Source organism: Rossellomorea aquimaris TF-12, assembly GCF_001648555.1.
Classification (GTDB): domain Bacteria; phylum Bacillota; class Bacilli; order Bacillales; family Bacillaceae_B; genus Rossellomorea; species Rossellomorea aquimaris.
This window is the reverse complement of sequence record NZ_LQXM01000026.1, coordinates 57,672-173,014: the sequence shown is the minus strand read 5'-3', so window position 1 is coordinate 173,014 and position 115,343 is coordinate 57,672. Positions and strand designations below refer to the sequence as shown.

The window sequence follows — 115,343 nt, the reverse complement described above, 5'->3', positions numbered from 1 at the left end:
AAATATGATGGCAGCTGATATACCTGAGCTGGTAACTTCAAACATTCCTGTTAATACTCCGACAAGTCCGTGTTCTTGAGATTCCTGCATTGCTCCATTTACGAGAGCGTTTCCAAAGCTTGTAATTGGAATTGTGGCACCTGCTCCTGCAAAATCAATCAAAGGTTCATACAACCCCAATCCCGAAAGTATAGAGCCCGCTACGACTAAATAGCTCAAAGTATGACCAGGAGTTAATTTCGCAACATCAAACATCAATTGACCTATGACGCAAATTACTCCACCTATTACAAAAGACCAGAAAAACATTGCTAGCATACCAATGTGACCCTCCTTTCTTATTCTTATAAATATTCAATGGAAACGGCATGGGCAATACAAGGTATACTTTCTCCTTGTTGAAAGGTTAAAGGTGATAACAGTGCCCCTGTGGCTATTACCAATATTCTTTTATAGGTTCCTTTTTTCATTTCATTTAATAAATGACCATACAATACAGTTGCAGAGCACCCTGGACCACTTGCACCTGACTGTACTGGTTGATCACTTCCATAAATCAATAGACCACAGTCTTGAAATTTCTTCTCTGATACTGTATATCCTTTTTCTTTAAGCAACTCAAGCGCTGTTTTCCTTCCGATTGTTGCAAGATCCCCTGTAATAATTAGATCATAGTAAGATGGATCTCTATTTAGATCCTGAAAATGGGCGACAATGGTATCTACGGCAGCTGGTGCCATAGCACCTCCCATATTAAATGGATCTGATAAACCCAGATCAAGGACTTTTCCAATTGTGGCAGATGTAACTCTTGGTGCTGACGTAGTCAGTTTCGATCCGCTCCCGACTACGGCATAACCTGCACCCGTAACCGTCCATTGAGCTGTTGGAGGTTTTTGCCCACCATATTCTGTCGGATAACGAAACTGTTTTTCCGTTGCGGAATTATGGCTTGAAGCACCCGTTACAACACATTCTGCACCATTATGATTTATTAAGAATCCAGCAAGAGCCAGGCCTTCCATTGAAGTAGAACATGCACCGAATAACCCGAAATAAGGGATACCGTTAGTTCTGGCAGCAAAGCTTGAAGGAGTAATTTGATTGATTAAATCTCCTGTAAGGAAAAATTGAACATCACTACTTTGAAGGGACTGTTTTTCTAGAGCTATTTGTACAGCATCCTCAATTAGTGTTCTGTTCGCTTTTTCATAGGTGTTCTGTCCCATCCACAAATCATCATAAAATTGATCAAAATCACCTGAAAGGTTCCCTTGCTTTTCAAATGGTCCACCCACTACACCAGTAGAAAGGATGGCAGGGTTTGTTGGAAATAACCATGTTCTTGAACCCTGAAGCATTAAATCACCCCCAGCTGTATTAGGATGGTCTTAATTAAGGCGACTACAAATGCAGAAAAAACTCCGAATACAATGACAGAACCAGCTAGTTTAAAAATATTTCCTCCGACTCCTAATACATAGCCTTCTGTTTTATGTTCTATTGCTGCAGAAATGACAGCATTTCCGAACCCTGTTACAGGGACAGCACTGCCTGCTCCCCCGAATTGTCCAATATGATCATATACACCAAAGCCCGTAAGAAGCATGGCTATAAATACCATTGTTGCAACGGTTGGATTTCCAGCGGTTTGTTCCGTGAAGTTAAAAAAATAAATATAAAAATAGGATATAACCTGTCCTATAAAACAAATAAATCCTCCTACAAAGAAAGCCTTTATGATATTTTTCATAAGGGGTCTCTTTGTTTCATATTGCTTTTCTAAGTTCTCATACTTCATTTGTTCGGGAGTTTTTGGAGTTTTTCCCACTACTTATTCCTCCTACGTTTTTTCCTTTTGAAGCTTAACGATTTCTTTGAATTTTTTTTCAGCATCCTTCTTCGAAATCGAACCGTTCTCAATCTTTTCTTTTAATCGAACAGTCTCTAAAAAAATTTTATAATCACTTGATAAAATAAAATCCTCTTCTGGATATTTTTTCTCTAGATAACTATCCATCTTCTTTTCAATTTTCTTCATTTGAAATCTTTTGAAATGTTTTACTTTATACACTACTAAAACGTTATCCTTACCTTGAATTACTGCAACATCATAAAGTTCTTTCATTTTTGAAATTTCTTTCTTAATAGCATGACCAATACTATCTGTTTCAGGATTTTCAACCAACTCAATTGGTGGGGGATTTGTTGTTTTCAAGAGAGCAATTTTACTTTCGCCACCGTCTTCTTTGTTGGCACACCCCATTAACACTCCGACACTAACCGTAACCAATAACCATTTTCTTGTCATGACACATCCCTCTTTTTCTGTACTCACTCTTTATTTTTTTCATAAAATCTAATTTTATGAAAAAAAAAGGCCTGCTCATTAAGAGCAGCCTAATTTTTTTTCACTTTTGATCCGCATCCGCAGCTTTTTTTCTTTTTCGTCTTTGTTGCTTTTTTCTTACTGTTTGTAGAATATTTTTTCATTTTCACAAGCCTCCTTCTTCATTATTGTATGTGATAGAAGGAAAGCTTGTTTCCACTAATTACCTAATTTTAATCAGTACCTGACCAACTTTGAACAGCAGCTTCAAGTATTGAAGCAATACCAGCAACCGCTAAAATTGTGGTAATAGGAGCAAAAATTGACGGGAAATAGTTATTCAATCCATATAGACTGATGGCCACCCACATTCCTGTACACCAGTAACAAGAAAGTAACTCACCCAAGAATCCTTTGATTCCCCCTTTCTTCGGAATCAGGTAAATATCTTCCTCACCATTCTCCGAAGGCTCAGTTACTTCATCAAAAAAAGGGGACCTAATAAATTCAGTTATCTTATCGAATACAATCAAGTGAGTCAATCGAAATACAGCTAAGCCCAAGCAAAATAGTTCGACGAAAGGTATTCCCACTTCAATCAATTCCTTTCCTTATACAAATTATACAAGCCCAAATTTCCAAAAGAGGGCAGATGTCCGTTACCTAATTGCCTATTAGACAATATGTTATAAGTGTAAATGAAATTTATTTTAAGGAGGAACTTTTATATGGGTTGCGGAAGAGATAGAGATAGAGTTGCTGGTGCAAGAGATCGCGGTTGTGTATGTCAAGCCGTTCGTGCTATAAAAGATATCCAAGACGTAGCTGGCGAAGAGTGTAATGATTGTAAAAATGATTGTTTCCTTGAGCCACTAGGTTCAATGGTAAGTCCGTCCAATCGTTTAAATACACGTATTTTCAAGCTATATCTTAAAAATGGAGATACATTTAAAGCACACATCAAGGGCCGCCCTTGGAAATCACCGTTTTTCCGAGTAAAAGAAGTATTTGACAATTGTTGTGCAACACTTCAAGTGTTAAGACCTGATTACGAACTGCATTCTGATGAAGATACTATGGATTCTTTATCTAATATGACAGAATGGGTATTCACTGGAGAGTGTATCACAGTAGACCTTGATTGCTTCTGTGCTATTCAATGTATCAAAGATGTACACGTTGAACTAGAGTGCGAAGACTAAACGAAAAGCGGAGCCGACTGTTTAGGCCCGACAAGCACAAATGAGAAATCCCTAAAGGCGTTTTTTGCCTTTGGGGATTTTTCACTTGTGACCTCGAGGGACTAGGAGGCGGAGCTAGACATTAACGAAAAGCGGAAGGGCTTTGATTTGGGGCGACAAGCATTTTGAGGGAATCCCAAAAGGCGTTCTTTGCCTTATGGGATTCTCACGAAATGACCTCGAGCCCCTAAGCCCTGGAGCTGGACACCAACGAAAAGCGGATCCGACTGTTTAACCACTACACTCTATAAAGAACAAAAAGCCAGGCGGGATTTCCCGTCTGGCTCTATTAATGCAAGCCAATCATTTTGATGGATTTCAAAGCACTTCTTTTAATCGTAAATTCTTCTCCCTGAAAAGTTTTTATTGTAATTTCATTACCAGCATCATTGGTCATTACACCTTTATGAGAAGATTCCTCAGTGGAAAATTCACAAGGAAAAGGTACTTTCCCTGAAATGCTTTCAGAAATATAATCTAACTTCTCGTCTATACTAAGCTCTTTAAAGGGTTTGACTTTTCTAAAAGCTGAGGCACCTGAAAATTTCTCTTCCTTACTTGATGTATTTTGTGCAATTTCTTCGTCTTTTTCATTCGTTGATTTCTTAAATTCTTTTTCATCCTGATATGGCTCTTCTGTTCCAATCTTTCTTTGGTAAGAAGAATTCTCTTTTTTACTCGATGACATCTCTTCAACAGGCTTTACTTCTTTAGGCTTCGCCTTTGAAGAGCGATATGTTACTTGCATATTCGCCTTAACGTTCTCAAGTTTAGGTTGTTGAATATAGAGTAATGGTTCCTTCTTTGCTGATTTTTCCTTTTTCATACAAACACCTCCTATTACTTCTCCACTTCTATATGTATGCGAGAAGTGCCCAGGGGTTTCATGAGAAAATAACCAAACGGACATTTTATTAAAAAATAAGCTTTGTGATCCTTACGAAGGTTCTTTTCGTAAAGATGTTGCTATTTCAGATAAGAAATAGTATTTGATTTCAGTGACAGGATGCTTGCTTTCCGCGGGACGGGCAGTGAGCCTCCTCTGCTACCGGGGTCTCACCTGTCGAGCTCGCGGCGGGATTAGGGACTCGAGGTCATAAGCACCTGGACAAATTCCCTCCGCTTTTCGAACTGTCCCTCTTTTTCCACAGGAGTCGAACACCTTCCGATCAAATCGATTTTCTAAGCATGAAATTTTAAAAAAAATGAAAATAACTATTTTTCAAGAGAGATTTTTTTACTATTAATCTCTGTCACGAACATTCTTAAAGATGGAGCCAACCTTGAGAAAAAACATTAAAAAACCTGATAACAAGAATAAGTCTTGTTATCAGGTTATATTTTTTATCCGAGTATATGGTAGCCTGAATCAACATGAAGATTCTCTCCAGTGATTCCTCTGGAGTAATCACTAAACAAGAATACTGCAGTATCTCCGACTTCCTCTTGTGTTGTATTGCGACGGAGTGGAGCTCTTTCTTCAATTTCTTTTAGGATACTGTTGAAATCACCTACACCTTTTGCAGAAAGTGTACGAATTGGACCGGCAGATATGGCATTTACACGAATGCCATTCTTTCCTAAATCACTTGCTAGGTATTTTATACTTGCTTCTAAAGAAGCCTTTGCTACACCCATTACATTATAATTTTGCATCACTCGTTCTCCACCTAAATAGGTCATTGACACAATACTTCCACCTTCGGTCATGAGGTCCTTTGCTACTTTAGAGACAGCCGTTAATGAATATGAACTAATGTTGTGTGCAAGAAGAAAACCGTCTCTTGTTGTATTCATATAATCGCCAGCAAGTTCGTCTTTATTGGCAAAAGCAATACAGTGGGCAAGGCCATGAATAACTCCAACTTCATCTTTAATAGTTGCAAAACACTTTTCAATATCTTCATCACTCGTTACATCGCATGGCAGGACGAGGGAGTTTTCTGCCCCCTCTAATGTACCTGCAAGATCCCTTACACCCTTCTCAAAACGTTCACCTGCATATGTAAAGATTAATCTTGCACCTGATTGATGTAAAGAGCGTGCAATCCCCCACGCAATACTTCGTTTATTGGCAACTCCCATTACCACAAATGTTTTACCTTTAAGTGAAAGAGTCATTTAAATCCTCCTATTATTACATGTTATTAGTACCTGCTACTAATTTTACATGAATAAACCGAAAAAGAAAAGCAGTAATTATGAATCATCCTTTTTGCAATCATTATAATATTCTATTCTTCACTTCATCAATTTGAAAAATATGTCGTGACTCGTGCATACCTAAAAGCTCAAATACCTGCCAAATGGGCATGTTTCCAAAACGGTGGTGATTCATTGCCTTCTTTCCAATATCCTCTTTCGAATACTTATTTATAAAACGCAAGGTCTCTTGTCTGGACTCATCTAATGCCTGAACCAGGTATTCTGTGGACTTTGGCTCATCTGTCGGTTCAATTGGGGCCTTTAATTTCTTAGATGTATCTTCGAAAACAGATAAATCAATATCTTCCCCAGTTGCTTCTGCTTCTTCCTCCGCTGCATTCCATGCTAATTTAATAAAGCGTTTCTCAGCTCCAGCCAAATGTAAAATAATTTGAGCGATACTCCACTCACCGGCAGCAGGCTTTTCATTCAACTTTTCTTCTGGTAAGTGAATGAAGCTTTCTTTTAAACGTTCTCTAACTTCCATAATTTTTTTCTCCCACATGATTACACATCCTCTTCCTTCATTTTTACCCTTACTTAATTAATTAGAGCTTATATTCAAAATCCCTTTAAATAAATAAAACTTCCCAAGAATAATATCTTGGGAAGTTTTGTTTTTTCTCGATTTAACAGTACTCACAAAACTCTAGTTCTCGTTTTAATTCGTCAACATACTCTTTTGAGCCAGTCACGATTAAACGATCGTTCATGTGTAGTTCCGTGTCTCCATGAGGAACAATGGAATCTTTCCCTCTAAAGATTCGAACAAAAATGACATCTCCAGTGAACGGGAATTTTCGGAGAGTCATACCTTCAAACTGACTATTCAGCATACGGATTTCGTACAGAGAAGTTTCTTGGTTTGTAAGAATATTCATTACTGAAGGTGATTCAATCAATGCACGTAATAATGCTTTTGTTGATAAGAAAACAGAATACACTTCAATTTCCTGTTCTCGAAGAGTTTCATGTAAATCAGGACTCTCAACACGTACGATGACTCGATTTACACCATACTCTTTTGCAGTAACAGCAATTGTCGCATTCATTTCCTCATCACCTGTTGAAATGACCATAATATCTGCTTCAAATAAATCCATTGACTCAAGTGTTTCCAATTCATAGTTATCAATTTCATGAATGGTGAATAAAGAGTCTGCAATGTTTCGATCTGATTTATCTTGCTTTGTATGGTATAAAACTGGCTCATAAAGAGAGGAATGTAGCTCTCTGGATACAGGCATCGTCATTTGGTTTGCCCCTAAGAATACAACCTTAAGCTTCTTCTCCTTTGCACTTTCTCTTGGAAATAGCTTTTTAAAGAAAATAGGCGTAATGATACACGTAATGACTGCTACTAGTATCAGAGTACCACTCATTTGAGAAGTGATGATTTCCATTCTCTCAGCAATTTTAGCAGCTGCGATAACAAGTGACAGAGTTGATGTTAATAAAAATGCTGAAGCAAATGTTGTCTTTGTGTCATACCAAATCTTTAATATATAGACAGGAATAATTTTAGAAATCAAAAAAGCCATAAGTAATAATGGAATTAAGAGAAGCATCTTTTTATCACTTAATAATGAACCTAAATCTAATTCTACCCCGACCATTACAAAGAAGATGGGAATGAGAAAACCGTAACCAAATGAATCCAATTTATGAACCATCTCTTGATTGGGTGCCAATAATGAGACTAGAACACCGGCTAAAAAGGCACCTAATATATTTTCTGCACCTACTGTTTCTGAAACAGCCACTAGCAAAATAATTAACGTAAAGACAGCTCGTGTACCAATTTGAACAGTACCCGTAGATAAACTTTTGATAAAGTTGTTGTTTTTCATTCTCTTTGCCAGGAAGTATAACAGAACTCCAACCCCGAAAAGAATGAGTAGAAGCCACATATTTCCGTGACCCTCTCCATATAAAGAAACAAATACCGCAAGCAAGATCATTGTAGCTAAATCAGCAATGACAGCCACAAGTAAAATAATCTGTCCGATTGCACTTTTCATAATATGAGCTTCTTTTAAGGTTGGAACGACAACACCTAACGAGATTGTTGAAATAATTAACGTCATTAGGAACGCATTATCAATTAGACCAAATAATACGAATAAATATGATAGTCCTAATGATACGAAGAATATCCCAATAAATATGATAATGGCTAATTTTAATCTATTTGGTTCTTCTTTACCATTAGGCAAAATTTCTTTCTTTTTCTTTCCTTTTGAAAAAGCAGTAAAATCTATTTCCAGTCCACTTAAGAACATAAGAAATATAAAACCTAGCGTCGATAATGTCTCTAACCACATATCTTGGTGAACAAGATTGAATCCACTATTTCCTATTACCAATCCCATTATAATTTCAGCAATTACAACAGGAATAAAGTTCAATTTAAATCGGTGCAATAATATGGGAGTCAAAAACGCTACGAGAATAACGATTACTAAAGATGAAACGGATGCATGTTGCTCCATCTACGCCTCCCCCTTTCCTTCTATATTAAATAATTCATAAATAACGTGGCTAAACCAAAATAAATCAAAATGCTAATAATATCATTTATTGTGGTGATAAAAGGTCCTGAGGCAACAGCAGGGTCAACCTTTAATTTGTGCATGAGTAATGGAACAAGAGTCCCTGCCAAGGTTGATACAAATAAAGATACAAGAATGGATATTCCAACTAAAATGCCTAAAAATAGTTCTCCTTTCCATACATACACAACAATACTTACAACAATACCACAGGAGGTTCCAGTTATAAGACCTGTACCTGCTTCTCTTATAACCAATGTCATTTTGTTCTCTTTTTCTAGATCTCCAGTTGCTATTCCTCTTACAGCTACCGCCAAGGCTTGAGTTCCAGAATTCCCAGCCATACCTGCAATTAAGGGAATGAAAACAGCTAATATAGCTACCTTATCTAAAGTTGCTTCAAAACGCCCAATCAGGCTGGCTGTAAACATACCGAGAAATAAAAGTGCAATTAACCATGGAAGACGCTTTTTGGCTGCATTAAAAGGGTTCCGATCAATGGAATCCAAGTCTGCGATACCTGCCAGTTTAGAATAGTCATCTGAAGCCTCTTCTTCCATTACGTCCATAATATCATCAACGGTAATGATTCCAAGTAGATGATGTTGAAAATCAACAACGGGTAGTGCAAGAAAATCATAGTCCTTCATTTGTCTTGCAATGGTTTCTTGGTCTTCACTTACCCCAACAGACATGACACGCTCACTCATGATTTCAGAAATCATGACATCATCATGACTAATGATAAGGTCTCTTAAGGAAATAACCCCTACAAGTTTTTTGTCTTCATCCACTACATAAATATAATAAATGGTTTCAGCATTGGGTGCTTCATTTTTTAATATATACATGGCAGATCGAACTGTTTGATTTTGTGAAATGGCCACAAATTCTGTGGTCATAATACTACCTGCTGTATACTCTTCGTAGTGTAGGAGTTCTTTGATTTCTTTTGCTGACTCGTCATCCATAATGGTTAAATAACTGACCACTTGGTCTTTATCTAATTCATTTAATACGTCTACTGCATCATCTGCGTACATATGAGATAGCATTTCAGCAGCATATGTAGGATTCATTTTTGCTAATATGTCTTGGTAGTCTTCTTCATCTATATCAAGACTTTCAAATAGTTCTGCCATTTCCTCAGGAGAAAGATAGTGATACAAACGACTTCTTTGATGTTCATCTATTTTGGCGAAAAACTTTGCCTGATCATAAGAGTGTAATTGTACGAATTCAGAGCGAAATAAATCCAGATCTTCATCTTGAAGGGCTCTAATGAGAAGTTCTTCATCATACATCTCTCGTTCAGTATTTCTCTCTTTATCTTTATCTTGAATGACTTCAGTCATTAAATTCACCCTCCTTTATATAGTGAATCGAATATAGTCTTAATAATACTAGCAAATCTTGTATCAATTGTCGCCCATTAAGTTACACGTATTGAATTTATGTGTTGGGTAAAACTCTTTTAAATAAGCTCTTATCGAAAACTTTGTTGCTATTTTGCAAAAGGACAGATGTGGTTGAATTCTTCTCCAGAATGACTGCTTTCTTAGGGAGTCGATCACTTGCAGCGAAAATCAACTTTTCTAAGCATGTTTTTTTGATTTTATATAAAAAGAAGTAAACTTTTAGAAAACAACTTTTTTAAAGAGAGCAGTGGTCCATCTTTGCTTGAGTACATGGAATCCCTCTTTTTGAAATGTTTCTTCTAAATACTAAACTCTGTCACGAACTTTATTTTTGATGGTGAAGGGAACTGCGTACACTCCATTTTTGGGCTTGGCGTGACCCCGGAAGCGAAGCTGACGAGGCTCCACCGAACGCTAGTTGAAAGAGGAGCAGTTTCCCTCGCCATCCAGCACATACTGGTTGACAAAGCCTATTGCACACCTCATGTGATAACGCAACAAGCTTTAAGAAAAGAGGCTAAATTATTTTTAAACATCTTTTTATTTTGTAACACCGAAACATTAATATGTCATAAAACATGTAAAATGAAAAGAAAAATGAATAAGAATCTTTAAAGAAGGTGAAAAAATGAAAATTGATATTATCGGTGACATTCACGGTTGCTATCAGGAGTTTAAGGAATTGACATTGAAGTTAGGCTATAAATGGGATACAGGCATCCCCATCCACCCTGAGAATCGGCTGCTGGGTCTTGTCGGTGACTTAACCGATCGTGGTCACCATTCCCTTGAAGTAATTTCGGTCATATATAACCTTTTTCAACAAGGTCTAGTATATTATGTCCCTGGTAACCATTGTAATAAGCTTTATCGCTACTTTCTAGGAAATAATGTGAAAATTCTCCACGGATTAGAAACGACAGTTGCAGAACTAGGCACACTACCCATGTCTGAGAGAGACCGTTACAAAGAAATGTTTATTCATTTATATGAGAATTCTCCTCTTTACCAAGTCTTTGAAGGAGGTAAATTAGTCATTGCCCATGCAGGAATTAAAGAAGAATACATAGGAAAAAAAGATAATCGAGTGAAAACCTTTGTTCTTTATGGGGATATTACTGGTGAAAAAAACGAAGATGGAACTCCTGTTAGGAAAGATTGGGCAAAGGAATATAAAGGGGACAGTTGGATTGTGTATGGTCATACCCCAGTAAAAGAAGCACGTATCGTAAATCATACTGTAAATGTTGATACTGGAGCTGTTTTTGGTGGGAAACTTACGGCATTACGATACCCTGAAATTGAATTGGTAAGTGTCCCATCTACCATGCCATTCGTAGAAGAAAAATTTCGTCCATTTGATTGAGAAAAAGAGATTCCTATTTGTAAGGAATCTCTTTTTCACCTTCCATCAAGGAGGTTCTTCATATCTTCTGGTAACATAGAACTGAAGCTCATCCAAATTCTTTTTATGGGATGGAAAAATGCTAAAGATCTACAATGAAGGGCTTGCCTGTTTAATATATTCAAATCCCCACCGTATAAATCATCTCCTACTAAAGGATGACCGATTGAAGACATATGGACTCTAATCTGATGCGTTCTGCCTGTTTCAAGTTTTAACTGAACGTGTGCAAAGCCTTTATATTGTTTTAAGACATCATAATGTGTAATAGCAGGTTGTCCGTCTTCACGAACTTCTCTTTCAATTATACTATCGTCTTTTCGTCCTATAGGGGCTTCTATCGTTCCTTTTTGAAACAGAAGTTTTCCTTGAGCTATTGCTTCATAGCTTCTCTGAATCCTTCTGTCCTTCTGCTGGAGGCTGAATAAATGATGAACATGACGGTGTTTTGCAATTAATATAAGTCCAGAAGTATCTTTATCTAAGCGGGTTACTATATGAACCGTTGAAGAAATACCCACCCTCTGATAATATCCATATATTCCTGCAGCGAGACTATTTACATCATGATCGTTTGTAGGGATAGACGGTATTCCCCAATCCTTGTCTATTATAAGAACATCATTGTCCTCATAGACAATGGTTAAAGGAAATTCCTTCCCAACCAAAGCATCACTACTTACTTCCTTAGGAAAGGTTATTTTTACAAAGTCCCTTTCATGAAGTACATACCTTACATTCACTTCTTTACCATTTACAGTTATTAAACCTCCGTCAAATTTAACGGAGGTCAAGGTTCGTTTAGAAATTTGTTGATCAATAAGAAATTCCCTCAAAAGCTTTCCTTCATAGGAAGAATCGACGATCCATTCCAGTGAATATGGTTTCATTTCTTTATTCATCAGCCACAAATGAGTCATGAACTCTTTTCCAGAAAGGAAATGGACGGAACCTAGCAAAACGAATCTTTTCATCGGCTACACGATATTGAATCGATTTGACGTCTTTATGGAGTAAAGAGAGATGATCAATAGTAATTAAGAAATCAGGTCCATTCACAGGTTTTAGCATACAGGTATGATGAGCAGGTAAAATTAATGGTGACCCTATCGTTCGAAAGACACGATTATTAATGGATGCCATTTCTGCAAATTGTATGGCAGGAAGAGATGGGTGTATAATCGCACCCCCTAAGGCCTTATTATAAGCAGTACTCCCTGATGGGGTCGAAAGACATAACCCATCTCCTCTAAAGCGTTCAAAATGCTGACCTCTAATTTCAACATCCATAACAAGTGTACCTTCCACGCTCTTTACAGTAGATTCATTTAACGCTAAGTAACGGGTCTCTTTACCTCCGTGCTGGTAGCGAATGATTGTTTCTAATAATGGGTATTCAATAATTTGATACGGTGTTTTTGCTATAGCAATAACTAATTTCTCGATTTCTTCTGGTACCCAATCTGCATAAAACCCCAAATGTCCAGTATGCACACCTACAAATGCTGTTTTATCCAGTCTTGATCGATAACGGTGAAATGCATAAAGTAGCGTACCGTCTCCTCCAACAGAAATCACAATATCCGGTTGATCATCATCATAGATAAGATTAAAATCCTGAAGGTATGTCCTCATTTTGTGCATAAGGGTATTAGATTTTGAATCACCTTTAGACGTTATAGCAAACTTCATTCGTTTTACTCCCTTCATTCAGCTACTTTTATAGGGACCATTTGAACCGCTCCTGCGCTGATCTTTGTCTTTCTTGTTTGTGAATATCGCTTGTGCCTCTTGAATTTCTTCTCGAATCAAACTCATTTCTTCGTCTAAGCGAAAGGATGCTTCAGCAGCTCCCTGTAGACGAAGGCGGATCTCCTCAGGAAATTGACCACTATATTTATAATTCAAAGAATGTTCTATTGTTGCCCAAAAATTCATCGATAAAGTTCGAATTTGGACTTCAACAAGAATATTTTTTTCTCCATGAATCGTTTGGACTGGATAGTCAATCACAACATGATAGGATCGATATCCACTAGGTTTTTTATTAGTAACATAATCTCTCTCTTCAATAATGGTAAAGTCTTTTCGAGTTCGGAGTTGATTTACAACAACATGGATATCTTCCACGAATTGACACATCATCCTCAAACCTGCTATATCTTGCATTTCCGTTTCAATATTAGAAAGTTTAATGCCTTTCTGATTTGCTTTATCTAAGATGCTTGCTATTGGTTTTACTCTTCCTGTAACAAATTCGATGGGGGAGTGTATGTTGTGGAGCTCATACTCTCCCCTCATTCCTTTAAGCTTTATTTTCAATTCATCAACTGCTTGCTTATAAGGAGCTAAAAATTGTTCCCAATGATTCATTCCCCTCACCTCTTTCAGGGACACCCAACGTCTAAATTATCAAATCTATTGTTGCAATAGTGTCTATCTTTCTATTGTAAGCAATCGAAAATGGCTAGAAGAGCTTACTGATTTATAAATACGCTTTCAACCTTTTTAACCATTTCGTCACCATAGTTACCATTTCCTTCAATGTTACTAATCAAATAAGATAATTCTTCATGAAATTGATCTAGACTCAGTGAGTAATTATCACTTTTAGCGATAACAGGAGTATTATTTTCCAATGCTCTTTTAATTTCTTCCCACATCGGTTCTTCTAAATACAAATAGACATACTCTTCCTCGTTTTCTGCCAGATATACAAAAGAAAACTGTTCAGAGTCTGCAATTATTTGACAGGCAGCTGAAGTATCTTTTAAGAGATCTCCTTGATCTGTATGTAATAGTAATGCCTCATTGTCATAAGTCGTTTTGTGAAATTGAATTATTTTTCTCATGGCTTTATTCATCCTTCCTTCAAACAATCAGTACTATTTTAACATAAGATAAACGTTTCATCTAAACATTGAAGTTCCTTTCTACAAAAGAGATAATAGATATATTACGAAGTGAAAGGATGCTTCCTGTGGCACAAGAAATCGAAATAGAATTTAAAAATTTATTGACTGAAGATGAATTTGATGCTTTAACTTCACATTTTAAGATTCCACAATCAGAATTTAAATCCCAGGACAATCATTATTTGGACACGCCTTTATTTCTTTTAAAGGATCAAAGCTCTGCCTTAAGAATCAGGGAGAAAAATGATGAATTCACCTTAACGTTAAAAACCCCTTTGGAAGAGGGTTTGCTTGAAACCAATCAACCTCTTTCCCATAAGGAATCACTTTCTCTATTAAAAGAAGGAGAGTTTCCAGATGGTGAGGTAAAGGATGTATTAAATATGCTTTCTATTCCCATTAGCTCCCTGGAGCATTTTGGAACGCTAACGACTAATAGAGCTGAGATAGAATACAGGGGTGGTCTGCTTGTTTTTGACCAGAGTTCCTATTTAAATAAAGTAGACTTTGAGTTAGAATACGAGGTGACGAATAGAGAGTTTGGAGAAAAAATCTTCCTTGAACTATTACAGGAGCTATCCATTCCTGTTCGAAAGACAGAAAATAAAATCAAACGATTTTATCGCGAAAAGATAAAACAAACAAAAAAGTAACCGATACATGCATTAAGTACACGTCGCTTTTTCGATTAGATTGTTGTTTCACTATTAAACTCTTTTACGGATTTTCTTATAATTGGTGAGGGGAACATCGTAAAATTCCCGAGGAAGCGAAGCTGATGATGCTCGCCAGAAGGCGTGACCGTTCTCCTCACCATCTAGTAGATACTAGTTGACAGACCATGTTTAAAATCAACTATTTTTGCGAAAAAACCCCATAAATATCAATATCGGATTGGAGTCAGGTTAATGAATGTGCAACAGTTGAAAACAATAATGGAAATACAGGCCCTTGGAAGTTTAGGTTCCATATCATCGGCTCAAAATAGTAGCAATCAGTCTACGGATATGTTTCAACAGCTATTAAATCAAGCCCTTCTTTCTACAAATAAACCTTCATTCTCTGCAAATGCTCTAGGAGCAGTGAAAGAAATGATCGAAAGTCAACTACCTTTAACTGCTTCTGCTCAAAATAAAGTTCCGCCTCTACCAACTGTAAACAATAAAGAGTGGCATTCCCCACAAAGTATTGATTCTATTATTTCTCGAGCAGCAGATACATTCAAGCTTCCAAAGAAGCTAATCCAGTCCGTTATTAAACAAGAATCAAACTTTAATCCTAATGCCGTCAGTCATGCTGGTGCTTCAGGGTTGATGCAGTTAATGCCTAGTACAGCAAGAGGACTTGGTGTTACAAATATCTTTGACCCTGAAGAAAACGTATTTGCCGGGGCAAAATATTTAAAACAAATGTTGGATAAATATAATGGGGATATTCATTTGGCTCTAGCTGCTTATAATGCAGGTCCAGGAAATGTAGATAAATATAATGGAATCCCGCCTTTTAAAGAAACAACGAATTACGTAAAAAAGGTTACAACTTCATATTTTGCATAGACTTCTTTAAAACTAGAAAAAAAGCATTCATATAAGAAAAAGCTCATTTGTATTTTCATCATAAATGAGCTTTTTCTTATATAAGGAAACTACCTTTCATGTATATTAGCATTTGCAACTCTCTCTCTTTGCAAGGATAATCAGTAGGAAAAAAGCCACACTATTATAGTGATTATTAAATGATGTAAGGCGATTTGTTTGAGATATACAGGAAGGCTTGCTAGAATAAACATACAATCTAAGTAAAAAGGAGTCATTCTTATGGTCGAGAAACCACAAATGCCTTATAATCTGATCGGCGAAAAGAAACTCTCCATGCTCGTTGAGGTCTTTTATAAAAGAGTATCTGAACATCCAGAATTGGCATCGATCTTTCCGGATGATTTAACAGAAACGGCTCGTAAACAAAAGCAATTTTTAACTCAATATCTAGGTGGTCCAGCAATTTATACAGAAGAACATGGACATCCAATGCTACGTGCAAGACATTTACCTTTCCCCATAACAGAAGCAAGGGCAAAAGCGTGGTTAAATTGTATGTACGAAGCTATGGATGAGGTTGATCTAGAGGGTCCAATCAGAGAAGATTTTTATCACAGACTGGTCTTAACTGCTCATCATATGGTGAATACTGAAACACCAAAAGGAACAGACGTTGACTAGAAAGACAAGTTGGAATCACCTTAAAGGGTGTGGACCAGAAAAAAAACCTCTAGAAATATATATGTTCGTTGATCCGCTTTGCCCAGAATGTTGGGCTTTAGAACCAATCTTGAAAAAGTTGCATATTGAATACGGACAATATTTTCGTATTCGGTATATTCTTAGCGGACAGCTTTCATCCTTAAACTTAGCAACAAAACGTAAAAAAGAAGATTTAGCTCAGCAATGGGAGAAAACCGCCAGTCGGTCTGGAATGTCTTGTGACGGAAGTTTATGGATAGAGAATCCTATAGATTCTCCATACCTTGCTTCTTTTGCAATAAAGGCTGCAGAATTACAAGGAAAGCATTCAGGAATTCGCTTTTTAAGATTTTTGCAAGAAAGATTATTCTTAGAGAAGCAAGATATTTCAAGTATTGAAGTATTAAAGGAATGCGCTCAATCTGCAAAGCTGGATTTAAAAGAATTTATGAACGATATTAATTCTTCTTCCGCGTCCAAAGCGTTTCAATGTGATGTAAAAATCACATCTGAGATGGAAGTGGATGAAATCCCAACTCTCGTCTTTTTTAATGAGAATATCGAAGATGAGGGATTGAAAATCACTGGATTGTATTCGTATGAAGTATACGTACACATCATTGAAGAGATGCTTGCAGTTAAGCCTGAAAAGCAATCATTACCTCCACTTGAGGTGTTTATGGAGTATTATCGTGTTGTAGCATCTAAAGAAATAGCCGTTGTATATGATATGTCTATTGAAGAAGTAGAAATACAAATGAAAAAATGGACTTTACAACAAAAAGTAAAAAAGCTCCCTGCGAAGCACGGAACGTTCTGGAAATATATTAATAAATGATGACTATTTATTATATCAATATATAAATATGTTCATATAAACAAGAAAAGCCGATGTTGTTTCCAACATCGGTTTTTCAATACGAACAAAGGGGATGGGAGAAATTTTTCACGGTCAAACAAAGGGGTATATGTTTGCTTGTGATCAACTTCACAGTGCTATATTATCATGTATCCACTTGTATTGGCAAGTTGTTTGTAAGGTATTTCACAATATTGTCAAAATCCAAGAATGTTCTGTTTTTTCTCTTCATATACATATTATAAAGACTAGCTGAAATTGGAGGGAATCAAATGGGCATTTGGTTAAAATATGGAGTCCTCCTCTTCATGTTCATCATAAGCTTTTTTATAAATATTCTTGGACTAATGAGTCTCATCCCCATCTATTTAACATCCCCGATTCTCTTTCTTTCCCTCCTTCTATTTTTCTATTCCCTTGGGAATCGAAATCGATTTAGAGGATTTCATAAATTATAAAAAGGACGAACCCGTTGGATAAGGTCCGTCCCTCTTCTTCTATTGCAGCTTCTCTAGAAGCTCTTCCATTTCGTTAAGTTTTTCTTCGAACACTTTACAAGCATCTTCTACTGGCTTAGAGGTAGTCATATCCACTCCAGCCTTTTTTAATACTTCAATTGGATAGTCAGAGCTTCCCGCTTTTAGAAACTCAATATAACGTTCTACTGCTGGTTGACCCTCATCAAGAATTTGTTGACTTAATGCAGTCGCTGCTGAAAAACCAGTTGCATATTGATATACATAATAATTGTAGTAGAAATGAGGAATACGAGCCCATTCTAATCCTATTTCCTCATCAATAGTTATATCTTCTCCAAAATATTTTTTATTTAATGCATAGTACTCTTTTGTTAAGAAATCAGACGTTAACGCTTCACCCTCTTGGGCCTTTTTATGGATGAGATGCTCAAACTCAGCAAACATTGTTTGACGGAAGACCGTTCCTCTAAATCCTTCTAGATAATGATTTAAAAGGTATAATCTCTTCTTCTCATCATCAATCGTATTCAAAAGGTAATCATTTAACAGCGCTTCGTTACATGTAGATGCAACTTCCGCAACGAAAATGGAGTAGTGTCCATATGTGTATGGTTGAGCTGACCTAGTATAGTAACTATGAACACTATGACCAAACTCATGAGCCAACGTAAATAAATTATTTACATTATCCTGCCAGTTCATTAAAATATACGGATTGGTTCCATAGGCACCCGATGAGTATGCACCGCTTCTTTTTCCTTTGTTTTCTACGACATCTACCCAACGGCTTTCAAAGCCTTCCTTTAACACCTTTGCATACTCTTCTCCTAATGGCTCTAATCCACTTAAGATCATGTCTTTAGCTTCATCATAGCTGACGTCCATCTTTACCTCTTTCACAAGAGGAGTGTACAGGTCATACATGTGAACCTCATCTAAACCTAATACTTTTTTACGTAATTTCACATAACGCTGTAACAGATGTAGATTCTTATTAACTGTTTCCACTAAATTATCATAAACTTGTTCAGGGATATTATTGTTTGATAATGCTGCATGGCGTGCAGAATCGTAATGTCTTACATTTGCCACAAAATTATCTTTTTTAACCGTACCACTTAAAGTAGAAGCAAATGTATTTTCGAATTTACCGTAGGTCTCGTATACCTTCTTGAATGCTTCTTCTCTCACACGACGATCACTGCTTTCCAAGAAGCGGATAAGGCGACCATGGGTAATGTCGACTTCCTCTCCATTCTCGTCTTTAATGCTAGGAAATTCTAAGTCTGCATTATTTAACATTCCAAATGTATTACTGGCTGCACTGAAAACTTCAGATGCTTGGGCTAATAAGGCTTCCTCTTCGCCAGATAACACATGTGGGCGTTGCAGATTAATTTCTTCTAAAGCGTGTTTGTATTTCTGGAGTTCTTCCTTCTCATTTAAGTAGCTTTGAAGCTTAGTCTCGTCAATAGACAGAACTTCAGGTACTAAGTAAGCAAACTTACTTCCTAATTGTGTATATAGGCTTTTAGCACGATCATCTAATCCTTGATAATGAGAATTTGTCGTATCCTGATCATAACGCATATGAGAATATGTATATACTTTACCCATACGTTCCATGATTTCATCTTGAAAGGCAAGAGCTTTATATAACTGGTCTGCACTTTCACCCAATGTTCCTTTAAACTCTTCGGCCTTACCAGTTAATTCTTTAATTTCCTTATACTCATTTTCCCATGCTGCATCACTTTCAAATATATCTTCCAATCTCCAAGTTAACTTTTCCTCTACCTCTTTTCTTCCAGGCAGACTTTTCGTAGCTGTATCGTTTGACATAATCATCCTCCATTCTAAAAATCACAGAAAATTCCTTATAGTTACATTCTCTCTTATCTGGAATATTCCTGCAAGGAAACAAGCTTTCTTATTCCATTTTTAATATATGCTTCAATATAGGAAAAAACTCCTTCTCATGTTTTTCAAACTCATGAAAATTTTTGGGGAAATTCCAAGTGTGAGATAAACAATAGTTTCCATCTATTCTTTTTACAATAACCTGAGCCTCTTCCAAAATAGTAAGATAATCCATAATCAACTGATGATAGTCCGTTTCCATCTGTATAAGTGGAAAAGATCGTACCTTTATATCTCCTCTATCTATTCTTTTCCTTACTTGTCGAATAACTAGCTTGCTGGAAAAAATTCGATACTTCTTTAAAACATCCTTCCAAATATAGTATTGCCACTGAACTGGGGGGGTTAGAAATAAAATAGCGTGTGGAAACAATGGAATTCCAATATACAGAGGTAAATAAAGAAGAATGTCTCCTTCGAAGTAAACTTCCCTTAAAAATGGTTTGTCCCTATCATTATGATAGGTTAGCCTATTTCGAATCCATTTCTTTCGATTGGTCGTCCATACTCTGGGGATAAAAGCATCCTTCAATTGCGATGGATATAAGGAGATGGGAAGGGTGAATTCATCCAAAGGAATTTTAAGAGAATAAGCTGAAATAAAGGTTGAGGCTGTTACTGGAATCAGTCTTGTGTAGAGATGAAAAACTTTATTCTCAGGTTGAAATTGAAGGAGATAATAATGAAGGTGAGGCGAATAACTAACTAACGACTGTTGAAAAGAAGTTAAGTGAAGAAGTGAGCTTTTCTTAATAGGTTGAGTTAATACCCAAAAAGGTATAATCCCCATTTGTCTATATCCTATTGTACGGCTCTTCACATCAGAAATAGGAATAGAAGAGCATTGAATTTCAACAGCGATTGGCTTCTGAGTTGTTTTGATGAATAGATCAGGAGTTTGTCTTAGTTCTTTTAAAAAGTATTCTACATAAACTTCAGGAAATAGTTGGTTGAGGCGATCATACAATAGTTTTTTGCTTAGTAGATGATGAGCTGATTCGCTTATATGACGGTGATCACACGAGGATTTGGCTGGGTGGGCAAAATGAGGAACATTTTGATTGCCAATTCGAAGAATTAATGATGCAAAACATTGCGGACAATAAAATTGATCTTTTCCTTTTTTTCTAAACTCTTTTAATTCCTCCCTTGTATAATGAATGGTCGTAAATAATTTTTTATTCTTTAATGAAGCTGTTAACATGTTACACCTCCTACCTAAAGTATTCGAGATTCAAATTATTTTCCCTTTAAAAAACCTCATGATTTTTAAATCATGAGGTTTTTCTGGACTATTTTAGTTCAGATTTCTTAGATATTCTTGTAATCCTCCTGCTGGAGTCTTAAAAACTCGTATTTTTAGACTTATATAATATTATAGAAGTGGAGACATTAAACGTGAGGTTGATTCTAATATCCGATAGCCTATATGTCTCTTTTGAAATTCTTCATGCAGTAATTCCTCTGAATCCTCTAAATCGTGTAAATATTCTTCCACAAGGGATTGAGTACTCGTTGTTTTATATAAAAATGCATTTACCTCAAAGTTTAAATGAAAGCTTCTCATATCCATGTTCGATGTTCCAATTGAAGCTAATTCCTGATCTACAATAACAATTTTACTGTGCATAAATCCTTTTTGGTACTCGTATATACGTACACCTGCTTCCATTAACTCTGGAAAATAGGAACGGGATGCATGAAAAACGATTCTTTTATCAGGCTTATGAGGAACTAATAGTCTTACATCTATTCCACTTAGAGCCGCAATTTTAAGAGCTGAGAATATATCCTCGTCTGGAATAAAGTATGGAGAAGCAACCCAAACACTTTGCCTGGCAGATGTAATCATGGAGAAAAATAAATTCTTTAATACACTTAATTCATTATCGGGACCACCAGCAATCATCTGCACTCCCCCATCTTTAACATTTTCCAATGGGTCAGGGCTTAAATATCCAGGTGTTAAAAAGTCATCATTTGTCATGTAATACCAATCTTGTAAAAAAATAAGCTGTAAAGTTCGAACAGCTTCCCCTCTTACGAAAAGATGTGTGTCACGCCAAAAGCCAAATTGAGGATTTTTCCCTAAATACTCATCTCCAATATTAAGTCCACCTACAAAGCCTATACTTCCATCAATAACAATTATCTTTCGGTGATTACGGAAATTAAATTTATTATTCAGTACGGGAATTTTCACAGGACCAAAAGGAACAACCTCAATACCAGCATCTTTCAATTCCGAAATGTAATGATTTGATAATTGCCACGCACCAACAGCATCATATAGAAAACGAATTTTCACACCATTTTTTGCACGATCAATTAATATATCTTTTATTTGGTTTCCAACCTCATCATGGCGAACAATATAATATTCTAAGTGAATGTGGTGTTTAGCTGTTTGTAACCATTTTAAAATTTCTCCAAACGTTTCTGTTCCATTTGTAAGGACTTTTGTTTCACTTGAAAACGAAATGGCACTATTCCCAATACGTTGAGCAAGTTGAAAGTGCTTTTGTTGGTATAATCCGAACATCTCAGCATCCATTTCTTTTGGACCAGGCTCATATTTTGTATAGGTTTCCTTGTCGAGAATATATTTCTTTTTATACATCTTTTCTTTCCGATAGTTTCTTCCGAAAAGCAAATAAAACACGAAACCTAGAAATGGAAAAGCCCCCAAAACAACCAACCATGTTAAGGTCTGAGTTGGGTGTCGATTTTCAAAAAAAATCAGGAACCCAATAAGGATGACTGAAATTGTAAAGACAATGCTTATGTACTTTACCATCCCTGACAAGTATTGATCAAAATATAGAATATAGCTGGCTACAAGCACTGCAATAAAAAGGAGTACTCTAACAGTATTTTTCATTCTTTACACCTTCCATAGGCAAAATATAAATAGATAATCCATTTTTTTGCTTTCTAAATAAGAATAGTTATAGAAATATTAAAAAAGAATAAAAAAATACCGATTTCGAAATGAAACCGGTATTAGTTCTTACGAAAAGTGTGTACTTAATGTTTCAAATACATTTTCATTAACAACAACTTTTCCATACTCTTCTAGACGGTGAACGGTCATTCGAGACTCATCAGCATATTCAAGTAGGATACTCAACATGTTGTCAATTTCTTCCTCAGTGAAATGTTCTTCTGAAAAATTAATGTAAATAAAATATCTGTTCTCAAACGAAAGTAACTTTGTTGCTAGATGCTCAACAGGCATATCTTTCATTCGATGAGACAATGAAATAGCATCTTCGAAGTCGTTAAATTTTAAAGTGAAATCTAACGCAACCTCTGCATCTTCATCTTGATTTTGTTTAATTTGGAAATGTTGATCTAATAGATCTTCAATTCGCTCATCTACTGGCAGTTCCTTTAATTTATCTTCAGGTATAGGCAATTCGAAACGCTGCCCGTCTTTGGAAACTTGGGCTCTCGTTACCAAAACTTCTAGACCTTTATCTAATGCTTGAACTTGAATCCATAAGGGACCTTCAATACCGAAGTCTTCTTCTTGATGGACTTCATCCATCATTTCCCAAAAAAGTTCCTCGCTTCTTTCGCGATTATACCAGATTTCTTCCCGATCAAAACCACGATCTTCAATATCCCCATAAGATATATAAAATTTAACGGTATTTTCGTTAATGCGTTCTATTTCCATTTAACACCTCTCCCTTCTTGCTTGAAGTTAGTGAAGGGACTACACCCTCTGAGCATTCATGCTCTATTGCTGGTGAAGATAGAAGATACATTTAGGTTAGTTTGTACCTTGTACTTCTATTTTATGATATGCACACTCAAAATGGTATAAAAATAACACCCATTTTTCTTCACAAATCCCACTATTTAACGTGTGTTTTTGACATTTTAGCGAATATTTGCAGAAAATTCAAGTGTTAAAGCTTAGCCTAATATAAAAAGGGGTGACCCGAAAGGATACGCAACGCACCTTAAAGGGTCAGCCCCTTTTAATTGTTGTATATTCTCCATCCCTTCAATATATGCAGAGGATGAATAAATACTTTAGTTTACCATTCGTTGAGCTTCTAGAAGTTGGAATGTACGAACCTTTCTAGGAAGGAAACGTCTAATTTCATCTTCGTTATAACCAACTTGAAGACGCTTTTCATCTAAAATGATTGGTCGTCTTAACAAGCCAGGATTTTTTTGAATTAGCTCAAATAATTCTTGAAGTGGTAAAGTTTCTAAGTCTACATTAAGCTTCTGAAATGTTTTAGAACGAGTTGAAATAATTTCATCTGTTCCATCCTCAGTCATACGAAGGATTTCTTTAATTTCATCAATGCTTAACGGTTCAGAAAAAACGTTACGTTCTGTATATGGAATCTCATGCTCTTCTAACCAAGCTTTTGCCTTACGACAAGATGTACAACTAGGTGAAGTGAATAATGTAACCACGAATCATTCACACTCCCTTAAAATTTTTTTATAATATAGAGTATTTTATATTTAAACAATATGTGTTATTTAAAATTAGTTTAAATAAGAAATCTCTATTATGTATTATACATGAATTCATTACCCTTGAACATACTTTTAAACAATTTGTCAAATTTATTAAACATAACCTTAACATAAGGTATATTTACTGTTTCTATTATAGGTTTTACCCTGAACTATGTTTTCTTAAACATTTATTTATGAAAGGAATTTTTTCATTTAGAAAACCTTATTGCGAATAACAATAAGGTTTCCGTAGGTAGTTATATATTCTTTAGAACATCCTCTTCACGTTCTTCATCTATCTTTAAAACTTCGTCTACTGGTTGATAAGAAGCACCATAAAACTTTTTATCTTTGTACGTGTGAATTAATTCATATGTCTTTTTCATTGATTCAAATATTAAATCTTCCGTTTCATGGTTAGGAGCCCAATAAAGAATTTCCATTTCATTTACTTCATTAGTAGCTAGAGAACGACGCGCATAACCGATGCTGATCGCATGTTCAAATCCTTCTCTCTTGTAAAACTTCAAACGTTTTTCTGTATCAGTGTCATCATAATCAACTGGTTCAACCTCTAAGATAATGGCTTTGTTCTTTTTCTTCATTTTTTCAAGTAGTTTATGCCCTAAACCTTGACCTCGAGCATCTTTAGAAACAAACAAGTAATCGATAAAAATAAATTCATCTAATTCTGCATACATAAGAACATGATGTTCACCTTCATCTTTATGGTAAATGTCACTTCTCTCTTTAAGTAAAGATTCTAGATGTTCTTTTGATTTCATTTCCTCTACAGGGAAATATTGATTTAATTTTTCATACCAATGCATGGACCTACTCCTTCAAAATGAATTTTTATTGTTTGACTAACGAGATACAATTATTTTTCTCAGAAAAGAAATGTTTATGATTGATGTTAGTCTTATCCGTGGGATAAATTAAATACGGACTCACAGGCAAGTTTAACCTGAGATGGGGGGTATGTGGTTGAAAGCGGTTAATAATACCATTATAATCATAACAATTCTGACTATTTTTTTCAAATATAGTGATTATTAGCTGGATTTATTTATTATTTGATACCAATTAAGATAGCTAAATCTTGATTTCACTCTCCCTCTTTCAATTTATAAGCCGTCAATAAAAAAGAAACGAACCTTTTTTCAAGGTTCGTTTCTTTTATTTATTACATCATGGAGTATAGTCTACACCCTCAGTATAAGAGTTTCCTGCATCCCAAAGAAGAAATTCATTAATACCTTGATCATTTAAGGCTTTAATTTGAGCTTCCACCTCAGCTTTTCCATAAGCTTTATAATTTCCACTACCTAACCAAGAAGCTGTGAAATCTTGCAACCAGGGCCTTGAGATAGGTGGATTTTTTAATTCAGCCAACTTGTTTTTCTCTAATTTCGTATATTCTGTAACCAATTCATATGGTTGCAGGTCCGGTTTAGAAATGCCAAAGTATGGTGTCCAGTGGCTAGGATAAATCATTGAAGATATTACATCTACATTTTCAGATATTTTCGAGAAGTTCTGGCCAATACCAGGTGCTTCTGGCAGAGTTGCTGTATATCCAAAAATATCTACAGATACTTTTACACCATATGGTTCTAATTTTTCATGAGCATATTCTACAAAGTCTGTCACTGCTTGGACACGCTTTTGTACGTTATCAGTATCATTTTTAGCGTATTCTCCACCATCATAAATTAGTTCTTCATCACGTTTTTCAAAGCCTTCAGGGAAACGAACGTAATCAAATTGAATTTCCTGGAATCCCATTTTTGCAGCCTCGATGGCTATTCCTACATTATAATCCCATACTTCCTTTAAAAAAGGATTTACAAATGAATCGCCTCTACCGTTTTTCCAAACTTGGTTACCATCCTTGAAAGATAATTCAGGTTTGGCGTTCGCAAGAACAGTATCTTTAAAAACAACAACTCTTGCAATAGGATAGATTTGCTTATCTTCCATGGTTTTTAAAATTGCTTTAGGATCTTTAATATAAGGCTGCCCAACACTTGCATATGGAGAAGAATCTTCAGGAATATAAGTAACGTACCCATTGTCATCTTTAATATCAACAACCATGGCATTTAAATCCGTAGTGTCCATTAACTTTACTAATTTTTCAAACCTTGCTCCCCCTGCTGAATGCGCCGTAACATATACTCCTCTAACAGCATCAGGATATTCGAAAGTAAAACCCGAATCAAAAGCAAACCTCGGTAGTGGTTTTGCAAATTCTTTCTGATTCAAAGAAAAATTCCTTTTTTCATGTGTAGCCCAAATTTCCTTTTCACTACTTTCTGCACTTGCTGTTTGGAATGGCACAAAACACATTGTGACTAGACATAAAGATGTCGCTACTTTACTCCACTTCAAAATTAACCTCTCCTCTATTTAGTAAGCTATCTAGTAAAATATGTAACATATATACTATTTTAACAAGGAAGTAACTTGAAAGAAAAGGGATTATTCACCTATTCTGTCGAAATTTCCTCGGAAATTTCTTCTTATTTAAATAATATGATGAGTATTAAAAAATAGAAGAATAAGCCTCGTCCATTTTCATTCATTGTTTTGCTATTATAATGCTATTTTAGTTAACAGTGATGGTAGTTTCTGAATATAATTTTAGCCTTAATGTGGAGTGTACATATACAGCCGCTTTTTAAGGATACCCTCAAAAAGACTACAGATAAATATAAAAATCCCCCTTATGCATAAGGGGGATTTTTATAAAGTATTAATGAGTGTACTGAGCTTTGTATTGTGCAAACTCTTTCTCAGAACAATATACAAAGTGACCAGGAGCTACTTCACGCATTTCAAGATTGTCATCCTCTGTATAATTATGAACAGAAGGATTGTATTCTTTTCTTCTACGAGAGCGCTCATACTCAGGATCCGGTAACGGAATAGCAGAAAGTAAAGATTGTGTATAAGGGTGCAGCGGGTTCTTATACAAGGCATCACTAGGTGCTAGTTCGACTAACTTACCGTAGTACATTACACCAATTCGGTCACTAATGTATTTAACCATGGATAGATCATGGGCAATAAATAAATACGTTAAGCCTTTTTCCTTTTGAAGCTGTTGCATTAAGTTAACAACCTGAGCTTGGATGGAGACATCCAAAGCTGAAATTGGCTCATCGGCAATGATAAAGTCTGGGTCAACGGCAAGAGCACGGGCAATTCCAATACGCTGTCTTTGACCACCAGAGAATTCATGTGGATAACGGCCGGCGTGTTCTTTGTTTAATCCTACTGTTTCAAGAAGATCATGTACTTTTTTCAAACGTTCTTCTTTAGAAGAAGCCAAACCGTGAATATCAATACCTTCTGCAATGATGTCAGCAACCTTCATACGCGGGTTCAACGATGCGTATGGATCTTGGAAAATCATTTGCATTTTACGGTTGAATTTTTTTAACTGGGAACGTGATTTCTTTCCATGAACATCATCGCCGTTAAATAAAACTTGACCGTCAGTTGCGTCATATAAACGAATGATTGTACGACCAGTTGTAGACTTACCACAACCAGACTCACCTACAAGACCAAGGGTTTCCCCTTTGTAGATATCGAAGGAAATATCATCAACAGCTTTTACCATATTTGGTTTACCTGGGTTAAAATACTGTTTTAAATTCTTTATTTCTAGTAATTTCTCTGCCATTATGAACGAACCTCCTCAACAAGTACAGGCTCCATATAATTAGCCGGCATTTGTCTTTGTCTTACTTTTACCGCCTCAGGAGGCTCAACCTTTGGAGCATCTGGATGCATTAACCAAGACTTAACATAATGTGTGTCTGAAACCTTGTAATAAGGAGGTTCCTGTTCAAAGTCAATCTTCATTGCATATTCACTTCGAAGGGCAAAAGCATCTCCCTTTGGAGGGTTTAATAGGTCAGGTGGTGTACCTGGTATAGCAACAAGCTCTTGTTCACCTTCAGTATCAGTTGTAGGCATTGAACCAATTAATCCCCAAGTATATGGATGACGGGAATCATAGAAGATTTCGTCTACAGTACCAGTTTCGACAATTTGTCCACCATACATAACCGCTACACGATCCGCTACATTTGCTACTACACCAAGGTCATGGGTAATAAAAATGATGGATGTATCGATTTTTGTTTGCAGGTCTTTCATTAGCTCTAAGATTTGAGCTTGAATTGTCACGTCAAGTGCGGTTGTTGGTTCATCTGCAATAAGTATTTTAGGATTACATGCTAATGCGATGGCAATAACAACACGCTGGCGCTGACCACCTGAGAATTGGTGAGGGTATTGCTTGAAACGTGTATCAGGACTTGGAAGCCCTACTAACTTAAGTAACTCAATAGCGCGTTTTTTAGCGTCACTCTTACTCATATTTTGATGTTTTACAAGTGGTTCCATGATTTGTTTACCAATCGTCATTGTTGGATTTAATGATGTCATTGGATCTTGGAAAATCATAGAGATATCTTTACCACGAATTTTTTGCATTTCTTTTTCAGGTAACTTTGCTAAGTCTTTATTTTCAAAATGGATTTCTCCACCCTTTATAAAGCCAGGAGGGTTGGGAATCAATCTCATTAAAGCTTTCGTCGTAACAGATTTACCTGAACCTGATTCACCTACGATAGCTAATGTTTCACCTTTATCTAAATGAAAATCTACACCGCGAACCGCTTTTACTTCTCCTCCATGCGTATTGAAGGAGACATGCAGATCTTTAACTTCAAGAATTTTTGACATAATAACTTATCTCCCTTCCATTACTTACGCATTTTCGGATCTAGTGCATCACGCAGTCCATCCGCCATTAAGTTAAAGCTTAAGATGACTAATGATATGACAGCTGATGGTATAAGCATCATATGAGGGTATGATTGGATTGATCTGTATCCATCATTAACCAATGACCCCAGAGATGCTCTTGGAGGAGCAATCCCTAATCCGATAAAGCTTAAGAATGCTTCAACATAAATCGCAGTAGGTACTGTAAACATAGTTGTAATAATAACAGGTCCCATTACGTTTGGAAGCAAGTGTTTAAAAATTAAACGGTTGCTGCTTGCACCTAATGTACGGGATGCAAGGACAAACTCTTGATTTTTTAGCTGTAATACTTGACCACGGACGATACGGGCCATACCGGTCCATCCCGTTATAACCATGGCCATGGTTATGGAGAATATACCCGGCTCAAAAATCAGGATAAAGAGAATGACGACAATCAAGTTAGGAATTCCGACAAGGATTTCAATAATTCGTTGCATTACATCATCGACCTTACCGCCGTAGTAAGCAGAAACCCCTCCATAAGAAATACCGATTAGAAAATCGATAATTGCTGCAAGGATACCGATGTATAATGAAACTCGAGTACCATTCCAAGTACGAGTCCAAAGGTCACGACCCAAGTCATCTGTACCGAACCAATAGCTCTCTTTAATTTCCCTTGCTTCATACATATCAAAACCATCAGCATCTTTTCCATCAAAAGGAAGCCACTCAATACCTGAAAGCGCTTCAATTTTAGGAGGTAGCTTTGCATGGCGTATTTCTTGATCACTAAAACTATATTTATTCATCGAAGGGCCGACGATTGACAGAATAACGATGATAAGAGTAATGACCATCCCAATAAGAGCACCCTTATTCTTGCGTAGGCGAACCCATGCGTCCTGCCAGAAATTTAGACTTGGACGGGATATTTTTTCCGCTTCATCTCCGCCAGCTGTTTGAGGTTGGAATAGCTCTGGACTTAGTTGATCTAATTTCTTTTTGTTTGATTCCATTATTTCTTCCCTCCAGCCAAACGAATGCGTGGATCAATGATTCCGTATAGAATATCCACTAAGAAAATGACAGCAATAAATAAAGCACTAAAGAATAATGTAATCCCCATTATTACTGTGTAATCATTCGTATTAATTGATAGAACAAATTGTTCACCTAGACCAGGAACAGCGAAAATACGCTCTACCACTAGGGAACCAGTCATAACAGCAACCGTCATAGGTCCAACAATCGTTACAATTGGAATCAGTGCATTTCGAACAGCATGCTTAACAATTGTACCGGTTTTAGAAATCCCTTTGGCAGTTGCAAGTAAAATATAATCAGAGTTTAAAATTTCAAGCATTTCAGTACGCATAAAACGAGCAATGGTCGCAACTACTCCTACTGTTAATGCCAATGTTGGTAGAATAGTATGTTTGTACTCTCCCCAAAGTGCTACTGGCAGCCATTCAAGTTTGACCCCTACGTAGTATTGCAGTAACCCGGCAAATACAAAGGATGGAATGGAAATACCAAGTACAGCAAGTGTGGTTGATCCATAATCTAACCAAGTGTTATGCCTTATTGCCGCAATAATTCCGACAAGTAGTCCTAAGAAAGTACCTAAAACCATAGCTTGGAATCCAAGAAGTGCGGAAGGACCGATACGACCTCCAATAATTTGTGTTACTGGGCGATTGTCGTATTGGAAGGACAACCCTAAATCACCTTTAGCTAACCCTACCATGTAATTAATATACTGTTCAGGCAGCGGGTCATTAAGACCATATTTGTTTAAGATGATTTCTTGTTGTTCCGGAGTTAACCTTTCTGTGTTTTGTAGTGGAGATCCAGGTAGGAGCTTCATCAGAAAGAAAGTGGCGGTTGCAATGATAAGCAAAGTGATGATCATATAAACGAGACGTTGAATTGTATATCTGACCATTCTTTAGCCCCCCTTTTTGTCTAGTATAGTCTACTTAATAATTATATCTAATTTCGACATAATTTCAATATTTTTTTACAATTGTGATAATTATCGACATTCACTGGAAAAGGAGAGTATATGCTCCATGCATACACTCTCCTTTGAAGGTTTGTTCATTGAGTTACATACTACTCAATGTAAGCCCATTTGTAAGATGCATCTGCACCAAATGAGTGACGTAACAGACCTTTAACATATGGACGCTCTAAGAAAGCAGATCCACGTTGGTACATTGGGCTGATCGCTTGATCTTCGAAAAGAATCTTTTCAGCGTCAACCATTGCTTGCCAGCGAGCTTCAGGATCGCCTAGAAGTTCACCTTTAGCTTTTTCAATTAACTTGTCATACTCTTCATTAGAGTAAGCCATTTGGTTATGAGCACCATCAGTAACAAACATATCAACGAATGTCATTGGATCTGGATAGTCAGGACCCCATCCAGCAAATGATAGGTCATAATCACCTTTAGATTCTAACTCAAGTTTTTGTTTGAAAGGTTGAGCTTTAATGTTAACAGTTAAACCTTCTAAGTTTTGCTCAAGTTGTTCTTTAAGGAATTCACCGATCTTTTTAGAGTTATCAGAATCATAGTTTAGTAGAGTAAGCTCTAAAGAATCTTTTCCAAGCTCTTCTTTCGCTTTAGCCCAATGCTCAGCAGCTTTATCAGCATCAAATGCACCGAAATCACCTACAGCTTCACGGTAATCAGAACCGTCTGGACCAGTTACGAAATCTTCTGGTACTAGGAAGTACGCAGGGATAGATCCGTTGTTAAGAAGTACATCTACCATACCTTGTTTGTCATATGCAGCGTCAATTGCTTTACGTGCATTTACATTAGCCATGATTTCATTCTTTTGGTTTAAACGTAAGAAGAATACAGCAGTGTCAGCTTTTGTTTTGAAGTTATCGTCTGATTTGTATTTGTCAACAAATTCAGCAGATAGACCAGCAACATCAGCTTTTTCTGTTTCGTAAAGATTTACTCCAGTAGCAGTATCTTTAACGATGTTGAAGTTAACTTCTTTTAACTTAACAGCGTCTGCTTCCCAATAGCTGTCGTTCTTTGTTAATTTGTAGCTTTGCTCATGCTTCCACTCAGAAAGTGTGAAAGGACCATTATAGATTGATGTATCTGCTTCAAGACCATATTTATCGCCTTGAGACTCAACATATGCTTGATTTTGAGGATAGAATGTTGCGAAAGAAAGTAAAGCTTTGAAGTATGGTACAGCTGTTTCAAGCTGAACTTCTAAAGTTTTTTCATCAACTGCTTTAACACCTAGTTCTTCAACTGGAACACTACCATCATTAACTTTTGCAGCGTTTTTAAGATCGTACATGATGTACGCATACTCTGCACCAGTGTCAGGGTTTAAAGCTTTTTGCCAAGCGTAAACGAAGTCATTAGCAGTAACTGCTTCTCCGTTTGACCATTTAGCATCACGGATTTTGAAAGTGTATGTCTTACCATCTTCACTGATTTGTGGCTCATCAGCCGCCATACCAAGAACAGGCTCGTCATTTTCACCTAAACGGTAAAGACCTTCAAATACGTTGTTCATTACTTTGAATGAAACTGAGTCAGTTGCAAGTGTAGAGTCCATTGATGGGATCTCAGAACCCTCTAGTAAGTTAAGTACTTGTTCTCTCTCTTCTTGTTTTGGCTCATCGCCTTCACCATTTGCTCCTTCATTGTTGCCCTCAGTTTTCTTGTCGCCGCCACATGCAGCTAAGAAAGTACTTAGAGCTAGAAGAAGAACTAGTAAGAATGAAAACTTTTTCTTCATCTTGAATTGACCTCCTCGTAAACCTCATATTTATTTATCTTCTAATTTTCAGAAGATTTGTTACTTATTATACATGATAGAGAAATTATTGCAATATGAATTTAACAGTTTTTTTGCAAAATTATATGTTTAATAGTTTTTATGTCCTATAAACGTTGTTAAATAAGGATTCTACTTAATCATTTTAGAGAGTTGTTCCTATTACAAATGTTACAAGTGTAAATTTTAGTTCTAATTTCAAATATTGGAAAACGCTTACTAAAAACCAAGTAATTTAACATTTCTATTATAATTATAAAATATTTTGGCTAAATATTAATTTGGAAGTGTCAGTCTCTTCTTATTACAATGATTCAGTAAATCTAATAATTTTCACGTGTACGCTGACTATGGATGAATGTTCATTTTTGAAGTACAGAGCATTAATCCTTGTATATATATAAATGGGTTCTTGAAAACCTTAATTCTGTTCATGTATACTTTGGATAAAACTATTTAAGGAGACTTATGAAACGAATAAACATGTTTTATCTCATATCTTTTTTATTTTTTATTATTTCAACCTGTTATTCCCTTACTCAGAGAAAAACAATACTTCTCTCTATTATTGATAGCTTGTTTATCGTCGGTATTTCTTACGTTATAATAGGAGCACTTCTTTATATATTTGAAAGAGGTTTTTTTAATGGTATTGTATATGCTCTTAAGCGATTTCGCAGTAGCACTAAGCAAGGGAAGTTTCTATCCCAGTTTGACGATCTGGATAAGACAAATGATCCTCATGAAGAATATGGAGCTGAACGAAGATTTACGATCACTAAACCATTCCTCCTTTTAGGGAGTATGGCTTTTGTTCTTTCAATCGCGCTATCCTACCTTCTGTACACTTGAATTACCCTTTATTATTTCATATAATAAAGCTATAAATAAATGAATGATTGATAAGCATTGAAGAAGAGTAGTACCTATTGCTTTGATTTATAGAGAGCTTGTGTTTGGTGAAAACAAGTAATCAATCTGTAGGGAATGGACTTCTGAGCTTTATTTGTGAAGCCTTTAGTAGCTAATAACGTATTTACCTCACGTTACAGAGGTCCCATGATTTCATGGACTAAGCTGACTCAACTTGTTGAGTACTTAGGGTGGCACCGCGGAAATGATCCCATTCGTCCCTATTTTTATTAGGATGAGTGGGTTTTTATTTTGTCTATATATAGGAGGAAGTTATATGAAAACAATCTTTAGTGGAATTCAACCAAGTGGAACGATTACCCTTGGTAACTACATTGGTGCAATGAAGCAATTCGTCGAACTGCAAGAAGAGTACAACTGTTACTTCTGTGTCGTCGATCAGCATGCCATTACTGTGCAGCAGGATAAAATGGAGCTTCGTAAAAACATTCGCAGTCTTGCAGCTCTTTATATTGCATGTGGTATCGATCCTGAAAAATCTACATTATTCATTCAATCTGAGGTTCCTGCCCACGCTCAGGCAGGATGGATATTGCAATGCGTTACTTATATTGGTGAGCTTGAAAGAATGACTCAATTCAAGGACAAATCACATGGAAAAGATGCTGTATCAGCTGGATTACTGACATATCCTCCTTTGATGGCCGCGGATATTCTTCTATACGGAACAGATTTAGTACCTGTAGGAGAAGATCAAAAACAGCATTTAGAGTTATCAAGAAATTTAGCTGAGCGTTTTAATAATAAGTACAACAACATATTTACTGTACCTGAAGTTCGCATTCCAAAAGTAGGGGCACGAGTCATGTCTCTTCAAGACCCTTTAAAGAAAATGAGTAAATCAGATGAAAATCAGAAGTCCTTTATAACTTTATTAGATGATCCTAAGCAAATCGAAAAGAAAATCAAGAGTGCGGTTACAGATTCAGATGGAATTGTAAAATATGATAAGGAAAACAAACCTGGTGTTTCAAACCTCCTTTCCATATACTCCATTCTAGAAGGAAGTTCTATTGAAGAACTTGAACAGAAGTATGATGGAAAAGGCTATGGAGAGTTTAAAGGGGACTTGGCTCAGGTCGTAGTAAATGCTATTAAGCCTATTCAGGAGCGATATTATGAACTAATTGACTCTGAGGAGCTAGATGACATTTTAGATCGGGGTGCTGAAAAAGCAAACTTTTCTGCCAATAAAATGTTAAAAAAGATGGAAAAAGCAATGGGATTAGGCAGAAAAGAACGTAGAAAAAAATAGAGCAAATGCCTAGAGCCTTTTATATAAGGTTTTAGGCTTTTTTGTTTGTCTCTTTTCTAAATGTCTGAAAGCATCTTCCACTCCAATCAACTTTCAAAGCAAACGTTTCCTAGCTTTAAAATGAAGCCTGATCAAGTGCTATAAAACTACAATCTTTGCGAGAATAGCCTTTCATAAAGATTGTTACTATTTCAGTTATAAAGATTGCAGTTAGACATATTTTTGCAGAACCTTAAAAATAAAAAAATTCACTTAAACATGAATAAAGCCCTGTGTCAATAATAGACACAAGGCTTTATTCATGTTTAATTTACCTTTGGACGATTTTCAACTTCCCATAACTTTTCAAAGAAAGGTTGTCCTTTTATTAGATTTTCACAAAGGATTAAATGTTTTTCCGACCAACCACATTGAATTTCCTCAAACAGCATTTGCCAAATCTCTTCGAATTCTTTTTCTTGAATTGTTCTATAACGCTGCGGTGCCCATTCGGTATACCAATAGCGGATTTCAGAGGTATTCTTTGAGCTGTGTAGTTGATCTAATGCCATAAATAATAGCTGTTTAAGCTGTCTTTCTTTCCTTGTCAATCCACTCATCATATAAGGACTTGGAGAAAGTATATGATAGGCCTCTTCCCTTTTCGGCTCTGATTGAATGATATAATGTTTGCCTTCATGCCCCTCGACCATCTCATATACTAGCTGTTCCTGCCTTGGGATAAGTCTACTTTTTCTAATAGGAACCGTATACCCAATTGTATCAACTGCCAAAATGCCTGTCCCATCTGTGACAATAAAGCAGTAATCCAATTGAATTCGTTCATGGTTTTTCCGCAGGTATGCTTTTTGATAAATATCATGGAGCAGTTGTTGAGGTAACTCAGATAAATCGTTCTCGATGTAATGAAAAAGGATAGAATCTACTTTTATTAATGGAACTTGATCTAAAAGTTCAATAACATCCTCTTTTCTCCACTCATGAAAATGGCAGATATTGTAACCGTTTTCTTCACCTTCGAACCAGTTCACCCATACATCATGAAGATATAACATGATTGACCCCTCGCTTTGCTACAATGTTATTTGTCAATCAGTATAGGCAGATAAGAGTAAATTTATTCCTATTTACGAATGGTTTTATAGATAGTGGTTGTTTTTTCTTCGTGGGATATATATCGAAAGGGTCACAATGAGCAATCCTAACAAAAACAAATAACATTCTACTCGTGTAATAACAAAAAGAATATAGTCTGTGAAGGTCATTCCTGTTGTAAGAAGGTTTAAATAAATGATTAAACTAACTCCACCTGCAACAGCTAGTCCAAAACCAATAAATAATATAAACACCCGTAACACCATACCTTCCGCCTCTATCCTTTAATTTAGCTCGTCCATTTATACTACAGTTTATGAGAAGAACCTGGAGTTATGCGTAATTTATATGCCCAAAAATGAAGTTGAGTGAAAAAAGATGTCACATTAAAAGGCAAGACTACAGATGGACTCGTACATTCTACCGTAATCTTGCTATTTGCCTAGAAGTAGACTCTTGGAAACGTGTCAATGGAAGAAATAAAAGCCAGTTTAAGTATGTTTATAAAATAACTTGGAAGGCTTGCCTAATAATTGGAGAGTCGTTGCCTTTTTTTTCTTTAAGTATGACTGTACTAAATAATATCCTGCAGCATATCCCAGCATTTTTGGGTAAGATTTCTGTCCAAGCAATAAATAGTCATGCTGAGGAGAGTTTCGGTTTAAATCAAGGTTCGGCTCAATCCACTTTTTAAAATATTTTGAAATTTCATCTTCACTATAAGCATTTACCCAGGAAGCAACATACTCATCTCCACAATACTCCCGCACGGCATTTTCAGCCAGTCCTTCAAACACAATTGAATCCAATAGGGAATATTGGCTATCCTTCTTATTTAGAAGAGACATTCGTACACAATGGTGATACTCATGAACAAATAAAGATTCATATTCTTTCAAGTTTTCTTGCTGAGATAGAAAAAAGAAAATTTCTTCTTTAAAGCAAACTCCAGACTTTTTCATTGATGGCTGAAATATTCCCTTTCTTTCTTGAACTGGAAATAGGTAAATGGGTACATTGGGCCCGTTCCATTTCTTACGGTATCTTTTTTCGTAGCTAGAAAATTGTTTCCATAATTGTTTCTCTTTCATATACTTATAAATTTTTTCTGCATGAGATGATGGTCGGTACATTCCATGCTTTTGAAGGTAATGATAAAAAGATTCTTCATCATCTTTGCCCTTTCTTGTTTTCTTTAAAAGTTCTAAAGGCTTATTGAGTAATTGTTCTAACCATTCATCTGTTGGAGCAACGGTCACCTTCATCCCTCTTTCGCATTCTTTTTACAATGTATATGTATAGAGGATCTTATTAAGTAACCTTTTCTGTATTTAATCGTGGGGCTTTCAGTAGCTGGACATATTTATGTGCTTACTTTCTCCACCCAAATTGCAACAAAGGTTACTAAGAGAGCAAATAAAAACGAGCTTTCGTATCGAAAGCTCGTTTTTAATCAATTTCATTTATTAATTTGAATATTTCTTGAACACGATTGTAGCATTGTGACCACCAAAACCTAAAGAGTTACTCATTGCTACATTTACTTCTTGCTTTCTAGCTTCGTTGGCAACATAATCTAAATCACAATCCGGGTCTGGAGTTTCAATGTTAATTGTTGGCGGAAGGATGCTGTCTTTCATTGATAATACGGTAAAGATAGCCTCTACTCCACCGGCTGCACCAAGAAGGTGGCCAGTCATTGATTTAGTTGAGCTCATCGCTAACTTATGGGCATGATCTCCAAATACTTCTTTTACTGCCATTGTTTCATATTTGTCATTGTATGGGGTACTTGTTCCATGGGCATTAATGTAATCCATCTGATCTGGTTGAATATCTCCATCTTCCAATGCCATTTTCATCGCTCTTGCTCCACCTTCACCACCAGGTGCCGGAGCTGTAATATGATAAGCATCTCCCGTACAACCATATCCTACAAGCTCTGCATAGATTGTCGCACCACGCTTCAGAGCATGCTCCAGTTCTTCTAATACGACGATTCCTGCGCCTTCTCCCATGACAAACCCGTCACGGTTGGCATCAAAAGGCCTTGAAGCTTTTTCTGGATCTGGATTTGTCGATAATGCAGTGTTAGCACAAAAACCTGCAACAGACATTTTCGTAATTGGAGCTTCTGCACCACCTGAGACCATTACATCTGCTTCTCCACGCTGAATTACTTTAAATGCATCTCCAATGGAATTTGTACCTGTGGCACAAGCTGTTACTGTACAGGAGTTAAATCCTTTTGCTCCAAGCATAATGGAAACTTGTCCAGCGGCCATATCTGGAATGATCATAGGAACAAAGAATGGGCTTACTCGTCGATATCCTCGTTTTTGGAAAGTTTCATATTGCTGTTCAAATGTTTCCATTCCACCAATACCAGAACCAATCCAAACTCCTACTCGATGTGCATTTTCATCATTAATTTCTAATTTGGAATCTTTAACTGCTTCCATAGATGCAGCAATGGCATAATGTGTAAAGCGATCCATTTTTCTTGCTTCTTTTCTTTCAACATACTCTTCAATATTAAAATCTTTTAATTCAGCAGCGACTTTGGCTGGGTATTCATCAGCATTTAGTCGAGTCATTGGGCCGACACCCGTTTTTCCTGCTAATATATTTGACCAAGTTGATTCAACACTATTCCCTAGTGGTGTAACAGCACCTAATCCTGTTACTACAACACGTTTTTTCTTCATATTGTCCATCTCCTTTTATGCAAGTATAGAAGAATTATTATTTACCCCAGCGCATGGCGATTGCACCCCAAGTTAATCCACCACCAAAACCTACCATTACTACTACATCATCGTCTTTTACTCTTCCAGCTTCTAAATCTTCAACAAGAGATACTGGAATAGATGCTGCTGAAGTGTTTCCATATTTGTTCACAGTTTTTGACATCTTTTCGACTGGTAATTCCAAACGTTGTCTTGCTGCTTCCATAATTCGTATATTCGCTTGATGAGGGACTAAGAAATCTACATCCTCTTTGGTTAAACCTGCTTTTTCAATTACGTTTACACTTGATTCACCCATTTGACGAACGGCGAACTTAAATACTTCTCTACCATTCATCACAATGTTTTTTTCCTGATAGAGATGCTTTGCTCCTGAACCATCTGCACCTAGTTCAAACGCAAGTATTCCCCTTCCATCACTAACAGGACCAATTACAACAGCACCAGCAGCATCCCCGAATAAAACAGCTGTATTCCGGTCATCCCAATCGGTTATTTTAGATAGTTTTTCTACACCAACTACTAGTACGTTCTTGTATACTTTGTTATCGATAAACTGTTTTCCTGTGATGATTCCATACATAAATCCTGCACAGGCAGCACTGATATCCATAGCTGCCGCTTTTTTGGCTCCAAGTCTCTCTTGAAGCAGGCATGCCACTGATGGGAAAGGATTATCTGGAGTGACAGTGGCAACTAAAATGAGATCAAGTTCCTCTGGAGATATTTTTGCGTCAGCTATTGCCGTCTTCGCTGCCTCATATGCCATATCAGAAGTGTCTGTTTCATTATTTGCTATTCTTCTTTCTTCAATGCCCGTTCTCGTACGAATCCATTCATCTGAAGTATCGACTATTTTTTCGAGATCTGCATTGGTTACAATTTTTTCAGGAAGGTAACGCCCAATTCCAATAATTCCTGCGTTCATACTGGCATCCCCTACTTTCATAATTAATAGTTTATTTATTTTTATAGTTTATTATCAATTATTATGACTTGGTACTAATTCTAGCGAAAAATTCGAGTTTCTGCAATTATTTTTTACTTCTTCTTTTTCTACACGTTTCTCTTTTCAAGCAATTGATCAATGAGTCTCCATTTTTATTACACGCCTCTTTCCTCCAATCAACCACTATTTTTTCTTTCTGTAATAACAAAATAGAGTCTATAAAAAAGACTGTTCAGTTTTCACACTGAACAGTCTTGGTCGCGATCAATTACTCATTATGTAAGGCGTCCTTTTTACCTAATTCATAGGCATCATTCATTAATTGCGTAAAAAGCTTCATAAATGGTTGAAGCATTTCTGGTGAAAACTCAATTCCAGCTTCATCTAATTGATGTTTTGCTTGAGGTAAGTATTTCATAGCGATTTGCATAAATTCCATTGTTTTATCTTCGTTCATTGTTTAGGCTCCTTTCCATTTGGTAATTTTCCTTCTTCAATGTAACGATTTACATGTTGCTTCATTTCAGACTGAAATTTTTCAGGTACAACAGGACTAAATCTCCCCATGGTAATGACACCGTCTTGAAAATCGAACTCTAGATTTCCTGATGATAATTCACCTTTTAAGAATCTATCTGCTACAACTTCATAAAGTTTATCCGCATGCTGTACAGTACTTGTTAATACTGTCGATTCCCCTAAATCAGATTGATCAGATACAAAACCAATGGCGAATAGTCCCTTTTCTTTCAGTTTTTCAATTACAGCTACATTATAGCCATCTCCTGCGGGATAGACAACATCAACACCATTATTAATTTCCTTTTCTAATCGGACAAGGGCAATGTCTTGATCATCCCAATGTTCGGTGTATTCTACCATTACTTCTACGTCTTTGTTTTGAAACTTTGCACCATCTATAAAGCCTTGTACTTCGGGTTGCCAGTCAAACGCAGCCACAACACCTATTTTATCTGTTTCAGATTGGAATGCTGCAGTCATCCCGCCGAAATAACCCATTGCATAGCCTTTAAATCTTAGACTTGTCGTGTTTTTTTCAGTAGCATTACCATTAAAACTTACAAAATGAATGTTTGGATAGTCACTTGAAAGATTATTAAATATCTCTGAATATTCACTTCCATGACCGAATACAAGATTAACATCATTTTTATTAAATTCTCCAACAGCTTGCTTAATTGATGTATCATTATTCATGCTCTCTTTATAGAATACGTCTGCATTGTATTCTGACTGGATTTTTAATAAGCCTTTATATCCTTTTGTTCCCCATACTCCATCATTTACCGTTTCAGGAACTAATAACCCAACTTTTTCCATTTCTCCTGTGCTGGTCCCATTTGAACAACCACTGATGACTAATAATAATAATAATATGACTAGGTAATACCTCTTACACATGTGCAGCAACTCCTTTAAGGCTCATGCAGCTTCCATTAAAGAAAAGATAGAAAAATATTACATCGATTTCATTTTACCCTTAGTTGAATGTACATGAAAAGAGAAAATTTACTTATTCTTAAATTTCCTCCCTATTTATTCCTCTTTTTTGTTCTTGAATGATTTCATCATAGGATTGTGAAGGCTTCACGGTAAGAATATTTTTATTAGGTGTGCATTGGATAGGCTCTGAAGAAAATGTTGATTCTGTGATGTGTGATAAGGCTTCACTCCAACTATTGTCAGAATCAGGTTTTAATGTAAACGTTTTTTGCTCTAAAGAATTTGAAATAATTGAAAAAGCTGCATCTTTCACATAAATAGCACCACTTGTATCGTCAATATATTCATAACATCCTTCTTCACAATCCTCATTTAACAATTGAGCAAACAAAAACGATGATGGCTGATGTATGCCAAATAATGTAGGAATGTAAAATGTAGTAACAGGTCTTGAACCTTGAGACCTACTAGTTTTCCTTTCCCTATTGGAATAGATCTCAACAATATTCGGAAGTTGTTTCTGCTCCTCTAAAATGGAGTCAACTTCTGACAGACATTGCAGCTTATTACCTCTAAGTTGATCGTAATACGGAAGAAACAATGTAGCCTCTGATTTTATTTCCCTATTCCAATCGCTAAAAGCAATGTATTGTATATTAGCGTTTCTCCCAATCTCCATCCATTTTTCCTCTGTTGTGTCATTGTCGTCAATTGCTGTAACAGTCCATCCGCTTTCAAGTAGTGCACCACAAAGCTCAAATCCTAAAAACTGTTGGGCTGCCAAAACTACTGCATGATTCAACTCAATCACTCCAATGTGAAATCATATTATAATTCTTTCTCATGTAATGAGAAATAAGATGCAAACTTTTCTCCCAAAGAAGCTCTTTTTTCGGGAAGTACGTAAAAGAGGTCTGTTGAAAGTCCTTTATCGACTCTTTCCCTATATATATCTTTTATGAGAGAGAACTGATTATTATAACGATTAACAGTGGTTGACTGAACGATGTATAGGGGGATAGATATCTTCTTATATACTTCATAGTCTTGAGAAGGCTGAGAAAAGAAGGCTTCACATTCCTCTTCATTCATTTGAAAAGAAAAAGACAGTTCCTTTATTAGCCTTTTATAGAAAAACTTTTGTTCTTTCTCCTGTTCCAAATGTTTATGAAGTGATACGCATGGTGTGAACATAATTGCTCCTCTAATATCCTCTTCCATTTTAGGATAAAGCTCTTTTAAAACTAAGGCACCCATCCCTTCAGCTAATATATGAATTTTTCCATTGATGATTTCGGATCTTTTTACATGTTGGTATAGTCTTCTAGCTAACTGTACTGCTTGATTGCTTCCCCAATTTGCTCCATAAAGGTTGCTATAATATACAATATACCCCTTTGAAGTAAGCTCTTGAATCCACTTTACCCTTGCTTCATGCTGGACCCAAAAGCTGCTTTTTTCATCTACATAATGATGATGATCACCTAAGATCATCACAGCAAACCCATTTGGACGTTCAGGATAATGAATCATACACCACTCATTCTCTAATTGAAATAAACGCTGGTACATTAGAAAGTCTCCTTTTACATAGTAAGTCATTATAGTTTATGTAGAGACAATACTAATGTTTATGTAAAACGCCTATATTAATGTAAAAAGGAGTATTATTACCTTTTTACATTAATATAGGTTGAATAAATGATAAGGGTTACATTTTCACATATTCGTCATTTATTATTTTCAAAAGCTGTGGTAAGATAATAAAGATTGAAAAAGTTTAACCATTAAATAAATAGTTTAATACATAGAAACGAGGTGACTTGACGTGAGATTTTTTTGGACATTCTTTTGGGCGTTTGCTCTAACAGAAATGTTAACTTACGTTGTAAGTTCAATGATTGGGGTTAAGTTTCACTTTGAAACAGGCTTAATCTTGTCTGTTTTAGTAACCGTTATTCTTTTTGTTATTACACTTGTAATTCCAAATGAACCAGTAGAAAAACATTAATAAACATTGTAATTCGAGAATCCTGGGATTACATACAAAAGTCGTTCATTTCACATAAGAAAAAGCAGGGGTTTTCATAGCCCCTGCTTTTTCCTTTTATTTCAAACCACGCATTTTGGCTTTTTTGCATAGATTGATGTTGTGTAACATGGTAACTCTGTCTACTAGAGTCTGCTAGGTGGTGAGGGAAAGGTTCTCGACTCCTGAGGGAAAGCACGAAAAGCCAAGGGGCTTTGTTCAGGGACAACAAGCATAAGGAGATTCTGACGGAAAGGCGCTTTTTGCCTTATTGGCAGAATTGACTTATGACCTCTAGTCCCTTAGCCCCGGAGCTAGACAGTGAGCCTCCACAGGGCAAAGCCTGCGGAGGCTAAACTCACGCCCTGCGGCGTTCCAATCAATAACTTCTCGCTTTTTCACAAGCATCAAAGTATGCGAAAGATCCTTTTATTTTGATCTAGTTTGCAAATCTATTCCTTTCTCCCCTGCTTCTATTAGAACTTCCTCATTTTTTCCTATCTTTCCAGCAATGATTTCCCGTGCGAGCTTCGTCTCGACTTCTCTTTGTAAATACCTTTTTAAAGGACGGGCTCCATAAACTGGGTCATAGGCAGAAGTTGCAATAAGTTCCCTGGCTTCCTCTGTTAGAACAAGCGATATGTGCTGCTCCTTCACTCGATCCTGCAATTCTAACAATAGTTTGTCAATGATTCCTTTCACATTAGCTATACTAAGTGGTTTAAATAGGATAATATCATCTACACGATTGAGGAACTCAGGGCGAAATGAGCTTCGAAGCTGACTCATGACTAAATCTTTTGTCTCGGTATCTATTTCCTCTTCTCCTTTATTTCGTTCCAAGAGGTGGGTAGATCCGATATTTGAAGTCATAATAATAACTGTGTTTTTACAATCAATTGTTCTTCCTTGTGAATCTGTAATACGTCCATCATCCAGCATTTGCAATAAAATATTGAATACTTCCGGATGAGCTTTCTCAATCTCGTCTAAAAGAATAACGGAGTAGGGCTTTCTTCTGATTGCTTCTGTTAACTGCCCTCCTTCTTCATACCCAACATATCCTGGAGGCGCACCAATTAACCGTGATACTGCATGTTTTTCCATATATTCAGACATATCAATACGAATCATCTGCTCCTCACTATCAAACAATGTGTGTGCCAACGTTTTAGCAAGCTCTGTCTTTCCTACCCCAGTAGGACCTAAGAAAATAAAAGAACCAATCGGTCGGTTCGGATCCTTTATTCCTGCTCGTGCACGAATAACCGCATCACTTACCAATTCAACAGCATCTTCCTGCCCTATCACACGTTCATGGAGGATTGTTTCTAACTTTAATAACTTCTCTCTTTCTCCCTCTACAAGTTTCGTTACGGGAATTCCAGTCCATCTAGCAACAATATTGGCAACTTCTTCTTCTGTTACTTCTTCTCTTAGCAGTCTTCCTTCCTGCTCTTGCATTGTTTCAGCTTCCAAAGTTTCTAATTCCTTTTCCATAGCTGGTATACGCCCATGTCGAAGCTCTGCCGCTTTATTTAAATCATAGTCACTTTCAGCTTCTTCTAACAATCGTCTTAATTTATCAAGCTCTTCTCTCTTTTCTTGAACAGCTCCGATGCTTTCTTTCTCTTGTTGCCATTTTAACTTCATGGCATTGGCTTTTTCTTTTAAATTACCCAGGTCTTCTCTTATTATATGAAGCCTTTCTATGCTTGCCTGATCTTTTTCTTTTGAAAGAGCTGCTTCCTCAATTTCAAGTTGCATTACTTTACGGGTTACTTCATCTAACTCAGTTGGCATAGAATCAATTTCTGTACGAATCATAGCACACGCTTCATCAACTAAGTCTATGGCTTTGTCTGGAAGAAAACGATCTGAGATATAGCGATCAGATAATTTGGCAGCAGCCACGATTGCACGATCATGAATATTAACACCATGATGAATTTCAAATCTCTCTTTCAAACCCCTAAGGATAGAAATTGTATCCTCTACATTTGGCTCATGAACTAATACCTGTTGAAAACGTCGCTCAAGGGCTGGGTCCTTTTCAATATATTTTCTGTATTCATTTAGGGTAGTAGCTCCAATGCAATGCAACTCTCCCCTTGCAAGCATGGGTTTCAGGATATTACCTGCATCCATGGCGCCTTCCGTTTTACCTGCTCCCACTATAGTGTGCAGCTCATCAATAAATAGAAGGATTCGTCCTTCACTTTTTTTCACTTCCGTTAACACTGCTTTTAGCCGTTCTTCAAATTCACCTCTAAATTTAGCACCTGCAACTAGTGAACTCATATCTAATTCAAAGATTGTTTTATCTTTAAGACCCTCTGGAACATCTTTTCTAACAATTCGCTGGGCTAAGCCTTCTACTATTGCGGTTTTCCCAACTCCAGGCTCTCCTATTAAAACAGGATTATTCTTCGTTTTACGTGACAGGATTCGAATAACATGACGAATTTCACTATCTCTTCCTATAACAGGATCAATTCTGCCCGCCTTCACATCAGCAACAAGATCTCTCCCATATTTCTTTAATGCTTCATATTGTACTTCCGGATTTTGAGTAGTCACTTTACTCCCTCCTCTTATTTTATTAATAAGAACGTTAATTTCGTTATGCGTGACACCTTTTGACACCAAATATTTTGTAATATCATGGTCACCTTGCTTAAACAAGGCAATAGCAAGGTGTTCAATTGAAATGTAATCATCTTCCCAGTCACGTTTTATCTTGTCACTGTCCTGTAATAGTTGATGGATATCCCTTTTAAAGTACTGTCCATACTGGAGTCCGGATCCTTCAACTGACGGTATATCATCTAATTTCTCTTGTAAAAACAATTCAAATTCAGGAACGTTTATTCCTGCTTTTAAATAGATCGATTGTAGTAAACTTTCGTGGTTACTGATTAAAGCTTTCCATAAATGCAGTACTCCTATATCCGTATGTAGCCTTTCTTTGGCTAATTCCCCACCAGCAACTAATCCTTCTTGAATGCTATGTGTCATCTTTTCAAAATTCATCGTATACCACCTCGGGAAGAATTTGACCTTTATTGACCTTTGTGTTTATTATATTCCTTTTTATAACATTTGAAAAGAAAAAAGAACAAGGAATTTACTGCATGACGCCTTTCGACAACGTAAGCAGTTTTCCTTGTTCCAACTTATTAAGGTTTTCTCATGTAGGTCCAATGGCGATTATGGTTTGAGTTTTCTGGGAACCGGTCTCCCGCTTTTAATCTTAGTCTTTGGGGATTTTTCACATTACTTCCTGTCTCACCGATTTCAATGTATTGACCATTATTCGGTGCTTTTTCTCCACCTTTAAAATGTCGTGGTTGTCCCATGTATACCCCTCCTTTTCGAAGCATTGCTTCCTTCTTATTTTTCTACAATCATTCCTGTTCATGCATACCAGATGAAGGATATCTAAATCAGTTTCGTAATAATTTCATTACTGTTTTATTAACATTTAGAAAAACCCTTTACAGTCTTTCCCTTTATGGTGTTAAATTAAAAAATGTGGATAATAAAAGGTTGGAGGATATGTAATGGATTTTTATCTTGTTTTGAAATATTTATTCTTAGGGATTTTTCAAGGTTTTACGGAACCAATTCCCATCTCATCTAGTGGACATTTGGCGTTGGCACAACATTTCTTAGGGATAGATGATCCTTCTCTAACGTTTGAAATATTAGTCAATACAGCTTCGTTGTTTGCAGTATTAATTATTTATCGTGAGGATATTTGGCGTCTAGTTGTTAATGGGCTAGGTTATTTTAAACATAAAACACCTGAAACAAAACGTGATTTTCATTTTATTGTGTACTTAATAATTGGTACCATACCTGCTGGTGTTATTGGTGTACTTTTTGGTGATGTTATTGAAGAAAATCTATCTAAAGTGATTACAGTTGGTATTACTTTAATTATTACAGGATTTGCACTATGGGCAATCCGTAATTTTAAGGGTGGAAAAAACGACGGAGATTTAAATATAAAGGATGCTCTAATCATTGGAGCCGCTCAAGCAGTAGCACTTATTCCAGGGATCAGTCGTTCAGGAGCAACTATCGTTGCTGCTATGGCGAGGGGAATGAAAGCTGAAACTGCCTTGCGATTTTCCTTTCTATTATATATCCCCGTCAGTTTAGGAGTCATGGTATTCGGAATTAGTGACTTAATGGAAGCCAAAAACCTATCTGAAATGGCGATTCCTTACACTGTAGCGTTTTTAGCTTCCCTTGTTGCTTCTTACTTCTCGTTAAAATGGTTTATGAATATTATGGCTAAAGGGAACCTTAAGTATTTCGCTATTTACTGTTTCATAGTAGGAACATTGGTTATTATTTTTGCCTAACCACCTATTAATTGTCTATTGTCTTTGATAAAGTTAAAGGCAATAGACTTTATTTAAAGAAAAGATGTGATCTAAATGAGTGATTTAATTAAAGTTCCGACTGAAATTAGAAGCATGTTTTTAGAAGCCAACATCTTAAAGAGCGTTAAAAAAGGACATTACCTCTTTCAAGAAGGACAGATGGCTAATGAGCTTTTTTTGATCAAATCAGGAAGAATTCAGGTTAGTAAGGTCATCGCTGACGGACGAGAGCTTTCAATGCGTATATGTTCCAATAATGATGTCATAGGGGAATTAACGTTATTTTGTAGAGAATCATCCTATATGTTAAATGCAAAAGTCATGGAAAACGTTGAAGTTTATGCTCTACCTAAAGAAAGGTTCGAACAACAGCTCTCTAATAATGGAGAATTAACCATTCAGTGGTTGAAATGGATTCAGCATCAAAATCAGCAAAACCAAACAAAGTTTCGAGACCTAATTCTTCATGGAAAAAAAGGAGCATTATATTCAACTATTATTCGATTAACAAATAGTTATGGTAAATCTTTGGATGAGGGCATATTAATTGACTTCCCTTTAACAAACCAAGAGTTGGCCAATTTTTGCGGAACGTCTAGAGAAGTTGTGAATCGATTACTTAGCGAGTTAAAAAAACAAAAGGTCCTTTCTTTAGAGAAAGGATATATTACGGTTCATAACCTGGATTATTTAAAAGATGAAATTGATTGCGAGAATTGTCCCATTTCAATTTGCAGAATTGATTAAAAAATCGGGTGCATCTATTCAAGAGGTGCACCCGATTTTTTTATCTTATTCCTAAAGCAATCTTCGCGTACCTAGACATATTGTCCTTACTCCATGGTGGATTCCAAACAATATCTACTTCCGTCTCTTTAACTTCTGGAATATCGCTTAAAGCCGCTTTTACTTGTTCTACAATGGTACCAGCAAGGGGACATCCCATTGAAGTCAGGGTCATTGTTACAGTAGCTTTGCCTTCCTCATCTAAATCCACATCATAAACTAATCCTAAATTAACAATGTCTATACCTAATTCAGGGTCAACTACCTGTTCAAGGGCACCCATCAAATTATCTTTAAGATCCTGATCCATATTAGCACTCCTTTATGATTTAATAAGGATTTTTCATATTAAACATTAAATCCTTTATACTTAATGTGTTTTTTCTTCATCATCTTAACAAAAATAATACAATAAAACAAAAATATTAGGCTGATAAGTGCTTTTCAAACCACTCCACCAGTTTTATCACACCTTCTCTAGATACTTTGTGGTCAGCCTTCTCATCCTCGACAAATAATAAGTTATCTTCAAGATCTTCATAATAGGGTAAAATACTATGATAAAACTCATGTGTCAGTTGGAAGGGAACAACCTTGTCCCTTTTCCCATGCCAAAACATAAGAGGTCTACCCTTTAGTTTCTCAGGTTGCAGGCTTAAATCATATTTTTCTAATTCCCTAAAGATTCTCATCGTTTCTTCTTCTGTATAAGGAATCTTATAGCCAAGTGCTTTTACTTGAGCAATTTGAGCTTTCGCAAATTTTACATAAGAAGGATTACCCATTAAGGATACTGCTGAAGAAATCCAGTCATACTGAGTTAGTGCTCCCAGGGTGACAATTCCTCCCATGGAGGTTCCTGCAACACCAATTTTGCTTTCACTAAGTAACCCCTTTTGATCAAAGTGACCCTTTAGAATAGATAATTCATGAATAGTTTGCAGAACAATTTCCCAAAATATTTCTCCTAATTGCTGCTCAGACTTTCCTGAATCCCTTTCACCATGCTCCATACTATCAGGGAGAATTACTCTAAATCCTTTTTCAGCTAAATAATATGCATAGTGCAAATTATGTTCTTTGGCACTTGTAAATCCGTGGATAAAAAAACATAAGGGTAGTGGTTTATCCAAACTTTCTTCTTTAACAAGTTGAAGAAAGGGAATCTTGTTAATGCTTGATTGTTCTACTAATATCATGTTTCTTTATCCCTCCTGGATGCTTTTCCTTTATAAAGATATCTTAGATTTGGTAAGATGAATAATATTTAAAGGATTGTAAACATTTTTTAAATGTACCTTTCTAAAGTAGACAGCTTTCAATGTCTAACGATACACTAGAACCAGGCATTATTTCAAAACAATTGCTTAAGATTGGGGAATTATATTTATGAGTTTAGATGAAAAACACTTAATTGTTCTTGATTTAGATGGGACCCTCCTTACAGATGAAAAGAAGATTTCTTCTAAAACATTTGACATTTTATCAAAAATTCGTCAACAAGGCCATGAAGTCATGATTGCCACAGGCAGACCTTATCGTGCAAGTGAAATTTATTATCAGGAATTAAAGCTAACTACTCCTATCGTTAATTTTAATGGTGCGTTTGTGCATCACCCTACTGATGATTCATGGGGAACTTTTCATGAGCCGATGGATTTAGAAGTGGCAAAACAAATTATAGATGCTTGCTATGATTTTAAATTCCGAAATATTGTAGCTGAAGTAATGGATGATGTATATCTTCATTATCATGATGAGCGAATTATTGACGTATTTATGATGGGAGACCCATCTATCACTACTGGTGATATTCGTAATGTACTTACTGACCATCCTACATCGATGCTTATTCATGCTGAGGAAAGCGACGTTAAGGAAATTCGCGCTCACCTTGATGATGTACATGCTGAATTAATTGATCACCGACGATGGGCAGCTCCGTGGCACATCATTGAAATTGTTAAAACAGGGTTAAATAAAGCCGTTGGAATAGAAAGGGTTGCTTCTTCATTAAATATTCCACAAGAACGAATTATTGCATTCGGAGATGAGGACAATGATTTGGAAATGCTTGAGTACGCAGGAACTGGTGTAGCTATGGGGAATGCAATTGGACCACTTAAAGACATTGCCAATGAGGTAACCTTATCGAACGAAGAAGATGGTATCGGACACTTTTTACAAAAGCGCTTTAACCTCTAATGATGGTCAAACCTACTGGTAGCAGTGGGTAATAATTCATACACTATTCCACCCTTAACTAGCCATACTAAAAAGGAACGCAACTATTCGCGTTCTAGTTATATGAAGGGGTGGTAGTGTTGGGTAGAAATAAATCAAAACGATTTGTACAACAAGGTAAAAATGCGGTATCAAAACACGATGAACGTATCCCTTATCATTTGACATATGCCGAAGCAGAGGCCAAAAAGCTTTCTTCAAATGTTGAAAACTCCTCCCTAGGGGGAATGGAATAATGAGTAATCCATTATTCCGACAAGCAAGACAGGCGGTAATCTCTGCAAAAGAAGCATGCTCCTCTGGTGATAATGCTAAAATGTCCATTGATCAAGCTAAAAATGCCTTGTCTTCTGCTTACGCTAACTCAAATGTAGAAGAACAAAAACAATTACATGTTCTGCAAGATGAATTGAACCAACTCCAATAATGAAAAAAGGGTGAACCTAAATCAATAGGTTCACCCCTTTTTTAGTGTTTCAGCCTCATTAGATAAGGATGACGGATTTTCCCGCTCATTTCATCCCGTTCATACAGAAGCAGAAAACATTCATTGGCCTTGTTACATCTAGGGACAGGGAATGAGAAGCTGAAGTCTGTCCAGGCTGGAGCATCTTTGTTCACTTTCATGAGTGTTTCATTAATTAGTACGTTATGTCCATCTTCTACACTATAATAAAAGCTTCCAGCTGACACATTTGCTTGTCCTCTTACAACCAATTTATCATGGTGTGATCGAATACTGACATGCCTAAAAGATGGATTTTCCTTTAATACAATAAAAGTATGAGAAGCTCTTAGTGGTGTATTGAAGCTACTTAGGTCTTCTCCAAGAAGTCTTGCATGTATGGTATACTTCCCTGGCGGAACACGTTTCTCATCATGATAGTAATTCCACTCACTTTTCCACAGCTTTGTTCCCCCCGGCTTCAAGTGAACAGTGTGTAACCTTTGAAGATAGGATTTATCCTTACCATATACATAGATCTGTTTTCCTTCTTCATTGGTAATCACAAAATCAAAAAATTGACTCGTACGGAACGTAACATTCTTTTTCATACTTGATTGATTATAAAGAATAAGCTGAATGGTTACTGACTCTTCTTCAGGAAAAGCTGTGACAGAAAAAGTGATAGGAGAATCCTGCTTCGCCTCCAAATTGAAAGGTAAACAAATAAATAAAAGACCACTTATGATCATCCATGAAATTACCTTCAAGGTGATACCCCTTTCTATACAATTCAGGTTCACCTTTTAGTATTTGTAAAAATATAGAATCTAATCTTTTCTAAAGAATCCGAATATGCCTGTTGTCTGAACAATATTCGTAAAGGCATTTGGGTCTACCTCTTTGATCACTTGTTCAATCTCGTACAGTTCATACCTTGAGATTACAATAATCATCATTTCTTTGGCCTCACCTGAAAAAGCACCTTTTGCAGGTAATGTAGTAATACCTCTCATTAACTTCGAATGAATGGCTTCACGTAATTCATTCGATTTTTTAGTCACAATCATTGCGGTCAGTTTCTCATGACGTGTATGAATTGCATCAATAACACGAGTAGAAGCATACAACGTAACTAACGTGTACAGTGCTTTTTCCCAACCATACAAAAATCCTGCTGATGTTATAATGACTGCATTCATTAAAAAGAAATACGTACCCACTGGTTTATCCTTCATTCTAGAGAGAATCATGGCAATAATGTCCATTCCCCCCGTTGAAGCTCCCCACTTTAATGTGATACCTACTCCCACAGCAGCGATAACGCCTCCAAAGACAGCATTTAACAAAATATCTGGAGAAAGTGAAATAACAGGAATAACCTCTAAGAAAAAAGAAGTAAGAAATACTGAAATAAAGCTATAAATCGTAAAGGAACGACCTACTTTCAGCCACCCTATTATTGTGACAGGAATATTTAAGATGAATAATAAAATTCCTGTTGATATATTAAATGGGGCAAACTCTTTTAATATACTTGATAATAATTGGGCAATTCCTGTAAACCCGCTTGCATATACATTGGCAGGAATAAGAAAAAAGTTCATGGCAATTGCTCCAAGTATTGATCCTATTAGCACGACGATAAATTTTTTTGCTTCTAGATGAACATGATCTCTCGACATCGACAGACCTCCTTCGACATTATATTGTTATCTTGTATGTTCCACAATATATCATAACTAAACTAAACACTTTCTTCACCCTTTAAATATAAAACAATCCTTTTTACATGAAATTTAGCATGAATAGATTGTTATTTTAGTCAAATATAGCTAGACTTAAGCTATAAAGAAAAGGTAAAGGATGATTAAGATGACAGTGAAATTGTTTGCTGATAGCGCATGCGACCTTCCCTCAGAATTTTATGAACAAACCAACATAGAGCTTCTCCCATTAAAAGTACATATTGACGGTCAAGACTATGAAGACTTAGTTACCATTGAACCTAAAATGGTGTTTGACAAAATTCGTCAAGGTCATATGCCTAAAACTTCTCAAGTTTCCCCGGAACATTTTTTAAAGAAATTCACAGAGCTTGCAATAAATAAAGATACCGGTATTTATATAGCTTTTTCTTCACAATTATCGGGTACATATCAAACGGCAGTCATGATACATGATCAAGTAAAAGAAGAGTACCCTAATCTGGATTTAACCATCATTGACTCTAAATGCGCTTCCCTAGGCTATGGGTTAATTGTCAAGCATGCTGCTGAAAAGCTACAACAAGGTGGAAGCAAAGAAGACATCCTGGATACAATCCACCACTATACAGAACATATGGAACACTTATTTACCGTAGAGGATTTAGAATACTTGGCAAAAGGAGGTCGAGTCTCAAAAGCTTCTGCATTTCTAGGAGGCCTTCTAAATATTAAGCCTCTTTTACACGTAGAGGACGGGAAACTGGTTCCTATTGAAAAATTACGCGGAAAGAAGAAGCTCCTTAAACGAATCCTTGATCTCATGGAAGAACGTGGATCAACCCTTTCTAATCAGGTTATTGCCATCAGTCATGGTGACGATATAGAACTGGCAGAAGAAATGAAAAGATTAATTGAAGAGAAATTCTCTCCTAAAGAGGTTTATATTAATATTATTGGATGTGCTGTAGGATCTCATACAGGAACAGGAACGTTAGCTGTCTTTTTCTTAAACTAATACACATAAATCTACACCCCCTTTCTCATACTAAGGAAGAAACGTTTTTAGGAAAGGGAGAATACCATATGCCACATACATCTGATAATGAAAAAAAAGCAAAAGACAATAATGCTTTGCTTCAAGAAAAAAACAAAATAAAAGAGTACAATCGAAAATCTGGCAAAAACCAATATTCAAAGAAAACCGATCATCTATAAGGGGACATTGAACCACTCATGAAAGAGTGGTTCTTTTATTTTCGTTCTTTTACCTTTTCCTATCAAAAAATTACGAAATATATACTCGTAGAAGTTGTATGAAGGAATCGGCCATGTCTATAATGAAGAGTGAGAATATATAGAGGAGGAGTTACATATGGCGAAAGAAAGTTCATTCGATGTTGTCTCAAAAGTAGATATGTCTGAAGTGAGTAATGCTATTCAAATTGCACTAAAAGAAGTACAAACTCGCTATGACTTTAAAGGTAGTAAGAGTGATATCAAACTTGATGGTGAGGAAATTGTTCTTGTATCCGACGATGAATTTAAAATGAACCAATTAAAGGATGTACTTTTAAGCAAACTAATTAAACGAAATGTTCCTGTTAAAAACCTTGATTATAGTAAGCTTGAAGGTGCCTCTGGCGGGACTGTCCGTCAACGAGCAAAGCTTGTGCAAGGAATTGATAAAGAAAATGCAAAAAAAATTAATACAATTATCAAAAACTCTTCTGTAAAAGTGAAGAGCCAGGTTCAAGATGATCAAGTAAGAGTAACTGGAAAAAGCAAGGACGACCTTCAAAAAATCATTGCCAGCATAAGAGAAGCTGATTTATCCATTGATGTCCAATTTGTTAATTTCCGTTAATATCGTTTCTCACCAAGGTCTAATGGGTAATATAAACTCATTAGACCTTTTTTATTACTAGTTGCTATTTGCCAAAGTTGATTGAGGCATCGTTTACGAATAGAGCCTTTAGGGGGGAAAAAATTGAGTAAAAAAGTAATTGTTATAGGCGCAGTTGGTGGTGGAGCTACTACTGCTTCTCAAATAAGAAAACTGGACGAACATATTGAAATTATTCTCTTAGAAAAAACATCCTATCTATCTTATGGTGCATGCGGGATGCCTTATTATTTAGGAAATGTCATTAAAAAAAGAGAAAGTCTATTTGCATCAACACCAGAAAAATTACATACTAAAAAAAATATTGATGTGAGAATGCAGCATGAAGCTATAGAGATTGATCGAAAGAATCAAAAGATAAAAATCAAAGACCATCAAAACAATCGAGAATACCAGGAATCATATGACTACCTCGTCATAGCGACTGGTGCCAGACCCTTTATTCCAAAGATCTCGGGATTAGATAAAATTCCTTTTTTCAACCTGAGAACTGTGGAAAATATGGATAGATTAAAACAATACATTGAAACAGAAAAACCAAAAACATGTACCATTATTGGTGGTGGATTTATTGGGGTAGAAATGGCAGAAAACTTTCAACATCTGGGGATAAAGGTTAACTTAGTAGAACGTTCAAACCATATCTTAAGTATTGTGGATGAAGAGACAGCATTAATTGCTCAGGAACATATGAAGGAAAAAGAAATTTCGTTGTATTTAAAAGATGGCCTTAAAGAAGTTCTTTCATCTAACACTCTGCAACTCGATAGCGGTAAATCATTGGAGTCTGATTTTGTGCTCTTAGCTGTAGGCATAAGACCGAACAACCGTATTGCAGAAACCTCTGATTTATCCATTGGGGAATCTGGTGGAATAAAAACCAATCAATTTATGCAAACGAATGACCCTTCTATATATGCTGTTGGAGATGTAGCTGAGTCGTTTGACTATATCGATGAGAGTCCTAAACAAGTTCCGTTAGCTTGGCCAGCACATAGACAAGCATATATAATCGGAAAGCATATAACAGGCAGTCCAGTTCCTTTTAAGGGTATGCTTGGAACAACCATTGCGAAAGTCTTCGACATAACGGTTGCCTCAACAGGATTGAGTGAAAAGGAATTAAAAAAGCGGAAATATTCGTTCCATACCGTGGTTCATGAAGGTAAGTCTCATGCAGGGTATTATCCAGATGCAAAACACGTTTATATGAGAGTTCATTTTTGTACTAAAACCGGAAAGATATTTGGAGGAAATGTAGTAGGTGGCGAAGGAATCGATAAACAAATTGACCTTCTTACTACTGCCATTTACGCTGGCCTAACCGTTACAGAACTTCAAGAAATTGAGACCTCTTATGCTCCACCATACTCTTCACCAAAAGGATTTTTAAATATTGTCGGGTATAAGGGTGAAGGCATGATGAAAAATAATAACGAGTGAAGATAAGATTTACCCTATTATGAGGGTAAATCTTTTTTTTGAGTATGTACCAACCTGCAATGAGGATGCTCACCTCACGCCCCGCCGAAAACGAGCACCAGGAGCTAAAATCAACCACTACTCGCTTTTTCAAAAGTACCAAAGTTTACGATAGCAGCCTTACCAAAAGAGCATTCTACAAATATTCTCTAAACATGTTAATAATTACACACTCCGGGTAAACACTAATCTAAGAAACCTTATAGCCTCTCTTCATTAAAAAATTGACTAACTTATATAAGGAGTGTTTTCATTGTCACAACAACAAAACAATAAACAAACCTTCCCACCTCAACATCAAAACCATCAACCAGGTACAATTGATGAAATGAATCCTCAACCGATTCATACTGATCAAAATTATAAAGGCAGTGGAAAATTAGATGGCAAGGTAGCTCTCATTACAGGTGGAGACAGTGGAATTGGTCGTTCAGTAGCATGGTATTTTGCTCGAGAAGGAGCTCATGTAGCCATCTCATACTTAGATGAACACGAAGATGCTAACAAAACGAAGGATCTTGTTGAGGCAGAAGGAGTTCAATGTATTTTATTAGCAGGTGATATTGGGAGTTCAACGTTTTGTGAAGACATTATAAATAAAACCATCTCAAAGTTTGGAAAGCTGGATATACTGGTCAATAATGCAGCTGAACAGCACCCGCAACAAGGACTTCAGGATATTAGCAATGAACAGTTAGAAAGAACATTCCGCACCAATGTTTTCTCAATGTTTTATTTAACAAAAGCTGCTCTTCCACACTTGAAGAAGGGTGCGTCTATCATAAATACAGCTTCCATAACAGCATATAAAGGAAACAAAGATTTAATAGACTACTCTTCAACCAAAGGAGCGATTGTCAGCTTTACACGATCTTTAGCCGAAAACATCGCTTCAGATGGAATTAGGGTAAATGGAGTGGCACCTGGTCCTATTTGGACTCCTCTTATCCCTTCAACATTCAGTTCTCAGAAGGTTTCACAATTTGGGTCCAATACCCCTTTAGGTCGCGCAGGACAGCCTTTTGAATTAGGACCCGCTTACGTTTATTTAGCAAGTAATGATTCAAGCTATGTTTCAGGGCAGATGATTCATATTAATGGTGGAACAATTATAAATGGATAAATAAAAAAACGGACTCCTTTTATATAAAAGGAGTCCATTTTTGGATGGGTTTATTATGCCTTGGTCTCTAGATGACTACATGAGTACCTCTCCACTAGTTTGTGCGGGACAATAATTCTCTTTATAGGGTCTTTAGGATTTTCAATCTTTTGGATGAGGCTTTTAGCTGCTTCATTACCTAAATTAAAAATATTAATATCCACTGAAGTTAAAGGAGGACGAGACATTTCAGCCAGAAGGACATTGTTAAAACTGATAATCGAGATATCTTCAGGCACACGTATTCCCATTTCATCTAAGGTGTTCAATACGCCTAATGCCATTAAATCATCCGCGACAACTAATGCCGTTGGAGGTTCATTTAGTTGCATGAGCTCATTAATCGCTTCACGGCCCCCTTCACGCAGGAATTCTTCGTGAATAATATAATCTTCATTCATATTAATTCCCGCATCTCTTAGTGATTTTTCATAACCGAGTAAACGTTCAACCGTTACAACTAGATTTAAATCACCGCCTATGAACCCTATACATTCGTGTCCTAAACCAAGTAAATAGTCTGTTACTTCTTTCGTAGCACGATAATTATCATTATCAACGTGTGTAATTTCCTCAGAATATTTATATGGCTTTCCAACGACAACAAATGGAAAATTTCGTTCTTTTAAGTAGTTCATGACTCCATCCTCAATTTTAGAATAGAGTAGGATAATTCCGTCTACTCTTCCCCCTTGCACCATCTGTACAACACCTTCGAAGATTTCTTCTTCACTTTGACCTGTTGTCATTTGAAGGGCATATTGCTTTTCATGAGCTCCTTCACTTAGTCCTCTTAACACCGTTGGAAAGAATGGATTTTGAGAAAAAGTGCTAGCAGAGCCTGGTAAGACTAAACCAATGACTTGTGTAGACTGATTTGCCAGGCTCCTTGCAATAAAGTTCGGATGATAGCCTAAATGATCCATAGCCTCTCTCACTTTTTGCTTTGTCTTTTCACTTATTCTCGGGTTGTTAGCAATAACACGAGATACAGTTGATGGTGCTACATTTGCTAACTTCGCTACATCCTTAATCGTGACAGCCATCATTCCCCCCCCTTTCAATTAAAACGAGAAGCTGGCTATACTAATTTTTCATTTTGGAACGCTCTTTTGGTTTTCTAAATAAAGAAAGGTGATTTTCTCTGCAATCAACTACTTCTGTCTAACCTTAAATAGCAACAAACACTAAGATTAAGAGCCTTTTGAAAAAAGGTGGTAATTAAAACGCTTCCATTTTTGACGAATAGGAAGGGCTCGCAAGTAGAGCCCTTCAAGAAATTCTAAATTATTTTTTTTTATTCTTTTTTCCACGCTTCCACACTAGATAGATAAACAAGAGAAATAAGACATAAACTGTCCCTAATGCTGCAAGATAAGGGTAATTTAATCCACTCTTTTCTTTAAGAGAATAGATTTCGGCTTCTTCGCGATCAAGAACAATAGTATAGTTACCATCTTCATCACTTCGAACCAAATCTCCTGCTAACAATCCTTTAAGTTCACTATTTTCAGCTAAATCTTCTTCACCTAGCTTCACTTTCTGAGACTGACTAGTATTATTAATAGCAACTACAATCGTTTGATCCTTATATATACGTTTGTATATCCCCATGCCATTTTCTTCATAGATTGGTTCGATGCTTCCTCTTGTTAAGGCAGGATAATCCTGTCGCACCTTACCTAGTTGTGTAATGTAATCAATCAGTTCTTTGTCTGTCCTAAAGTTCATCAGGCGACGATTATCTGGGTCATTCCCTCCATCTTGGGCAATCTCAGATCCGTAATATACAATGGGGATTCCTGGAGTAGTGTACATATACGTTAAAGCCAACTTCCATCGAGTACCAGGGAACTGTTTCTCCTGAACCAGCAGTCGAGTAAACCGTTCCATATCATGATTATCAATAAAAGTTCCCATTAAGTAAGGATTATTATAAAATGTTTCATTGTATTTCCAAAAGTTGAACAGTCGGTCCAATGAATGGTCCGGCTTTTGAAAAGCAGAACGCATTTCTTCTGCTTGAGGAAAGTTGACGAAACCGTCGATTCCGACATCATTATACTTGGAAATCTGTTGCGGATCCCGGTCAAAGACTTCACCAAGAAGGTAGAAATCTTCTTTTACCGATTTTACTTCTTTACTGAAATCCGTCCAGAAAGCCTGGGGAACATGTCTTACAGTATCCAAACGATAGCCATCAATATCTGTTTCATTTATCCACCATTTTGCAGCGTCAAACAGATAATTCCTAACCTCAGGATTTTCCGTGTTTAAATCCGGAAGATCATACAACCAAGCATTTTGGACACTTTCTTCATTATTAAAGTTCATTGGTTGTTTTTCATGAAACCAATCTGTTTTTTCAGGGTCATTCACCCAGGGATGCTCCGGTCCAACATGGTTCACTACAAAATCCAGCATCACTTTAATATCGCGTTTATGGGCTTCTTCAACAAGCTTTTTAAAGGTTTTCATGGAACCGAAATGTTCTTCTGTTTTATAAAAATCCGTGATCCAATATCCATGATAGCCCTTAGATTGATTTTCGAATACGGGAGTTAGCCAAATAGCCGTAAATCCCATCTCTTTAATGTAGTCAAGTTTGTCAATGACACCTTGGAAATCTCCGCCTTGATAAGCCTTAGGGTCCTTCGTATCAACGGTAAAATCATTGCTTGTATCTCCATTATTAAATCGGTCAACCATTAGAAAATAAATCGTTTCATCCTGCCACTTTCGTTCTTCTTTTTCAACTGCACCTACCGGAAGGGCGTAAAAAAGAAGAAACGGGACTAAAATGAGAGATAATACTCTTCTTTTCATCTCCGCTCCTCCTCAAATGTTAGTAACGCCTATAAGATTATCCTTTTGTACCCCCTGCCGTCAATCCTGAAACAAAGTATTTCTGGAAGAACAGGAAGAGAAGGGCAATCGGAACAGCTATTAAAACTGATCCTGCAGCAAAAGTCGTAAATTCTGCACCGAATTGTTTTGCTACCATGTCATACAGGGCAACAGGTAGTGTATACATTTCTTCTGAACGCAATAATATACTTGCTATGATAAAATCCGCAAATGGTGCAATGAATGAAAACAATGCAACAACGGCGATGATTGGTTTTGCAAGAGGCATAACAATTTGGAAAAAGATTCGTAAATGTCCTGCACCATCCATTTTTGCTGATTCATCAAGTTCTTTTGGAATCGTATCTAAATACCCTTTCATTAACCATGTGTTCATGGGAATCTGTCCACCTACATAGACAAGAATTAATCCGATATGAGTATCTAGTAATTTAGTTAATAAGGCTAGAACGAAAATCGCAATTAATGCAGCAAAGTTAGGGATCATTTGTAGTATTAAAAATGTCATTAATCCATTTTTTCTTCCTGTAAATCGATAACGTGAGAAAGAATACGCTGTTAAGCTTACTAACAGAACGGTTAATGCCATTGTAGATAAACTAACTTTTAATGAGTTCCAATACCAGAGAAGATAGTTACTTTGCTCTAAATCAAACAATTCTTTATAGTGGGCCAACGTTGCATTTTTAGGTATGATGGAAGACCCCGATAAGCTTTGACCAGGATTAAAGGATGAACCGATAATCCATGCAACTGGGTACAGAATAACTGCAAACATGATTCCAATGGCTATATACGATAGAGTTAAACGTATGGTTTTCTGTCTTTTCATATTCATCATTACATCATATCCTCTTCTTGGAATGATTTCGTTCTCTTGAACTGCCAAATCGCTACTGTAATAACGATAATCGATAGTAGTAAAGTGATGGCAGCAGCTTTAGAATATTGTGCTGATGTCATCGTTAAGCTGTAGATCCAAGAAATTAAAATGTCAGTTCCACCTGCGTTCTGCCCTGTTAATGCAGGTCCTCCACCGTTGAATAAATAAATAACATTAAAGTTATTAAAATTAAAGGTGTACTGTGTAATAATGATTGGCGCAGTTGCAAACAGAACCAGTGGTAAAGTAATGTTCTTGAATTTTTGGAAAGCTGAAGCACCGTCAACAGTTGCCGCTTCATACAGTTCATCAGGAATGGATTGAAGCACACCTGTTGTCATGGCAAAAATGAATGGGAAGCCTAACCAAGCTTGAATGAAAATAAGGGCAATTCTTGTATACATGGGTTCAGTCATCCATGGTAACCCTTCTATTCCAAACATTCCTAAAATATCGCGATTAATGGTACCAAATGTTTCATTAAACATTCCGGCAAAAACGAGAATCGATACGAACGCAGGAATCGCCCAAGGTAAAATAAAAACTGTACGAATGATGGCTTTCCCTTTTAAATCCTTTTGATTTACTAAAATAGCTAAGAATACTCCTAATGCAACTTGAAATGTTGTTGCACCAAATGTCCAAACTAAGGTCCACGCTAATACGGTAAAGAATGTCTCTCTCCAAATATCAATCTTAAAAATGTCAATAAAGTTTTGGATTCCAACCCAATCGACCAGCTTAGCAGGTGGTGAATGATATAAATCATAGTTTGTAAACGCAAGTAAGATTACAAATATGATTGGGAATATAACAACGAACACTAGCAATAAAAACCCTGGTGACATAATGAGATATGGGAAGCCATTGTCTACTAAGTTTCTATATTGCTCTCTAATTGTACTCAGCTGTTCTCCTCTGTCCCTCTTTTCACCATTTACATATGCATCACGAAGATTAAATAAGTAAAAGCCGATACCAAAAAGCAGGACAATAATTGCTAATATTCCATATACCATTAAGAAAATGGAATGATCTCCGTAAGAAATATCCGTTCCTAATGTTGTAATTCCCCAAAGTCCATAACCGATCAAGTCTCTAAAGACAAGAATAAAAGCGGCTGTCATGATTAAGAAAAATCCGCCTTTTAAAAACTGTCTATGATACATCTGACCTAATCCTGGGATTAGGGAAAGGGCCAATGCTGTTTTTCTATGTTTTGTTTGATAGGATTGTTCCTTCATCCTATATTCCCCTTTCTACATTCAACTATTTTAGTAAGCTTCAAGAGCTTTAGCAGATGAAAAGCAAATGACTTTAACATTTTTCTGTAAACATGAAGGTTGTTCAATATTCTCGGTATAAGGTTAAAGTCTTACCCATTAATGACTTTTCCACTCCTAAAGCCCTTGAATAGGTCTTTAAAAGGATAGCAGTACCTCTCAAGGTTGAGAAGGTACCGCTATGTTTTAACTATTAATTTGAGTGATTAGCATCAATGTTTTGCTCAATTTGCTTCACTGCTGCATCAAGAGCCGCTTTAGGTTCTTGTTTACCAGTTACAACAGTTTGAAGTGAGTCAGCCATTGGTCCCCAAACCTCTCCCATTTCAGGAATGTTTGGCATTGGTACAGCGTATTGAGATTGCTCAGCAACCGCTTTAGCACCTGGGTTTTCAGCAATCGCAGGATCGTCGATTAACCCTTGGTTTGTTGGAACTTCTTGAGTTTGTTCGAAACGTAATTTAGCATACTCATCTTGAGTAATGAACTCGATGAACTTCTGAGCCCATTCTTTATTCTTAGAGTATCCTGATACATGCCATCCTTTAACACCCATGAATGTTTTCATTGGCTCACCGTTAGGAAGCTTAGGCATAGCAGCGATACCGATATCAATTCCAGCATCTTTATATCCTTGGAAAGACCATGGTCCGTTCATTACTGAAGCCACTTTCCCTTCACCAAATAGACCGTCAAGTGCTGAACCACCATTTTCACCAACGATACCTTTAGGGAATAATCCTTCAGAGTACCACTTTTGAATATATTCAGTACCTTCAACAGCACCTTCATTGTTTAAACCAAGATCTTTAGAATCTAGTGCTCCATCATTTTCAGCAAATACATATCCGCCGAATCCACCAATTGGTGCATGAGCGAAATAGAAGTTATCCCAAAGAGCTAAGAAACCGTAGTTTCCATCTTTAGTATATTCTTTAGAAAATGTGTAAACTTCATCCATCGTTTTTGGTGCTTCTTCCATTAACGCTTTATTATAAACAAATACTGGCGTTTCAGAAGATTTAGGAAGACCGTAAAGTTTTCCATCGTAGCTTTGAGCTGTCATTGATGACTCAGTAAAACGATCTTCAATTTCACCATCAACCTCTAATGCCGCAATGTGACCAGCAAGTGCAAGTTCACCGATTTGGTCATGTGGTAAAGTTAATACGTCTGGGCCAGTTCCAGCTGGACCATCTAAACGTAATTGTTCTTTCATTTTTGTAGCCATTTCTACTTCTTTCACTACAATCTTGATGCCCGTTTCTTCTTCAAACTTGGCACCTACTTCATCTAGCCATCCAGTTTTCTCTTGATCTTCCCAGACAACTAATTTTTCCGGCTTGTTTCCATCGTCAGCTTTTTTCTCGCTGTCGTTACTTGAAGATCCTTCTTCACGGTTAGGACCACAAGCAGCTAACGCCCCTAGTACAAGCATGATTACCATCAATAATGATAATGCTTTTTTCATCTTGACCCCTCCTAAGTATAGTAAAAGTATTGAATCATATTTGTGAATTGAACAAACGTTTGCACTAACATCTATATAAGTTTAAAGATATCGCTTACATTTTATTGTGAAAACGATTGCACAATCTACTTCTTATTATACAAACTATATTTATTTTGACAATACTTTTTTAAAATTTTTTGAGAATATAAGATTTATATTGAAAACGTTTTAATAGACTAGAACTGTTTGTTGACAACGTTATTTAATTAGAATACTCTTTAGGGGGAAATAAAAAGAGGGGGATTTCAAATGATATTGGAAGCAGTCTACCACCGTCCAAAAGATAATTATGCATACGCTTGCACTAATAATGAATTACACATACGTATTAAAACAAAAAAGAATGATATTCAAGAGGTTACTCTACTACATGGAGATCCTTATCAATGGGAAAATGGAAAATGGATTTATGAGAATAAAAAAATGATTTTAACAGGAGCCGATCATCTATTTGACTATTGGTTTGCTCCCATCTCTCCTCCCTTTAAGCGTCTTAGGTATGGTTTTCTTCTCAGTAATGAAAGTGAAAAAGTATTTTATGGAGAAAAAGGCTTTGCAGATTCTCCTTCTACTGATATTGGAGATTATTTTTGCTTTCCTTTTTTAAATGCAATCGATGTATTTAAAGCTCCTTCATGGGTAAAAGATACAGTGTGGTATCAGATTTTCCCAGAGCGATTCGCAAACGGAAACGAAAACAATGATCCTGAGGGTTCCTTGAAATGGAATAGTTCTGACCCAACACCTTCAAACTTTTTTGGCGGTGATTTAGATGGCGTTATTCAAAACATTCCTTATCTTAAAGAGTTAGGAATTTCAGGCATCTATTTCACCCCTATCTTTAAAGCTCAATCTAATCATAAATATGATACAATCGATTATTTTGAAATCGATCCCCAATTCGGTACAAAAGAGACTTTGAAGAAACTGATTTCTACTTGCCATGAGCATGGAATGAAAGTTATGCTCGATGCTGTTTTTAATCATAGCGGCTTTTATTTTGAACAATTTCAGGACGTACTAAAAAAAGGTGAGAACTCCCCTTACAAGGATTGGTTTCACGTTAAGGAATTCCCTTTAGACATAGACATGGTTCCTCCTAACTATGACACGTTTGCATTTGAACCTACAATGCCTAAACTAAATACCGAGAATAACGAGGTTCGCCAGTACTTATTAGAAGTAGGTCGTTACTGGGTAAAGGAATTTGATATTGATGGTTGGCGCCTTGATGTGGCAAACGAAGTAGATCATCATTTCTGGCGTGAGTTTAGAAAAGAAGTAAAGAGTATTAAACCCGATCTTTATATTCTGGGAGAAATATGGCATGATTCCATGCCTTGGTTACGAGGAGATCAATTTGATGCCGTGATGAATTATCCTTTCACAACCAACCTTTTGAATCTATTTGCTAAACGAACCATCACTCCCACACAATTTGTTGAAAATATGACGACCGTTGTTCATATGTATCCTAAAAATGTGAATGAAGTGAATTTCAACCTTGTAGGAAGTCACGACACCCCTCGTGTATTAACAGAGTGTGGTGAAGATATTCAGCGAGTGAAGCAGATTTATACGTTTATGCTATCTTTCACAGGAACTCCTTGTATTTATTACGGAGATGAGATTGGGCTAACAGGAGGGCAAGACCCCGGCTGCCGAAAATGCTTCCCATGGGAAAAAGAGCATCACAATGAGGACTTATTTACACATATCCAAAAATTAATTCAACTAAGAAAAGATTATTCGTTGTTAGCCAACGAAGGAGCTCTGGCTTTCTTACCTGGCTACCTCCATGATCAATGTCTCGCATTTACTAAATCAAACGGAAAGGACACGATATTGGTTCTTCTCAATTGTAAGGATGAACCCACATCTTATTCCTTACCGTTTAATTTAAAAGGAAAGAAAATTACAAATCTGTGGAGCAATGAAGATTTTGCTGCTGAAGCAGATTCCATTGAAGTTGAATTAGAAGGCTATGGATTTGCCTTCCTTCATTTCTAATTTATAAAGCTTTCACACGGGGGACTCCCCTCTTTCATAGGGGTTAGTCCCCTTGTCTATTCGACTAACCTTATCTAGGCTTTTGCTTTTTAGCCACATTAAAGGAGTAACTCTATATGAGTAAGAACCAAAAGAACATGACTCTCTTCGCCCTGACTTGGCCTATTTTCATTGAAATATTTCTTCATATGCTTATGGGTAATGCAGATACATTAATGCTCAGTCAATACTCTGACGACTCCGTTGCAGCAGTTGGTGTTTCTAATCAAATACTGTCTTTAATTATTGTAATGTTTGGTTTTGTAGCCACTGGGACTGCCATTCTTGTCGCACAAAACTTAGGTGCAAAAAAAGAGCAAGTAGCAGGAGAAATTTCGATTGTCTCCATAGCAGTGAACTTACTATTTGGACTATTACTTAGTCTTGTATTAGTTCTTTTCAATGAACCTATACTATTATCAATGGATCTCCCTCCCTCTCTTATTGAGGAAGCTTCTACTTACTTGAAAATTGTTGGTGGCTTTGCGTTTATTCAAGCACTCATCATGACGGCAGGAGCCATCATGAGAAGCTACGGATATACGAAAGACGCTATGTACATTACAATCGGAATGAATATTATTAATGTTATAGGAAACTACTTATTTATCTTTGGACCATTCGGAATTCCTGTTTTAGGAGTTGAGGGTGTAGCCCTTTCAACTATTGGGTCTAGATTTATCGGTTTCTTTGTGGCAATTCTCGTAATCTCTAAACGAATCCCTTCAGCTCTACCCTTTAAGAAATTTTTCCGTATCCCTATCACTCATGTAAAAAGCTTATTAAAAATCGGGATTCCTTCTGCCGGTGAGCATTTGTCCTATAATGGATCACAAATGATCATTACCTATTTTATCGCTAGTTTAGGTACGAATGCCTTAACGACTAAAGTCTATACCCAAAATTTAATGATGTTTATCTTTTTATTCAGCGTGGCCATTAGTCAAGGAACCCAAATAATGATTGGTCACATGATAGGTGCAAAGCAATTTAATAGTGCTTATGATAGATGTTTAAAAAGCTTAAAAATCTCTATTGTTATTTCTCTTATCATGGCAGGCATCTTTTCCATTGCTGCTGAACCGTTACTAAGTATATTTACTGATAATAAAGAGATTATATCCCTAGGTAAAACATTGATTTATTTAACGATCATTTTAGAACCAGGACGCAGTTTCAATTTAGTAGTTATCAATTCCTTAAGAGCCACCGGAGACGTACGCTTCCCTGTATATATGGGAATCCTCTCTATGTGGGGAGTCAGCGTTACCCTTTCCTACGTTTTAGGAATATGGCTCGGTTTAGGATTGATTGGCATTTGGATTTCCTTTATTGCAGATGAGTGGTTGAGGGGGTTAATCATGTTAAAACGATGGCGGTCAAAGGTTTGGATGAACAAAGGGTTTGTAAATTCTCAAGAACAAAGTGGTTAAATGCTAGAGTGAGATCTCACACAGGAGAACTCACTCTTTTTTTAATACTCTCTTAACTTCCAGTGTTTGAGAAAATCTTCTTATATTCAACTAAAAAACCTGGAGGAGTTTTTTCCTATTTTGTATGGTTGTCCACACCATTCCACCGTCTTTACATAATGTAGTAGTAGAATCATTCAGGAGGTGAAATCTATGTCTTCAATCCTAAAAACTCATTGTGGACTATGCTGCATCGGAATCGGTCTGGCTATTTTCACACTATTTTTAGCCCCAATTGCTCTAGCTCTAGCTGCTAAAGCATTAGTTTCTTCGACTATTGCTTTAATCATTCTAGGGATCATAGCAATTGCATTAATCGTCATCCACTATTTCTTAGTTCGATCTTTAATTAGATTTGCTGAGAAATGTGGTAAGCGATGTAGTTAATTACTAACTACGAAGGCACCCTTTGATAGGGTGCTTTTTTATTTGTTCTCATAATAAGGTAGGGTTTTGGTTTTTTTGGAAATTGGATCGTTTTTTATTCATTATGGATTGAAATTTCTTACTTTTGGATCGTTTACTGTACGATACGGATTGTTTCTCAACAATATCGGATCGTTTTTACCTCATTTATGATCGATTACATCATCCCCCTCATATGTCCTTCTTTATATTCCAAGAAAACTTCCCCTCTTCAACAAAATAAACCGCTTACAAAAAAATAATGTTAACTTTTTTTACATTTAAGCGCTTACATAGGAATTTACCTCTTGAACTTTTGTTATTTTCTGAATATGATAAATAATATAACTTATTCATGTGATAAAACCTAACATACTTTCTAGGCATCAGGAATAAAAAATTTTAGGAGGAATTCAAAGGATGAAAAAAGTGGAAGCGATCATTAGAGCTGAATCATTTTTATCATTACGAGAGGCATTATGTCTAAGGGGCTTTAGCGGATTAACAGTTTCGGAAGCAGCAGGATGCGGTAAGCAAAAAGGAAAACAAGGAATCTTTCGAGGAAATAAATTTGAACTTCAATTAGTTCCTCGTGTAAAAGTGGAAATGGTTGTAGATGATGGTCAGGTGGAAGATATTATTGATTTGATTGTTGAGCAATGCAGTACAGAAACCGTTGGTGATGGGAAGATATTCATTTATCCTGTTGAAGATGTTATTCGGATTCGAACTGGAGAAAGAGGGAAAAAGGCTGTTTTGTAAGTTTCATAGAATTTTAATTTAAGACTAATTTGGAGGGATATCATTGATTAAAAAAATATCTGTTTTGTTTCTTTTGTCTTTATGTTTTAGTACCTCTGCCTTTGCTAGTGCACCAACTGCACAGTCCGTTCAAGCGTCTGTTGATTCACTTTGGGTCATGATTGCTGCTGTACTCGTATTCTTTATGCATGCAGGCTTTGCCATGGTGGAAACCGGTTTTACTCGAGCGAAAAATTCCTTGAATATTTTAATGAAAAACTTTCTAACCGTGGCTATTGCTTCTGTTTTATTCTTCATCGTAGGATTTGGATTAATGTTTGGTAGTACTGGTGGGGGATTCTTAGGTACAGATAGCTTCGTTCTTTCAGGACGAGAGGATATCGGCTTCTTCCTCTTCCAATCCGTTTTTGCCGCTACCTGCGCAACAATCATTTCTGGTGCTGTTGCTGAACGGATGAGGCTAAAAAGTTATATCTTACTAACTGTTGCTATGACGGGACTTATTTATCCCATTGTCGGTCATTGGGTGTGGGGTGGAGGATGGCTCTCAGAACTGGGATTTGTAGATTTTGCAGGTTCTACCGTCGTTCATTTAACTGGGGCTGTCGGGGCATTCATTACAGTCTTATTCCTTGGAGCCCGTATTGGAAAATATAATAAAGGAAGAGTGAATGTTATTCCGGGTCATAATATACCGATTGGTGCTCTTGGTGTATTTATTCTATGGTTCGGGTGGTTCGGCTTTAATGGGGGTAGTAGTTTAGCAGCGGATCCGACTCTTGTTCCTCACGTTATTACAACAACATTATTTTCAGCATCAGCAGCCATACTATCATCTGCTTTTTATACATTAGCCCGCTTTAAACGAATTGACCCTTCCCTAACGTTAAACGGTGCATTAGGTGGTTTAGTCGGCATTACAGCTGGTTGTGCCAATGTATCTCTTATCGGCTCCCTGGCGATTGGTTTAATCGCTGGTGTGATTCTAGTAGAAGCAGTTACAATTATTGATTCTAAACTCAAAGTAGATGACCCAGTAGGAGCCATTGCCGTTCATGGAATCTGTGGAGTTTGGGGAACAGTTGCAGTAGGATTATTCGATGTATCAAATGGATTACTTTACGGTGGCGGAGCATCTTTATTAGCCACACAATCGCTTGGAGTCGTGGCAGTCATCGCTTGGACTTCTATAACTGTAGGTGGTTTCTTGTTTATCGTGACTAGAGTTTCCAGTATCCGCGTTTCTCAAGAGGAAGAATTATCAGGCTTAGACTTTACTGAACACGGTTCTAACGCCTATGAATTAAAAGATACGGTTTTAGAATCAAACGTTTCCTCTGCCTCTCCATTCGGAAGTGATTTAGTCGATCGGTTAAATTCTATCGGTACTTCTAAAAGCCATAAAACGATGAACCATCGAAACACCATTTAATTGGACTTAAATGGATTACTCACTAATGAGTAATCCATTTTTTATTACAAAAATAAACTCATATGGCAGGTGCTATTCACCTCCATACGAGCTTATCTATGAAATAGTCGAAATGATTTTTTCTTTTTTATCTCTAGGTACATAATTTTTTTGTGAGAAAACATTATATTGATTTTTTCTAATTTCTTTTAAAATAGCTCTGTACAATAATGCAGCACCCTTGACGGGGGTTCTTGAATAAAGAGGATAAAGGTTCATTGTCCTAAATGATTTCTCATAAAAGCTTTCAGCTATTTGGGCAAGTTCCTCCCAAATTTGGCGAAAGGCTTGATTATTTTTGTGGGACTGTAAATCGGTAATCGTATATTCATACTTTACTAATAGATCTTGGGGGATATATAATCGGCCTCGTTCTAAATCTTCTCCGATATCTCGAAGGATATTTGTGATCTGCATGGCATATCCCAGGTGAATGCCATCTTCTCTAAGCTCTCTTTCCTTGCCAGGGGCAAGTATTGGAAGCAGCATTAACCCCACAGTGCTTGCTACATGGTAGGAATATTCCAGAAGGTCCTGGACCGTTCGATATATCTTTTCATCAATATCCATTCTCTGTCCTTTTATCATGTCCTTAAATGCCTGGGTGTCCATATCGTAATGATAAAACACATCGGAAAGAGCTACCCACATAGGTTGATTATGATCAAATTCCCCATCGAGAAAGCTTTCAAACTGCGACTCAAATTCCTGTAGATCTTCTATTGGCCTTAACCCTTCATCTACCAGATCATCCACTTTTCGGCAAAAAGCATAAACGGCCCATACGGCTTTCTTTTGATCTTTTGGCAATAAAGAGAATGCTTTATAGAATGTCTTTGAGTGATGTTTTATCAGATTCTCACAATGATCGTAAGCTTCCGAGATCTTGTTCATGCATAGACACTTCCTTTCTCTCAGACTCTGTTTTGAATTGTTCAGAAAAGGCATGAGCTACCAGCTTTGCTCCTTGCATCACTATGGGTATTCCACCACCTGGGTGTATGGAAGCTCCTACAGCAAACACATTCTTCTCTTTAAAAGGCTGAACCTGAGGTCTGAATGGTCCTGATTGAAAAAGTGAAGGGGCTATCCCAAAGCTTCCTCCTGAGTATAATCCCTCTTGCATTGCTTCTTTTGGTGTTCTGACTTTCATCCAAGTTATTTTCTTTCTTAAATGGTGAAACCCCTTTTTTTCCATTGTATCTAAAACATAATTGGAAATAAATTCTGTAGCCTCTTTCCAATCCACATTCTCTGAAGATGGAACAGGAACAAGAACATATAATACACTACTACCTTCAGGAGCAAGAGAGGAATCAATTTTCGAGGGATTAAACACATAAAAAGACGGTTCTTTAGGAATTCGTTTATTCTTAAATATTTCCTCCATATTCCCTGAAAAATCTTCATTTAAATAAAATTGATGTATTTCTTTATTTTGATATTCATCCTTTACCCCTAAGTATAAAAGGACACAACCAGATGAAGGTTTATATGATTTAGGAGCCTTCTTGTTCATTAAGGACGCTGAAGTTGGAAAATCACCATTCATAATAATGGCATCTGTTTTTTTGGTTTCATTATCGACTACGATATGAGTTGCTTGATTTCCATCTGATATCACATCTGAAACAGGTGTCGAAGTTTTGATGGTCACATCGTTTTGATCACAGGCTTTTTGAATGTGATTCAATAAACTGGCATATCCACCTTTTATATAATAGATTCCATGTTTATGTTCACTAAAAGACACCAGGCTATATATGGCTGGAGTAGTATATGGATTTCCTCCGATGTAAAGAGTTTGGAGTCCATAAGCCATGCGAAGTTTCTCATGATTAAAATAGTGTTTTAGATTTCCCATTACATTTCGATAAGCTTTCAATTTATATAATGATTGAAAGGTTCTCACATTGACATAATCTTTCTTTCGATGAAAGGACGATTCTAAAAACTGCGGCTGACCTAATTCAAACCTTTGTTCCATGTCCTCCATAAATCGAAGAAACCCACCTTCTTCTCCAGGGAACTGCTCTTCAATTTCTTTGTATTGTTTTTCTTTATCTGCATATTTTTTATAAATCTGACCATCAGAAAAATGTACATGGTACAAAGGATCACATCGAACGAATTCAATGCTCTCTGTGTTTACACCTGCTTCATTCAGAATTGACAAGAGCATATGAGGCAATAAGACAATGGTCGGACCTTGGTCTATCTTGTACTCGCTCTCTCTCACAAAAGCTAAGCGTCCACCAATATTTGCGTTCTTTTCGTATACGGTCACTTTGTGACCTTCTTTTGCTAATAATAAACCTGAGATTAGTCCACCAATTCCTGATCCTATTACTGATACATTCATAGTACTCGCTCCAATCCTTCTTGCTTCGTGAATGAAAAGGAAGGATCTTCATGAAGAAGCATATTTGTTGTTATTCGAGCTGACTCTAATATTGTAGGTAATCCACTTCCTGGATGAGTTCCGCCCCCAACTAACCAGCAATTTTTAAGCTCTTCGAATTTGTTATGCGGCCTTAAAGCCATCATTTGAGAAAGTTGATGTCCTAAATTAAAAGTTGCACCTTGAAAGATATTAAAGTCGACTTCCCAATGATGTGGACTAATTATCTTTTCAGCTTTAATGTGCTCTCGAATATTTTTGAACCCTGTCTTTCTTTCAACAGCATCCAGAACCAAGTCCCTGAACCTTTGTTCATTCTCTGTCCAATCAATACCACTTATATTATTGGGTACTGGTGCAAGAATATATAATGTAGAATGTCCTGGTGGTGCCAGGGTTTTATCTGTTACGGAGGCATTTTGAATGTAAATAGAAGGATCGCTTGAGAGAGTATAGGACTTCGTAATTTCTTCCACATTCTTCTTATAGTCTTCCGAAAAAACAATTGTATGATGGGGAATATCAAATTGTTTATCAATTCCTAAATAAATCATAAAAGTCGAACAAGAATACTTTTTCTTTTTCAGTTTTTCTTTACTGTATTTTTTTAAAATACCTTCATCTACCAGATTAGACATCACATGGGCAAAATCACCGTTTATAATAACCTCATCAGCTGATACCTTGTCTCCATTAGCAGTAATAATTCCTTTGACAATATTCCCTTTCTGGATCCATAGCTTGTGAACTTCATTGCCTAAATGAATCGTGCCACCATTTTCCTCTACTACTTTTGCCATGGCTTTTGATAGTTGATTTAAACCTCCAATCGGGTGAAAAATACCATACTCGTGTTCCATAAAGGAAAGAATAGAAAAGGCACCAGGACATTCCCATGGTGACATTCCTAAATATTTGGATTGGAATGTAAAAGCTAATCGTAGTTCATGTTCTGTAAAATAATTACTCAATACATTGTATAAAGATTTCCCTAAGGAAAGCTGGGGAAGTGCTCTCAAAACCTTCCAGGTAATATATTGATAATATTGGTCCATCGGACTCTGAAGGATAGGTTTTAATCGGTTCATCTTCTTTCTTGTATCGTTCATAAAACGCGTATACCCTTCAGCGTTACCTGGATAATGTTTATCAATCTCTTCTTTCATTTTGATTGGGTCTTTAAACATTTGAACCTTTTTATCTTTGAAAACCAGCTCATACATCATCGGTAATTCTTTTAAATCAATATAATCATGAAGGTTTTTACCTGCAGCCTGGAATAGTTCTTCGGCTATCTCCGGCATGCTTAAAAAAGTAGGCCCAATGTCAAATGTATAGTCATTCATTTGAGCAGAACCATTTCTTCCTCCAACAAATAACTGCTTTTCAAAAATTTCTACTGTATAGCCTTTACTAGCGAGTAGCATCGCTGCAGCTAAGCCACCTGGACCAGCGCCGATGACGATAATTTTTTTGGTCATCGTATGAGCCTCCAATTATATTTTATTTGTACAATTATTATACAATACTTATACAATAATAGTATACAATTCTTTTCCACAGGACACAAAATTTAAACTCTTCTTTTATTGACGTTGTCAAAATAGACAACGTCATTACATTTTATTTAGATTAATCTTTATCTTGAAATAAGTGATTGGAGCGGAAGGTGCGCAAACTCACGCCCCACAGAAAGCGAGCACCTCTCGCTGCAATCAACCATTACTTACTTTTTAAAAAGCAACAAAGTTTACGAAAAGAGCCTAAAAAAAAGAAACATAGAAAGGTTGCTTTCCCTTTACTATGTCTCTCTTATGTTGATTTTATAACTCTATATCTATGTTCGGACATGTCATTTCATGTGTTTCATTCTACAATCTTTATATCATAGTCTTTAAACCAAACATGAATTTGAGCTAAGTGAGCTAATAATTGTGGCCCTGTCATTAATTGACCAAACCATGGAACCTGGAAAGCAGACCCTCCCGTTGAGACAATTTCCTTCAACCGTTTTTCATCAAATAATTCATAAAGAATGCTTGATTTATCCTCTAAAATTTCTACCAACCAATCCTTTACAAGCTTCGTATAAACAGGATGATGGGTTTTGGGATAAGGACTTTTTTTGCGATAAAGAACTTCGTTAGGGAGAATTCCCTCTAGTGCTTTTCGAAGGATACCTTTTTCCCTTCCTTCATGCATCTTCATTTCCCAAGGGATATTCCACACGTATTCTACTAACCTGTGATCTGCGAATGGAACACGAACCTCAAGACTTGCTCCCATACTCATTCTGTCTTTTCGATCCAGCAAGGTAGTCATAAACCAAACTAAATTCAAATAGAATAATTGCCTTCTTTTCGTTTCAAGCTCACTTTCACCTTCTAATACCGGCGTTTCTTGTACAGTACGTTCATATTGATTAAGAACATATTCTTCTAAATTCAATTTCTTACTCCACTTTTCCTTCAGCAGTCCCTGCCTTTCACTGGTTGAACGCATCCAAGGGAACCCTTTTCGATTAAAATCATCTGGTCGATGAAACCATGGGTACCCGCCAAAAATCTCATCTGCACATTCTCCTGAAAGACCCACCGTAAAGTTATTCTTGATTTCCTTACAAAACCACAGTAAGGATGAATCAACATCCGCCATTCCTGGAAGGTCCCGTACGTGTACCGCTTCGACTAAATAATTTTTCAACTCCTGTTGACTAATCACACATTTATGATGGGTTGAATGAAAGGTCTCTGTCATCTTTTCAATCCAAGGAGCATCTGAATTAGGTTGAAACTCATTAGACTTAAAGTATTGGTCATTTTCCTCATAGTCTATGGAGTAAGTATGAAGGCTCCCCTTTCCCTCAGTCTTATATGCATTTGCAGCTACCGCTGTAATTGCACTTGAATCAAGACCACCTGATAAAAATGTACAAAGAGGAACATCCGATACAAGCTGCCGCTTAATGGCATCTGTTAGTAAGAACCTCACTTTATCTACAGTCTCATCAAAGGAGTCAGTATGCTTCTTACTTTTCACATTCCAATATCTCCAAATCTTCGAACCATCCTTCGAATAGACCATAGCATGAGCAGGACGCAACTCTTTTACACCTTTAAACACACCATTACCAGGAGAACGTGACGGCCCTAGACCTAACACTTCTCCTAATCCTTGAAGATCCACTTCCGGCTTTACATTAGGATGAGCAAGTAGGGATTTTATTTCAGATCCGAACAATAATTCACCATTCTCTTCTACATAAAACAAAGGCTTTACACCCATTCGATCTCTTCCAATAAATACATGGTCCCTTTCCCCGTCCCATACAGCAAATGCGAAAATTCCATTTAAATGGTTAACACATTCTTCTCTCCACTCAATATATGAAGTTAATAATACCTCTGTATCAGAATGTCCTTTGAAAGTATACCCTTTGGAGAGAAGAACACTTCTCAAATCCTCTGTATTATACAGCTCTCCATTGTAGCAAATGGTATAAAGTTTTTCTTTATACTTAATACTCATTGGCTGTCTTCCACCTGCTGGATCAACAACGATTAATCGTTTATGTCCAAATGCTACGTGCTGATCCAACCATACATTCGTTTCATCAGGCCCTCGTTTTGAAAGGGTTTCTGCCATCTTTTCTACTATTACTTTTTGATTTGAAAGATCTCGTTTATAATGTATCCAACCAGTAATTCCGCACATTATGATCATCCTCACTTTCTAGTCAAACAAAATGGGCTCTTTGACACATAGATTATCTTATGCATGTGATATCAAATGGTTAATTGCCTCAATCAAACTTCCTATGAATGAAATATGATAATTATGATAAGAAATGTAGCTAAGGAGGGATATTCATTTGAGTAAAACATACCGATCAAACATACTAAATTCCCAAGAGAGGGCTTTCTCTGAAGGAACCGTTCTATTTGAAGACGATTCGTGGCTATTCTTTGAAATAAATGCTGATGAAGAAACAGATCTTGAATTTTACCTGAATCATGAAGTTAAATTATTTAGAAACAGCGATTGGATAGCAGGGATTCTTTTAGAAGACGGTATTATCGTTACACCTTATGAGCGAGTACGAATCGAGAATGGAGATAGAGTTCAAATAAAGAAACACATCATGTATTCTCTTGAAAATCTGTTAGATGAGATTTCCGACGATGCCTTTCACCAATTTATTACGACACTAAACAATCTACATTATTCAATCTATGATAGTATATTCTGTCATAATCATCTTGTTTTCTTAGAAAATCAAAAAATTAAGCAAGGGGTCAACTTTATGACCTTCGATAATGGAATTGAGGTATGTGCCGTTCAACATCACTTCACTTATTATAAGAAAAAGAGAGATCGTTTTGAATTCACATTGAGTACAGGAAAACGTATCGTAATTGAGAATCTTCTTCCATAAGACAGCAAATGCTTTAAAAAAGAAAGCATTTAAATGTAAGTTAACAGGTTTTCTTCAAAAGCAATAAAAACAGGGTATAGAATCACACTTGATTCTGCACCCTGTTTTTTTATTGGATATTTAGGATTGATTAAAATATGAATTCCAAGAAGGCCCACTATATAAATCTAATAGACAATAAGCCAGTTATTAAAAGGACTACCCCTCCCAAAATCACTAAAAACAATCCCCTATTTAAGTTTATTTTCCATTCTTCCGCACCATTGAATACTAACCCGATTCCCATAAGAACAAAAGCAATATATCTTAGAAAATAAATATTTAATATAATAGATAGAAACATAGTCATATACCCAATATACACCAATGCACCTAACAGTATTGGAATCGGGTTGCTATGCTTGTCCTTTATTTTCCCTTTCTCTTTTTTCGAGAATTTCACATATTTTCTTTTGGCAAAGATAGACCCTATTAACATAAATAAAATAATAGCTAAAATGCTAATCGTGATCAAGTATACTCCTCTATTCGGTTATAAGTATTATAATTTGCATATCTCCATACATTTTAACATAAATAACCAATTTTCCAGCAATGTTTTTTCATTAAATGCTCCTTTAACAGCACCATAATAAGTAGGTTTATCTTATAAAAAAGTAATCAAAAAGCATGATGATTGAATTGCTAATCATCATGCTTTTTATGCGACATTTATTATGTTTTCTATGTTTTGATCATAAAAACGTTAATGGAAACACCGTAGCTTTTTTTGTGTATTACGGCTGATGGAGCGTCACCAAATTATTTTCTTCTAAAAACTCATCCATTCGCTCTAAAGACATTGGTTTTTCAAACAAGTATCCTTGAGCAAAATCACATCCGAGACCTTTTAGAAGTTCTAATTGCTGAGAGGTCTCTACACCTTCAGCAACCACCTTCATATTCAAACCTTTTCCCATCATGGAAACAGATTGAACAATGGCTATGTCTGGAGTATTATGATTCATATTCTGAACAAATGATCGATCAATTTTCAAGATGCGCAGGGGTAAATGCTTCAAATAACTTAAAGAGGAATAACCCGTTCCAAAGTCATCAATAGCAAGCTTCACCCCTAAATCCGCTAAAGACTTCATTACTTCAATAGTATGAGCAGCATCATGCAACATAATCGTCTCTGTTAACTCTAAACAAAGATATTCTGGAGGCAGTCCAGTAATCATCAAAGCATCTTTAACATCAGAAAGAAACATTGGATTTTGGAATTGATGGGCAGATACATTGACAGAAATATAAAAGTCTCCTTTTTGTGAATCTAACCATTTTTTCAGTTGAATACATGATTCAACTAGTACCCACTTACCTATATCTTGAATTAAACCTGTTTCTTCTGCCAGAGGGATGAAATTTACAGGTGAAATTAAGCCCCAAGTTGGATGCTGCCACCTTAATAATGCTTCGCAGCCAACTAATGTACCATCAGACACTTGAATAATCGGTTGAAAGGCAATGAAAAACTCCTGTCTTTCAATCGCTTTTCGCATATGAGCTTCCATTTCGACCTTTCGAAGTGATTCATCATTCATATCTGATGAGAAATAAGCTGTGTTATTTCCTCCCTTTTCTTTTGCCCGGTTTAAAGCAGAATCTGCATTCCGTAAAAGCTCTGCTGATTCCATTCCATCTTTCGGATACATCCCTACACCAATACTGACAGTAATATAGAATTCCTTCCCTTGATAGGAGAAAGGGTCCTGAATGGTTTTTAAAATCGATTCTGTTACGGTGGATATAAAGTGCTCATTCACATTTTTCGAAAGTAATACAGTGAACTTATCTCCACTAAAACGACCTAAGTAGGCTCCCTTTGGTAATGTCCTTTGAATTCGCTCAGATAACTCTTTTATAATTAAATCCCCTGCCGAATGTCCCAAAGTATCATTAATCATTTTAAAACGATCCATATCAAGAAATAGAATGGCAAGTTGCCTCTTTTTCTTATTGGCTATGGCTATTTTTTCATCAACTATTTCTCTGAACTTTAATTTATTGGGTAATTCTGTTTCCCCGTCAAAGTAAGCTAATTGGGTGATTTTCTTTTCATTTTGTCGCTCCTGAGTGACATCTCTTCCAATTCCAAATATCCCCACACATTCCCCGTTAATGGTAATAGGTATATTTTTAATCTGGAAGTAATTCTCTACTCCAGTTTTAGATTCAATTGGAAGATCGTAGTACTGTTCTCTCCCGTTCATGGCACGGTAAAAGTGACGCCTCACTCTTTGTCGGTCTTCCTTATAAATGAAGTTAAGGGCAGATTTCCCGATAATTTCTTCCTCACTATACCCAAAGGTTTTCACAAATGACGGATTAACAGAAGTAAAACGTCCCTTTAAATCGGTACTGTAAACAAAATCAGTATTATTATCAAACAACGATCGATAATATTCCTCAGATACTTGGATATCTTTATTTAGCGTCTTGATATCAACAGCAGCCGTGTTAATTAAATTGGTTAAGGACATCATGGCATTTGCTTCAGGAGTCAATTGAAAGTTAAATTTCATATTTTCCAAAGGGGTTTTAACGGTTTCAGATAATCCTAGATAAGTTAATGAGTGTGCGATCATTTTCGGTTTATTATCTCGACTCAAACCGAATTCACCGTAAGAAAAGAAACCGCTCACAGGCGCAATCTGATTAAGCATGGTTAGCTCTTGATCTGTAAAATCTTTAATATATCTTCTTCTGGCTACACAATTATATACAAAGTGAGTCTCCATTGGGTGATGTTTTAATTGATTTAATTGTTTTGTTGTTGATTTCATTAAATCCTTAACATTCACAAACCCAAAGGTTACTTTATCTCCAAATGCCACAGGGCGACTCACTTCTATTCTGCCTTGAGACAATACATTAATCACATAAACGGCAATTTTTTCAGAACCATCTTTCATTAAGAAAGGAAACTCAATAGAAGAATCAGGGAGATCGTGAACAAATGATTTCCCTAAATACCTTTCAATTAGTTGAAGCGGTTTTTTATGGTTTATTTCGTAAATGATGTTGCCTTTCGCTTTCGTAATTTCAAAGGTAGGTCCTACTTCTTGCCATTCCTCAATGGCATAGGTATGAACAGATAGTTCATGACCGTTCAAGGAAACCGATGCGAATCCCTCACTTGATATGGAATTATTAGTAAATACGTAGGATGGTCTGGATGAACGTTGATCTGAGGCCACTCCACCAACCACCTTGATCTCGTCGCCTCGCTCTGATATACCTTCTAGAAATCCAGGAATGTCTAATTTTATGTGACTGGCAAACAAGATGATTGCTTTCGTATCAAATCTGACTATTTCATCATATATTTCTTGACCGTCCTGATGACTGGAGACGCTTTTTTCTTTTAATAATGCTTTCATTTCTGTTTTCTCAAATACTGTAAAGCAAAGAACAATATCAGAAACTAACGTACCTTCCACTACTTGACCGTTTGAACTGCAGCCAATGAGGTTTCCTTGGGGTAATAAGTGATTTATTTCCATTTGTAGATGTTGAATGAAAGAATGAGAAGAATGTCCGACGAAGGCTTGTATGAGGAGAGAAGGATATTGATCTAAATCATTTTCTTGTATAAAAAACCTTAAAGATTGTACATCACTATATATATATTGAAAAGTCTTAACCATGTTCTACACCTACTTCATAGACATTGTTTCTATCAAAATACCACAATTCGACAGATATGGATATATATTTTAAGTAAATGGGCAAAAAAAAGAGCTGACCAAAAAGTCAGCTCTAATTATATTACCACCCAAGTGGTAAACTCAATCCTAAATAAAGAACAATAACAAGAGATAAGATAAGCAGTATCCAAAATATTTTTGTACTCTTTCCTTTGTTCATTCTTACTAATAACATTTCGAACATACCAATGACCCAAATACCTACCAACCCTTTAATTCCGTATAGGGCAGGATCAATTCCTGAGTGCTTCCAGAACAGTAGTGAACCTGTCAAAATGATTAATAAGTAAAAAAGTCTTAAAACCATGTGTACAATTTTCATGCCTTTATTCTTACCTGCATTATGTAATCCTACTGCTACAAAAAAGAGAATAATGGCGATCACCCATGTTGTTATATGGGCATGTGTTTGATCAAACATAGCGAACCTCCCACAAATAGATTGTTTACGCTCATAATATTACCATAGTCTTTGTACGAACAGAAACTTTAACCTAAGCCTGTAACTGATTTGTCAAAACTCCTACCGACTCTATTGACACTTCCACAATATCACCTTTTTTTAAAAATCGTGGCGGGCTAAACCCCTTACCAACACCAGCTGGGGTTCCAGTTGCAATGATATCTCCCGCTTCAAGGGTCATTCCCTTAGATAAGGTAGAAATAATGTAAGGAATAGTAAAAATCATTTCTCTCGTATTTGATTGCTGACGTATTTCAGTGTTAATTCTTGTTGTAATGTTTAAGCTATGGGGGTCATCAATCTCATCCTTCGTTACAACCACCGGCCCCATTGGACAGGTTGTATCCAGGCTTTTACCGATGAAAAATTGACTGTGCTTTTTTTGCAAATCACGAGCAGTAATGTCATTTACGATTGTATAGCCAAAAATAAAATCCAGTGCCTTTTCAGGAGGAATACACTTTCCTTTTTTCCCAATAACTACAGCAAGTTCCCCTTCATAATCTAACTCTTGAGTCAGCTCTTCATGATGGAATACAGTCTGTTGATGACCTACTACTGTATTGGTTGCTTTCGTAAAAATCATGATGTCTTTAGGAATTTCCTTTTCACTGCCCATTTCAATGGCATGATCACGATAATTTTTTCCTACGCAAATAATATTCCTTTTTACATTGGGAACAGGGGATAGCCAAGTAATCATTGATTCCTCATAAGAATGTTCCTTTACTTTTTCTCCTGCTTTTCGAAGAATCTGTAAAACTCTGTCTATGAATTCTTCTCCCTCTTCAATCCCTTGAAGCAACTCATTTGGAAATGAAAGGTCACACTTGATATCTTTCATTAATCCAACAAGATCAATCAAAAGACCTTGTTCAACAACTCCGTAGGTTTCACTTTCGTTTATTTTAAAGCTGGCAAATTTCATATTTGAACACTCCCCTTTGCGACCATCTATTATTCTCCTTTTTTGACCAAATGACTTTTTCCGTAACTTACTATTCTCCAAACTTTTTCAGCTGGCCCATAAGAAAATTTTGATAGCCAAATTTCAGACAGTAATACTTGGATGAGATATATTCCAACTGCCAACAAAGTTCCTGTTGTTAATGTGACCTCACCATACAGCCCAAGACCGTAAGAATAAAAGATGAAAGTACCAATGATCGATTGGAATAAATAATTCGTTAAACTCATTCTTCCGACAGATGCGATTGGCTTGCTCCAATTCTTGATTTTTTCATTCAATAATAATAAAGAAAGGATTATTGCATAAGATACTGATAAGAAAGGACCTCCAAAAAAGTCTTGAATATAAGAATAAGCAAAGTTTGAATCAATGACAAATGGCAGTAATTTTACGATTACACCAATCATAAATGCACTAACACCAATAACCATCCATCTATATTTATATTGCTCTACTTTTTCTAACAATCGCAGCTTACTAGCCCCAGCTCCAATCATCATCATTGGTAAAATAGACAATAATAAAAATAATATATTTTCTGGGGAATTAACAGCATACCAATCTTGAAATCTTTGATTCATTATATCTGAAAAACTTCCTGAACTATACGCTGCAACAGAATCCTGAAGTGCAACAATATTTGTGAAGTGCTGGACACCTGTTGGGTCAGCAAAAGTCATTAGTACTAATAAAATACTAAAAAACAATTGAGGCAAAAGAAATAGTAATCCGCCAATCCACAACAACACTTTCCCTTTAAACCTCATGAACAGAAGAAGCAACAATCCAAAAATAGCATAGTTAATCAGAATGTCACCTGACCATATTAGAAACGCGTGAACACACCCAAACACTAATAATACTAACAGTCTTCTTATTCCAAATAGGTAAAATGAAATTCCCTTTGAATCTGCCCGTTGCTGCTGAATCGCTAATCCATATCCAAAAACAATAGCAAACAGAGGATAAAAACTAGCTTGTATCAGAACGTCAATCCAAGGATAAAGCGCAATATCTTCAGGCGTTTTCCACCAAGTGTATGGATCTATATACAGAAACGGTGAGTGAAAGGAAATCATATTAATCAATAAAATACCTAACAAAGAAAATCCTCTTATCACATCCAAATTTATTATTCGGTCTGCTTTGCCTGTTGGCGATAAAGTATTCATAGTTTTGTCCTCCAAAAATGTAGATTCAGTATCTATTTTAACTTGAAATGATAAATTAGGCGATTATCACCTATTCTTATATCTCACATAGAATAACAATAATTAACTTTGTCTTAAAGGTGTGAGTAGTAATGCCCGCAATTGTCGGAATTGCTCAAGTCATAAATGTAGGATCCAGTGGGGTTTTTCACATTGGTGATGTCTTTACAATAAGTCCACAATCTACTGCTAAAACCTTTGCAGGAGCCGGTTCATTTATAACAGGACGTGGAATATCCGTCTATAATGAAAGCTCGTTAACCTATACCGTGGATGATGATGGAATGGATCAAGGAATTAACTTTAACCTATGAGTGTGATGCCTAATGAATTATTATGTTCAGCAATCTATACAAATTCAATATATTAGAATAGGAGGAATGTCTAATTCCTCTGTTCTCCAGATAGGGACATGTGGTCAAATCACACCAAACTCCTATCTATATAATACAGGGGGATATTTAGAACCTGCTCCAAAAGCTGAGAAAAATGGAAAAGGCATTCCTCCTGCCGCACCATTAGTTCCGCTTCAATCTCCTTCCTAAAGTTTAATTGTAAAGAAAGAGGTGGTAATTTGAATCAATATTATATGTCCCCCCAGCAGCTGTATCAATATATTGAAATGCTCAATACAAAAATTGTCGCGTTAGAAAAACAAGTGAATGAACTTTCAAATGAGCTTACCTCTTTAAAGGATTCTCCTAAAATAAATGTGGAAAAAATCGAGTATAAATTTGATCAACTAAAAGTCGAATCTCTTGACGGAACGTTAAATATAGGAATTAACCCTAATAACTTAAAAGAGACGATTGACGATTTCGTCGTTGACCAAAACGGGAAAACAAAATCTGTTAAAGACCTAACCCCTTATCGAGAACGGATTTCTTCAGAGATTCAATCGTATATTGAGAAAGAATTGCCCTCCTTGATTCAGGATAATGAAATGCAATTTCAACGCTCACTTGAGCCATCTTATTATGAGATGATTCAACAGGACTTATTAAATCAAATGCCACAACGTATTGACTTCTATTTAGAAAACATCCCTTTTATCGAAGAAAAGCATTCAGATGGTGAATGGGAAAGAAAAATTATTTCTAAAATTAAAAATGATATTCAAACAGCTCTATACTCGTTTATGTCTCAAGCTCCAGAAAATATGGAAGGAATGAAAAACGATGAACCTTCAAGTGATTAATCGGGAATTAACAGTAGGAAACATTGAGATAGCAGGAGTCGCCAGTTCCTCACTGGTCCTAATCGGCGATGCTGACGTAATTCAACTTGCATCTGCCTTTGACACACCACCTGAATCTTTAATCATTGGTCCTTTCGTCCCTCTTACTCCAAAAGGTTAATATGTTTAAACGCTATTCAATTGTAAATAAATTAGAAGGAGTCACTTTAGCTTTTAGTTCCGTTTACCAATTGGGGGATTCAGATAATATTTCCGCTCAATCACGAGCATTTGCCGTTCAAAGAGAAAAGGAGTTTTTCCTTACAAGTGAAGGAAGCTTAGATTCAAGAGTATTTCAAGCTTCAATCGTACTTCCAACAATTGACCCCACTATAAAAGTGAATCGATTAAACCTTTGCCCCATTAAGGTAAACAATGTGAATATAGGCGCTACCTCTTTTTCATCCGTCATTCACATTGGAAATACATCTATGGTGTACATGGAAACAAGAGTGAAAAACATACGCCAACTGGAGCAAAAGATTGGTGAAGAACCCAAAACTATTGAAAGCATTGAAGGGGAAAATTAATGAAGGTATGAACTTCAGTAAGAGAAAAACAATGAACCTTCTTTCATGCTTCACATAAGTTAATCATATAGACTACGAAAAAAGGATGTTTATCATGCCTGCTATAATAGGACCCGTCTCAATTCTTAGTGTTGGTGGAGGTACCGTCCAATTTGGTGACACTGCCATTATTTCACCTAAGTCTGCTTCTAAGACCACTGCAGGATCAGGTGGATTTAATACAGGTCCCTTTCAATTAAGCTATAATGTTTTTAGTGTAAACACTACTTTTGATTGTAATGTGGTGGATCAACCGATAACTGGGAACAATTAAAAAACAAGAATCCTAAATATAATGGTTTCTTGTTTTTTATTTGCTCATTTCGTAAAGATTGTTGCTATTTCAGATAAGAAAGTAATAATTGATTGCAGTGAGAGGATACTCTCTTTCCGCGGGGCGGGCGGTGAGCCTCCCAATCCATTTTAAAGCCGCCTATTTTTGTTTCTTTATATTTTCTTACTTTTTCTCTCATTGCTTTTCTTCGTTTTCACTAATTTAGAAGAGGGCTGTTTCCGTATCCATTTTATAAACCGACGGATTTTTTCGTTTTGTTTTAATCCTTCTATGGTGTTTAAACGTACACCTAATTCATCATTGGTATAGAGGTTATGTATTTGCTTATGACATGGAATACAGAGCTGAGCTGTGGGCATAAAGGTTCCCCCTACTTCTTTAGGTGTTAAATGATGAATCGTCGTTTCAACTTGCTGACGAGAACAGAGTTCACACGTGCCAATGGTTTTCCGACCCATTAAATCACATCCCAATTCAATCGATATCATATGTATTCCCTAATATTGGTGAAAGTAATAACATAATCAGCTTCTCAGATGGAGGCCTTTAAGTAAAGCCGTATGAAAAAACCACTCCATAGACCTTGGTCTTTAGAGTGGCTTTTCTTTATAGACCTAGAGCATGACCTCCGTCAAAGAAGTAAAGATACTTCTGAGACACTTCTTCCTTCCAAATTGATTCTATCGCTCTTGTGTACAGTTCAATCTGAACCCTGTAACGTTCCTCAAGGACCGGTTTCGCTTCCTCGAAACCATTAGTATATCGATCATGAATTCCATCAGTCTTATAATCTAAGAGAACAAGTCCACTGTCATCTCTGAATACACAATCAATTACTCCTTGAACAAGAATCGTTTCTTCAGCAGCCCCTTCACCTGTTTCGGATATTTCACGTAATGGGACGCTCATACTAAATGGGATTTCTCTATGAATCTCAGTTGCTTTTATCAGTCTTTGACCCAACTCACCTTCTAAGAATCCTATAATATTATCCACTAAAATGGCTTCCCTCTGTTCATCGGTTAGTATTTCTTTTTTCACAAGAGTGATCAACAAATCCTCTACTTCTACCCTTGATGGTGTTCCCCTGCTAAAGGAAAGATGCTGCATGACCGTATGCATTGCTGTTCCGCGTTCTGATGGAGACAGCTCTTTTGATTGCATGAATCTAGGTCGGTTATACACAGGCTTCTGTTGACGTCTTAGAATGTCTATACTCGATGCTTCATCCCTTAATTCAACCATTCTCTTCAATTCGGAAACCGACTGTTTTGAACGAAGATTTGTGGCACTTTGATTAGGGTATTTCCAGGAAAGACGTCGATAGACTTCTTCTTTCAAATCTGAATTCACATGAACTTCAAGACCCTTTTCCACTTGTTCCTTCCAGTCATCCTCCTCATCAACCGTTTGTTCGTCCTCAACAATTAATTCATCTTTATGAATGGTAACAATCTCCCAACAAGAAGGATGCCCTGCGATCTCCTCCACAACCCCTCGATCCCCCAAAACAGATCCACTCTGCAAATCTTCACAATGAGGATGACGCATGAGGGACGGACCTATCCAATCAAGATATGAACTTGCTTGGGCACGCTCATAATCAGACAACAGCCATTCCGATTGCCCCAGCGCTCCCTGCCATTTCTGGATGGATTTTTCCAAACTCTTAACTGTTCCAATCAGAATTAACCTTTCCTTTGCACGTGTTAATGCCACATATAGCACACGCATTTCTTCAGATATTGCTTCCATACGTTTCTTACGTTTAAATGCTAATTGAGACAGGGATGGGTAGCTGATTCGTTTTTCCGGGTCCGTGTATTTTGCGGCTAGACCTAAGTCTTTATCCAATAAATAGGATGCGTTTAAATCCATTAAATTAAATTGCTTACTCATACCGGCTACGAAAACAACAGGAAACTCAAGACCTTTACTGGAGTGTATCGTCATTAATCGAACAACATCCTCCTGTTCACTTAAGGCTCTGGCCACACCCAGGTCATCTCCTCTTTCTCTCATCCGGTCAATAAATCGCAGAAAGCGAAACAAACCTCTAAATGACGTTGATTCATATTGTCTAGCTCGGTCATATAATGCTCTTAGGTTTGCCTGTCGTTGTTTTCCTCCAGCCATCCCACCAACATAATCGTAAAATCGAGTATCTCGATATAGCTGCCAGATTAACTCTGTAACAGAACCTTGACGTGCCTTTGTTCTCCAGTTTTCAAGATGATAAAGAAACACCTTCACTTTTTCAAATGTTTCCTCCTCAAGGGGATTGCTCGGCTTTTCTCTTGCAAAAAATTTCATGGCTTCATAATAAGTGCCTGATCTTGAATGAATTCGGATACTTGCTAATCCCTTTTCGTTTAATCCCACAATGGGTGAACGCAGAACTGATGCAAGCGGAATGTCTTGATACGGATTATCAATCACCTTTAACAATGAAAGCATAATCGCAATCTCTGTTGCTTCAAAATATCCCGTTGATAAATTCGCATAAATAGGGATTCCGTTTCTCTTAAATTCTTCCATGATTTCAGAAGCCCATGGCATGGAACGGAGTAAAATCACGATGTCTCGATACTGAATCGGACGTTCTGTATTTGTTTTCGGATCATAGATAGGTGTTTTCTCATTAATCATGGTTTTGATTTTATTCGCCATGTACCTTGCTTCAAGGACCGATTTTTCAATGTCTCCTTCATCAAAAACGGCAGCTTCTTCATCATCTGTACTCACAGGGGACGGTTCATTCGACTCTTGATTAATGATGGCCACTTCAATTGGGTAGGTTCGATCCTCTGGATAAGGTGCTCCTTTTACAAGTTCCGCTTCTTTGTTGTAGTCCATTTCGCCAACAGAGGCACCCATAATTTGTTTAAATAAGAAGTTGGTTCCATCTAATACTTCTTTTCTACTTCTGAAATTTTGAGATAAATCAATTTTCAAACCAGCTTGACCACCGGAAGGAAGAAACCGATTGTATTTACCTAAAAATAAATTTGGTTCTGCCAATCGAAAACGATAAATGGATTGTTTTACATCCCCTACCATAAATCGATTTCCTTCTTCTTCTTTTTCTTCTGTAATGAGTAGTAGAATGGACTCTTGAACCATATTTGTATCTTGATATTCGTCTATTAAAACTTCCTTGAAGGATTTCTTGTATTGCTTCGCTGCATCTGAAGGAATAAGCACTTCTGAACTTGATGGATCACTTAGAATTTCTAAACAAAAGTGCTCCAAATCAGCAAAGTCCACCAAACCCTTCTCTTCTTTTACACGCCTGAAACGATGTCCAAACTCAATGACTATCTCAGAAAGAGTATGAATGATACCTTTCATTTTTTTCATATCCTCTAAGAAGGATTCTGGCCTTCTTGAGAAAAAGTCCTCTTGCAGCTTTTCCAACATTTTCTTTCCTTGATCACGTAGCTTCTTGGCTTCATCAACGATATCTTTATTAAAGTCCGCGCCGCGACATGTTTTTAATTTTGTAAAATGCAACGTTTGCATGCTTTCGTATAAAGACTGCCAGGACGTTTCGTGACTTCCTATTAATCCTTCGACAAGATTAAGATCATCTATAAAATTTTCAGCCCTTGGTGACGGCCCTCCAGGAACACGAGTAAGATCTAATGCCCGTTGAAATAAACTCTTTGCGCCTTGAAGCTGTAATTGGATATCTATTCGCAAAGGCTCTATAAAAGGCAATTCATCAATTCGTATTCCTTCTTCCATGTCATACATGTTCTTCAATTCTCTTAGCCATACCTCTGGATTAGGATGAGAACGGGAAAAATCATACAGTCTGCGAAGCATATTTTGAAGTGCACCATCGCTTCGGTCATTTGTAAATGTATCTACTAAATGAAAGAATGGAGTATTATTTTCTTTACCATATTCTTCTTCAAACAATTCATCCAGTACTTCATCTCGCAGTAAATCCCCTTCTGTTTCATCTGCAATACGGAAGCCAGGGTCGATGTCGATTAAATAATAATACTTCCGGATCACTTCTAAGCAAAAGGAGTGAAGAGTTGAAATTGAAGCGCGATTCAAAAGGCTTAATTGCTTACGCAAGTGATGCGAATGTGGATCTTCGTCTATTGCTTTTTCTAATGCCTGTCCAATCCGATGTCTCATCTCCGCAGCTGAGGCATTCGTAAAGGTTACGACTAATAGTTCATCAACATCCATTCGTTCTTCTTCCGAAAGAATCTTTTGAATCATTCTCTCTACAAGAACTGCCGTTTTCCCAGAACCTGCAGCTGCTGCGACCAGAATGTCTTGGCCCTTCGCCCAAATAGCCTTCCATTGATCATCCGTCCATGTTACATGATCGGGCTTTGCTGGAATCGTACTTTTATTCATTTCCATCTACCTCCTCTCTCACTTTGGCTAATACATCATCTGCTTTTGCCGTTGGCAGTACTCTGTATTCATTTTCATCTAATGACTGATCAAATTGACAGACTGAACGGAAGGAGCAGAACTGACAAGGCGTTTTATCTTTTAGCTTGTATGGTGAAATGTCTGTTTCACCTGAAATGATTCGGTTGCCCGATGATTCATAGAGCCTTCTTACATGCTTACGCATATAATGAAATTCTTCACCTGATGCTGCCTTAGAACGGGATGATAAAGTACCATCCTTTTTAATACCTGCCGAGACAATCTCTGAACTTCCTGTATCTAAGGTTTGATCCATTAACCGTATGATGTCTGATTCACCAAGAACGAGTCCTTTCATTTTAAAGCTCTTAAAAATTTCTTTCTCGATTTGGTCTAAAGTTAAAATCTTTTTACTATTGATCATAGGATTATGAACATGGAAATACAATACACCCGCAGGCTTTGCTTCTTTACCTACAAATTGCTTAGAATTCGTAAGAACGATATCTAAATACGTCAGCATCTGGAGGGCGAGTCCATAGTATACTTCTGTCATATCAAGATCTCGTGCGCTTGATTTATAATCAACAATCCGCAAGTATACCCCATTTGGATCTTCCGCTTTATCGACTCTGTCAATTCTTCCTTGAAGCTCCATTTTTGTTCCATTTCTCAGTTGAAATTGAAATGGAGGAAGGGTTGCATTCGGACCAAATCCTAATTCCACCCCAACTGGAATAAATCCGCTAGCCTTTGCATGTTCACTTAAAATGAGACTGGCCCGACTAATAATCTGCTCCAGCTTCTGAGCAATATAATAATGGCGATTGGAGCTTAATAAAATTTGATGTTGAAGCTTTGGTGCAAGCATCAGAACTGCTTCTTTTGCTAATTGCAGACACTGTGCCTTTGTTAGGGCTGCCCATGTCAACCCGTGTCTCTCAACCTCTTCAGAAATCCACTTTAATGCCGAATGGAACATATCACCTATATCAGGTGCTTCAAGTTTAAAAAAGTCTCTTTCCCGGAGCTTTAATCCGTGACTGGCAAAATGAGAAAACGGACAACTATGAAAAAGCTCCATTCTTGAAACACTTGCCAGGATATGGTCTCCATATAAATCCTTGCTTGCTTCTTCAGTAAGCTGCTTCGCCTTATTTTGATAAGACAAGCTTGATAAAATGTGCTGAGAATGCCATTTCCATTCATGGGACGAGGCGTAGAAATTATAAACATCCCACCAAAAATCGAATATAGGATAGTTTCTTTTTTTTAGCTGTAATTGGGAAGTTAAATGAGAAATGGTTACATTAGGATGACTCACATAATGTAATTGTTCCTCTTCTGAAAGCTCTGAAGGCTCATTAATAAGAAGCTGCTTCGTTGCTCCGGGAAACATCTCATTTAATCGTTTTATGAATGATGAAGGAAGCAGGGCTTTTCCCTCTTCGTTTGCAATTGGATAACTCACAAACAATTTTTCACTCGGCGTTGTAAATGCTTTATAAGCAATAAATTCTTCATCTAATAGCTTTGTCCGATTACTTGGAGCTATCTGAAATCCCTTATTTAATAAGACTTCACGATCTTCATCAGAGAGAACCCCGTCTTCGTTCATTTTTGCTGGAAGAACCCCATCATTCACTCCAATGATAAAAGCTGCTTTAATATCTCCCAATCTCGACTTCTCTAAATCTGCAATAATGACTTGGTCGATGGCAGGAGGAACTAGAGAAAACTTCATTGATTCAATCCCGGCATCTAGAATTGCGGAGAATTTCTTCATGGTCGTCTTTTCATCCCCAAGCATTTCTACAAATTGATCTAACAGATCCATAACAGCTGACCAAGCTTGATCATGCTCTCTGGCTGCAACCAAATCCCCGCGCTCTTCTGCCTCGATTCTTAAACGTTCTAATTTTGCCGGTATATCCAACTCTTCTAAATACAAATAGATTGTTTCACAAAATTCTCTTCCAGTAGACTGTTTCTTCAGCCTTTTACCTAATCGGATAATAGGAGCTGAAATAAATAGTCGTAGCTCATTAATTTCATGTTCCAATTGTTTTTCTCGATCTGTCTGTGGAGCGTCTACCCCTTCAAGGCCTCTAAAGCGCCTATATTTCCAGCGATCCTTTCTTGTCCAGCGATCTCCTTTTATTCCATAAGCAAGAACATAGTTTTCTAATCGATCCATCTGCTCTCTTAACTCAGTTGGGTTCTTCTGATAAGGAAACAATAAATCTGTTTTCACTGCCCTAAATACTGGTTCATATCTCCAGTTAGAGTTCATAATCTCAAGAGTAGAACGAATCAATTCAATCAGTGGATGGTTTAGCATTGTTCGTTTCTGATCTAAGAAAAAAGGAATGTCATGATCTTGAAAAACCGTCTCAACCTTGTCTCGATAGTCCTGGCTATTACGAACAAGTACAGCGATATCTTTATAACGATACCCCTTATCCCTGGCCAATTTCCGAATTTCTCTTGCAACACCTTCCACTTCAGCCCGGCGATTGGCCGCTTCGATAAAGACAATATCTTCTGTTTCATGCAGGGGTACCGTTGGTCTGTCTTCAAAGTGACGTTCTATATGAAGCATAGCTTCATTTTTATAACGTATCGGCTTTACCAAAATTTCCTCTTCTACCCTTTTTCCTGCTCCGTAACAAATGTCCTGTAAAGTGTGGTACGTCTCATTGGTCATTCTAAACAAGCTTAATTCATTCATAGCACCCAGCTGGTGTTCAGAATTCGTCGTTAAGGCTATGGATACTCTATGACTGTGTTGAATCAGTTGATCGATAATTAAATATTCTTGTGGCGTAAAACTGTGGAACCCATCAATATAAATTTCTGCATCCTTAAGAAGCTCTGAGTTTTTCACATTGTCAGCTAATAATTGAAAATAATCTTCAGAGTCGATATATTTTCCAAAAAGCTTTTCTTCAAACTTTGTATAAATCAGCTCAAGGTCATGTAGTTTATCGTGAAGTACTTTGGTGCCTTCACTTGTTTCAATATGCTCCTGAATTTCCTCGGGCTTCACACAATATCGTTTAAATTCAGTCAGCATAGCCTCAACATGATCAATAAATCCTGGTTTATCTGAAGCTTTAGTGAAAATATGTAAGTTTTCCTTATTCTCATCAATGATTTTACGAATCATCATGTTTAATCCTACAGTAGACAGATGATAACGACTCATCCCCCCTGTCTCTTGGAGGATTTTCCATGCGAGCCTTGTGAAACTAAATACTTGTCCACGAATCATCCCGTTTAGTCCAGGTGTATTCACTAATTCATATTCTGATATAAATGACATCTGATCAGGTACGATATAGATGATTGGATTGCCATTTGGTTGCTCCAATAAACTCTGTTTCATTTCATTTAATATTCGATACGTCTTCCCCGTACCTGAGCGTCCCAGAATAAATCTCACAGCCATCCCTTCACTCCTTATCTATTGTTTATTCTATTTTAACCAAAAGGTATAGTGAATTTTTGTATAGGTTCATTATAATACATCTTGTGCTACAACAAGTCTTTCCTGCTTCATTCTTTCTTGAAAATATTTGGATAAACACAGCATAAAGTAAGGATAGGGGAGTTGATAAAAACTTGAAAGCTTCATTCAGAGTGATTTCCATCCTTTTAGTTGTCATGGGGATAATGGTCGCTTGTAACATATACACTTTCATACCTATATACAATGAAATTGCTTCAGCACTTACTATTTCCTCAAGGGATGTAGTTGTTGCCGGAAGTTCTTTTACATTTTTTTATGCGTGTGGATTGCTAACCTTCTCAAACATCGCTGATCGTTATGGTAAAAAAGAAATTCTTGTGTGGGGAATGCTTGCTTCAGCAATCTCAACTGGATTTGTCATGGCTTCATTTGATTTTTGGACTTTGCTTATTTCTAGGGGAATACAAGGATTTTGTTTAGGTAGTTTTGCACCTGTTGCTTTTGCATACACATTTGACTTATTCGATGGTAAAAGAAGAACTCTTCTTCTGGTCTTCATCAACTCAGGTTTTTTATTTGCCGGGATTCTTGGTCAATTATTAAGTGAGATCATCACTGCATTTAGTCACTGGTATTTCGTGTTCCTTTTCTTTTCCATTGTTTACTTCAGCCTCTTTATCCTGGGGAGAAACAATCTCCCGTCTACTGGAGCTAAAAGTGTATCCGTTTCAAATCAATTAGTGACTATGTACAAACTTCTCTTAAACAAACAGCTCATTATTTGTTATGGGATTGTGTTCACCTTGCTATCCTCTTTCGTAGCTTACTATGACAGTTTGACGCGTTATTTACCTTTCGAACCCAAGCTTCTATTTCAAGTCCGAATCGTTGGTTTATTAGGTGTGATCCTGTCATTTTACACTGGGAATTTACTACAAAAAATGGGTGCTTTAAAAACTCTTTTTCTAGGAATATCCCTTGCCCTTTTCAGCTTTATTTTCTCATTTTTTTATTTGGAAATCAGTTTTTCCATCCTTTTATTACTTTCTTCTATTCTATTTGTCTCATCTATCTCATTGTTAATCCCAACTATGCTCACCCTTATTGGAGAGTTTAGTGGTGATGGTCGTAGTCAAGCCCTCAGCTTCTATTCTTTTATCCTTTTAGGGGGAACAAGCATTGCTCCCTTAGTCATTATGCACCTTTCTTACATGCAAACTCTTTTATTATTAATAGGGTGCTTTATTTTCAATTTCTTTATGGGCATTTTATTGTTCCTTCAACAGCGTGAAAAGAATTTTTCTTCTTAGAAAAAAATCATGTCCATATTTCCATTCTCTCTTTCAGGTTAGACGTATGCAGCTCAAACTGCACTCCGTCTGGAGCTAGAAAATTAATCGTCCACCCCCTTCCTCTCTTGACTGGTCCTCGTACTATTTTTACTCTCTTACTCTTTAACGTTTCGACTGCCATATGAAAGTCCTCTTCACTTATAGTAAAAGCAATATGGTCAACTCCTAACCCTTTAAGCGTTGAAGGCATCTGTTCTTTTTCCAGAAGGCATATCCAAATCGAACCCCACTCTACATAGGCATCCTTATTCCCTTTGTGTACTAGGTCTGCTCCTAATATATCTCTGTAAAAATTAAGTGATTCCTCCAAGCTTCTACAATTGATTGTTAAATGATTAAATCCTTTAATATTCATACAATCCTCCTCTATAAACCACCATCAAAAAAAGAAGGGTGCACTCACCCTTCCTTCCATTCGTCCACTAGTAACCCAAACAGGTCCATATCATAACGTGCTCCGTCTCTTTGTAAGAATTGTCGGAAGCTACCTTCCTTTTTAAACCCTAATGATTCATACAATCGAATGGCTCTTTTATTATATGAGAAGACCGTTAATTGCAGTCGATATAGGTTAAGTTCTTGGAAAGCATATGATAAAAGACATTCCAATGCCTCTTTTCCATAACCATTTCCCCAAAACTCTTCTTCTCCAATCGCTATACTTACCCAACCTACTCGATGGGTCCATAGTATTCCATCTAACTCTACATACCCTATGATTCTTGCATCTTCCTTTAACCTTATAGCGAAGCGGAAAGCTGTATTCTCTTTCTCGCCAATCCACTTTTTGATTTCTTCTACTGACTTTGGTTTTGGTGGAAGGGCATCCAGCAACCTTTGAACCCCTTCATTTCCATTCCACTTTTTGATGTATGGAACATCCTCGTCCTCAAATCCGGATAAGTAAATTCTTGTTCCCGTTAACAATGCCTTCATTCTTTTCACCTCGATTTCTATTTCGAGATATAGAGGTCCTTTTCCTTTATTGCTCTTGAAAAAGTTTCACTAGTGATTTCTTATTCACTTTTCCTACATCAGTTTTCGGAAGTTCCTTGATGAAATGAACGTTTTTCGGGATTTTATAAGCTCCAAATTTTTGTTGACAATACATTTTCACTTCTTCAGCTGTCAGGTTCCTACCTTGCCGAATCGTAATAAACGCCGTAACAACTTCTCCCCATTTTTTATGTGGCACGCCAATAACCGCACATTCTGAAACAGCATGGTGCTCACATAACCAATGTTCGATTTCTTGAGGATAAATGTTTTCTCCACCAGAAATAATCATGTCTTTTTTTCTTCCGACGATGTAGTAATCCTCTTCACCATCAACCTTTGCCAGGTCTCCAGTATGTAACCATCCATTTCGTAATACCATTTTGGTTTGAGTTGGATTCTGCCAATACTCTTTAAAAAGATGATCTCCCCCTAGCAACAGTTCCCCTACTTCTCCTTGAGGAACTGAGTGACCATCCTCATCTATAATCTTCACTTGATTGAACATCATGGCTTTTCCCACGGAACCTTTTTTCATTTTACAAGGGTCAATGTAAAAGTTATTAGGACCTGCCTCTGTTAAACCATAGCCTTCTTTAAACTGTATTTGTTTTTCTCTAAAAAAATCATACACCTTCCCTGGACAAGGTGCCCCACCTGATAGGAATACCTTCATTTTTGGAAAAGGCGTCTGTTTAAACTCTTCATTTTCCATTAGTAAATGGTACATAGTCGGTACAAGCAGTACAATGCTACATCCATACTCATTCAAAGCATCTATTGCTCCAATAGGCTCAAAACGTTCTGCCATCACGACCTTCCCACCAACCATTAATAAAGGAAGTGATAATGCATTAATTCCTCCTGTATGGAAGGTTGGTAAATACGTTATGGTACAATCCTCTTCTTCAAGGTTCCAACTAATAATCGTGTTCATCGCATTAGCTGTAACGGATCGATGTGACAGCACTACTCCCTTAGGACTTCCTGTTGTACCACCTGTGTAGATCATCATCCAAGGATCGTCTAATACAAGTGAAGTGAATGAAGTTAAACCATTTGTTTTACCATAGACAGATGCTGATATTCCCTCTAAACATTGGTGTGGATTGTTTAATAGAAGGCTTGATATAAGAGATTGAAATTCTTTTTTATAAAAAATTAACTTAGGTGTACAGTCCGATACAATCGAATCGATTTCAGAAGGGGATAGCCGCCAATTCAAAGGAACAAAAATGGCTCCTATCTTTCCACATGCAAACAAAATCTCAAAGCATACAGAATCATTTTTAGAAACGTATGCCACTCTGTCTCCTTTGCTTATCCCTTTTTCCTTCATATATTGAGCCCACTTAGATGCTCGTTCATCTAATAAGTGGTAGCTGATTGTTTCATTTATTGAATCATTGATTAACGCAACTCTATCAGGAGAGATCATTGATCGCTTTCGCAACCAATCTGTGACTCTTTCCATACTCATCTCCTCCTTTTTTTGAATACTTTAATCATAAAAGGAGTTGGTTACAAAAGAGTTACATTCCATAAAAATACGGTTAGGAATTCCTAACCGTTTTATAAAAACTTTACCCAATCTTTTCTGCCCACTCTGGGTGGTCAATAAAAGGATTTCGATTTCCTTAATATCGTTCAAAAATCAAATTATTACGTCTAATTTCTCTTGAATCAACAGGGTCCTGTGCATGCCATTGAAGAAGAACACTCATTTTCCCGTGACATGGCGCACTCCCATTATTAACTACACTATTTAATTCTAAATCCAATTCCCCATTGTCACCTTCATACCGTACATACATATAAAAAATCATTCTTGCCACGTCGCCTTTTACTTCATCACGAGGTTCCCAGGAATCACTGTCATAATAATTTCCAGGTGCTTCATTATGCTGAGATCCTCCGTTGTCAAAATCCAAGTTTCCTCTCAATGAATTCACTGTAACTTCAGTAGGTGCAAATGGTGGAGGTCCGTCCCTGTCCCTTGTGCTGTACCGAAATCACCGTGTGATTTCGCCCATACATGCTCACGGTTCCAGTCGTTTATTCCACCGCCATTGTAAATTTGGATTGATTACTCATAACAAACAATTCTAGTTACCCAATACTATAAAAAAGCACTAGTTCCCTAAAGAACTAGCACTCTACCATTACATTCCTTCAATTAAGACAGTAGCTCCCATTCCTCCACCAACACATAAAGAAGCAATTCCTTTTTTCAATTGTCGACGCTTCAATTCATGAACGAGTGACACGACAAGCCTTGCTCCAGTACATCCGACTGGATGGCCGATGCTGATTCCGCTGCCGTTCACATTCACTTTTTCCCTTTCTAATCCAAGCTCTTTTTCTACTGCAAGGTATTGGGCTGCAAAGGCTTCATTCACTTCAAATAAATCGATTTCATCCAGCGACCAATTTTTCTTATGTATCCCTTTTTGAATCGAAGGAACCGGTCCGATCCCCATTACCTTCGGGTCAACACCAGCTACGGAGAAGCCAGCAATTCTCCCCAGAGGCTGCAGCCCTCTTCGTTCCGCTTCTTCCTCACTCATTAAAATTAATGCAGCCCCTCCATCATTTAAGCTGGATGAGTTACCAGCAGTAACTGATCCACCTTTTCTAAAAGCTGGCTTTAGCTTCTCCAGCATGTCTACTGTTAATCCAGATCGAGGACTTTCATCTTTTTCAATAACCTTTTCCCCTTTACGTTCCTTCACTGTGATAGGAACGATTTGAGAATCAAAATATCCGTTCTCCATGGCTGTTACTGCTCTCTGATGACTAAGAACAGCAAATTCGTCTTGTTCTTCACGAGAAATCGAATGGATTTCTGCAAGATTTTCTGCCGTTTCCCCCATCATAATTCCATGAATTGGATCTTCAAGGACTTCCCAGACAGAGTCTCGAATTTCTCCGTGCTGAAGTCTTTGCCCAAATCGATGTTGATTTAAGATATAAGGGCTAGAACTCATTGCTTCTACTCCACCAGCTAATACGATGTCTGATAAACCTGTTTGTATTTGCATAGCTCCAGAAATAATGGCCTGCATTCCACTGGCACACTGCCTTTGAATGGTGTAACCTGTTGTTGTGTCATCAAATTCAGCTAATAAAGCAGCTGTTCTTGCTGTGTTAGGTTGGTCCGTACGTTGAATACAATGTCCTAATATGACTTCATCAATATCATTTGCTGATAGCCCACTTTGATTTGCGGCCTCTTTCATAACGGGAACAATTAAATCGGTTGGCAAGAGATTTTTAAACACTCCCCCAAATGCCCCTACCGGTGTTCGAAGTGCTGCTGTAATAACGACATTTCTCATTTCTCACTTCTCCTTTCTGTTAACGATTTTCTACATCATGATTCCTCCGTCTACATGTAAAACCGTACCATTTACATAATCACTATCATCAGATGCTAGATATAGATATGCTTTTGCAATATCGTCCGGTTTCCCTAGTCTTCCTAATGGAATCATCGCTTTCATTTGCTGAATCACGTTCTCAGGAACAGAGGCAACCATGCTTGTTTCTGTAAAACCAGGGGCCACTGCATTCACATTGATCCCTTTACGTCCCAATTCCTTTGCCCATGTTTTTGTCATCCCCACCACTGCTGCCTTTGTTGCTGCGTAGTTGGTTTGACCAACATTTCCATACACACCACTTACAGAAGAAGTGTTAATGATTTTCCCTTTTCCATTTTCAATCAAATAAGGAAGTACAGCTTGCGTACAATTGAATACTCCCGTTAAATTGACGTCCAAAACCTTTTGAAAATCTTCAGATGACAGCTTATGGATCATTCCATCTCTTGTAATTCCTGCATTGTTAATTAATATATCTATTTTGCCAAAGTGCTCCCTTACCCTTTTAACAAAGGAATCAACTGAAGAACGTTCTGCTACGTCTCCTTGAAAAAAAGAGACCTTCCCTTCACTCATCTCACTCAAAGACTTTGCTTTTTCTTCCCCAACCTCTGAATCAAAATCTACTAAGGCTACACTGCAGCCTTCTTTTGCAAATAATTCTGCTGCAGCAAATCCAATTCCGTTTGCCGCACCCGTGATAAGGGCTACTTTTCCTTTCAATCTCACGCTGACTCCTCCTTTTATCTCTGTAAAAATGACGTCACTACCCCAAGCAGTTGATCAATATCATCAATAAGTGGTGAATGCCCACTATTCTTTAATTCTACAAATGTCGCGTTTTCTCCTATATCCTCGACAATTTCATCTGTCATTTCTTTTGTAATCACATAATCTCGATCTCCCCTTAACACAAGAACGGGGATAGAAATTGAACTAGCTTGATTTGAACCGTTTACAAGTCCATTATGAACTGAGCTAATATTGAAGGTATTCAACGCGTGATAGATAGACGCTAAATTTCGTTGTGTTCTCATATCGTCGATGTACTCTTCATAATGGTCATCATCTGGCTGTTGATGAGTATAAATGAGGGCATTCCATAATGAACGAAGAAATTCGCGATTATTATCATCATAGGCTTCCTGCACAGGAATTGTTTTTCCACTGTCCATCTTAACTTCATCGATTGTACGTAGTCGATTCATGAAATCCACTGTGCCATCTTCTTTCGTTCCAAAAAAGGGATAGCCCCTTGTAGAAGCTGAGGCTAGTAAAATAAGATTCTCACAATAGCTCGGATAATCTATACTGAATTGCATTCCTACCGCTCCACCGGTGGACCAGCCAATAATCGAGAAGTGCTGAACTCCAATTTCATCTACCCATTGTTTCATATCATCTGATAACTCTTTAATCGAGGTAATCTTCTGATGATAGCTTGATTCCCCAAATCCTCTCATATCGATTGCGTATAGTTTAAAGCGTTCATCCATCTTATCTAAAGGCTCTTTTCGTAAAGATTGTTGTTATTGAGTAAGAACAAGGAAATTATTTACTTTTTATGGTATTATATATAAATGACACAATCATTTAAAAGCCAGTTTATTTATAGAATTTATTATCTAAAAATAGTTGTAAGAAAAGGGGGAGTTTTATGTGGTGGTTAGTAATATTGATTATAGGAATTTTGTTATTTGCATTATTGATTGATTTCAGAAGGAAAAAACGGGACAACGATAGGTATACAAAAGGCATTAGCTCTTCAGCCAAACCTGGAGAAGATAAGAACTATACTGGTGGTAATACAGGACCAGGTGGTGGTGGTTTAGGGTGAGCAGTAAGAGTTGAATGTTCGAATAAGAAATACAGCCGTTTCGCAAAGGAATGGCTGTTTTTTTATACCTCACGTAGGAATTTGACGGTAATGCTATTTGAATTTTGGCAAGAACTGAGAAGCATTTGGTTTATCTGCTCCTTTTCAGCCAACTTCTTACTTTGCTGAAGGAAGCTGAACCAATAAAGATAATTATCCAAATACTTTGTAGCCACTCCTTGAAACCTATCCAACCAGCCTTTTAGACGTTTATGATAGTTATTGACGTTTTGCAAATGGTAGATGCCCTTTTTGACGTATCCCTCTTTGCTTAGGTTTATTGGCTCGTGTTTAAGTGCCTTGATTTGGGCGAATTTCTTGTAGTTCGTGGCTGTATCTGTGCATAACAAAGCAGACGGGTCAATATAACTCCCGATAACTGCGTCAATTTCTTCTGCTTTTACACGACCGTTTCCTGCTTTTTGAGCAATGACTTGCCCATTACGGTCCTGGGCGACAACAACAGCAATTTTAAGATGGCTAATCCCTCTCAATTTATCTTTGCCGCCACGTTTTTTTGGTTTCCTGTCAAGTGTTCTTCGTCCTTTTAAAGACTCTTTAAAGAAGGTTTCGTCACTTTCAATAATCCCTTTCAACATTTGATATCCCATTGAACGCAAAGCAAAAAGAATTTTATGTCTCCAGTAAAATGCAGTAGAGATGTGGATTTTTAAGCGTTTAGCAATCTTAGGCAAGGTATAGCCTTCCACCATCATATTAAAATACTTCGCCCACTTACCAAGATAACGGGTTCCTGCAATCGGAGTATTTGAAAGGTCATTAAATGACTTTCCGCAGTCACGACAAAGATATCTTTGCCTCTCTCTGTACTTGCCATTTCGCTTTACCTTCACGCTTCCACAATGAATGCATCCTAACCCTTCTTTAAAACGGGTTTCTCTAATTGTTGTGAATGCATCTTTCATATCAGTATCTTCATCATCGATAAAGTCTTCTTTTAACAGGTTGAATAGTTGAATTTGTTCGTCTTTAGTTAAGTCCGAAAACGTGGCATAGATGTCTTTAATCATTGAGAAACCGCCTCCTGAAAGAGTATTTTATCACCTCTTATAAGGATGGTCAAAATAGCAACAATCTTTGCGAAAAGAGCCTATCTAAAACTATATCCCAATGCTTTGAAGACGTCATATTCCCATGTATAAGAACGATTGGGATTTGCCCTCCACTACGTTCTCGATAAGCGATAGTTTCTCCATTTGCTAACAACACTTTTTTTAATTCAACAGTTGACATTGTTTGTGCCCCCTTACGAATTTCCCCAAATAATGGTCGTTGCGCCCCAAGCATACCCAATCCCCGCACTTACCATAACAACGATATCACCTTCCTTAAGCAGGCCACTTTGTTCGGCAAGTTCAAGAGATAGGATTTGATCAAATTGGCCGATATGGCCGTATTCTTCTAAATATATGGATTGATTTTCCCTTAGGCCTAATTCCTTTAAGACAAATTGATGAGCAGACCTTTTCATATGCAGCATAGCCACATAGGAGATATCTTTTTCTTCAAAGCCACTCTTGTAAAGAGATTGTCGAATTACCTTCAAAAAATTGTCCATGGATTTTTGCTCTAATCTTCTTTTCATTCCTTCTGGATCTGTGACATCCAATCTGTACAAGCCTTGTTGTAGAGAGCTTTCTGTCAATGGCTCCTTTGTTCCTCCCACTGGAACAATTACATCCTCAGAAAATGAACCATCTGTTACGATCGAAGTTTGGAGTAAATGATTTTTTTTAAAGCCTTTTTGGAGAATCAAAGCACCTCCACCAGCAGCCAAATTAAACATGAACCGCGTTCGATTATTTCTGTAATCAATAAAATCACAATTGCGATAGCCACCTGCCAATAGAATTGTTTTCATTTCCGGGTCCGTTTCTAGTAAGCTTTTTGCCAGTTTCATAGCCATAATGGTTGTTCCACAGCGTAAAGCAACATCAAATGCCCAAGCGTGATATGCACCAATCTCTTCTTGTAGCTTTATGGAAGCTGTCCAAAGTGGATATTCTTTATGCTCTTCACCCACATAAATGACGACATCAATATCCTTTGGTTCTAAATTCGCCTTCTCTATGGCTCTATTTGCAGCATGGATGCCCATTGCAACAGTGTGATCATCAGGTCCTGGAATCGTTTTCTTTTTGATCCCCATTTTATTTTCGACAACTTCTACTGGAAGTCCTGCTTTAGATGCAATTTCTTCACCTGTCATGGTGTTTACAGGTAAATACATTCCCGTACTAAGAATTCCGATTTTCAAAGAAGACCCTCCTCACTAGCCTGTCATTTTTTTCTCATCTATTTTTACATTGTTCACGCGTTTTTTTCTATTTATTTTCCTTAAAGTTCCGACAATTCCTGCCGGGAAAAACATCACAGCTAGAATATAAAGAATTCCGAAGAAGATAATCCATCTCTCAAATATGGGGTATGTTTTCGCAAGCTCCGTTAACCAATGATGCGCGAATTCAATCAACCCTGCTCCAACTAACGGTCCAATTAATGTTCCAACTCCACCGATGATGGTCATAAGGAGAGCATCCAGTGTTACGTCCATCGTAAAGACACTTGTATTAACAAATCGTAATGACAGGCTGTATAAAGAACCTGCAAAACTGGCAATAACACCCGCTACTACACTGGCTAAAATTTTATAGTGGAGAACTTGAAATCCCAGTGATTCTGCTCGTTGTTCATTTTCACGAATCGCTTGAAGAACAGAACCGGCTGGAGAATGTGTAAATCGTTTAAGGAGTAGGAAGATCAATACCATTACACCAAGACAAACAAAGTAAAAAATCATACGATCTTTTAATAAATCTGGCGTACGAAAGGTAAAGCCATCATTTCCAAATGTTAACGTTCTCCACTTCTCTGCCCCAACTAGAAACAACCCTGCAAAGGCTAAGGTTAACATGGCATAGAAGTGACTTTTGAGTCTTAATGTCAAGAGTCCAACAATATAGCTGACAAATCCTGCAATCAGGAACGCGACTAATAAAGACACAAATAACCAAAACATGGTAGGTTCCATTCGGTCTAGGAAAATACCTGTTGTATAGGCACCAATTCCAAAGAACATAGCATGACCAAAGGATACAATGCCTGTGTACCCTAGAAGAAGATCGTAACTCATGGCAAATACACCAAATATGAACACTTGAGTCAGGAGAATCATCATACTTCTAGAATCATTTATAAAAGGAAACGCAATTAATATAAGTATCGTTATACTAAAAAAAAGATTGGATCGTCGCTGAAGGATTTTCATTTCCTCACCCCTTTACTGTAAATAATCCTTGTGGTCTAAAAATAAGTACAAGGGCCATTAAGATCATATTGACAGCAAGTGATAATTCAGGAACATAATATGTCATAAACGAGCCTGATAATCCCACTAAAACAGCTGCAAACAGGGACCCAGGAAAACTTCCCATTCCTCCAATGACTACGACGATGAAGGCTAAAATAGCAAATTCCATCCCCATTTCCGCATAAATCACACCTGAATAAGGAGCTAAAAGGATACCTCCAAGCGCTGCTAATGCAGAACCTACCATAAAGACATACATAAACACTCTTTTAATATTGATGCCAAAGGCTTCTACCATTTCTTTATTCATTACACCTGCTCGAACAATCAGGCCAATTCTTGTTTTATTCAATATAAGCTGAACGATTGCAAAGATAAAAAAGCCAATGACAATAATAAATACACGATATTTGATTACAATAATATCCCCAATCAGCCAGCTACCTGCTAAATAGTCTGGGGCTTTAGCTGATAATTGGTTTGGTCCCCATACCACCTTTAACATTTCTGATAGAACCAGCATAAACCCTAAAGTTATAAGGATTTGTTGAACGTGATTACCATACACAGGTTGAATAATAAACTTCTCAGTAACCATCCCTAAAATCAACCCCGTTACAATGGCACCAATAATCCCCATAACAAAGCTATCCGTGACCGTATATACCCAAACACCGCTATAGGCTCCCCAGGCAAATAAACCACCGTGGGCAAAGTTCAAAACATCCATTAAACCGAATATTAATGTTAATCCTGCCGCTAATAAAAAGATGAGCATTCCTGTTGCTAATCCATTAAGGGCTAAGTTAATAATGAGGTCCACTTTATTCCCTCCTCATGCAATCCCTAAATATTTCTTCTTCATTTCTTCGTCCTTTACTAATGCTTCCATCCGTCCATTGTGAACCGTTTTCCCATCATCGATAATGTAAAAGCGGTCACCTATTTGACTAGCCATAATGAAATTTTGTTCCACAAGGAGTATCGTTGTTTTTTCTTTCATTTCTACTATCGTTTCCATCACTTTCTCTACAACGATGGGGGCCAGTCCCTTGCTTGGTTCATCAATCAGTATTAAGTCATTATTATTTAAGTAAGCTCTAGCAATGGATAGCATTTGTTTTTGACCACCACTTAAATTCCCCCCGGCTTTCTTCCAAAACTTTTTAAGGTCTGGAAAAAGATCCGTAATCCATGTCATACGATCTTCTGTTTCTTGATCATAATTCTTTATGGCAACCTTCATGTTTTCTTCAACTGTAAGATCGCCAAATATGCCTTGATCTTCTGGTACATAGCCAATACCTTTGTTCGCTACCTTGAAGGTCGGAAGTCTTTGAATTTCTTCATCCTTGTAGAATATCTTTCCTGATGAAGGAGGTGTTAGACCCATGATGGTTCGAAGACTTGTAGTTTTCCCCGCTCCATTTCTACCTAATAACACAGTTACTTCGCCTTTCTTCACTTCAAAGGAAACTCCCTGAAGGATGTGATACTGATCAATATATGTTTCAATACCATCTACCTTAAGCAGTGTGGTCATCATATAGACCTCCTAGATAAGCTGATTGTACCTGTTCATTTTTCATTATTTCCTTCGGATGATCATCTGCAAGTAACCTGCCATTGAAAAGGACCATAATTGAATCTGACAGATCCATAATCATATCCATCTTGTGTTCAATAAGAACGATGGTTTTATCTCCTTGAGATTTTATGTTGCGAATGACCTCCAATATGGCAGGCACCTCCTCTAACGACATACCGGCAGTAGGCTCATCTAATAATAAGATTTCAGTATCTAACGCTAGAAGCATAGCAATCTCTAACTTTCTTTTTTCTCCATGGGCTAAATTCACCGCCAGTGAATTTCCTTTAGTCGATAGCATTACAAGATTTAGAAGCTCTTCTGCTTCCTTTAAAACACTTCCAAAGGTTTGAATGTTTTTATGCATGACATACCGTATTCCCCGCTTTGATTGAACCGCCAATCTAACATTTTCCAATACGGTTAAATGAGGGAAAACATTGGTCATTTGGAAGGAGCGACCAATACCTAAACGAGCACGTTTTGTTGGCGAAAGCTTCGTTATATTCTTTCCTTTTAAAAAGACTTCTCCACTAGATGGCTTTAATTGACCACTAAGTAAGTTAAACAATGTTGTCTTCCCGGCACCATTTGGTCCAATAATAGATTTAAACTTTTTTTCAGGAACAGAAAAGGTCACATCATCTACAGCTGTATGTCCGCCAAAGGTAATGGTCAAATTTTTTGTTTCTAGTATACTCATTTTTTCACCCCATTCTGGTTTCATGAAAGGGGTTGACTGTAAACAAAGTATCAAGCCCTTCAATGAAGGTTTAAGCCCGACATTTGCTAGTCAACCCCTTGCTCTTTAATTTCGTATAGGAGGAGCTGTTTCTTCTGGAGAGAGTTCTCTAATTAACACTGGAACAGGATAAGGAACCCCATCTTTCTTCTCTAACTTAATAGAATACAAGGTTTGTAGTGCTTGATGATCTTCTTCCCGGAATGTCATTGTTCCTTTTGGAGTGTCAAAGCTCATCCCCTCCATCGTCTCTATAAGAGTATCTGGATCTAAATCCCCTTCTGTATTCTTTAACGCTTCAACAATGGAAATTGCTGCACTCATCCCACCTGGTGTAAACAGGTCTGGTACTTCACCGTCGTATTTCTTTTTATGCTCTTCTACTAACCAGTTATTAATCTCATTGTCAGGCAGTTCATGGTAATACACACTGAAGCCTTCCATTCCAACTAACGGTTCCATAACAGATAATGCAGGAATATCTGGAGCTCCAGTCGAAATTTTAATCCCTTTTTCTTGAAGCTTCATATCACCAATCTGATTCCAAGGTGAATTCGCTCCAGCCCAGATGACGAATAGGTAGTCTGGTTTACTTTCAATAATCTTTTGAAGGTTAGAAGTAAAATCTGTTGCCGCAGGGTCTGCATATTCTTCATGAACAATCTCTGCACCAAGGTTTTCAGCAGCTTCTTTAAAGGCTGCTACACCATCTCGACCAAAGGAATAATCCGGTGCTAATGTAGCAATTTTGACTCCATCCTTCGCAATTGCTGCTGCACCTGCCACCGCATCCTGTGATGAGTTTCTTCCTGTCCTAAAGATATAAGGATTGAACTCTGAACCAGTAATACTATCTGCAACAGCCGGCTCAACAATCATTATTTTTTCATATTCCTCTGCAAGAGGGAGTACTGCTAACGTATCACCAGAACTTGAAGAACCTACTAGAAAATCAACGCCATCTTCTTCAAATAGTTTTGTCGCTTTTTGAACAGCTACTTCAGGTTTTGTTTCTGTATCTTCAAAGACCACTTCTATTTTCTTCCCAGCCACCTCCATCGTTCCATCAGTGGCATACTCTAAACCAAGTTCAAATCCACGTTGAGTTTGCTTCCCATAAGACTCTAATGCTCCTGTCAGTGAAGCAAGCACTCCTATTTTGACCGTTTCTTGTTCTTTTTCTGTTTCTTTTTCCCCTGATCCACCGCTACTTTGGGAATTACATGCACTCGTCACGACCAGTAAACAAGATAAAAAAATCATTAAGGCAGACCATTTAAACGAATATTTCATATTTTTCTCCCCCTTAAACATGAACTAAAGCGATAATAGCTTTGACTTTATCTTAAGAAAAGGGAGTTACAAATGAGTTACAGTCGAGGAGATAGTCTTCGATGATATGAAGTTCACAACCTGGCCCAATAGTTATGGAAAGTGGCCCAATTCACAAAGCATCTGGCCCAATTCCTATGAAAATGAGTCTACCTGTCCCATTCCATGTTCTATCTCATTTAATCTAAGAGAAAAAATGGTTAATAATCTAGTATAAGAAGCAAGTATTCACTTAAATTTATGTACTAACTTCTAAAAATAGTTCTATAGCATTTTCCCTCCTCTATTTTTACTATATAATGATAGTACTAGATGTTAGTAAAAATGGAGGATTTATCCTTGAATGTATTTCAGCAATTTCAACGTACAATCATTAAAAACTATATATTAGGTAGCTTGATTGCCGTTTTTGGCGTTGGTTCTGTATTTATTTTTCAAACCCTTGCTCTTACAGAAAACGAGCTTTTTGCAATGGGCGCAATTATCGCCATTTCTATCTTTACGATGTTCAGTTGTGAATTCATTGTGTATCAGAAACATATTCGTCCAATTAAAAGAATCTATACAGAAGGTGCATTAGATTTTGAGATTCTTTCAGACGCTTACAAACAAGCAGAAAGATTTCCTCTGTTAACGGTGCAGCGAATCATGTTTCCTCACTTTTTAGGCTTAGCAATCCCCTCAACTGTCATGACTTTCATTAGCATTAATACAGGGGTTTTATCTATTCCTTATTCCTATATCCTATATGCTTGGTCTGGTGCATTTTTAGTCGCGATTCTTCATGCATTGATTGAATTTTTCTTGACCTTTCGAGCTTGTCACCCGTTACAAGAAAACCTGATACAGAAAGCCATTAAAACATATGGGGTAGATGTATCGAGACAGTCCCATTTATTTATTAGTTTAAAAAGAAAAATACTGGCAGCTTCATTGTTTCTTGCTCTGTTTCCGATTTTGCTGTTTTCTCTAGCTTCTCAAATTCGCTTATCAATGGCGGACTCAGACCTTTTAGCAAACTATTGGAAATGGGCAGGCGTTCTCATTTTGATTATCACTTTGCTCGCTTTTTATGGTGCTGTTCTCATTTTCAAAAGCATTGAAGCCCCCGTAAAAGAACTTGAAAAGAGCTTTGAGAAAGTAGAACAAGGTCAACGATCACTCGTCGTCAATACGTATACAGATGAGTTTGCTCATTTGTTTTCCGGGTTTAATCACATGGTTGAAGCGATTAATCTTAGAGATCAGAAAAATCAACAACTCCTTGATCAATTTTTCGCGGTAATAGCAGGAACATTGGATGCCAGAGATCCTTATACAGCCGGTCATTCGAAACGTGTAGCCGAATATTCCGTTTATATTGCAGAGGAATGTAACTGGTCTTCAAAGGAGATAGATTTACTCAAAAAATCGGCTTTGCTCCATGATATTGGTAAAATCGGTATCCGAGATGATGTTCTTTTAAAGGATGGAAAGTTGACAGATGAAGAGTTTGAGCAGATTAAGCGTCACCCTGTTATCGGAGAGGAAATTGTAAAAGGCGTTCAATTAACTGAAGACCTTCTTCCGATTTTGCCTGGAATAAAGCATCATCACGAACGGATTGATGGACGTGGATACCCGGACAAGCTAATAGGCGATGACATTCCTATCTTTGGTCGGTTAATTGCTGTGGCAGATGCATTTGATGCTATGACTTCTGATCGACCTTATCGAAGAGGTATGCCTTTTGAAAAAGCCTTTTCCATATTAAATGAAGGGAAAGGAACACAGTGGGATTCAGTGTTTGTTGAAGCCTTTCTTAAACGAATGAACACGAGTCAGGAGAACCGGCTAAGGAATTATTCATAACAAAAGGAGCAGATGAAAACTGCTCCTTTTTTAATTGGATGTTGCACCGATGACCATTTCATACATTTGTTGAGTGGCTTTCATAGGTTCTACTCCAAGTTCCGCTTCCAATATGCTTTTGCAACGTTGAAACCACTTAACAGCTTGTGGGCGATTATTTTTATGATAGTAACTATACATAAGAATCCGGTAAGCTTCTTCCCAAAGGGGATCACTTTCAATAATCCCTAAACAATAATCGATAGCTTCGTCTACATTCTCCATTCTTATGGCTAGCTGAGCACGCTTTTCTAAACCTCTTAAGTAGAGAAGGTGTAGTCGCTCTCTTTCCTTTTCTGACCACCAATTCCCTTTTCGATCGGGGAGAAAAACTCCTTTGTAGTAGTGGATTCCTGATTCTAGATATTGTATGGATTTTTCTATATCTTTTTCCTTTAGTCCTTCGGTCATCCAATTTGTAAATTGATCTGCATCATAATCTATACTGGCCATGGGATTTAACCGATATCCTTCTTGTTGACGCTGAATAAAAAATGCTTTTCCCCTTGCTTGACGATTAGGCTCCAACACATTATTCAACGTATTTAATGCGACTTTGAAATCACGGTCAGAGCCTGTTCCTTCTGGCCATAATTCCTCAATAACCTCTTCCTTCCCTTTCAATTGATTTCGTTGAATAAGAAGATATTGAAATAATTCCTTTGCTTTATCTCGCTGCCATTCCTTTTCATTTACCTTATGGTCTCCCAAGCATATTTCAAAGTGGCCAAGACTTTGTACTTTTAATGTATACCCTGGATGAGAAGTAATGGTTTCATACCCTAACGTTGTTAAGAGCTGCTGGCAGTAAGGAGCGTGTATTCCTTCTTGATAAGCCTTCACTAATAATGGAATATTCATTTGAAGATCTTTCGGACCAAATGTTGTCGGTTTAAGAAAGACGAACCCGAACTCTCCAGTTTGAACCTCATTTAAGCAAGACATGATGTTCTCTGCAAACATTTCTTGATTTCCTGTCTTATAGTAGATGCTACTTTTCCATAAATCCGTCAGCATTTTTCCATAGCGATCACCACATGCTTCGAATTGTGTGGACGCTCGTTCAATGCTCTTCTCGGCTGCTTGAAGCTCACCCTTATAAAAATCATTTATCCCAGAAGACAACAGTATTAACGAAGACAGCCATAAATCTTCAACTTTCTCTGTTTCGTGCAGCGCCTGTTCAGCTAATTCTTTAGCTTTCTGATATTCTCCTAATCTCCCATACAAAATAGATAGCCCCATATAAGGCTCTGCTTTTCCCCTTGAGATATTAATTTGACTCATCAGTTCAAGGGACGTATTATAGCAGCTTTTTGCCAGTTCAGAATCATAATCATTCATTAACTGGACTGCATGCCCCATCCTAATCCAGCCGCAAGCCTCAACAAAAAGAGATTTACCTTTAATTCCTTGATTGATTCCCTGCTGAGCTAATCGTTTCGCTTCCATACCATTACCCATAAAGGATTCAATTAATGATAATAAAAGCTCCTTTTCTCGATGGGATTGTGGAAGCTGATCCTCCGCCTCTTTACATAAAAGAGCTTGTTTAGCGTCTTGCAGCTTCCCTGTTCTCAGAAGCATTCTCGCTTCTAAGTTTCCTTCTTCCTTCATAAAGCCATTACTCTTTCCTTTTTCGTACCACAGTTTTGCCTTCATTGCATTACCGGAATTCACAAGATTTTCGGAAATCAAATAATACAAATGGTTCTTTTCTTTAATAAAATCACTTTCTTCATTCTCCAGGCAGTTAATGGCTTTTAATAAGTATTGTTGAGCTTTACCTGGTTGAATGGTATCTAAATAGATTCTTCCTATTCCCTCGTATGCTTTGCTAAGCATGACTGTATCCTGTTTTTCGATAGCTAACACAATACCATTATCGTATGCCTTCTCCGCTTTTTCATAAAAAGAACGATAACGAAAGAATTCACCTTGATAAATCCAAAGGGGGTAGTATTGATTCTTAATGTGTTCCGGGACCTGCTGCAAGTATTCACCAAGAATTTCAAGATGTCCACTTTTCATCATCCCTTCAGCCTCTTCAATTAAAATTGATGAAACCGCTTCAATATTTTCCATTTTCAAATAGTGATATACTGCTTTTTTCCACTGCCCTCTTCGTTCAAAGTACTGGGCGCATTTCATCTGCAACTCCTTGTAAAGACGTACATTTTCAGCTTTTAACTCACCTTCTAAAAATGTTTGAAACAAAGCATGAAGTCGGTAATGGCTTGCTCCCTTCATCTCTTGTAGCAATGCATTTTTCTCTGAGAGTTGTTTAAGCATTAGTTCTGCACCAGGCAGTTCAAAGATTTCTTCGCATACTCTACCGTTTATTTCTTCTAAAATGGAGATTTGCTTTAAGAATTGTTTCACAATCGGTGACTGTTTTGAAAAAACCTCATGAGCCAAATACTGAAAAAGCTCTTCAAGAGAGGAGTATTGTTTTTCGACCATGAGAATATCGGGATTTTCTTGAAGCTGTGAGTGTATCATGCTGACTGCAATAACCCAGCCTTCTGTTAAATGACAAATTGCCTCAAGTTGAGATGGGGGGATGGGGGTTTCATGAAAATCAGTTAGAAGGATTTCCACTTCTTCCTTTGTTAAACACAAATCATTTTCTGTTATCTCTAGTAGCTGACGGGATATTTTTAGTTGTATTAAACTAGCCCAAGAAGGTTTCGTTCGAGTCGAAAGAAAGAAATGTATGTGATGTGGTAAATGTTCAATCACCTTCTCCATCCATTGGTTTATGAGAAAAGAATGATCCACCAAGTGATAATCATCAAGTATCAATGTGAGGTCATCTTGAATCTTCATGCATTCGTTAATAAACAATGCACTTAATCGGTAAATGTCCTCATCTTTCATATGCTGGCCCATGGATAATAATGTTTCCTTGAGCTCATCCCCAAAACCGGGACGCTGCTTTTGGATGGTATATACTATATTCGTTACGAAGGGGACTAATCCGTCATCGTTCCCTGTAATCGAGTACCAGCAGTAGAGTGGTTTACTATTTTGCAGGAACTGACTGATAGCGATACTCTTCCCATATCCTGCACCTGAATGCACAATAACCAATTTATAGTCAGGAAACGTTCTCATTTTTTTCATTAACGTTGGACGCCTAATGTACGAATCTTTGACAACAGGCGGAACGAACTTGGTTTCAATGATTGGAATTTCTGTTGTCACACGATCACCCTCGAAAAAATAGAATTTTCTTACTATTTTATCATATTTATGAGATGCACTGGATGAGAACCTGTGTAAAAATGAAAAAGAATCCATCAAAATCTGAAAAGTAGACCATCTATTGCTCTAGCACTTATTGTTCCGATATAAAACTCAGTCATAGGTATAATAGGACATGAAAAGTAGAGAATTATACTGTTATATAATGTTATAATAGTAATTATATGGGTTTTTGCGAACACCTATGATTCAACTAAAATATGAATGGGGGATGGATTATTAAAACATCAGGAAGAAGTATTTTGCTGATACTTGGTTGGATTTCTGTCATTTTGGCTTTTTTTGACTCCATCTTCTTTGGTGCATTTGCCGTAGGCATAGGTTTTATACTAAGAAAAGACTATAATGTGCGTTCTCATGGTCTTGCACTTATAATAATGGGGGTTATCAGTGGTTTATTTGGAATAATCGCCGGAAACTTGCTCGTTTGGCTAATTTCTAGGGGTTAGGTGGTAAGCAAACTAACTCAAAGCAATAAAATAAAAAACCGCAAAGAATAGTCTTTGTGGTTTTTTATTTTATTCCATTCTGTTAGTCCCTCTCATGCACGAAGAGAATTTCATTCAGTATCCATCACTGAACAAAATTCTCTTCATCCTTAATTTTTAAATTGAAAGTCCCATTCACTAATAGGCCAGTATCGCAAATCTACTTTTCCAACGATTTGCCCTTGTTCAATAAAGCCAAAGTAACGACTATCCATACTTCCTCTTCGATTATCACCTAAAACAAAGACTTTGCCTTCGGGGACCGTTTGCTCTTCTGTAATTTCTTGAAGAGTAAAATCACCTGTTAGCTTATTCCCAATATAATCCTGCTTGAATTTTTCCAGATAAGGCTCAGGAAAATATTCACCATTTATATAAAGTTTATCATCCTTGTATTCCACTTTATCACCTGGTAATCCAATGATTCGTTTCACATAATCTTCATTCTCATTGGCATGAAAGACCACCACGTCAAAATGATTTAATTCTCCGATTTGGTATCCTATTTTATTCACCACTAATTTATTTCCATCCTGTAACGTTGGCATCATTGATTCGCCCTCGACTACATAGTTGGAGAAGAGAAAGGTTCGAATGATGATAAAAATAATTAATCCAATTCCTAAGGCTTTTATCCATTCCAGTCCTTCTCTTTTAATCTCTTCTCTCAATTTGATTCCTCCTGCTTTCTCCGGTCATTTCTTTGATCAGTTTCTACTTTTTTATTCAAACGAATTTCAATCCGTTTCCCTACAATCCACAAAACAAAAATAATGACAGCTACAATGACTGTTCGTATTGGTTGTTTTATTAATGATATAATATCATACCCTATAAAGCTTATGGTGAAAATCATCACCATTTTCCCTGTTAATACTGCAAGCATATATTGAGCAATGCTTATCCCTGATAATCCTGCTACGACATTTACAACAGCTGATGGCGTAAAAGGAAAACATAAGAGGAGAAATAATGGACCAAACCCATGCCTGTCTACCCATTTAGTTAACCGGTTTACTTGACGATTCCTTCTGATAAAGCGGAAAATTCGTGTCTCACCATATTTTCTCACTAATAGGAAAACGATTAATGCTCCGACAGAAGCTCCAATCCACGAAAAGAGAAATCCCCACCATAAACCAAAGGCATTTGCATTTGCCATGACGAATACAAACAACGGCAAAAATGGGAGAAATGCTTCCAGCATAGGCAATAATATACCTGGTATCGGTCCAATCGCTCGGTATTGCTGGATTAAATCCATAATATTTTCTAATGTGAACCAATCTTTTATCGCATTAATATCCATATTATATGCTTCCCCTTAAACGACCATGAACATTAAACTCATTTCATCCTATCGTTGCTTTCTATTTTCATCATATCACAACCGTTGAAGATTTCCATATTTGTTAACATGTTACGCTTGGATAAGTATTACAACCTTTTCCTAATGGATGAGAAACTAAACCTTTTAGCAGTAGGTTTTGTATATTTTGGAGTGAATATGTGTTTTAGGATGATAATTATTCGTACGATTTAGGAGAATAACTGCAAAAAAACAGCCATTTCTAATTAGAAATGGCTGTCTCTTCTTTTCATTATAAATACTTTTTAAACCAATCCAGCATTTCTTGTAAACGAGCCTCTCTTAAGGATGGCTTTCCTGTCCTTGAGAGATTATGGTTTGATTCTGGAAATCGAACGAATCTGGTTTCTTTTTTCTGGCGTTTTAATGCGATAAATAATTGCTCTGCCTGCTCAATGGGACAACGGTAGTCCTTTTCACTGTGCAGAATCAGCAATGGTGTATTCATGTTGTTCACATATGCTAAGGGGGAATGCTTCCACAGGGAATCCACATCACTTAAATCCTTTTGAATTTGCCACTCCGAGAAGTAGTAGCCAATATCACTTACTCCATA

The 115,343-nt window shown here is 36.9% G+C and carries 110 protein-coding genes, 2 pseudogenes and 1 other annotated feature (2 of these 113 cut by a window edge); of the genes and pseudogenes, 35 read left to right on the top strand and 77 right to left on the bottom strand.

Annotated features, from left to right (window positions below; translation table 11 throughout):
* From spoVAE to IQI_RS08810, 5 genes are all read right to left on the bottom strand, one after another.
* Window positions 1-318: the 5' portion of a stage V sporulation protein AE gene (spoVAE, locus tag IQI_RS08830; protein WP_064092283.1), read on the bottom strand. It extends 39 nt beyond the left edge of the window; 318 of the gene's 357 nt are visible here — the first part of the coding sequence; its start codon is at window positions 316-318; its stop codon lies beyond the left edge, outside the window.
* 26 nt (window positions 319-344) lie between these two features.
* A complete protein-coding gene (gene spoVAD, locus IQI_RS08825; protein ID WP_064092282.1) occupies window positions 345-1,361 on the bottom strand; it encodes a stage V sporulation protein AD in 1,017 nt (338 codons plus the stop codon).
* Window positions 1,361-1,831 carry a stage V sporulation protein AC gene (spoVAC, locus tag IQI_RS08820; protein WP_064092281.1) on the bottom strand — a complete coding sequence of 157 codons (471 nt, stop codon included), beginning with the start codon at window positions 1,829-1,831 and terminating at the stop codon, window positions 1,361-1,363. Before spoVAC ends, spoVAD begins: the two co-directional genes overlap by 1 nt.
* A gap of 12 nt (window positions 1,832-1,843) precedes the next feature.
* Window positions 1,844-2,311 carry a hypothetical protein gene (locus IQI_RS08815; protein WP_064092280.1) on the bottom strand — a complete coding sequence of 156 codons (468 nt, stop codon included), beginning with the start codon at window positions 2,309-2,311 and terminating at the stop codon, window positions 1,844-1,846.
* Between the two features lie 251 nt (window positions 2,312-2,562).
* A complete protein-coding gene (locus IQI_RS08810) occupies window positions 2,563-2,922 on the bottom strand; it encodes a DUF1360 domain-containing protein (protein WP_064092279.1) in 360 nt (119 codons plus the stop codon).
* Window positions 2,923-3,057: 135 nt separating this feature from the next.
* Between IQI_RS08810 and IQI_RS08805 the strand changes: the two genes are divergently transcribed.
* Complete coding sequence (locus IQI_RS08805; RefSeq protein WP_064092278.1) at window positions 3,058-3,531, top strand: CotY/CotZ family spore coat protein; 474 nt, start codon at window positions 3,058-3,060, stop codon at window positions 3,529-3,531.
* A gap of 328 nt (window positions 3,532-3,859) precedes the next feature.
* Here IQI_RS08805 and IQI_RS08800 read toward each other — a convergent pair whose 3' ends face one another.
* The 5 genes from IQI_RS08800 to mgtE form a co-directional block, all read right to left on the bottom strand.
* A complete protein-coding gene (locus IQI_RS08800) occupies window positions 3,860-4,396 on the bottom strand; it encodes a CotO family spore coat protein (RefSeq protein WP_064092277.1) in 537 nt (178 codons plus the stop codon).
* A gap of 518 nt (window positions 4,397-4,914) precedes the next feature.
* Window positions 4,915-5,691, bottom strand: coding sequence for an enoyl-ACP reductase FabI (gene fabI / locus IQI_RS08795; RefSeq protein ID WP_064092276.1), 777 nt, complete (start codon window positions 5,689-5,691; stop codon window positions 4,915-4,917).
* A 103-nt stretch (window positions 5,692-5,794) separates the two neighbouring features.
* Window positions 5,795-6,262, bottom strand: coding sequence for a DinB family protein (locus tag IQI_RS08790; RefSeq protein ID WP_197489726.1), 468 nt, complete (start codon window positions 6,260-6,262; stop codon window positions 5,795-5,797).
* A gap of 142 nt (window positions 6,263-6,404) precedes the next feature.
* The gene (locus IQI_RS08785; RefSeq protein ID WP_064092274.1) at window positions 6,405-8,267 is read right to left on the bottom strand and encodes a monovalent cation:proton antiporter family protein; all 1,863 of its coding nucleotides are present in this window, start codon (window positions 8,265-8,267) and stop codon (window positions 6,405-6,407) included.
* A 20-nt stretch (window positions 8,268-8,287) separates the two neighbouring features.
* Window positions 8,288-9,631, bottom strand: coding sequence for a magnesium transporter (mgtE, locus tag IQI_RS08780; protein WP_064092404.1), 1,344 nt, complete (start codon window positions 9,629-9,631; stop codon window positions 8,288-8,290).
* Window positions 9,632-10,373: 742 nt separating this feature from the next.
* Between mgtE and prpE the strand changes: the two genes are divergently transcribed.
* Window positions 10,374-11,111, top strand: a complete 738-nt coding sequence (gene prpE, locus IQI_RS08775) for a bis(5'-nucleosyl)-tetraphosphatase PrpE (RefSeq protein ID WP_064092273.1) — start codon at window positions 10,374-10,376, stop codon at window positions 11,109-11,111.
* A gap of 35 nt (window positions 11,112-11,146) precedes the next feature.
* On the opposite strand, the gene IQI_RS08770 is transcribed toward prpE, so the two are convergent.
* The 4 genes from IQI_RS08770 to IQI_RS08755 form a co-directional block, all read right to left on the bottom strand.
* Window positions 11,147-12,070 (bottom strand): RluA family pseudouridine synthase, encoded by a 924-nt coding sequence (locus tag IQI_RS08770; RefSeq protein WP_408007219.1) that lies wholly within the window; start codon window positions 12,068-12,070, stop codon window positions 11,147-11,149.
* Window positions 12,045-12,842 carry an NAD kinase gene (locus IQI_RS08765; RefSeq protein WP_064092402.1) on the bottom strand — a complete coding sequence of 266 codons (798 nt, stop codon included), beginning with the start codon at window positions 12,840-12,842 and terminating at the stop codon, window positions 12,045-12,047. Before IQI_RS08765 ends, IQI_RS08770 begins: the two co-directional genes overlap by 26 nt.
* 18 nt (window positions 12,843-12,860) lie before the next feature.
* The gene (locus IQI_RS08760; protein WP_064092272.1) at window positions 12,861-13,523 is read right to left on the bottom strand and encodes a GTP pyrophosphokinase; all 663 of its coding nucleotides are present in this window, start codon (window positions 13,521-13,523) and stop codon (window positions 12,861-12,863) included.
* A gap of 104 nt (window positions 13,524-13,627) precedes the next feature.
* On the bottom strand, window positions 13,628-14,002 hold the full coding sequence (locus tag IQI_RS08755; RefSeq protein ID WP_064092271.1) for a UPF0738 family protein: 375 nt from the start codon (window positions 14,000-14,002) through the stop codon (window positions 13,628-13,630).
* Between the two features lie 128 nt (window positions 14,003-14,130).
* Here IQI_RS08755 and IQI_RS08750 point away from each other — a divergent pair, with 128 nt between their 5' ends.
* The 4 genes from IQI_RS08750 to IQI_RS08735 all read left to right on the top strand — a co-directional run bounded on the left by IQI_RS08750 (window position 14,131) and on the right by IQI_RS08735 (window position 17,143).
* A complete protein-coding gene (locus IQI_RS08750; RefSeq protein WP_197489725.1) occupies window positions 14,131-14,718 on the top strand; it encodes a CYTH domain-containing protein in 588 nt (195 codons plus the stop codon).
* Between the two features lie 255 nt (window positions 14,719-14,973).
* Window positions 14,974-15,621, top strand: coding sequence for a lytic transglycosylase domain-containing protein (locus IQI_RS08745; protein ID WP_064092269.1), 648 nt, complete (start codon window positions 14,974-14,976; stop codon window positions 15,619-15,621).
* Between the two features lie 261 nt (window positions 15,622-15,882).
* A complete protein-coding gene (locus IQI_RS08740) occupies window positions 15,883-16,284 on the top strand; it encodes a globin domain-containing protein (RefSeq protein WP_064092268.1) in 402 nt (133 codons plus the stop codon).
* Entirely contained in the window at window positions 16,277-17,143 is an 867-nt protein-coding gene (locus IQI_RS08735; protein WP_064092267.1) for a ClpXP adapter SpxH family protein, read from the top strand. Before IQI_RS08740 ends, IQI_RS08735 begins: the two co-directional genes overlap by 8 nt.
* 518 nt (window positions 17,144-17,661) lie before the next feature.
* Here IQI_RS08735 and pepF read toward each other — a convergent pair.
* From pepF to IQI_RS08670, 12 genes are all read right to left on the bottom strand, one after another.
* The gene (gene pepF / locus IQI_RS08725) at window positions 17,662-19,485 is read right to left on the bottom strand and encodes an oligoendopeptidase F (RefSeq protein ID WP_064092265.1); all 1,824 of its coding nucleotides are present in this window, start codon (window positions 19,483-19,485) and stop codon (window positions 17,662-17,664) included.
* Between the two features lie 88 nt (window positions 19,486-19,573).
* Window positions 19,574-20,767, bottom strand: coding sequence for a competence protein CoiA (locus IQI_RS08720; protein WP_064092264.1), 1,194 nt, complete (start codon window positions 20,765-20,767; stop codon window positions 19,574-19,576).
* A 171-nt stretch (window positions 20,768-20,938) separates the two neighbouring features.
* Window positions 20,939-22,444, bottom strand: a complete 1,506-nt coding sequence (gene cls, locus IQI_RS08715) for a cardiolipin synthase (RefSeq protein WP_064092263.1) — start codon at window positions 22,442-22,444, stop codon at window positions 20,939-20,941.
* 129 nt (window positions 22,445-22,573) lie between these two features.
* Entirely contained in the window at window positions 22,574-23,245 is a 672-nt protein-coding gene (mecA, locus tag IQI_RS08710) for an adaptor protein MecA (RefSeq protein ID WP_064092262.1), read from the bottom strand.
* Between the two features lie 362 nt (window positions 23,246-23,607).
* The gene (gene spxA, locus IQI_RS08705) at window positions 23,608-24,003 is read right to left on the bottom strand and encodes a transcriptional regulator SpxA (protein WP_032089161.1); all 396 of its coding nucleotides are present in this window, start codon (window positions 24,001-24,003) and stop codon (window positions 23,608-23,610) included.
* A 305-nt stretch (window positions 24,004-24,308) separates the two neighbouring features.
* Window positions 24,309-24,881 (bottom strand): GNAT family N-acetyltransferase, encoded by a 573-nt coding sequence (locus IQI_RS08700; RefSeq protein WP_064092261.1) that lies wholly within the window; start codon window positions 24,879-24,881, stop codon window positions 24,309-24,311.
* A 361-nt stretch (window positions 24,882-25,242) separates the two neighbouring features.
* Window positions 25,243-26,448 (bottom strand): putative glycoside hydrolase, encoded by a 1,206-nt coding sequence (locus IQI_RS08695; protein ID WP_408007261.1) that lies wholly within the window; start codon window positions 26,446-26,448, stop codon window positions 25,243-25,245.
* 361 nt (window positions 26,449-26,809) lie between these two features.
* On the bottom strand, window positions 26,810-27,745 hold the full coding sequence (locus IQI_RS08690) for an ABC transporter ATP-binding protein (protein ID WP_064092260.1): 936 nt from the start codon (window positions 27,743-27,745) through the stop codon (window positions 26,810-26,812).
* Window positions 27,745-28,815, bottom strand: a complete 1,071-nt coding sequence (locus tag IQI_RS08685; protein WP_064092259.1) for an ABC transporter ATP-binding protein — start codon at window positions 28,813-28,815, stop codon at window positions 27,745-27,747. The genes IQI_RS08690 and IQI_RS08685 overlap by 1 nt, the downstream gene beginning before the upstream one ends.
* 20 nt (window positions 28,816-28,835) lie before the next feature.
* On the bottom strand, window positions 28,836-29,861 hold the full coding sequence (gene opp3C / locus IQI_RS08680; RefSeq protein WP_064092258.1) for an oligopeptide ABC transporter permease: 1,026 nt from the start codon (window positions 29,859-29,861) through the stop codon (window positions 28,836-28,838).
* A complete protein-coding gene (gene opp3b, locus IQI_RS08675) occupies window positions 29,861-30,790 on the bottom strand; it encodes an oligopeptide ABC transporter permease (protein WP_064092257.1) in 930 nt (309 codons plus the stop codon). Before opp3b ends, opp3C begins: the two co-directional genes overlap by 1 nt.
* Before the next feature lie 170 nt (window positions 30,791-30,960).
* Window positions 30,961-32,622 (bottom strand): peptide ABC transporter substrate-binding protein, encoded by a 1,662-nt coding sequence (locus IQI_RS08670; protein WP_064092256.1) that lies wholly within the window; start codon window positions 32,620-32,622, stop codon window positions 30,961-30,963.
* 507 nt (window positions 32,623-33,129) lie between these two features.
* Between IQI_RS08670 and IQI_RS21315 the strand changes: the two genes are divergently transcribed.
* Together IQI_RS21315 and trpS are read left to right on the top strand one after the other, a co-directional pair.
* A complete protein-coding gene (locus IQI_RS21315) occupies window positions 33,130-33,513 on the top strand; it encodes a DUF3899 domain-containing protein (protein WP_064092255.1) in 384 nt (127 codons plus the stop codon).
* Between the two features lie 48 nt (window positions 33,514-33,561).
* Window positions 33,562-33,799, top strand: a binding site (T-box leader).
* A 51-nt stretch (window positions 33,800-33,850) separates the two neighbouring features.
* Window positions 33,851-34,849, top strand: coding sequence for a tryptophan--tRNA ligase (gene trpS, locus IQI_RS08660; protein WP_064092254.1), 999 nt, complete (start codon window positions 33,851-33,853; stop codon window positions 34,847-34,849).
* Window positions 34,850-35,154: 305 nt separating this feature from the next.
* On the opposite strand, the gene IQI_RS08655 is transcribed toward trpS, so the two are convergent.
* The 9 genes from IQI_RS08655 to IQI_RS08615 all read right to left on the bottom strand — a co-directional run bounded on the left by IQI_RS08655 (window position 35,155) and on the right by IQI_RS08615 (window position 42,679).
* On the bottom strand, window positions 35,155-35,904 hold the full coding sequence (locus IQI_RS08655) for a YjbA family protein (protein WP_064092253.1): 750 nt from the start codon (window positions 35,902-35,904) through the stop codon (window positions 35,155-35,157).
* A gap of 84 nt (window positions 35,905-35,988) precedes the next feature.
* On the bottom strand, window positions 35,989-36,210 hold the full coding sequence (locus IQI_RS08650) for a hypothetical protein (RefSeq protein ID WP_064092252.1): 222 nt from the start codon (window positions 36,208-36,210) through the stop codon (window positions 35,989-35,991).
* A gap of 225 nt (window positions 36,211-36,435) precedes the next feature.
* Window positions 36,436-37,203, bottom strand: a complete 768-nt coding sequence (locus tag IQI_RS08645) for a DUF2268 domain-containing protein (protein WP_064092251.1) — start codon at window positions 37,201-37,203, stop codon at window positions 36,436-36,438.
* A gap of 207 nt (window positions 37,204-37,410) precedes the next feature.
* Window positions 37,411-38,652: a beta-ketoacyl-ACP synthase II gene (gene fabF, locus IQI_RS08640; RefSeq protein WP_064092250.1), complete on the bottom strand. Its 1,242-nt coding sequence runs from the start codon at window positions 38,650-38,652 to the stop codon at window positions 37,411-37,413.
* A gap of 37 nt (window positions 38,653-38,689) precedes the next feature.
* Entirely contained in the window at window positions 38,690-39,622 is a 933-nt protein-coding gene (locus IQI_RS08635) for a beta-ketoacyl-ACP synthase III (RefSeq protein ID WP_064092249.1), read from the bottom strand.
* Between the two features lie 289 nt (window positions 39,623-39,911).
* A complete protein-coding gene (locus IQI_RS08630; RefSeq protein ID WP_064092248.1) occupies window positions 39,912-40,100 on the bottom strand; it encodes a ComZ family protein in 189 nt (62 codons plus the stop codon).
* The gene (locus IQI_RS08625; RefSeq protein WP_064092247.1) at window positions 40,097-41,065 is read right to left on the bottom strand and encodes a BMP family ABC transporter substrate-binding protein; all 969 of its coding nucleotides are present in this window, start codon (window positions 41,063-41,065) and stop codon (window positions 40,097-40,099) included. The genes IQI_RS08630 and IQI_RS08625 overlap by 4 nt, the downstream gene beginning before the upstream one ends.
* A gap of 118 nt (window positions 41,066-41,183) precedes the next feature.
* On the bottom strand, window positions 41,184-41,909 hold the full coding sequence (locus IQI_RS08620; protein ID WP_064092246.1) for a hypothetical protein: 726 nt from the start codon (window positions 41,907-41,909) through the stop codon (window positions 41,184-41,186).
* A gap of 26 nt (window positions 41,910-41,935) precedes the next feature.
* The gene (locus IQI_RS08615; protein ID WP_064092245.1) at window positions 41,936-42,679 is read right to left on the bottom strand and encodes a hypothetical protein; all 744 of its coding nucleotides are present in this window, start codon (window positions 42,677-42,679) and stop codon (window positions 41,936-41,938) included.
* A gap of 256 nt (window positions 42,680-42,935) precedes the next feature.
* Between IQI_RS08615 and IQI_RS08610 the strand changes: the two genes are divergently transcribed.
* Window positions 42,936-43,118, top strand: coding sequence for a DUF2929 family protein (locus IQI_RS08610; protein ID WP_064092244.1), 183 nt, complete (start codon window positions 42,936-42,938; stop codon window positions 43,116-43,118).
* Between the two features lie 447 nt (window positions 43,119-43,565).
* On the opposite strand, the gene clpB is transcribed toward IQI_RS08610, so the two are convergent.
* Together clpB and IQI_RS08600 are read right to left on the bottom strand one after the other, a co-directional pair.
* Window positions 43,566-46,169: an ATP-dependent chaperone ClpB gene (clpB, locus tag IQI_RS08605; protein ID WP_064092243.1), complete on the bottom strand. Its 2,604-nt coding sequence runs from the start codon at window positions 46,167-46,169 to the stop codon at window positions 43,566-43,568.
* A 146-nt stretch (window positions 46,170-46,315) separates the two neighbouring features.
* Entirely contained in the window at window positions 46,316-46,495 is a 180-nt protein-coding gene (locus IQI_RS08600) for a YjzC family protein (RefSeq protein ID WP_064092242.1), read from the bottom strand.
* 204 nt (window positions 46,496-46,699) lie between these two features.
* Between IQI_RS08600 and IQI_RS08595 the strand changes: the two genes are divergently transcribed.
* Window positions 46,700-47,509, top strand: coding sequence for an undecaprenyl-diphosphate phosphatase (locus tag IQI_RS08595; RefSeq protein WP_064092241.1), 810 nt, complete (start codon window positions 46,700-46,702; stop codon window positions 47,507-47,509).
* 75 nt (window positions 47,510-47,584) lie between these two features.
* Window positions 47,585-48,277: a Crp/Fnr family transcriptional regulator gene (locus IQI_RS08590; protein WP_082892638.1), complete on the top strand. Its 693-nt coding sequence runs from the start codon at window positions 47,585-47,587 to the stop codon at window positions 48,275-48,277.
* Between the two features lie 40 nt (window positions 48,278-48,317).
* Here IQI_RS08590 and IQI_RS08585 read toward each other — a convergent pair whose 3' ends face one another.
* Window positions 48,318-48,626 (bottom strand): metal-sulfur cluster assembly factor, encoded by a 309-nt coding sequence (locus tag IQI_RS08585; RefSeq protein ID WP_064092240.1) that lies wholly within the window; start codon window positions 48,624-48,626, stop codon window positions 48,318-48,320.
* Window positions 48,627-48,741: 115 nt separating this feature from the next.
* On the bottom strand, window positions 48,742-49,515 hold the full coding sequence (locus IQI_RS08580) for a prolyl oligopeptidase family serine peptidase (RefSeq protein ID WP_064092239.1): 774 nt from the start codon (window positions 49,513-49,515) through the stop codon (window positions 48,742-48,744).
* A 190-nt stretch (window positions 49,516-49,705) separates the two neighbouring features.
* Here IQI_RS08580 and IQI_RS08575 point away from each other — a divergent pair, with 190 nt between their 5' ends.
* From IQI_RS08575 to IQI_RS08570, 3 genes are all read left to right on the top strand, one after another.
* Window positions 49,706-50,521 (top strand): Cof-type HAD-IIB family hydrolase, encoded by an 816-nt coding sequence (locus IQI_RS08575; protein WP_064092238.1) that lies wholly within the window; start codon window positions 49,706-49,708, stop codon window positions 50,519-50,521.
* Between the two features lie 119 nt (window positions 50,522-50,640).
* Complete coding sequence (locus tag IQI_RS20825; protein WP_197489724.1) at window positions 50,641-50,796, top strand: hypothetical protein; 156 nt, start codon at window positions 50,641-50,643, stop codon at window positions 50,794-50,796.
* A complete protein-coding gene (locus tag IQI_RS08570; protein ID WP_064092237.1) occupies window positions 50,796-50,987 on the top strand; it encodes a DUF3813 domain-containing protein in 192 nt (63 codons plus the stop codon). The genes IQI_RS20825 and IQI_RS08570 overlap by 1 nt, the downstream gene beginning before the upstream one ends.
* A gap of 41 nt (window positions 50,988-51,028) precedes the next feature.
* Here the strand turns inward: IQI_RS08570 and IQI_RS08565 are convergent, their stop codons facing one another.
* Together IQI_RS08565 and IQI_RS08560 are read right to left on the bottom strand one after the other, a co-directional pair.
* Window positions 51,029-51,775, bottom strand: coding sequence for a BsuPI-related putative proteinase inhibitor (locus IQI_RS08565; protein ID WP_064092236.1), 747 nt, complete (start codon window positions 51,773-51,775; stop codon window positions 51,029-51,031).
* 60 nt (window positions 51,776-51,835) lie between these two features.
* A complete protein-coding gene (locus tag IQI_RS08560) occupies window positions 51,836-52,690 on the bottom strand; it encodes a YitT family protein (protein WP_064092235.1) in 855 nt (284 codons plus the stop codon).
* Between the two features lie 190 nt (window positions 52,691-52,880).
* Here IQI_RS08560 and IQI_RS08555 point away from each other — a divergent pair, with 190 nt between their 5' ends.
* The 5 genes from IQI_RS08555 to IQI_RS08540 all read left to right on the top strand — a co-directional run bounded on the left by IQI_RS08555 (window position 52,881) and on the right by IQI_RS08540 (window position 57,222).
* Window positions 52,881-53,729: a DegV family protein gene (locus tag IQI_RS08555; RefSeq protein ID WP_064092234.1), complete on the top strand. Its 849-nt coding sequence runs from the start codon at window positions 52,881-52,883 to the stop codon at window positions 53,727-53,729.
* Between the two features lie 68 nt (window positions 53,730-53,797).
* Window positions 53,798-53,929: a DUF3941 domain-containing protein gene (locus tag IQI_RS20595; protein ID WP_156509866.1), complete on the top strand. Its 132-nt coding sequence runs from the start codon at window positions 53,798-53,800 to the stop codon at window positions 53,927-53,929.
* Between the two features lie 157 nt (window positions 53,930-54,086).
* Window positions 54,087-54,578, top strand: a complete 492-nt coding sequence (locus IQI_RS08550; RefSeq protein WP_064092233.1) for a YajQ family cyclic di-GMP-binding protein — start codon at window positions 54,087-54,089, stop codon at window positions 54,576-54,578.
* 123 nt (window positions 54,579-54,701) lie between these two features.
* Entirely contained in the window at window positions 54,702-56,060 is a 1,359-nt protein-coding gene (locus IQI_RS08545) for a CoA-disulfide reductase (RefSeq protein WP_064092232.1), read from the top strand.
* A gap of 292 nt (window positions 56,061-56,352) precedes the next feature.
* Complete coding sequence (locus tag IQI_RS08540) at window positions 56,353-57,222, top strand: SDR family oxidoreductase (RefSeq protein WP_064092231.1); 870 nt, start codon at window positions 56,353-56,355, stop codon at window positions 57,220-57,222.
* Window positions 57,223-57,275: 53 nt separating this feature from the next.
* Here IQI_RS08540 and IQI_RS08535 read toward each other — a convergent pair whose 3' ends face one another.
* The 5 genes from IQI_RS08535 to IQI_RS08515 form a co-directional block, all read right to left on the bottom strand.
* Window positions 57,276-58,307: a LacI family DNA-binding transcriptional regulator gene (locus tag IQI_RS08535; RefSeq protein ID WP_064092230.1), complete on the bottom strand. Its 1,032-nt coding sequence runs from the start codon at window positions 58,305-58,307 to the stop codon at window positions 57,276-57,278.
* Window positions 58,308-58,548: 241 nt separating this feature from the next.
* Window positions 58,549-60,087 carry an alpha-amylase family glycosyl hydrolase gene (locus IQI_RS08530; RefSeq protein ID WP_064092229.1) on the bottom strand — a complete coding sequence of 513 codons (1,539 nt, stop codon included), beginning with the start codon at window positions 60,085-60,087 and terminating at the stop codon, window positions 58,549-58,551.
* Window positions 60,088-60,124: 37 nt separating this feature from the next.
* On the bottom strand, window positions 60,125-60,967 hold the full coding sequence (locus IQI_RS08525; protein WP_064092399.1) for a sugar ABC transporter permease: 843 nt from the start codon (window positions 60,965-60,967) through the stop codon (window positions 60,125-60,127).
* A 2-nt stretch (window positions 60,968-60,969) separates the two neighbouring features.
* The gene (locus tag IQI_RS08520; protein ID WP_064092228.1) at window positions 60,970-62,256 is read right to left on the bottom strand and encodes a carbohydrate ABC transporter permease; all 1,287 of its coding nucleotides are present in this window, start codon (window positions 62,254-62,256) and stop codon (window positions 60,970-60,972) included.
* A gap of 232 nt (window positions 62,257-62,488) precedes the next feature.
* Window positions 62,489-63,766 (bottom strand): sugar ABC transporter substrate-binding protein, encoded by a 1,278-nt coding sequence (locus tag IQI_RS08515; RefSeq protein ID WP_064092227.1) that lies wholly within the window; start codon window positions 63,764-63,766, stop codon window positions 62,489-62,491.
* Between the two features lie 291 nt (window positions 63,767-64,057).
* On the opposite strand from IQI_RS08515, the gene IQI_RS08510 reads away from it, so the two are divergent.
* The 5 genes from IQI_RS08510 to IQI_RS08490 all read left to right on the top strand — a co-directional run bounded on the left by IQI_RS08510 (window position 64,058) and on the right by IQI_RS08490 (window position 69,928).
* A complete protein-coding gene (locus IQI_RS08510; protein ID WP_064092226.1) occupies window positions 64,058-65,818 on the top strand; it encodes an alpha-glycosidase in 1,761 nt (586 codons plus the stop codon).
* A gap of 116 nt (window positions 65,819-65,934) precedes the next feature.
* On the top strand, window positions 65,935-67,290 hold the full coding sequence (locus IQI_RS08505; RefSeq protein WP_064092225.1) for an MATE family efflux transporter: 1,356 nt from the start codon (window positions 65,935-65,937) through the stop codon (window positions 67,288-67,290).
* A gap of 192 nt (window positions 67,291-67,482) precedes the next feature.
* The gene (locus tag IQI_RS08500) at window positions 67,483-67,716 is read left to right on the top strand and encodes a hypothetical protein (protein ID WP_064092224.1); all 234 of its coding nucleotides are present in this window, start codon (window positions 67,483-67,485) and stop codon (window positions 67,714-67,716) included.
* Window positions 67,717-68,154: 438 nt separating this feature from the next.
* The gene (locus IQI_RS08495; protein WP_064092223.1) at window positions 68,155-68,496 is read left to right on the top strand and encodes a P-II family nitrogen regulator; all 342 of its coding nucleotides are present in this window, start codon (window positions 68,155-68,157) and stop codon (window positions 68,494-68,496) included.
* A 43-nt stretch (window positions 68,497-68,539) separates the two neighbouring features.
* Window positions 68,540-69,928, top strand: coding sequence for an ammonium transporter (locus tag IQI_RS08490; protein WP_064092222.1), 1,389 nt, complete (start codon window positions 68,540-68,542; stop codon window positions 69,926-69,928).
* Window positions 69,929-70,024: 96 nt separating this feature from the next.
* Here IQI_RS08490 and IQI_RS08485 read toward each other — a convergent pair whose 3' ends face one another.
* The 4 genes from IQI_RS08485 to asnB form a co-directional block, all read right to left on the bottom strand.
* Entirely contained in the window at window positions 70,025-70,861 is an 837-nt protein-coding gene (locus IQI_RS08485; RefSeq protein ID WP_064092221.1) for a phytoene/squalene synthase family protein, read from the bottom strand.
* A complete protein-coding gene (locus IQI_RS08480; protein ID WP_064092220.1) occupies window positions 70,827-72,329 on the bottom strand; it encodes a phytoene desaturase family protein in 1,503 nt (500 codons plus the stop codon). Before IQI_RS08480 ends, IQI_RS08485 begins: the two co-directional genes overlap by 35 nt.
* On the bottom strand, window positions 72,326-73,849 hold the full coding sequence (locus tag IQI_RS08475; RefSeq protein WP_064092219.1) for a phytoene desaturase family protein: 1,524 nt from the start codon (window positions 73,847-73,849) through the stop codon (window positions 72,326-72,328). The genes IQI_RS08480 and IQI_RS08475 overlap by 4 nt, the downstream gene beginning before the upstream one ends.
* A 385-nt stretch (window positions 73,850-74,234) precedes the next feature.
* On the bottom strand, window positions 74,235-76,082 hold the full coding sequence (asnB, locus tag IQI_RS08470) for an asparagine synthase (glutamine-hydrolyzing) (protein ID WP_064092218.1): 1,848 nt from the start codon (window positions 76,080-76,082) through the stop codon (window positions 74,235-74,237).
* Window positions 76,083-76,239: 157 nt separating this feature from the next.
* On the opposite strand from asnB, the gene IQI_RS08465 reads away from it, so the two are divergent.
* Window positions 76,240-76,803 (top strand): DUF2777 family protein, encoded by a 564-nt coding sequence (locus tag IQI_RS08465; protein WP_064092217.1) that lies wholly within the window; start codon window positions 76,240-76,242, stop codon window positions 76,801-76,803.
* Window positions 76,804-76,960: 157 nt separating this feature from the next.
* Here IQI_RS08465 and IQI_RS08460 read toward each other — a convergent pair whose 3' ends face one another.
* From IQI_RS08460 to IQI_RS08440, 5 genes are all read right to left on the bottom strand, one after another.
* A complete protein-coding gene (locus tag IQI_RS08460) occupies window positions 76,961-77,317 on the bottom strand; it encodes a hypothetical protein (protein ID WP_064092216.1) in 357 nt (118 codons plus the stop codon).
* Between the two features lie 262 nt (window positions 77,318-77,579).
* Window positions 77,580-80,495 carry a bifunctional diguanylate cyclase/phosphodiesterase gene (locus tag IQI_RS08455; RefSeq protein ID WP_064092215.1) on the bottom strand — a complete coding sequence of 972 codons (2,916 nt, stop codon included), beginning with the start codon at window positions 80,493-80,495 and terminating at the stop codon, window positions 77,580-77,582.
* A gap of 121 nt (window positions 80,496-80,616) precedes the next feature.
* Entirely contained in the window at window positions 80,617-80,976 is a 360-nt protein-coding gene (locus IQI_RS08450) for a YisL family protein (protein WP_064092214.1), read from the bottom strand.
* A 73-nt stretch (window positions 80,977-81,049) separates the two neighbouring features.
* Window positions 81,050-81,946 carry a fumarylacetoacetate hydrolase family protein gene (locus tag IQI_RS08445; RefSeq protein WP_064092213.1) on the bottom strand — a complete coding sequence of 299 codons (897 nt, stop codon included), beginning with the start codon at window positions 81,944-81,946 and terminating at the stop codon, window positions 81,050-81,052.
* Window positions 81,947-81,975: 29 nt separating this feature from the next.
* Window positions 81,976-83,160, bottom strand: a complete 1,185-nt coding sequence (locus tag IQI_RS08440; RefSeq protein WP_064092212.1) for a DUF418 domain-containing protein — start codon at window positions 83,158-83,160, stop codon at window positions 81,976-81,978.
* Window positions 83,161-83,291: 131 nt separating this feature from the next.
* Between IQI_RS08440 and IQI_RS08435 the strand changes: the two genes are divergently transcribed.
* The 6 genes from IQI_RS08435 (at window position 83,292) to IQI_RS08410 (ending at window position 85,279) form a co-directional block, all read left to right on the top strand.
* Complete coding sequence (locus IQI_RS08435) at window positions 83,292-83,513, top strand: spore germination protein (protein WP_064092211.1); 222 nt, start codon at window positions 83,292-83,294, stop codon at window positions 83,511-83,513.
* Window positions 83,514-83,525: 12 nt separating this feature from the next.
* Window positions 83,526-83,744, top strand: a complete 219-nt coding sequence (locus IQI_RS08430; RefSeq protein ID WP_064092210.1) for a spore germination protein GerPB — start codon at window positions 83,526-83,528, stop codon at window positions 83,742-83,744.
* 29 nt (window positions 83,745-83,773) lie between these two features.
* The gene (gene gerPC / locus IQI_RS08425; protein ID WP_064092209.1) at window positions 83,774-84,397 is read left to right on the top strand and encodes a spore germination protein GerPC; all 624 of its coding nucleotides are present in this window, start codon (window positions 83,774-83,776) and stop codon (window positions 84,395-84,397) included.
* On the top strand, window positions 84,378-84,557 hold the full coding sequence (locus IQI_RS08420) for a hypothetical protein (RefSeq protein WP_064092208.1): 180 nt from the start codon (window positions 84,378-84,380) through the stop codon (window positions 84,555-84,557). Before gerPC ends, IQI_RS08420 begins: the two co-directional genes overlap by 20 nt.
* 1 nt (window position 84,558) lies before the next feature.
* Window positions 84,559-84,966, top strand: a complete 408-nt coding sequence (locus IQI_RS08415) for a spore germination protein GerPE (RefSeq protein WP_064092207.1) — start codon at window positions 84,559-84,561, stop codon at window positions 84,964-84,966.
* Between the two features lie 94 nt (window positions 84,967-85,060).
* A complete protein-coding gene (locus IQI_RS08410; RefSeq protein ID WP_064092206.1) occupies window positions 85,061-85,279 on the top strand; it encodes a spore germination protein in 219 nt (72 codons plus the stop codon).
* A gap of 173 nt (window positions 85,280-85,452) precedes the next feature.
* Here the strand turns inward: IQI_RS08410 and IQI_RS08405 are convergent, their stop codons facing one another.
* The 3 genes from IQI_RS08405 to addB all read right to left on the bottom strand — a co-directional run bounded on the left by IQI_RS08405 (window position 85,453) and on the right by addB (window position 93,152).
* Entirely contained in the window at window positions 85,453-85,758 is a 306-nt protein-coding gene (locus IQI_RS08405) for a hypothetical protein (RefSeq protein ID WP_064092205.1), read from the bottom strand.
* Between the two features lie 148 nt (window positions 85,759-85,906).
* Complete coding sequence (addA, locus tag IQI_RS08400) at window positions 85,907-89,680, bottom strand: helicase-exonuclease AddAB subunit AddA (protein WP_064092204.1); 3,774 nt, start codon at window positions 89,678-89,680, stop codon at window positions 85,907-85,909.
* Window positions 89,673-93,152 carry a helicase-exonuclease AddAB subunit AddB gene (addB, locus tag IQI_RS08395; RefSeq protein ID WP_064092203.1) on the bottom strand — a complete coding sequence of 1,160 codons (3,480 nt, stop codon included), beginning with the start codon at window positions 93,150-93,152 and terminating at the stop codon, window positions 89,673-89,675. Before addB ends, addA begins: the two co-directional genes overlap by 8 nt.
* 173 nt (window positions 93,153-93,325) lie before the next feature.
* Between addB and IQI_RS08390 the strand changes: the two genes are divergently transcribed.
* Entirely contained in the window at window positions 93,326-94,483 is a 1,158-nt protein-coding gene (locus IQI_RS08390; RefSeq protein WP_064092202.1) for an MFS transporter, read from the top strand.
* A 7-nt stretch (window positions 94,484-94,490) separates the two neighbouring features.
* Here the strand turns inward: IQI_RS08390 and IQI_RS08385 are convergent, their stop codons facing one another.
* The 7 genes and pseudogenes from IQI_RS08385 to phaZ all read right to left on the bottom strand — a co-directional run bounded on the left by IQI_RS08385 (window position 94,491) and on the right by phaZ (window position 100,400).
* A complete protein-coding gene (locus tag IQI_RS08385) occupies window positions 94,491-94,880 on the bottom strand; it encodes a VOC family protein (RefSeq protein ID WP_064092201.1) in 390 nt (129 codons plus the stop codon).
* 44 nt (window positions 94,881-94,924) lie between these two features.
* Window positions 94,925-95,461 (bottom strand): GNAT family N-acetyltransferase, encoded by a 537-nt coding sequence (locus tag IQI_RS08380; protein ID WP_064092200.1) that lies wholly within the window; start codon window positions 95,459-95,461, stop codon window positions 94,925-94,927.
* A gap of 46 nt (window positions 95,462-95,507) precedes the next feature.
* Window positions 95,508-96,995, bottom strand: coding sequence for a class I adenylate-forming enzyme family protein (locus IQI_RS08375; RefSeq protein WP_328585735.1), 1,488 nt, complete (start codon window positions 96,993-96,995; stop codon window positions 95,508-95,510).
* A 163-nt stretch (window positions 96,996-97,158) separates the two neighbouring features.
* Window positions 97,159-97,592: pseudogene (locus tag IQI_RS08370) on the bottom strand (endonuclease I family protein); the annotation flags it as partial.
* Between the two features lie 91 nt (window positions 97,593-97,683).
* On the bottom strand, window positions 97,684-98,859 hold the full coding sequence (locus IQI_RS08365; RefSeq protein ID WP_064092198.1) for a thiolase family protein: 1,176 nt from the start codon (window positions 98,857-98,859) through the stop codon (window positions 97,684-97,686).
* Window positions 98,860-98,889: 30 nt separating this feature from the next.
* Window positions 98,890-99,633 carry a 3-oxoacyl-ACP reductase FabG gene (gene fabG, locus IQI_RS08360; RefSeq protein WP_064092197.1) on the bottom strand — a complete coding sequence of 248 codons (744 nt, stop codon included), beginning with the start codon at window positions 99,631-99,633 and terminating at the stop codon, window positions 98,890-98,892.
* Window positions 99,634-99,647: 14 nt separating this feature from the next.
* Window positions 99,648-100,400 (bottom strand): intracellular short-chain-length polyhydroxyalkanoate depolymerase, encoded by a 753-nt coding sequence (gene phaZ, locus IQI_RS08355; protein ID WP_064092196.1) that lies wholly within the window; start codon window positions 100,398-100,400, stop codon window positions 99,648-99,650.
* 161 nt (window positions 100,401-100,561) lie between these two features.
* Between phaZ and IQI_RS08350 the strand changes: the two genes are divergently transcribed.
* Window positions 100,562-100,741: a hypothetical protein gene (locus IQI_RS08350; protein ID WP_064092195.1), complete on the top strand. Its 180-nt coding sequence runs from the start codon at window positions 100,562-100,564 to the stop codon at window positions 100,739-100,741.
* Window positions 100,742-100,803: 62 nt separating this feature from the next.
* Here IQI_RS08350 and IQI_RS08345 read toward each other — a convergent pair whose 3' ends face one another.
* The 8 genes and pseudogenes from IQI_RS08345 to IQI_RS08315 all read right to left on the bottom strand — a co-directional run bounded on the left by IQI_RS08345 (window position 100,804) and on the right by IQI_RS08315 (window position 107,734).
* Window positions 100,804-101,811, bottom strand: a complete 1,008-nt coding sequence (locus tag IQI_RS08345; protein ID WP_064092194.1) for an IS1595 family transposase — start codon at window positions 101,809-101,811, stop codon at window positions 100,804-100,806.
* A 76-nt stretch (window positions 101,812-101,887) separates the two neighbouring features.
* A pseudogene (locus IQI_RS20590) lies at window positions 101,888-102,034 on the bottom strand (alpha/beta fold hydrolase); the annotation flags it as partial.
* A 13-nt stretch (window positions 102,035-102,047) separates the two neighbouring features.
* Window positions 102,048-103,058, bottom strand: a complete 1,011-nt coding sequence (locus IQI_RS08340; RefSeq protein ID WP_064092193.1) for a 3-oxoacyl-ACP synthase — start codon at window positions 103,056-103,058, stop codon at window positions 102,048-102,050.
* 15 nt (window positions 103,059-103,073) lie between these two features.
* A complete protein-coding gene (locus IQI_RS08335; protein ID WP_064092192.1) occupies window positions 103,074-104,069 on the bottom strand; it encodes a branched-chain amino acid ABC transporter permease in 996 nt (331 codons plus the stop codon).
* A gap of 4 nt (window positions 104,070-104,073) precedes the next feature.
* Window positions 104,074-104,934 carry a branched-chain amino acid ABC transporter permease gene (locus IQI_RS08330; protein WP_064092191.1) on the bottom strand — a complete coding sequence of 287 codons (861 nt, stop codon included), beginning with the start codon at window positions 104,932-104,934 and terminating at the stop codon, window positions 104,074-104,076.
* A gap of 12 nt (window positions 104,935-104,946) precedes the next feature.
* On the bottom strand, window positions 104,947-105,654 hold the full coding sequence (locus tag IQI_RS08325) for an ABC transporter ATP-binding protein (protein WP_064092190.1): 708 nt from the start codon (window positions 105,652-105,654) through the stop codon (window positions 104,947-104,949).
* Window positions 105,638-106,402, bottom strand: a complete 765-nt coding sequence (locus IQI_RS08320) for an ABC transporter ATP-binding protein (protein WP_064092189.1) — start codon at window positions 106,400-106,402, stop codon at window positions 105,638-105,640. The genes IQI_RS08325 and IQI_RS08320 overlap by 17 nt, the downstream gene beginning before the upstream one ends.
* A 105-nt stretch (window positions 106,403-106,507) precedes the next feature.
* On the bottom strand, window positions 106,508-107,734 hold the full coding sequence (locus tag IQI_RS08315) for a substrate-binding domain-containing protein (protein ID WP_064092188.1): 1,227 nt from the start codon (window positions 107,732-107,734) through the stop codon (window positions 106,508-106,510).
* A gap of 378 nt (window positions 107,735-108,112) precedes the next feature.
* Here IQI_RS08315 and IQI_RS08310 point away from each other — a divergent pair, with 378 nt between their 5' ends.
* Complete coding sequence (locus tag IQI_RS08310; RefSeq protein WP_064092187.1) at window positions 108,113-109,624, top strand: HD-GYP domain-containing protein; 1,512 nt, start codon at window positions 108,113-108,115, stop codon at window positions 109,622-109,624.
* A 30-nt stretch (window positions 109,625-109,654) separates the two neighbouring features.
* Here the strand turns inward: IQI_RS08310 and IQI_RS08305 are convergent, their stop codons facing one another.
* Window positions 109,655-112,870, bottom strand: a complete 3,216-nt coding sequence (locus tag IQI_RS08305; RefSeq protein WP_064092186.1) for a BTAD domain-containing putative transcriptional regulator — start codon at window positions 112,868-112,870, stop codon at window positions 109,655-109,657.
* Between the two features lie 302 nt (window positions 112,871-113,172).
* Here IQI_RS08305 and IQI_RS08300 point away from each other — a divergent pair, with 302 nt between their 5' ends.
* Window positions 113,173-113,379, top strand: coding sequence for a hypothetical protein (locus IQI_RS08300; protein ID WP_064092185.1), 207 nt, complete (start codon window positions 113,173-113,175; stop codon window positions 113,377-113,379).
* 149 nt (window positions 113,380-113,528) lie between these two features.
* Here the strand turns inward: IQI_RS08300 and lepB are convergent, their stop codons facing one another.
* From lepB to IQI_RS08285, 3 genes are all read right to left on the bottom strand, one after another.
* The gene (gene lepB / locus IQI_RS08295; RefSeq protein WP_064092184.1) at window positions 113,529-114,089 is read right to left on the bottom strand and encodes a signal peptidase I; all 561 of its coding nucleotides are present in this window, start codon (window positions 114,087-114,089) and stop codon (window positions 113,529-113,531) included.
* On the bottom strand, window positions 114,086-114,727 hold the full coding sequence (locus IQI_RS08290) for a TVP38/TMEM64 family protein (protein WP_064092183.1): 642 nt from the start codon (window positions 114,725-114,727) through the stop codon (window positions 114,086-114,088). The genes lepB and IQI_RS08290 overlap by 4 nt, the downstream gene beginning before the upstream one ends.
* 292 nt (window positions 114,728-115,019) lie before the next feature.
* Window positions 115,020-115,343 carry the end of a S9 family peptidase gene (locus IQI_RS08285; RefSeq protein ID WP_064092182.1) on the bottom strand. It continues 1,650 nt past the right edge of the window, so the window shows 324 of its 1,974 coding nt (coding positions 1,651-1,974); the start codon falls outside the window, past its right edge; it ends in the stop codon at window positions 115,020-115,022.

Coding starts and splice junctions, on each gene's coding strand:
- cls (WP_064092263.1), bottom strand. CDS start 22,444: ATGAAAAATACTGTTAGAGTACTCCTTTTTATTGCAGTGCTTGTAGCC.
- spoVAD (WP_064092282.1), bottom strand. CDS start 1,361: ATGCTTCAGGGTTCAAGAACATGGTTATTTCCAACAAACCCTGCCATC.
- IQI_RS08530 (WP_064092229.1), bottom strand. CDS start 60,087: ATGAAAAGAAGAGTATTATCTCTCATTTTAGTCCCGTTTCTTCTTTTT.
- IQI_RS08450 (WP_064092214.1), bottom strand. CDS start 80,976: ATGTTTGATCAAACACATGCCCATATAACAACATGGGTGATCGCCATT.
- IQI_RS08385 (WP_064092201.1), bottom strand. CDS start 94,880: ATGAATATTAAAGGATTTAATCATTTAACAATCAATTGTAGAAGCTTG.
- IQI_RS08510 (WP_064092226.1), top strand. CDS start 64,058: ATGATATTGGAAGCAGTCTACCACCGTCCAAAAGATAATTATGCATAC.
- IQI_RS08650 (WP_064092252.1), bottom strand. CDS start 36,210: ATGGTGTTACGGGTGTTTATATTATTTATTGGTTTTGGACTAGCTGTT.
- mgtE (WP_064092404.1), bottom strand. CDS start 9,631: ATGTATGATGAAGAACTTCTCATTAGAGCCCTTCAAGATGAAGATCTG.
- IQI_RS08760 (WP_064092272.1), bottom strand. CDS start 13,523: ATGAATCATTGGGAACAATTTTTAGCTCCTTATAAGCAAGCAGTTGAT.
- IQI_RS08805 (WP_064092278.1), top strand. CDS start 3,058: ATGGGTTGCGGAAGAGATAGAGATAGAGTTGCTGGTGCAAGAGATCGC.
- IQI_RS08690 (WP_064092260.1), bottom strand. CDS start 27,745: ATGGCAGAGAAATTACTAGAAATAAAGAATTTAAAACAGTATTTTAAC.
- IQI_RS08495 (WP_064092223.1), top strand. CDS start 68,155: ATGAAAAAAGTGGAAGCGATCATTAGAGCTGAATCATTTTTATCATTA.
- IQI_RS08765 (WP_064092402.1), bottom strand. CDS start 12,842: ATGAAGTTTGCTATAACGTCTAAAGGTGATTCAAAATCTAATACCCTT.
- fabI (WP_064092276.1), bottom strand. CDS start 5,691: ATGACTCTTTCACTTAAAGGTAAAACATTTGTGGTAATGGGAGTTGCC.
- IQI_RS08410 (WP_064092206.1), top strand. CDS start 85,061: ATGCCTGCTATAATAGGACCCGTCTCAATTCTTAGTGTTGGTGGAGGT.
- IQI_RS08525 (WP_064092399.1), bottom strand. CDS start 60,967: ATGAATATGAAAAGACAGAAAACCATACGTTTAACTCTATCGTATATA.
- IQI_RS08345 (WP_064092194.1), bottom strand. CDS start 101,811: ATGATTAAAGACATCTATGCCACGTTTTCGGACTTAACTAAAGACGAA.
- phaZ (WP_064092196.1), bottom strand. CDS start 100,400: ATGGATGAACGCTTTAAACTATACGCAATCGATATGAGAGGATTTGGG.
- IQI_RS08585 (WP_064092240.1), bottom strand. CDS start 48,626: ATGGATCAGGATCTTAAAGATAATTTGATGGGTGCCCTTGAACAGGTA.
- IQI_RS08440 (WP_064092212.1), bottom strand. CDS start 83,160: ATGAATACTTTATCGCCAACAGGCAAAGCAGACCGAATAATAAATTTG.
- IQI_RS08685 (WP_064092259.1), bottom strand. CDS start 28,815: ATGTCAAAAATTCTTGAAGTTAAAGATCTGCATGTCTCCTTCAATACG.
- IQI_RS08325 (WP_064092190.1), bottom strand. CDS start 105,654: ATGACCACACTGCTTAAGGTAGATGGTATTGAAACATATATTGATCAG.
- IQI_RS08365 (WP_064092198.1), bottom strand. CDS start 98,859: ATGAGAAATGTCGTTATTACAGCAGCACTTCGAACACCGGTAGGGGCA.
- IQI_RS08590 (WP_082892638.1), top strand. CDS start 47,585: ATGAGTGATTTAATTAAAGTTCCGACTGAAATTAGAAGCATGTTTTTA.
- trpS (WP_064092254.1), top strand. CDS start 33,851: ATGAAAACAATCTTTAGTGGAATTCAACCAAGTGGAACGATTACCCTT.
- IQI_RS08515 (WP_064092227.1), bottom strand. CDS start 63,766: ATGAAAAAAGCATTATCATTATTGATGGTAATCATGCTTGTACTAGGG.
- IQI_RS08315 (WP_064092188.1), bottom strand. CDS start 107,734: ATGAAATATTCGTTTAAATGGTCTGCCTTAATGATTTTTTTATCTTGT.
- IQI_RS08430 (WP_064092210.1), top strand. CDS start 83,526: ATGAATTATTATGTTCAGCAATCTATACAAATTCAATATATTAGAATA.
- addB (WP_064092203.1), bottom strand. CDS start 93,152: ATGGCTGTGAGATTTATTCTGGGACGCTCAGGTACGGGGAAGACGTAT.
- IQI_RS08800 (WP_064092277.1), bottom strand. CDS start 4,396: ATGAAAAAGGAAAAATCAGCAAAGAAGGAACCATTACTCTATATTCAA.
- IQI_RS08600 (WP_064092242.1), bottom strand. CDS start 46,495: ATGGGACAACCACGACATTTTAAAGGTGGAGAAAAAGCACCGAATAAT.
- IQI_RS08335 (WP_064092192.1), bottom strand. CDS start 104,069: ATGAAAATCCTTCAGCGACGATCCAATCTTTTTTTTAGTATAACGATA.
- IQI_RS08435 (WP_064092211.1), top strand. CDS start 83,292: ATGCCCGCAATTGTCGGAATTGCTCAAGTCATAAATGTAGGATCCAGT.
- IQI_RS08615 (WP_064092245.1), bottom strand. CDS start 42,679: ATGTACCAGCGTTTATTTCAATTAGAGAATGAGTGGTGTATGATTCAT.
- IQI_RS08575 (WP_064092238.1), top strand. CDS start 49,706: ATGAGTTTAGATGAAAAACACTTAATTGTTCTTGATTTAGATGGGACC.
- IQI_RS08635 (WP_064092249.1), bottom strand. CDS start 39,622: ATGAACGCAGGAATTATTGGAATTGGGCGTTACCTTCCTGAAAAAATT.
- IQI_RS08480 (WP_064092220.1), bottom strand. CDS start 72,329: ATGAATGTATCAGTAATAGGATCAGGAATTGGTGGACTAATCTCAGGT.
- IQI_RS21315 (WP_064092255.1), top strand. CDS start 33,130: ATGAAACGAATAAACATGTTTTATCTCATATCTTTTTTATTTTTTATT.
- IQI_RS08555 (WP_064092234.1), top strand. CDS start 52,881: ATGACAGTGAAATTGTTTGCTGATAGCGCATGCGACCTTCCCTCAGAA.
- IQI_RS08595 (WP_064092241.1), top strand. CDS start 46,700: ATGGATTTTTATCTTGTTTTGAAATATTTATTCTTAGGGATTTTTCAA.
- IQI_RS08625 (WP_064092247.1), bottom strand. CDS start 41,065: ATGTGTAAGAGGTATTACCTAGTCATATTATTATTATTATTAGTCATC.
- opp3C (WP_064092258.1), bottom strand. CDS start 29,861: ATGGAATCAAACAAAAAGAAATTAGATCAACTAAGTCCAGAGCTATTC.
- IQI_RS08740 (WP_064092268.1), top strand. CDS start 15,883: ATGGTCGAGAAACCACAAATGCCTTATAATCTGATCGGCGAAAAGAAA.
- clpB (WP_064092243.1), bottom strand. CDS start 46,169: ATGAATTTTGAAAAGATGACACATAGCATTCAAGAAGGATTAGTTGCT.
- IQI_RS08290 (WP_064092183.1), bottom strand. CDS start 114,727: ATGGATATTAATGCGATAAAAGATTGGTTCACATTAGAAAATATTATG.
- IQI_RS08455 (WP_064092215.1), bottom strand. CDS start 80,495: ATGGTTAAGACTTTTCAATATATATATAGTGATGTACAATCTTTAAGG.
- prpE (WP_064092273.1), top strand. CDS start 10,374: ATGAAAATTGATATTATCGGTGACATTCACGGTTGCTATCAGGAGTTT.
- IQI_RS08380 (WP_064092200.1), bottom strand. CDS start 95,461: ATGAAGGCATTGTTAACGGGAACAAGAATTTACTTATCCGGATTTGAG.
- IQI_RS08785 (WP_064092274.1), bottom strand. CDS start 8,267: ATGGAGCAACATGCATCCGTTTCATCTTTAGTAATCGTTATTCTCGTA.
- IQI_RS08475 (WP_064092219.1), bottom strand. CDS start 73,849: ATGACCAAAAAAATTATCGTCATCGGCGCTGGTCCAGGTGGCTTAGCT.
- IQI_RS08405 (WP_064092205.1), bottom strand. CDS start 85,758: ATGGGTCGGAAAACCATTGGCACGTGTGAACTCTGTTCTCGTCAGCAA.
- IQI_RS08320 (WP_064092189.1), bottom strand. CDS start 106,402: ATGAGTATACTAGAAACAAAAAATTTGACCATTACCTTTGGCGGACAT.
- IQI_RS08350 (WP_064092195.1), top strand. CDS start 100,562: ATGTGGTGGTTAGTAATATTGATTATAGGAATTTTGTTATTTGCATTA.
- asnB (WP_064092218.1), bottom strand. CDS start 76,082: ATGTGCGGAATTACTGGTTGGATACATTATAAACGAGATCTTTCAAAT.
- IQI_RS08790 (WP_197489726.1), bottom strand. CDS start 6,262: ATGGAAGTTAGAGAACGTTTAAAAGAAAGCTTCATTCACTTACCAGAA.
- IQI_RS08815 (WP_064092280.1), bottom strand. CDS start 2,311: ATGACAAGAAAATGGTTATTGGTTACGGTTAGTGTCGGAGTGTTAATG.
- IQI_RS08720 (WP_064092264.1), bottom strand. CDS start 20,767: ATGTTAACAGCTTCATTAAAGAATAAAAAATTATTTACGACCATTCAT.
- IQI_RS08770 (WP_408007219.1), bottom strand. CDS start 12,070: ATGACTCATTTGTGGCTGATGAATAAAGAAATGAAACCATATTCACTG.
- IQI_RS08375 (WP_328585735.1), bottom strand. CDS start 96,995: ATGGAAAGAGTCACAGATTGGTTGCGAAAGCGATCAATGATCTCTCCT.
- IQI_RS08745 (WP_064092269.1), top strand. CDS start 14,974: ATGAATGTGCAACAGTTGAAAACAATAATGGAAATACAGGCCCTTGGA.
- IQI_RS08670 (WP_064092256.1), bottom strand. CDS start 32,622: ATGAAGAAAAAGTTTTCATTCTTACTAGTTCTTCTTCTAGCTCTAAGT.
- IQI_RS08485 (WP_064092221.1), bottom strand. CDS start 70,861: ATGAACAAGATCTCGGAAGCTTACGATCATTGTGAGAATCTGATAAAA.
- IQI_RS08630 (WP_064092248.1), bottom strand. CDS start 40,100: ATGAACGAAGATAAAACAATGGAATTTATGCAAATCGCTATGAAATAC.
- IQI_RS08550 (WP_064092233.1), top strand. CDS start 54,087: ATGGCGAAAGAAAGTTCATTCGATGTTGTCTCAAAAGTAGATATGTCT.
- IQI_RS08420 (WP_064092208.1), top strand. CDS start 84,378: ATGAACCTTCAAGTGATTAATCGGGAATTAACAGTAGGAAACATTGAG.
- IQI_RS08755 (WP_064092271.1), bottom strand. CDS start 14,002: ATGAGAAAAATAATTCAATTTCACAAAACGACTTATGACAATGAGGCA.
- IQI_RS08535 (WP_064092230.1), bottom strand. CDS start 58,307: ATGGCTGTCACGATTAAGGATGTAGCGAAGTTAGCAAATGTAGCACCA.
- IQI_RS08700 (WP_064092261.1), bottom strand. CDS start 24,881: ATGCATTGGTATGAAAAATTAAATCAATATTTCCCTGTAGAGGAAATG.
- IQI_RS08415 (WP_064092207.1), top strand. CDS start 84,559: ATGTTTAAACGCTATTCAATTGTAAATAAATTAGAAGGAGTCACTTTA.
- IQI_RS20595 (WP_156509866.1), top strand. CDS start 53,798: ATGCCACATACATCTGATAATGAAAAAAAAGCAAAAGACAATAATGCT.
- opp3b (WP_064092257.1), bottom strand. CDS start 30,790: ATGGTCAGATATACAATTCAACGTCTCGTTTATATGATCATCACTTTG.
- IQI_RS08500 (WP_064092224.1), top strand. CDS start 67,483: ATGTCTTCAATCCTAAAAACTCATTGTGGACTATGCTGCATCGGAATC.
- IQI_RS08570 (WP_064092237.1), top strand. CDS start 50,796: ATGAGTAATCCATTATTCCGACAAGCAAGACAGGCGGTAATCTCTGCA.
- addA (WP_064092204.1), bottom strand. CDS start 89,680: ATGAATAAAAGTACGATTCCAGCAAAGCCCGATCATGTAACATGGACG.
- IQI_RS08560 (WP_064092235.1), bottom strand. CDS start 52,690: ATGTCGAGAGATCATGTTCATCTAGAAGCAAAAAAATTTATCGTCGTG.
- fabF (WP_064092250.1), bottom strand. CDS start 38,652: ATGAAGAAAAAACGTGTTGTAGTAACAGGATTAGGTGCTGTTACACCA.
- IQI_RS08505 (WP_064092225.1), top strand. CDS start 65,935: ATGAGTAAGAACCAAAAGAACATGACTCTCTTCGCCCTGACTTGGCCT.
- mecA (WP_064092262.1), bottom strand. CDS start 23,245: ATGGAAATAGAACGCATTAACGAAAATACCGTTAAATTTTATATATCT.
- pepF (WP_064092265.1), bottom strand. CDS start 19,485: ATGTCAAACGATACAGCTACGAAAAGTCTGCCTGGAAGAAAAGAGGTA.
- IQI_RS08580 (WP_064092239.1), bottom strand. CDS start 49,515: ATGATATTAGTAGAACAATCAAGCATTAACAAGATTCCCTTTCTTCAA.
- IQI_RS08520 (WP_064092228.1), bottom strand. CDS start 62,256: ATGAAGGAACAATCCTATCAAACAAAACATAGAAAAACAGCATTGGCC.
- IQI_RS08445 (WP_064092213.1), bottom strand. CDS start 81,946: ATGAAATTTGCCAGCTTTAAAATAAACGAAAGTGAAACCTACGGAGTT.
- IQI_RS08655 (WP_064092253.1), bottom strand. CDS start 35,904: ATGTTATATCTTCATGATGTATGGGTGAACTGGTTCGAAGGTGAAGAA.